A 115343-nucleotide genomic window follows, 5' to 3' on the forward strand; every position below is an offset into this window, starting at 1 on the left:
CACTGGCCAGTGACAGCAGTGACGAACGCCGGGCTTCGTCGAGGATATAGTCGACAGAGCCCTTGAAAGGACTCTTCTCCACCTCATAGTCCACCATCCGCATCATCAGACGGTGATTGACATAGGCCATCGCGAGGTCGCCGCCCAAGGCATCAGAAAGCTGGCGGTAACGCGACTCACCCACCTGGGCAACAGCCGCAGTACGCCAAGCCTTTGCCAAGACCTCTACATCATGACGAAGCTGACTGTCACCCACCATATCGGCACTGAGCTTCTCAATGTCCTTGGCAGGAACGTTCAGCGTCACTCCCGCAGCATAGTCCTCAGACGGCATCAGGGCGTTCCTCACACCAAAGCCCGAGGAACGTCCTGACACCACAGCGGCATTACGGCAGTCAATATAGAAGTCCAACCGACGGGTCAGCTGTTTATCGAAATACCTGTCGATGCAATACTCCGCATCCCTAAAATTCTGCAAATCCATTATACCTTATTATATTATTAGAGACCAAGAAGCTGCTGACGGGTCTGGTCAATGGCCTTATGATAGATACTCATCTGCTTAGGCCAGAAACGGGTGAGCCACGAATCCTTCGAGATCTGGTCATTGATAAAAGCTATAGCCTGCTTGCGGGTTATCTCTATCGCCGGCTCACCCTTCTGCCTGTCATTAAACCATGCCTTCGTCCAGCAGCGGTTACCCTCCGTGTCGAAATAGACGGAAGCGACACGCTTCACATCGAAACTCTTCACGTCTATCTGGAGTCCTGCCAACGGGTCTGTCAGATAGCCGTCGGCTGCTGCCTGGTCAGAAAGTTTTTTTTTACGTCGTCACCCCATGAGGAAAGATACACGCCATGGCGCAGGGCCATGTAGTTCAGGAAGTCACCTATCAGGAGATTCTGCACTTTGCCTGCCAAAGGCGCTCCACGGCTGCTCAGCCCAAGGGGATTGCCTATCTGGGGGATGGTCTCAAAGAAATAGCTCCTGCTGGCAGACTGCGCGAAGATATTCCTGAGCGACTGCTCCATCCTGACTGACGGAGCATAGCTGCCCAGACGGATGTCATTCATATAGGCCGGGAGCCAGCGGAGCATCATCTGCAGCAGCTCTTCCTGGTCTTCATCATAGTCGGTCTTCACCTTCACGCCGAGGTTGGCAAGGCGGTAATGGCCCTTGATACCCATCGCCTCCAGCTGCTCCATATTGCCATAGACCATGGCCAGGAACTCCATCGGGTCAAGCTCACGACCCTCACAGCTCACCTCGAAATGCAGGAAGTTGCCACTCTGGGCCACCTGCAGTCCGGCATAGACAGGCATGCCGTAAGTGACATACGCCTCACGGACATGACCGTACTTCACCTCGAACTTGCCATACTTGGTGATGATATAGTTCTCATGGACGGCATCCGTGCCCACACCTACCACCGTGCCTGTCGCCAGGGCAAACAAGGGCAGGTCGTGAGCGGCAAAGTCCACGCCACGATGGACAAACGTCTCACCTGTCATGGGGTGCTTCTGTTCACCATAGCCGAGACTCACCTGTACCTCTTCCTCCTCCGATGCCTCGAAAGGCATCATGAAGCCACTTGCGGACTCCAATAACAGATCTTTCGTATTCATGCTCTTCCTCTCCTTATGGTATGCTCGTTAGACTCCTCACTCTCATTCATCGCCAACTGGGGCTGATAATGCTGCACCGGTGCTATGGGCAGTTCCGCCGTCTGAGGATGATAGCCCTGACGATAGGGTATCTGCTGCTGTGGAAGGACTGTCTGCTGCATGCGCATGTTCTTCATGGCCAGTGAGCCAAGGAACAGCGAGGCAATCTTTCCCATCCAGCCGAAATTGCCGAACATCAGGAAAGCTGCAGGTATCAGGGCAGCAAGGCTCATGCCAGAGCCACCGCTCCAGAAACTGCTGGCCACCTGCCCGACACTGTCGAACGGGTTCAGAGATGAGAAAAGCCCGCCACCCTGCTGGGGCATGATGGCCTGCTGCTGATAGCCCTGAATCATCTGACCTGCACCCTGACAGGCATTCTGAATACCCTGTCCTGCTGCATGGAAGCCGTTCTCCACCGTATCGACGGCATTGCCTGCCGCATGACTGATATGGTTGTATGCTCCCTCGCCGACCATGCCATCCACCACGTTCTCGCCAATGGACTTGTCGGCACCTTCGGCACCAAAGGCGAGACCTTTGAGTCCGCCCGTGACGCCTTTCTCCTTCAAGCCCTTCGATGCATCGTCACCCAAGGCGACTTCCGTAGCCTGCTCCAACAACGACTCGTCATTGACGAAATACTTCCAGCCGACGACACTACCAGCCGTCAACCCCAGGAACTTCTTGGGGCTGTGGCCTGCGAACCTGGCGACCTTGCCGCCAACATTCAATGCTGTACTCCAACCTCCCATATGCTATAAAGGATTATATTCTACTATCAGCCTGGCCCTGTAACAGTTGGTCTTCGGTGCCTTATGACGGCTACCGTCGGCCATCGAGAAGAGCCATGCCTGGTTCATCTTGTTCTGGGCCACCTCCGTACTCGTCCAGTACCAGCAGCCCGCATTCTCCGGACTGCGGTTCACGGGTGTACCGCCACATCGTTCGATGACGGGGTTCACTATCGGGAGCGCACTGTAGAGCAGTCCCAGCTCTGCCACACTCGGCACATAGTCACTCTGGAAGAACCAGTGGTGACGGAATGCCAGCAAGCCTAACGGGGATGTGTAGTAGTTACGGGGATCGGCCTTGTAATCCTTGACAACAAGACTATCCCTGTCAAGATGGGTGGTCTGCAAGGCCACCGTATTCACATAGCCGTCATAATCCGTCTCGCTGCCACTGGTCTTCTGGTCGAAGCTCAGCGTATCAGCAAAAGCCACGGGAGCTATCTCGTCGAGCAGCACAGCCAAGGCCTGATGCTGGTCATTCTTCTCTGCGAACACCACGGCCACAGGGGTATGCACAGTGGCATCGAAAACCGACGGACTTACTATCCGGCCATCCGAACAGAGGATATAGCCAGGATGGATGTCAAGGTCTATCGGTTCATGCTCATCGCAGGATGACAAAAGTCCTACAGACATCACCATCATTATTATTAAAGATAAATTCCTCATATTTTTTCTTTATTAAAGACTAAATATTTAAGTTACTCATTCACAGGACTATAGCGGCAGTTTTAGACCACCGACAATACCCGTTCGCCATTGTAAACCAGAGCCAATGATCACATCTTCCTTCACCTGAAAGAAGAGTTCCCAACCGCCTTTCAGGGCGTAGCTGTGCTCATAGCCGACATGCACACCGCCTACAAAATCATGAAGGTCTGAACCGCCACTGGCACCGATACGGAGGTTCCCGTGATGGTTACGCCCGCGATTCACACAAGGCTTGTAGGCTATGCCCAAATGCCACGAATTATAGTTATGCCAGAAACTCTTCTTGGTGACATGACCCGCATCAGGGTCATCGTCGTACTGGAGATATCCCGTAGCGAAATATTCCCAGGCATTATGGTACTTGCTGCCATGCTCATAGGCAATGGTCGCATCAAGGCCTCTCTCATACAACATACCCACACCCATCATGAGGTGGTTGCTATTGGTCTGTGCATGGGCTGTCATACCCATTGCAGCGACAATCAGACATAAGACTGCTTTCTTCATCATCTTCAATCCTCTACCAATAATGAACTGTCAAAAGCATCCGCACTCAGCACATCCTCATAGTCAACGGTCATCGAGATGGTCCGACCACTAATCTGATGCTCACTGAGCTCTATGGACAGCACCTTGTCGTTGGGGAAGGTCATCTTCTTCAGCACAACGACATTACGATAGCCATGCTGGAACGAAGTGCTCTTCTCAAGCAACAGGACTGGCTCCAACATAAGATCCTGCACATTCGTGGCCTTCTGCTGTTTCTTGTCGCTGAGCTTAAAGCGCAGCTCATCGATGTCAAAGCGCAGGTTGGTCCTGTTCTCCACACTGAAGTCGATGAAGAAGTACTCACCCACCGAATAGACATTGTTCAGACGCATGGTCAGATGATGCCTGTTGGTCCTGGTGCTGTGATACTTAGCGGGACTGTTCCAGATACGACGGGCATAGCGTACCATCTCCCCGGTACTCATGCTCACAGCAGGGTTATGGAAGGCATTTCGCTCATCCACCTGCACCTCCTTGTCACTCACGGCTTCCTCCAGACGGGTCGTATAGATCAGGGCATACTGGGAACGATAGCGTTCCGTCACAACGGTCACGATGGCCAGCACGGCACCGTCCTCATGTCCGCCCTCCTTGGGTTTGACACGGATGACATTCTCGATAGGCTTGTCACCAACCACCTTGTCGGTACTGATGTCCACCAGTCGGATGGGCTCCGATGCCGTTATCACTGTAGTCACGTTCTCATTCACGGTCAACTGCTCCATTTCATTGTAGGTCTGCTGGCCGAAGGCGTTCAAAGCAGACGTGGCGCAGAGCAGAAACGCGCCCATTTTGGTTCCGAAAAATCTTTTCATGCTGAAATATTGTCAAAATTTTTTATTTCTTAAACACTTTTTAACAAACATCAACGCTTGCGTTGTTGTTTGCTGTTCACGAGGTACACCTGTGTGCCGTACTTCAGTCGCACACGGTTCTTCTTGATCGCCTTACTGATGGCATTGGAAGTCTTCTGATAGGCATTCTGGAGGGCCTGTCCCGCCCACTGGCTGACGCTCGTCCCGCCACTGGTCTGGTTCAGGTTCATGTTACTCTGCATGGCAGAGCTGCCGATATCCTTCGTCGTCTCACGAAACTGGCTCGCCGGAACATAGAGTCCCTCCAGACCATCAGTCACATCATAGATGGAAAGGCCTATCTTCAGGATCTCGTCACCAACGAGGACGCTCTGCACCTTTCCCTTCACACGCTGCTGGCCGAATCCGCTCATCGTGGCATAGAGATAGCTGCCCTTGGGAACCTGCGTACCATTGATGTCGATATCATCCAAAAGACGCAGACGGACACGGCTGCCCTCCACCGCCTTGATCTCCTCGTCGATAATAGCCTTGATCAGGTTCGAGTTCGGGGCATTCTGACTCAGCGTATTAAAAAACTCCGAGTCATCCTTCGATACCTTCGTGACGATATTGTTCTGGGCATCCTCGTCAAGTTCACGCACGGCATTGGATGCTTCATCAGCCACCTCCCTGGTCGCTTTCGCGCCTTTGGCAAGGACACTGTCCTGCATCTCTGCAGCAGCTCCCATCTTAGCAGCCCCCTGCGCCCGGGCATTGTTCAGGTCCCTGTCGAGGTCGGCCATCAGCCCCTGACGGCGCATCGCCAAGGCCTTGGCACGCTCCTCGTCTGTCACGGGAACCACGAAATCATCACTACCCATGGCCTCCCCTTTCCTGGCGGACTGCGCCACACGGCTGTTCAAATCCGACAGATGACGGATTCTCTCCTGCTGCTGGGCCTGGGCATCCAACTGTCGCAGCTCATCCTCGGAATACTTCGACTCGAAATCCTCCTTCTTATTCAAGGTATCTGGATTCTCGGCAAAGTCCTGAACGGCACTGCGGTCTGTAATCTCTCCAAACGCATCACGCATATTCTTGCGCTTGCTGCCGATTTCCCTGCTGACATTGGCAGAGGGCAGCTGCGCATTCAGATACTCCGTCGTCTGAAGGCTCGCATCCTTCTTGTCCTCTATCTCCACATTGAAGACCTCCATGAAGAGATAGGGAATCAGCAACGCTCCGATATATACGAGCGTCGGGATGATGTACTTTGGCTGTTTGAAATTAATCTTCTTCATATCTTACTTTCCACTATTTCCCTTTATATAATGACCATGCGACTGGAGCGCACTGTCCACACGCTCTACCGCCGTGGCTTTCTGCCGCCCACCCTGCTGATAGGCGGTCACCAGACGATAGACATTCACTAAGAAACAGGCTGTAACAAAGCCGAACACCACCGCCAGAAAGGCCACCTTATGTGCCTGGCCTATCTCCTGCAGCCTCATGGCCCCCCAGCTGATTCCAGCCTTGTCCGCGAACTTCCTGCCCGCTTCCACCTCACGCTCGTAACGCTCCCTGTATTTCGGATCGTTCTTGTCCGGCATCGGCTCTCCTATAATCAATCTCTTCCAACCCATAGCCTAATAGATGGTTTTCTGTTTCTGCTCCAGATCCTGGTTCAACAAGGTACGCCAGTTCGTTATCAACAGTCCGTGGGGATTGTTCTCCGTCCTCGGAACGCGCTTCAGCTCTCCGGCAGTGACCAGCTTTCGCATCAGGATATTCGTCCTGCGCTCGATACGCTGCCTGCCATAATAGGTGAAAGTCATCTGTTGCTTGTCGAACTTGATGCTGTCACAGAAGATTGAGAACACGGCACTCGTACCCATGATGTTATTATAAAAACCCTTTTCCTTCAACGCATTGAACTGGGCCAGTCCCGTCTCATCGACCAGGTACATGGCCTTCTCCATCGTATAGTTGATATACTTGTCGTCAGGCGCAAGGGTAAAGAAGAGATGGTGGAACAGCTCCACATGGCTCTTCGCTTCCACGTCAAGGGTCTCGTCCATCGTCGTGCGCTGCACGAGGATGGGCACGTTGCCGTCCAACACATACACTTTCTTGTGGGCATCGTCCACCATACCCTTGGCGGTGAAGATGGCGCCCATCGAGATGATGATGCAGCCAGCCATGAACATACAGCTGACTATCAGCACCAGCTTAATCTTATTCTCCAGATTCTTTATTACCATATTATTTCTTATTTAAATCTATCGCATTACTGACATGGCACTGGTCTTGGCCTGACTGGCCACGCCCTCACCGAAATTACGGGTCGAGAAGGCCGTATCACCCTCAGGTATCATCCATGCTGCCAGGTCCGGCACGAGGTTCAGACACTTCAGCGCCACCAGACTTGCCACCAACAGGTAGCCTGCCGTCATGAAAGAGTTCTGCAGATACCCGGAGAACCCTCCGTCAAGAATCGCCTGCAGGTTCTCATACTGGATGCTCAGCACGATGTCGAAGAGCAACAGCACATAGAATCCCACGAAGTAGAGCATCGCTCCGTAGAAATGCACGGTGAGATACCTCGTGATCCACTTCGCCCAGGCTCCCTCCCATTTCGGCAGGAGAGAGAATGCCCATTGGATAGGACCGAAGATGGTCAGCATGCCCAGCAGGATCTGCTGACAGAATATCGTTCCCCACCAGCCGATACGGAACACGACCAAGGCCAACAGCATGATGATCTTGTCCAGTCCTATCATCAGTCCCGTATAGGTGCTCTGCAAGTAGAACTTACAGGCCTTCTTCTCCGAGTCCGTGAGTGTCTGATAACCCACATACTGCGTGATATCCGAGACACCGGCCTTCTGCATACCGTCCACCGTCACCTTCGCTATCGCCATATAGTGGTCGATACTATCCTGACGCTGCTTCAGCGGCTCATGGAGGTTGTCGAACTTCTGCTGCACCTGCGCCGCCTCTATCTCATAGAGGTCATGGGTATAAGAGCCGATACAGTTCGGCACATAGGCCAGAACACCCAATACCGATGCCCCGTTGCCTCCGTGCGGATACCACCAAAACATCACGATGGCAATGGCCAGCACACGCAGCACCTTCAGCACGTCGAACGGCTCGCCCTTCGTCATCATCTTATACGCCATGCCCGCCGCCATGATGATGGCAAACATCGCTCCCAGGGCCATACACATCTCCAGTATCCACCAGAAAGGCCCGCTTGCTCCTATGAACGTTGCATCGGTCAGGAACTCGTTCGTCTGGAAAATGACATCGTCAATCTCCTCGTCGAACATGTCAATACCGATATTGTTGACGATACTGTCGACAACTTCCGGCATCGCACCTGCCTGCAAAACCAAACCTGAAACTCCCATTTCGCTTTTTTGCCGCGAAAGTACGACTAAAAACGCAAACAGCTCTTCCCGCAAAATTTTATTCCTGTTATTAACTGTTTCGTAACTTTCCCACGTGAAAAACTATCATCACTGGGGGGCATTCGTAAAATGAATCAAGTTTTAGCAAACAACTCCATTTTGTTAACCATAGCTTATAGAAAACACCTGCCTTTATAAAACAGACTTTATAAAACGGATATTTTCTTATAAGCTTCAGTTTATATTTTGAGCATCAGCAAGCACATCATCAAGCCATGCCGGATAAGTCAAACAGAGAGATTGAACTCGAGCCTAACGGCACTGTCTCACTCTCCTATCCCACCACCAGCTGCCATGGCAACTTTCCACCGGCCATGTGCTGAACGAGCAATGGTAACGATGTTGGCACAGTGTGGTGCACGGGCAGTAGCCATAGCCTCCTTGGCGGATTTCATATGACGCAGGGCGAGGATCAGCTCGCAGACTTCGGTATTCTTCAGGAGTATGTCCTTATAGATGGCGAGATACTGCTCCTTACGCTTGCCCATCGGCATGTAGGCATCACGGACGGCCTGCAGGCCGCAGTTGATGGCATTGTAACGCTCCAGCCAGGTACGGTACTGACCGGCACTGCCCCCCTCCAATGTGATACGCTCGATATTCTGCTTCAGGACGGCGAGCTTGCCCTCTATCTTTCCCTTCTCCACCTGATAGGCCAGGTCGGTAATGCCCGGTGTACGGTCGGCAATATTCAATCCCTCGACACGCAGGCGCTCATTCAGGGCTGAGTCGATTGCCTCTGAATGAGGCACCTCCTGATAGAGCGTGAGGTTCATCTGACTACGGAAGAACTGCTTGTTGGTCATCATGGCTACATTGCGGTAGTTCTTGTGCAAGACATCATAATACCAGTCCGGCGTGAAACTGCCAGCACCCGTCTCCCCGATGGTGAACTGGTTCATCACGGACTCGTCATGATTATAGGTGACGCTCTGTGCGAGCGCCTGAAGCGGCAGCATGGCTGTCAGCATACAAATGATTAACTGTTCCTTCTTCATCGTCAATATCCAACTTCTTCTGTTACACGTTTCCACCGGGAAAAGGCATCGTTGGCCATCTCGCGGAGGGTCTTCGACTGATAGAGCGTCCGCTTGAAATAATGGGTACGGATGGTGACGTACTTCCAGATGACATAATAGGTATGGTCTATACACTGACGGATCCTGTCAAGGGACTCATTGATGTGCCCCATCACCGTCAGCAGACCCTCCGTCGTAATATGCTCCACGCCAGTGGCGTAACCAGCCAGCTCAACAAGGCTGTTCACCAGCTGTGTGCCGTCATCGCCAACCTGCTCAACGGCCCGCTGACAGGCATTGATGATGAGCGTGTCGGAAGAGACGATATCCCCGCGCAGGGTACGCTCGTTGATGAACGTCTCTATCAGGGACTCGAGCTGTCCGATCTTATAGGAGACATCATCATAGGTGTTCTTGACGTTCAGGACCGTCACGCCTCCGTTGTAGATGACATCAATAACGTCGAAACACTTGGTGTATTTGTCGAGCTTCACGTTCAGCGAGTCGTAATCGACATTGGCCTCGCGGCTGTACTGGTGCAGCAGCTCATTGGCCTGCTCCACACCACTACGGGCCATGAGGACACTACGGATGCGCTTATGGTCATCAATAAGGGCTTCGACGGACAGGAAGTCAAAGCTATACTGCGCCCGTGCCAGCATGGGCACGAGCATCAGCAGCAACAGGATTATCTTCTTACTCTTCTTCATCATCCACGATATAATCACCACGGGCCACGGCAGAAGCGACATTGCGCCAATGGCGGAAACTGCGGCCACCGATCCTAATCCTGTCCGTACCGCCAAGAACCGCCACACCAAGGTCGCGCTTCAGGTAGTCGAGCAACGTCTCACGGCTGCGCATGAACTTCTCTATGAGCACCAGCTGGGCATAAATCTTCGAGAGACGGTAGTCCACATCACGGGCTATGGCCAGACGGTCACAGGTCCACAGAAGGTGGATAGCATCCTCGTCACCCTCCGTCTCTGCCGGATTGCTATAGGCATAGTTCGCTTCAACGGAACAATTTGGGAACTCTTCCCTGAGCTCACGCATCCTGTCGTTGACCTTGGCGGCCTTCTCCTCATCGCTCAGCTCAGGATCCAGCTCCATGATATCCGCTATCTGTGAACTGGAGTAGTTGGCACTCAGCGTCCAATGGACGGCCAGGATGGCACGATGGTAGCGGATGCCGAGGAAATGGCTCTCACCACGCTCCTTGGAAAGGTCGGCACGGAACTCCACCTCACCACTGATATTCGGCACATTACCATGACGCACGAAACTCCAGCCCTGCCAGCTGCCAGCATCCGTCCAGATGATATGGTAGGCGGTCTCTATCTCATGCATGACGGCAGGGATGCGATAGGTCCCGTCGCGCTCGTCGGCATAGTCGTCTATCAGTTCCTGACGGGCATTGAGATATTTGTTGAGCTCTGCCTGGGCACGGCTCTTCTCAGCCTCCAGACGGCTGATCTCATTGCGGTTGGCATTATACTGTGCACGCAAGGCAGCGGCTTCCTCCACGCTGGCACGGCTGATCTGCGCCAGCAGGTCGTCGTTCTGCTGCTGAAGTGCACGGATCTGTTCCTGCAGCCGCGTCACCTCACTGCCCCATGTCGAGATACCCTCGTCGAGTTCCGAGGTGTCGGCACCGCCAGAAAGGGTGGTCTCCATGGCATAGCGCTTGGAGTCCTCGTCAAGGGCATGGCGCTGGTTGCCGTTCTCCTTCCAAGAGAAGTTACCCTCACCCAGATTGGCATGGTCATGGCACTCCACTGTGAAGCTGACGGTCGAGCAACCGCGCATACGCACCTCATCAGCAGCCTGGTAGTAGTTCTTGCTGTCCTTGCCGATACGATAGACACGGCCCTCCTCATTGTCGTTCAGCTCCGTGAGCTTCGCATTGAACCTCGCCTGCATGGCATTCTCATCGTCATACTGGCTGTCAAAGACCTCCTCATAGACTTCCTCATAGACATTCCACGTCTTATAGACATCAATATAATGGGCATAGGAGAAGGCCGTCGTACGGCCAGAATTCTTCTTGTAGATACGCGAAGAGCTCATGTAGTTATAGAACTGATAGTGATACTTGTCATCATGGCTGTTCAGCTCCTGACAACGCGCACGGCTCCAGCCGGCATAGCTCTCCGAGTTACGCAGTGAGTTCTCGTAGTCGGCAGACGAATACTGATAGTGTTCATCCGAGGTGCCGACACGATACCACTCACCGCCGTACATGATGCTCTCGCTGTCCGTCGGAGGAGCATAGCTGCACACCTGCTCACTGCCTGAGTCACGCCAGTAGATATACCACCGCTGGGTATAGAAGCGACCCTGCATCTCCTGAAGATAGTCACTGACATAGCTGGTGATATTATAGCCGTCAAGGGTGAAGAGGTTGGCTACGCCCGTACTGTCGGTAGAAAGAATCTGCTGCATGACCAGGTCCTTGATATTCGAGGGGTCAGAGAGCGTCTCGTACATATCCTTGAAGTCATGATAGAGCTGGAGGATCTCTCCGGGCTTCGAGTGGAACACGCCCCCAACCTTGCTGGCATTCGTCCAGACAGAGTCGAGGACGGCACCGCCACCCGAGACGATGGCACCGCCTGCCGTCATGAGTCCGTCGAGGTCATCTTCCAAATCCTCCTTGGTGAGCCCGTCACCGAAGTCAGCCAGATGATCCCACACGGCAGCCCAGTCCACCTCCCCCAGTTTGGTGAGGTCGAACAGGCCTTTCAGATTATCGTTGATGGCCAGGAAAGCGACGTCCTGAAACGACACTTTCCCGTTGGCCACCACTGTCTCGAAGGTCATGCAGAGCTGTTTCACCTGCTCGCAGGTACGAAACAGATAGGGTCCCCAGTAAATGGCCTTCTCCGGGTTCTTGATGGCTAGTGCGCCCACATCCAGCAACTTGGGCATGATCTGTGCGCTGACCATCTTATAGATACGCTTATAGTAGAAGTTCTCCTCGGCATCACCGAAGAGCCCTGCATTCTGGAGAGCCTTGCGGTCAAGCCACTTCGAGGCGAAGATGCCAGCCGTAGCCACTTCGGCACTGGTATAGTGGTCGAGGATTTTCTGCACGTCCTCGTCATTCATCAGCTCAGTGGCCGTCTCTGCCGCATAGGCTGCCGTCATCGCCGCCGTGGTCTTCAGGTCGATATTGACACTGTACCATCCCCCCGCGAAGAGGGGGACGGCCAGCATCTGCAATATGAAAGCAAAAAGAATCCTACGCATGAATCAGCTTTTTAGGAGGCAGGTTCAAGACCCTGCCCTGCTTATTCACCAACTGTGCGAACTCCAGCGACTTGCCGATACCACTACGCTCCCAGTCACGCACAAAGGCCTCGATGGCCTGCTGATGGGTACAGCAGAGTTCCCGACGGTACAGCTTCAGGGCTTCCTTCTCGGCTTTCTCCGTCGTATAGCTCATATAGCACTCACGGGGTTCCTCGATGCCGAAGACATCTCCCTCCGTGCCACGCTTGATGAAGACCTCCTTAAAGGGCGAACGCCCCACCTTATTGTCGAGACGGTTGATGGTGAAGATCTTCTTGCAGTCGATATCCGTCAGGGCCAGCGTCGCCTTGATATCATCAAACTTATCCTTGAACTTGCTCTGGTCAAGCAGCATGAAGACATCGGAGTTGTTGATAATGGCCTCCTTGACGATGGGCGAAGAGGTGATATCCTGGATCTCCTGCGTCACGACACCCACCATGGCCCAGTGCTTACGCGCCGTCTTATAGAGGTACTTGATGTACTCCGCCATGACAGGCGTGGCGATAGCCTTCCATGCTTCCTCGATGACCAGGCACTTGCGCACCTTGTTCTTGATACGCATCTTCTGGGTGAACACGTCCATGATGATGAGCACGATGATCGGAAAGAGCACCGGGTCATCCTTCACCTTGTCAATCTCAAAGACGATGAACTGCTCGTCAAACAGCGAGCCGTCCATGTCGTTGTTCAGGGTGTACTCCAGTGCACCGCCACGGTAGAACGGCTTCAGGATGGCCGCAAAGTCATTGATAGGGAACTCGATACTGTCCTCACGGATAATCTGGGGGATGCGCTGACGGGCAAACTCATAATAGCTGTTAAACGACAGCTCCTGAACTCTCAGGCTCTTGCGCTGCTGCTCACGCTTGGAAATCTCACGCTCGATCTTCTCCATGAACTTACCCTCGACTATCTCCGGTGTCAGACGCTGCAGCTGGTTCTTGGCAGCCGCCTTCTCACCCTCCGTACTGGCTTCGTCATCAATCTTCGCCTGGAGTTTCTCGCTGAGACGGCTGTTGCGCTCATAACGCTGGCGCTCCTCCTCCGTCACATCATAGGAGCCGGTGCCGTTACGCGTCTGCAGCTCTTCCTCGTACTTCTCATATTCGCCATTGCTCTTGGCCGCGATGACCAGACTCTGGTGCAGCTCCTCCTTCTCTTCCTGGCTGAAGCCCTGAAAGGGTGAGAAATACTCACGGTAATACTCGATGATGGTACGCTCGATGATATACTGCTCTATCTTCGTGGGTTCCTGAGCGCCCTTGAAGATCAGGAAGATCAGCGAGGTGAGGAAGTTCTTCTTCTCACCGAAGTTCGTCTGGTACTCCACCTCCGTCACCTTGAAGGGGTTCATGGAGATGGGACGCTCCTTGGTATAGGAGATATAGGTGCCGCCGAAATAGCTGCACAGCCCTTCATAGCTGTCACCGGTATCGACGATGACCACATCGGTATTCTGCTCATAATACTGTCTGACGACGGTATTCATGAAGAACGACTTGCCACTGCCGGAAGGACCGAGGACGAAGAAGTTCGAGTTGTTGGTATACTTGATCTTTCCTTCCTTTCCCGTGGTGTCGATAGGCATCGGCACTCCCTGACGGTCTGTGTAATAACACTTCACCGGCGTGTCATCACCCTTGGTCTGACGCTCCTTGTACATCAGGCACAAGGCAGCATCACTGAGGGTGAGGAAACGGTCATAGTCAGGACTGAGACGATAGACATTGCCGGGGAACGAGGCCACAAACAGCTCCAGCTGGTTGTAGGCACGCTTGGAGATATGGATGCCCTGACGGGAGAAGATGTTCTCAAGATGGTTCGTCACCTTCTGCATATCCTTATCAGCATCCATGGCCACAATAAGGTTATAGTGGGCATAGACGAGCTGCTTTCCCTCACGGGCTATCACCTCCTGGACCTGCTTGATGTCCTCCACGGCCATCTGGTTGGACGGGTTGGGGATGCTGGCATGACGGTTCTTCTTCTTGTCGAGCATCGCCAGTTCCCGCTTCTGGTTAGGCAGGAAGACGACCTGGTTATATACCACCGTATCCACATCTGGAATATGGTCTATCTCACTCATGAGGTCAACAGGCATCACGGCATTGTTGACCGTCATATCCACATAGGGACGCAACACGCCAGGAAGACCCACAGAGTCCACATCCAAGAGACTATAGACCTTGCACTGACGACTGCCCATGCGGATCTCCTCACTGTCAACCTTGAAGTTGGTCATGGAGAAATGGGAATCACGGAAGTTCAGCGCAAAGAAACGGTCGGCATACTCACGGGCTTCCTTCACGGTCAGGAACTCAGCACTCTTGACACCGCCGTCATGCAGCTGGTCGGCCACCTTATGGATCTTCACAAGAAAGTCACGCCACTTACTGCTGTCGTAACTCAGCAGCGCACTCTTTCTGGACTCCTGCGTTATCACCAGATAGGTACTGGCTGCCGTGTACTGGCGCCCATTGAAGAAACGGAAGTAGGCATCCGAGAGAAAACGGCCCGTAGCACCCGTTGCCAGGGCCTTGCCGTCAAAGCTCTTCCTGACGAACACGTCCTGCTTGTGCAGGGCATAGCCCTCACCCAGCGTCTGTACCACAGCCGTCATCAGGTTGGTGAAATCATAGTAACAGTCCGTATCTGCCGAATACTTCTGTACGGGGTTCTCCATCCTCAGGATGGCAGAATACTCTCCGGTCTTGGTATAGAGAACCCCTACCCCATCCGCATCCTCGATGCTGAAATAGATGTCCTTGAAGGTATTGGCTCGCTTGCCGCCCGTGCCAAAGGCCCAGACTGACAATGCCATACCTACAAGGACACATAGAAACGCTATAATAACTACTATTGTCATGCTTTCATTTCAGTTAAGTCTGTTCAGTTAGATCCGCCGCGAATGGGCGAAAATGAAGATTCCCTTATCCTCGTTCTTCGAGTGCAGTCCCTTGCGCTGCTTGAGGAAGGTCATCACACCACCGAAGGCAAGGATGACTGTCAACAGGACCAGTGCCGCTATGAAGCCGACGGCCACATAGCCGATGATGAAACCCACGATGGCACCGCCTGCCGTCCCTGCTGCCCAGTAGATGTAACGACCCTGAAAACCCAAGAATTCAAGAGGCCTTTGAAGCCCCTTGAAAACTTGGTAGTCAAGATGTCCGGTGTCGTTCATCACTCACCGCCGATGCCGAAGAACAGAGGCAGAGCCTGGGCTGCTGCAATCAGGAAGATGCAAGCACCCACGAGCATCATGATGCTCTTCTTCACATCCTGCTCCTCGTTGTTCATCTTGATGTACACACTGATAGCACCCACAACGGCTACGACACCAGCGATGGCATAGCACAGCTTCACAGCCACAGGAACGTACTTCGCAATCTCCGTGGTCACGGTTCCCAGAGCCGTGGTACCAGCGGAATAATCGCCAGCAGCATTCTGGGCGAAGGTGACACTTACCATGCAGAGCATTGCCAGAACCATACCGAAACGGGGTGACATCACTGCTTTCTCACACATGCCGACGGCTCCATTCAGGATGCCGGAAACGGCCTTACAAAACTTACTTTTCTTCATTTTTGTGTTGGTTGATTAATTTAGTTTTTGTGTTGTATAGATATTTATGAATAGCCTAATCGAACGGCGAGAATCCTGAACTGCCGTATTGGTAGCCGAAGAATGCCGGAAGCACAATAGTTGCGCCAATCAGGAACATGATGGCTCCGAACATCATCAGTACGGCCTTGGTAAAACCTCCCTCGCCAGCCTGCAACTTGATATAGATGACTGTCGCATTGTAGATGGCCAGCAGCGACGCTACGGCATAGAGCAAGCCCACGACATATCCCATCGTCAGCACCACCTCGTCAGTCATCTCGGCAAGTGCCTGGGCAGTCAGCGAGTAGTTCGTCCCGCCATTGCTGATAGTTACAAGAAACAGCTGCTGCATCATACGCTCAGAGATTTCCGACCATCTTACAGAGAATACGAGACTGTTCACTCAGCGGTCTTGCCGTGGATGCCCTATATTCATCATTGGTGTACTCGTCCTGATAAGACGGCTTGATAGACAGCATCTCCTTCTTCACGGCAACGAGACGCTCATACTCTGCCTGGCTGGCCTCGCTCTCTTCCTGCAGCAAGGTCTCGTCATCAGGGTTGTCATCAACCGGCTGCTCCTGATCTTCCTGTGTGGCTGAGCCTGAAGAGATGGATACCTCCCTGACACCTGCCTGCTGGCTGGCAGAAGAACCGTTGTCTTCCGGATGCTCTTCCTCTGCAGGTTCCTGCCCGGCATCAGCAGCGGCCTCGCCGGACTGATGGACATGGAACCCGTCTTCGGTCTCATCAATGACGGTAGAGGATTCCTCCCCGATGTCGGCTGTATTGAACTCCTCTGCCGCATCCTTCTTCTGACCTTTCTTTCCGAAAAGATCCTTCATGATCACTGCAGACATATACAGGATATACAAGCCGGTAACTACGAATGCATAAATTGCAAATGCTCCCATTGTTTTCTTTCTTTTTTAAATTTTCTGGGTGCAAAGGAACAACATAATTCGCTAACAAAGGGGCTCCGAAAATTTCATTCCTGTTTTTAACCATGTTACAATCCTAAAACTCGTAAAACGCTTTAAAACAGACTTTTACAGGACATTTTTGACCGTTTTTACTTTTGAATGCCATCTTTCTGACCCTACCACGGTCGCACCGATTCGGACTATGACGGGATAGGAGCATGCTGTCAGGGTGCGTTCCTCCATTGGAGGAGATGCCACGGGCAGTCAGAGAGTTATACGGTCATCCTGCTGATGGACGTTGCTTGTCTCAACGGAAGAGCATGTTATGCACATCCGTTGTGGTTGATAACCAGCGACGAGACAATGTCCATCGGCTGACGGCCCAACACTCTTTTCCTGCCTGAGTCATTTCCAACCAACTCCAGAACCTGATGCATCCTGGCTGGATCCTCTTATCCCAAGCCCGAAGGGACTGCGACAAGGAAGGGTGACATGAACGGCTCCGATCTCTTACTGTCCCGCCCGAGGGCATGTCCCATCTGCCTGCTGATTCCTCGCTGTCTTGGCAGCAGGACTGCTAAGGACAGCCGGAAACGGCAGCAGAGCATGGGCGATGACACTTACCTTGCGCTATGAACACACACGGCTGGCTCTCTCCACAGGCTACGAAGCTCAGCTGTGTGTGTTCCATCACAAGGCAAAAGTCATCAGAAAGCCCATGCGGTGGTACATCACCCTCTCCCACCCCACTTTTCCTAATGAACAACAACAGACCTGAAGGGGCTTGCTCCGGACTTGAACAAGGAAAGGGGCTGTTCTTGATAATCGTTCATCGCTCACTTTTGACTGCTCACATCTTGTCACCCTTTTAACAGCCTTTTTGCCTGCAAAGTTAAGGGAACGCGGGCTATGATCAAGTACCACTGCGCTTTTCGAGGAGGAAAATCAGAGCAGACTTCCGCAAATCAAGATTTGGGTATTCTCTGTTTTTCCTGCACGAAATCCTTGCTCTAAGCCCTTGGCCGTTCTCTTCATGGTCGGCAGACAAAAAGGCTAAAAGGGCGACGGATATGCCGATGCTTAAAAAAAAATTCGCGATGGACATCAAGAAACTTAAACAAGAAAAAGGCTTAGGGTTCTGTCAATCCGATAAATTTCAACTTAGAACCGCAGACGACGGGATAAATACTGTCAGCAAGTATTATGGCTATGATTGGTTTCTGGCAAGACGACGAGTTCATCATCAACTACGACGCTTCACTGCTTGAGTGCCGCAGGAAGATTAAGGCTTACAAGCGGAAGGACAAGCGTAACGAGGTCTGGCTCTAAAGGGTATTTACTATAAACTTCACAGATATGGATAAAGCAACTATCAAGTTCATGCCTGTCATCTACAAGGACGAACACCTCCATCAGGCAAGCCAGGGTATTGGCGCTACAGAATGCCGTGTCTTCGGCAATACGGAACAGCAGCTGTTCGAGAACATCAAGGAAAAAATCTGGGCTATGTCATCAGAGGCCGTCATCCTCGATGAAGCAACGGCAAAGAGGTATAACCAGTGGATTGCAGACAGCTGGAAGACATCAGTACCTCAGTGCATCAACAACATGGGACAGCGGGACATGCGCTTCGCCCTCCCCTACTCGGAGACATTCAAACGATGGCTCAGAAAGAACAACTAACAAGGAAGAAGACTATGAGTATGACATGCGGAGAGATCTGGGACATCACCCGGGACATCATCAAACCTGAAGATCTGGCAGACGAACTGCTGCAGACCTATTGGAAGGCTAACGGCCACGAGGGGAACATCAAAGACCTCGATGCCTACCCCAAGGCAAAACAACGGCTCATGCACCACCTGAACCTGTTCGTGGTAAAACAACTGGCAGATGCAGCGCAGGGAGCTGTCAGGGGACTCGAATACGGGAAATACTGCACTGGCAAATACCAGTATGTACTATAAAGAAGGTCACGGGGAGGCCCACCACCTCCCCACAAACAAGAGATAACGATGAAACAGAAAGAATGCGAGAACACGCAGGAGCCTTTGCGCATTGCCGACCTGTGCTTTGTCTATGCCAAGGCTAAATGGATGAAAACATTCAAGGCCTTCGACCTGGAGGGCCACTTCGCAGGCAGGCTGCTATATGCTTCCATGCTCGAAGACACCGATGACAACCGCTGCAAGCTGCAGGAACTGGCTGACCGCAATGCCTATGCACAGTTCCAGCTACAGCTGAGAAAGGGCGACAGCATCGTGTTCGAGACAAGGCTGTCTGCATGACACAAAAAAACATCAGGGCTGCCTCATTCGAGGTGTATGCCCTGATGCTTCCATCGTATGAAAAAACAAATAACTGTTTAACTGATAATCACCTTAGACTGTAGGTTGTCCAGATGCTTGCGCATGGTAAACATGCGGGAGATAATCTGCTCCTGATGGCTGATTTCTTCAGGGCTGAGCTGACCCATGAGGGCTTCAAGACGGTCTATGTCATTACGTATGTCACAGACGCTCTGACGGGCTCCGCAGAGCTTGTCCCTGTATAGCTCGCAATTGCTCTTATAGGTAAGCCAGTTGCGATAGAGCTTCATGACCTTCCTATAGTCTGACTGGTCAAGGTCACCGTCCTCGACCACTTTCATCAGCTCCTCATTGAAATGGTCGAAGGATTCCTTCATCTCATTATAGTCCTCGATGAACCCGGCATAATAGGCCTTGCGCTCCTCGTCGTACTGCTTGAAACGCTCGATCAGCGCATTCTTCTCCTGAATGACCTTGTCCAGACGCCTGAACTCCGTGCGCCCCACAAAACGGGGTAGCCCCTTGTTCAGGATATATGGCTTGACATCGGACTCCTGCGTTTCCTTATTGACTGCTTTATCCATCTTTTCCTTATTGGTTTTCATCCATATATAATATCACTTCACCAGTCCCTGACACATATACATGGAATGTAATAAACTGTCACAGAGAAGGGTGTAATCCTGCTTGCAGAAGCCTTTGTACTTCAGCTTCTGAAGAACCTTCTTGAATGACTCCGGATCATCGGCATACTGCCCTGCCAGGAAATAGCGCCTCCAGAGTTCCGCACCCTTGGGACGCGGGAGATCCAGATAACGGAGGATGGTCACACCGATGACAATCTGCTGACTCTGGTTGAGATGAACACTCTTGCCTGTATCATACTCGTTGAAGTCAAACAGCATCTGTGCCGTGTTCGTCACGCGGTCAATACTCGCCTGAAAGCAGTCCAGCTTGAACCAGTCCTTCAGCTTCCTCGACAATCCCACGAGTTCATCGATGGTGGTCTTGTCGGCTACCTGAAACACTCCTACCCTGATGGGCTGGCGGTTCTTCGTCGGATAATAGCCCGTCACTTTCTTGATGGACTCCAGAACTGCATGATTCCTCTTCTTGAAGGTGTCACTCTGCCAATACTCCGGCTTCTTCTCCAGATCATGCTCACAGGGAGCAAACTTGATTACATCATCAAACATCGCACTTATTCTTTTGCCGTTAAATAATCATACAGGTATTCGTAATCCAGATACCGCCTTGACTCGCTACCTGAACGTGAATTCTTCATGATGAACGTCGCCGTCATCACCTGTCCCCAGTCGTTGTTGGGAAAGAAGCAATGGACACGTTCATAGTTCACCACATCCAGCATCATCGGGATATAGTTCCTCACATCGTTCATCACATAACAGTCACAATGACAAGGAAGAGTTGCACCTCGGTCCTCCCGAAGAAGAGTGAGGTAGGCCAGATAGTCGAACATGTCCGCAAAAAGACAGCAGGTCTCAGTCTTTTTATTCGGTTCGACAGGCAGGGAGACAACTCCTAACTGACCAACAGTATTGAAATGTCTCTGTGATATGTCACGGCTGAAGAACTCCATGCCACCCTGGGTATTCCTGATACCCACTCCCCTGATGATCCTGTTCAGAAACAACACCTCACAGCTCTTCATCGATGAAGGCAGACAGCATGGGTCGAATCCCAAGGACTCCAACAGGTTGATTCCCGGGTGATCCAGAAACGTCTCAAACGTGATATTACAATTCAGATTCATTGTCAAAATCGTGATCGTTGTGGTCTATATAAAAATGTACATAGGGATAAGCCTTCGCACTCAATATGGAGATGCGCTCAGATTCTTCAATGATATGAAGCCTGCTCTTCTTGATCTTCAGCTGGGTTTCATCGATGGTCTTGGCAATATCGGCAATCGACTTCTTCGCGTCCGTAAACGACTGCTTGGAGTCATAGATGTCCGGGGACAGTGACAACAGGAAGCGTATCAGCCACTTCGGGCGTCTTCTGACTATCTCCTGCATGATTACCCTGTATGCCATCGTATGAAACCTCCTCCAATTATGAGAAATAACAGAATGATATTCTGGGTGTCGGCATTTTGGCTAACTGCCCGGCTGACAAGCCGCCAGTATGAGCTACTGGAATTGAACTGGTTGTGTGAGAATTGGTCGTCTTTTCTATCTTCTTCATAATAACTAACTATTGAAAACAGGTGCAAAATTACGCAATTCGTTTTAGATAAATATTGTTTTTAACAAATAAGTCTTGTTTTTAACACTTATATTTTCTTAATATGAAAACAATCTCGTAAAAGAGAATATAAAAAAAGCGCCACTCTATTTCGGGGAATGACGCTTAATATCTATGCTTAAACTGACGGTTTATCAGTCCTTGATCTCCTCGTAGGAATCCATCTCGGTTTCTTTCAGGAAGTTGTCCATAGCCTTGTAGACGTAGGCCTTGATGTCCTTGATCTCGCCCTTCTTGTCGTTCTTCACCAGCATGTAGATGCTCGACACCTTGGTCATCATCTCGGTGACGTTCTCCTCGTTGACGCGCTTCATCAGGCTCTCAATCTCCTGCTGGGTGAAACCGAAGTGCTTCATGATAAGCTCCTGCAGATGGGCGTACTGACGGTCGTAGACGGCCTGCTCCTCATTGCCAGCGAGCTTGGGCGACTTGAAGATATGGAACTCTATCTGGTCAGGTTCGCCGGACTTGCGCGAGCCGGTATATTTCTTCTGATAGGTGAAGTAGCAGTCGCAATAGCCTGCCTTGGCCAGCTCCTCCAGCTCCTTCTGTGCAGGGTCAAGGACACGGGCAGCGAGCTTGCGGAACTCACGGTACTTGTCTTCGAGCTGGAGCCACTTGCGCAACTCCTGCGACGACATGATGCTGCGTCCGGCACGGGTCCAGGCCGTGATATACATATAGATACGCTGCGTGTACTTGTTGTTACTGCTGGTGACGACCTCCTTACCCAGACGGTGCCAGCCCAGCTCGAAGGAGACGAGCTTTTCGGCGACCTCCTTGTCGATATGCACGACGACGTAGGTCTTGTACTTCTCTTCGGGGATGAAGACATCGCACAGGCTGGTGACCTTGATATAGCGCTTGCCCTCCTTCGACTTGAAGGGTATCTCGACGGGAATGCTGGGAAGCATACGCAGCGAGGAGCGCAACTCATTATAGTGGTTTCGGTCGATGCCGAAGGTCTTGAAATCGAGGTTGAACGACAGTCCGCCTTTCTCGTTGGCAATCTCACCACGCTGGAGGGTCGAGAGGTCACGGACACCACCACCGCTACCGTTGCTCTGGTCGAGGATCTTGCGGAGGATGTCCTGCAGACATTCAAGAATGGACATCAGCACCTTGTTCTGCACCGACGTGTAGTTGTGACGCATCAGGGTGAGCGTCAGGGGAGCCAGCAGCCAGGTCTCTTCCTCAATGGGGATGAGTCCTTCGGGGAGCTTGACTTTGGTGCTCTTGCGACCAGGTTTCTTCTTGGGTTTCGTCTGCTTGGCAGATTCTTCCACTTTGCTTGCTGTTGACTTAGCGGTAGTCATTTTATGTGATGATTTGGGGTCGAACGTTCAATTTCGGTTGTAAAAGTACGATTTTTCTGTGTAACAACCAAATTTTAAAGGTACTAATTTTTAACCGCCACAAAAAGGGAACATGACTCTTTTGATGTTCCTATTTTGTTCCGATTGCACGTTAACTAACTGACTGATAGTCAGATAAAACCATTTTTAGGTGCACGATTTTGTTCCGCTTTGAAAATGTTCCTTTTTTGTTCCGCAAAGTATGCAGGATGCGTCTGACAATGCGGTTTGCAGGCTATTCAAGGTGCATGATTTTGTTCCGCTTTTCGCTCGAATGATAAAAATTGTTAATCAATCTCGTGAAACCCCTTTATTTACTGAAAATCGTCCTTCAAGGTGCACTGATTTGTTCCGCTTAGGAATGTTCCTATTTTGTTCCGATAAGGTGCCTGGAACTACCAAATATAGGGACATGGAGGTGCATGGTTTTGTTCCGCTTCGGGTTGATTCGCCACAAATAGGGAACTTGCATGGTTTTGTTCCGCTTCACCCCATCCTATAGTTTACTTTTCAAGTAAACAGAGATCTTTATCTGGTTGCGTGTCTCGAAATGTTCCTATTTTGTTCCGCAAGTGTGCCAGAAGTGGCATTTATAGAGGGTTTTGGCCATGTCGAGGTGCATGATTTTGTTCCGCTTTATGGTTTCAATTCAAGTTCGACCGCCACAATTTTGTGGCATCTCGCTAAAAATGTTCCTATTTTGTTCCGTTTTCGGCCTGAATAGCCTTAAAACAAAGGTGAAGTGCACTAATTTGTTCCGCTTTCCGGTTGAGCCTTTCTTGATCGTTAATCTCTTAATATAGCTTTTTTTATTGATAATATTTTTTATTTTTCCCTTTTGTTAAAAATGTCTCGTATAGATAGTTTTTTTCTTTTTATAAAAATCAGTATTAGATGTATAGCATTGGCGTAACTTATTGATATAGATACGTTTGCTTTGATTTTCCGCCACAAGAAGGGAACATCTGCGCCACAAATAGGGAACATAGCTGGAACAATTTCGGAACATGACCGCCACAAAAAAGGAGCGTCTTCGGAACAGTTTCGTGGCATTTTATGAAAACCGCCACAAATAGGGAACTTTTACCGCCACAAATAGGGAACATTAGTGATTTTATTTCGAAAAATTGACAAAATCTGTTGAAATTGCATGGTTTTGACTCTTTCCTGTTCACCTCTCCCCTACCCTATTTGCTTTTAGTATTACATTTCTGCATTTCTTGAAATCCTTTTCGCTACAGTACTTCTGAGGCATACCGCCACAAAAAAGGTACTTTTCTTCGTGATGAAGCAAGTACCTTTGGAACAAAAATGGAACATTTTCGTTTTTCTTTACCTAAAACGGCATGTCTTTGTCTTTGGTTGCCTTGTTGATTTCCTTTGCCAGGGCCATATAGTCCTCAGCACCGTTGCTCTTGGGACTATATTCGAAAATACTCATGCCGCAGGCTGCTGCCTTGTTGAGCTCCTCGCACTGGCGTATAGCCGTGTGATAAAGGTTCTCAGAAGCCTGTTCAAGCAAGAGTTCCTTGATCTGCTTGCTGACACCCCACCTGGTCTGTTTTGTGAGCAGGTAATGACCACTGACCTCCTTGTTGTTCGCACGGATAATCTGTGTAAGTTTCTTGGCTCCAGGAATGGAGAACTTATCGGCAATAGGGATAATCAACTCGTCAGCAGCTACGATGACGTTGACAAGCATTGCGCCAGAACCTGGAGCAGAATCGATGATGATGTAGTCATACTCGTCTTTCACTTTTTCCAGCCAGTCGGCCATGTATCTGGTGGCTCCCGCATCTTCTTCAATAGAGAGTTCAATGTTGTGTGAGTCTGCATCTAATGCCGATGAGCCAGGAATGAGAAACAGCTTCTTCGATACCTGCTGTGGCTGCACCTCTATATCGTCGTTGTTAAGATAGTCTGAAAGTGTGGGAACGCTAACCACCTCGACGCACTGCATGGTCAGGTTGCACTGTCCGTCAGCATCAACCAGCAGCACCGTCTTGCCCATCTTTGCAAGGGCAGCACCGAGGTTCGCTGCCGTCATGGTCTTCCCTACCCCACCCTTGTGGTTTACGACCGTTATAATTCTTGTTTTCTTTGTTGTTGCCATAATCTGTATTTCACTTTAATAGTTCCGGATATGTGCTCATGATGGCATGTCCGATAATCTCCTTGATAGTTATCTTCTCGTCTTTTGCTTTCTTCCTCAATGCGGTGACAAGCGTCTCCGGAAGCTGCAGGTTGACAGACACTTCGTCGATGCCTTTGATGAGTTCCTTGCGAGGACGACCCTGCTTGGGAGCTTCAAGTCCTCCGACACCCTTTGCGCCGCCTTGCTTGAGAATTTGCTGAGCCACTTGCTTGATGAGCTCTTCTGATCCCATCACATCTTCCAGGGTAAGAGGCTTACGAGGCTCAGAAGCTGGTTCTGACGCAGGCTGTGAAACTTCCTGGGCTACAGTTCCCTCTTCTGCAGCAGGAGCGTTGACCTGGGGCTTCTCTGGTGTTTCAGGAGCAACCTTCACTGGATCCTCCTCTGGCTTAGCAGGAGCAGCTGCAGGCGTCTCTGTTGAACCTGATTCAGGTGCAGCCTGTGCCCCACCCTGCTGGTGTACTATATTGTCGAATCTCTCAACTGTTGTTCCGTTCAGGAACCCCGTGTTACCTTTCTTCTTGATAGCCATAATACATTGCGTTTAAATTTGATGTTGCGAAGATACGAATTTATCTTTAATAAAGTTCCACGAATTTATCTTTATTAAACAATATGATATAGGATTTAATAAATATTAAGAATATTCTTTATTATTTATGAAGTTCTGTGTTTAATAAATAAGAATCTTATTCTTTATAATAGATAAAACTAAATATATAATAAATACGATATTATATCTTTAATATTTAAATACACTATCTTTAATAAATAAGAATAATATTATTTAATAAATAAACAGTTTATCTTTATTAAATATATTACTATTATCCTTACTAATACAAGACTTCTTCTTTAATATTTATATTGTCTGAAATGTCTCTCAATCAGATCCTGTGAACTTTTTCTTCGAGGTCTGCCCCTTTCTCTTTGGAGATGGTGTCTAACTTGCCATCTGGCAGGTACCCCATGCCTATTATATGCTTATCAAGCCAATCGAATGTTTTCGCCTAACCGCTTCATATTCAATGATTAAATATTTTATCTTTAATAAATATGAAGTTTTTCTTTAAGAATAATAACATTCTCCCTGGTTTGTACTGGCAATGTGTCTTTGGACTTGTTTTTATTTATTAAAGAAGAATCATTATTCTTTAATAATTCACATACTTATTCTTGGCGTGTTCCACATGGTTTGGGTCGGGACGATTCGTGTTGATTTATTAAAGATATAGTCCCAGATATATTAAATACAAAATATATTCTTTAATAAATATAAGTATTAAACTATAATAAAGAAAAACTAAAAACTTTATTAAAGAAACAACTATTAATTTAATAAATATAAAGCTTGCTATTTAATAAAGAAGTGATATAATATATATTAAATAGAATATTTCAGATTTATTAAATACAAACATATTCTTTATTATTCAATAAGTTTATTCTTTATTATTTATCAGCACTTTCTTAAAATTGTGAGTTTCGCTCATGCCCTCCCTTATGGGTAACTGAACAGTCACCTCTTGCTAATACCTTAAATCTTGATATACGAATTTAGAGATTACAAATGTGATGACTGGTCAACTCAAGTAGAGTAGGGGGCTTTTCGATAAACATTTGGCTTTAAGCATCATACGTTATTCATAAATATTAAAGATTAAATAACTTATTTATTAAAGATAAAATATACTCTTTAATATTTCCTAATCTCTTTTGGTTCCTTTCTACACAAATAACCTTAAAAATTCTCAGATAATTCTATTCTTATCAAGAATTCTTCGTATCTTTGCAGAATATAAACGGTTATAGAATGCCTACGAAGCGAGACTTGAAGAAAGAGCAGGGTAGGGGAGATCAGATAATCGTCCCGATGACTGTCATCATGATGCGCCAGGGTTACGACTTCTGGCAGAACAAGGTTTTGCTCGCTATTATCGATCAGTTGCAACCCTATATCCGTGAAGGATCACAATATGACTTGTTCGGAATTCAGGAGGATATTCTCTTCTCGATTCGTTTCAAGGATATGGGTATTCGTAGAGCAGACTATGCTAAGTTCCGTTCCAGGTTAAGCACGCTTTCCTTGATATCCGTTGCCATTCCCAGTAAACTTAACAATGAGTCTTACAAACGCTATCATCGTTTGGGTACGGTATTCTTCGAAGAGGGTGATAGCAAGGACTTCATGATTCAGCTCGACAAGGATGTTGTGAATCATATCATCTCTAAGGAATATGGATTCTGCGAAATAAGCAAGGCCGCATTCTTGGCTTGTAAGACCCGGTATAGCCAACAGATTTACCTGATGCTTGCAAGTTGGCGCAATGAGAACCAGCATACAATTCCAATGGCAGAACTGGAGAGACAGCTTACTGCAGCACAGACTCAAAAACTACTCTGCACTTCTCCCGAACAAAAGACCATGGTGCCAAAGGATATTGACACTATTCTTACCGCCACAAAAAAGGAACTTGATGAACTGTTAGCATCAGGTTCCAGTGATCTCTCATTTAATTATTCCATCGATGACGATGGGGTAGGGGAGAAGCTCCTGCACGTAGAGATTGTCACGTCAGCGTCATAGTAACACCCTTCTTGCCATTAATCTCACACGATTCTCTCTTGCTGTGTTGCCTGTCGTCGAGTCCGGCAACCTGCATCGTCTTCAGGTTCAGAACTGGCGAACCATAAGGGCCTGTTATCTTCATCAGCTCTGGGCAAAGACTCAGTGCTCCTATTGCTATTGATTTTACTCTTCCCATCATCGTAATGCTCTTCAGGTTCGCGTTGCCACTGAAGGCATCTTCATGGATGTTGGTTACAAGTTCTGGTATAGTTACGTTTACCAGATTACAGCACTGAAAGCATGCCTCGGAAATCTGTGTGATGGAGTGGGGGAGTGTTATCTTCTTCAGACCAGTATATGCAAAGGCATTCTTGCCAATCTCCTTCATGGAATTTGGGATATAGACACTATTTAGTTTTCTCCTGAAGAATGCGTTGTTAGCGATGATCTCTGTGCCTTCATGAATCCTCAGATCCTTGGGACAGCTCTTCGTGGCTGCTCCATAACATATCTTGTAATCACTGGTATAGAGCACGCCATGTTCTAATCTAAAATGAGGAGAAAGCACAATGAGTTCTTCCAATGAGTAACAGGAAGCAAACGGGTTAACTGTCTCTATATGGCGGACATTTTTTGGAATTATAAACCTTTTGAGATGAGTATTCCCAAACGGATTATAGCCAAAGGCCAACACAGTGTCTGGTAATTTGATTTCCGTAGCAAAAGTATCGCAAAATGCCCCATGACAGATGACTTGAGTGCCATATAGAACAGAATATGTCGTCAGTTGTCCGGTAGCATTGATGAGCTTTTTTCTGTCCTTGCTATAAAAGACATCATGTCCGTCGTTGACCTGATGAATGACATCCTCTTCAGTCAAGGCTGTGTGTATGCACAAATGACCTTTGATGTGTGATGGAGCCTTTTTTTCCGACTCACAATTTGTTTTTTCTAAGCAAAACGTCTCCAGGCATTCATTTATATCCATTTTACAATCTTCCTTCTAGATTTTTATCATTTAAATTGGTGTTTTTTAGGGTCATATTATTCCCATTTTAAGTGCTTCGTTCCAGTCCTTGCTGGGTTCCGGCGACTTCTCTTGTAGGACGCGGTTGCCATAGATTCCTGTCATGGCACGGAATGTCTCGACATCCACAAGATCTGATGCGATATCAAACTGCTTGTCACCAAGCTGGAAATGCACCATCTCGCCATTGATGCTGAATTCTAAGTTCTTCGCCTTATATTCAAGGAGGCAAACCATCCGGCATCCATAGAGTCTTCCCTGCAGGTCGTTGTCGAAGCAATCAATTGCCTGCGCCTTGTGGAAGAAGTTCATCGTTTCTGTTATCTGCTGATCAGAGAAGCTGCCGCCTGTCGATGCCAAAATGCAGCCAGTGAAATCTATTCTGTCATGGTTCAACTGCCAGAACGCCATGGCATCAAATGCACTCTCAAAGAAAAACACTCTCTGTATTTGATGGGGTAGGGGAGCGGCCTCTTTTCCGTGGGTGGATTCCGGCTCTGTCATCCATAGCCCAGAAGTACTGTTAGTCCCTTCTGCCTTTCCCTTGAATCCCTTATATCCTCTTATCTCATATCCGACAATCTCTGCAGAACCGGGGATGTGATATGGAAAGCCAAGATTGTAAATGGCTTTTGGGCTTGTGCTGTCCTCATCTGCCTTTTTCCTCACCAGCTCGATGAATGGTGCAAAAACCATCGCTGCCTCCCTGCTCAGTCCGCGTTGTTCAAAGAAGGTCATAACGTGGTCTATCCGTTCGGCAGTGTCCAGTCTGTCATATCTGGAAGCATCAAATTCTTTTGCCTCATGGATGCCTGCCTTGTCCAGGTAATCGTCAAGATTGAATGATTCCTTTTCCTCTTTTCCCATATACCTGGCCAACACCCTATTCAGCGTATCCACATCATTCCTTCCTGTCACGGGAAATGCCGCCAGGTTCTCGCGTATGAAGTCAATCAGGTCACCCTTTCCGCCGTCTCTGCGCCAGTAACCCTGATTCTCCAGATTCTTCGGATTCTTGACTATCACACGGTCTATTTCCTTTCCGTGTTCGTCTCTCAGCACGAAGTTGGGACTCACGCCGCCCTTCGACTTGTCGTACTTATACCCCAAGTCCAAAAGCACTTCGACGATGCTTACTTCCTTACGCGCCTCACGATAATCTATCTTCATCCTAATTGAACAATCATCAATAGTTACTAATCTTCCAGATCTTGAAGCCGTTTCGCTTCTCGAGGTCAATACCTACGACATACGTCTGGTTGCCTACCTTCACTTCCACAGACTTTCCCTGTCTTATCTTCTCACGCTGGGTGCGGGTCAGCTCCGTACCGTGGATATCGGTTGGTATCAGCCTGCCGATGTCATCTGCTTTCGCGTACAGCAGACAGTTCGTCAATTGGTCCAGTTGTACGAAACAGCGGTTCCGCTGTCCGTCAATGACGGCTTCCGTATAGATAACCCCCTGCCGTTTCAGTCGCTCAATGTCCCGTTTCGACAGTTCGAGGTCACCAGTCTGTATCTCGTCATATTGTGGGTAGGCTTTCACTTCTACACCCCCGTCAGGCTTGCGTATAAATCCCAGTCGGGCCAGTCTTTCCACAGTCTCGCCGTCACTGTTTGTCAATTGCAGTGGCAGCAGACTCGTGGTCTGTCCCATACACAGCATTTCCAAGTCTTCTTTGGGCAGCGTGTAGAAGTCATGTTCCGTAAATCCAAATGGCTCGAACAACTTCCATGTATCTTCGTTAATGGGATATATTTCAAGCATAAAAATTTATTAATCTGAAAAATTTCCATGAATTTTGCCGCAAAATTACTCAAATTTTTCTATTTGAGCGAACTTTTCTCGATATTTAACACAAAATTTCACGCAAATAGCATCACAAGGACGCTGATAATGGTAACGGAAGTGGTGAATATGCGGAATTCCCGTTCTGGCAGGAACTTTACTAAACGGATGCCAAGGAACGCTCCCATCAAGACAAACGGAATGGCACAGGCATCAATAGCCAGAGTCGTGTAGTTGATATTATGCCAGGCAAATACCTGAAGGGGTATCTTCAGGTAGTTGACACAAAGGAAGAACCAGGCATTTGTACCAACAAAAGCCAGTTTGGGCATACGAATGGAAAGCAGATAGATGGCCATAACCGGTCCTGCTGCATTGCCTATCATTGTCGTGAAACCGCCCAGCAATCCGAACAGAGGGCTATACCACCAGTGGTCGGCAAGAATGTTTTCCTTACCTTTCCATTGGCTCCAGAGCATCACCACAAGAACCAGTGCAAGGCAGGCTCCCATCAGATGTTTGAACTCTTGTGCAGGAATCAGGTGGTCAACCCAAAGGGCAAGAAAGAACCCTGCAATAGCCATCGGAAGTAGCTTCAGGATGTATTTCCACTCTGCTTGTCGACGGTAATAGCTCACACCTATCAGGTCTGCGAAACAGAGAACTGGTAGCATTAGTCCTGTTGATGGTTTTGCGCCGAATGTCATTGCCAACAATGGCACTGTCAGGATAGTCAGTCCCTGGACTCCCGTTTTCGACATGCCAACAAATAGAGCTGCCACGAATAATATTATCCATGACCAGTTGCTCTGAATATATGGTGCAAAGTCTATCATCTATTGTTTATTAACCAGGCGAATCCCTTTGCCATCCGCTTGTCGGAATCGACGAAGTGATTGCCTGCATTCCATTCAAGTATGGTATTAATCTTTTGTTCCGTCAATAGCTCATGCTGCTTACGGATGGCATTGCCGACCTGCGCCATCACAGGATTCTTTGCCTTTTCCTCTTTATCGCCAAGACTGAGATAGACGGACTTTGCAAGCGGTTTGTTTCCTGATGCATAATCAATCCACTGAGGGTACCATACAGATGGAGAGGCAGCAGCAATGCCTTCAAACTTGTCTGTCTGATACCCAGCCCATAAGGCAAACAGTCCAGCAAGAGAATAGCCACCAAGTATGAGGTGAGGAATGTCTTCTTGAACCTCTGGTAGCAGTTGGCTTGTGATGAACTCCAGTGTCTTTTCTGCTCCATCGCCAAAAGGAGTCTTACCGAATACAGGAGGTGCACCCCAGGGAGTCAGTTCTTGGTTCCAGTCCTTTATCATAAAAGCCACAAGAGAAAAAGACTTATCGGACAACTCCTTGATTGTTTCGACTTCTTGATCCAATCCTTCCAAGTCATGTTCATCAATAGGCTGGATTAGCAGGTGTTTGGCTGCTTCATTCTGATACAGAAAGCATGTCCTATCGGAGAGAGTGTATTCCTTTTTAGTCATAGTATTCTATTGGGAGTTCTTCGCTGACATTGAAATCGTCGTGGAATCCGTCATCATACTTATAAACAATTCGCATGCCGCGATAGGTTGAAGGCACTTTCAGCACCTCAAGCAGATGCCACTTGGGGCGGCCAAAATCGTATGACTCCCTATCGAGGATAATTACGTTCGAAACGAAATCGAAATGGTAGTAGCCGCCACCAATGCATTGTTCACCAGGCTTCAGCAGGTGCTTATGCTGGTTGACCATTCCCAGACGGAATACTCCATTTATGCAGATGATAAACTTTGGTAACGTCATTGCTCTACTATAGTCATAGTGACATTTTGCCTTTCGACTTCTCCTTCAGCAGACAATATTTCTGCACCTTTTACATCATTGCTTGTGACAGTCAATTCATATTTGATGTGTGATCCCGCTTGACTGAATCCCTCAACTGAGATAATGTCACCCTTATATGTATCTTTTACATCGATAGGTTCGCAATACTCACATCGTGTAACTACACCTGTCACGTCGTTGCCATCCCTCTCAAATGTCATGCTTGCTTTATCCTCACACAATAGTCCCCGTCAGACTATAGCTTTGAGGAGTATTTGGTATCGAGTCCGTTTTTTCAATTGTCATCACCACCGTCGAGTCAGCAGTGGCTACATCGGCACTTTCTGTCTGTGTCTTCTTTCCACCACAGGCAATAAGAATCATCAAGCAGGATATTATAAAAACACTTTTTCTCATATTCCTATAGTTTTAACTTAAACTATCCTTATCCTTTTATGAAGCGGATTCTGTTTCTATTCTTTTGTTAATCTGTATACTGCCAATGTGGGCAGGAAGACTAATAGCAATAGCGTAATCTCTACTAATGCGTAGGATCCGAAGTAGTCAACCAATGTCTGGAACTTCAGTACTCCATCAACCAGAATGACTAAGAAGACAAACCAGCAGAGACAGAATATTGCAGCATATTTGATTTTTCGTTTCTTCAGTTTCATTCGTTGATGTAGTTTTTAGTGGACATATCATAATACAGAGCCTCCAATTCCTGAAGAGTTAGGTTCTCTACAGAGTGCTCGATTATCCTTATCAGTTCTTCACGACGATAATCGTCTGACTGTCCGAAACGTCCTGTGTAGGCCATATCACTTAACGATTTCGTCAATAGCCTTACGGCTCTTGGGCTTCATCTCGTCTGCAGCATAGCCCAATGGAATGATGACGGCAGGTTCCTCATTCTCAGGTAAGCCAAACTGCTCCTTACAGAGATTAGCGTTAAAGTTGCATACCCAGCAGGTAGCCAGGCCTTGTTCCGTTGCAGCCAGACAAAGGTGTTCCACGGCAATGGCAATATCAATGTTGCCATGATGTTTGCCATCGGCTCTTACCCACTCTTCATCATGCAGGATAGAGGCAATGATATACATCGGAGCTGTCTTGAACCAGTCACGATTATAGCATTGCTGAAGCTTAGCCTTGTCCTCCTCATTGCTGACAATGTGGAATAGCCAGGGTTGTTTGTTCACTGCTGAAGGTGCAAAGCGGACACATTCCAGAATATAGTCTAACTTCTCTTTCTCCACGTTGATAGACTTATAAGCCCTACAACTGTATCTGTTCTTTACAAGTTCTAAAAAAATCATATATTACTCTCCTATGATTGTTACGACCAGTTTTCTTGCCCCACCGTAATTCCGGTACTCGCAGAAGTAGATTCCTTGCCAGGTTCCCATGTTCAAACGACCGTTAGTAATGGGTATCGTCAGGCTGACACCACTCAGTGTTGACTTGGCATGAGCAGGCATATCATCAGCACCTTCTAACGTATGTTCATATTCTGGTCTGTTCTCAGGAACAAGACGGTTAAATATGGTTTCCATATCCACTCGAACATCGGGGTCTGCATTCTCATTGATGCTCAGACCGCAACTCGTATGCTTGCAGAATATATTGATGATGCCCGTCTTAGGCAACTTGGGCAGTTGGCTCAGTATCTCATTGGTCACCAGATGAAATCCGCGAGACTTAGATTTTAGCGTTATTTCTACTTGCTGAATCATAACAACTTCATAAACAATCCTAATTCTAAGGTGCAAATTTACAAAATCTGCTGAAAAATCACTAACTTTGCCCTGTTAATACAACATAGTTTAAGAGAATAGGCTTATGATTGACCAGATTATTGACTATAACAAGACCTTCGTAGAACAGAAGGGCTACGAGAAGTATCTGACCAGCAAGTACCCCGATAAAAAGTTGGCGGTGCTGTCGTGTATGGACACCAGACTGACAGAACTGCTCCCTGCAGCCCTTGGCTTGAAGAATGGTGATGCGAAGATCATCAAGAACGCAGGTGGTCTGGTGATTTCTGCCTTCGACTCGGCCATGCGTAGCCTCATTGTGGCTATATATGAGCTGGGTGTGGAGGAAATCATGGTGGTGGCTCACTCGCATTGCGGAGCCTGCCACATGAGTTATGACCACTTCCATCATGAGATGATAGCCCGTGGTGTTACGGATGAGACACTTGATACCATCCGTAAATGTGGCATCAACCTGGATCATTGGTTGGAGGGATTCAAGGACACACCTGAATCTGTCCGCAAGACAGTTGAGACCATCAAGACCCACCCTCTTGTACCAAAGGATGTGGTGGTTCGCGGGTTTATTATAGACTCAGAGACTGGCGAATTAGAAGAAATAAGATAGCACTTATGAAACATATCGCCTTTTCATTCATATTGGCTATCTTGTTATTCTGCTCTTGTGGCAACAATACCACAAAGAATAAAATAACAGCTGAGATGGCCTATGAAGGAGTCAGCAACTATTGCCATAGCGCGTATGACTGGAGCATAGCTAAGGAGAACCCCTCCATCATGTATGTTCAGATGGGCGAAGAGACCGATTCTGCCTATCAGGTGGTATTCCGCAGTTATACAGGGGCATTCGTCAATTTCTATGTCGATAAGATAAGTGGTACAACGAGAATGGAAGAATATGTTCCTACCCTTGATGTCAGAAACGAGGCAGGAACTATTAATCTATTCGATTATTTAGAGAAGAAATGAAGAAGATAATAAACCCTTGGCGCAACCATCCTGAGTATAACTGCTTTGGTTGTTGTCCAGACAATCCCATCGGACTTCATCTGGAGTTCTATGAGGATGGTGACTATATCGTAAGTAAATGGAATCCGCAGCACAATTATCAGGGCTGGGTGAACACCATGCACGGTGGCATACTGAGTACGCTGATTGATGAAGTATGTGGATGGGTGGTCACCCGCAAGCTACAGACCAGCGGCTATACTGTCCAGCTGAATGTGAAGTTCAAGAAAGCCATTCCGACGACAGAACCAGAGCTGACGATACGAGCAAAAGTCGCGAAGCAAGTCCGCAATCTGGTATATATCAATGCGGAGATCGTCAATTCGAAGGGAGAACTCTGTAACGAAGGCGAGGCCATCTATTTCCTGATGAATCAAGAGAAGGCCAAGGAAATGGGATTCTTACACTGTGAAGTCGAAGATGAATAGCAAGAAGGATCCAATGGGCAGAGCCATTGCCGAATACTGGGAAACAAAGAGGGCAGACAGGCTCAGGGTGTTCTCCCCGATGTTCGAGGAGGACGAGATTCCCCTGACTACACTATTCCGCAGCTATGAGGATATGCCCGAGATAGAACGTAAGGCTCTTAACATGGCTAAAGGGAGGATTTTGGATGTAGGAGCCGGAGCTGGTTGCCATTCATTGGTTCTCCAAGAGCGAGGTATGGATGTAACCGCCATTGATATTTCCCCTCTTTCCGTAGAAACTATGAAAGAACGAGAGGTCAAGAAGGTCATCGAACAAGACTTCTTCACTCTGGAGGGTCAGTATGATACCATCCTGATGCTGATGAACGGTATAGGAATCGTGGGAACCTTGGAGCGTATGCCAGAGTTCTTCAAGCAGCTCGACTCTATTCTGGCTTCTGGAGGTCAAGTTCTTTGTGATTCTTCGGATATAAGCTATGTGTTCGAAACAGAGGATGGTATCATAGAACTACCAGATGACATGGGGTATTACGGAGAGCATAGCTTCCGGATGCAATACAAGGACACCATCGGAGAGCCCTTTGACTGGCTATATATTGATGCTGATACCCTGAAGCAAAAATCAGGGAGATGCGGATATGCAGTTGAGTTGGTTGCTGAAGGTGAACACTATGATTATTTGGCGAGAATCACAAAGAAAGAATAGCAATGGCAAGAACATTATCTGCGGCAAGTTTATCAAAATACTTTGAAGGAGGCATTTATTATGACTTCCTTCAGTATGTGAAGTCTGACAAAGAATTGGCTTTTGAAATCAGAGTGAATGATGAAGTGATGATATATTGTCAGAAGAACCTCCTTCTCAGAATATCACACAGGAAGAACACTTCTGATAATATCACTATGCTCAACCCTCGCTATTATACCAATAGAAAAGATGGTTTGACATTAAGTGCGCAACTAAGAGAGCCTGCCGATTTGCAGGATATGGCCAAGGTTAAGCTGTATTTTGAAGATGCCAAGGCTCTGTGCAAAAAATATAAGTCACACGATGAATTCATCGTTCAGCAACAGTACAAAGCAGATCACAGTTCTTTTGATGAAGAATTTCTTGCTATTGACATGGAATGGGCACCAGACCAGGCCAAGATACCAGTGGAATATCGAGTGGCAAAGACTAAAATTGATTTGCTTGTTGTCAGCAATAAACCCAATGAAGATGGTAAGCATGAAGTATATCTGGCTGAGGTAAAATGTGGATTGGGAGCTGTTGATGGCAAGTCTGGTATCGAGGATCATGTGAGAATGTCACAGGGCATCATCAACAACGTCTATGTGAGACAGGCCCTTCTTCAAGATGTTACGAGTATCATCAAACAGAAAACGCAGTTGCAGCTATTTGAAGGTTCGCCCATCAGATACAATTTCTCAGAACGCCCCAAAATCATGTTCATTCTCGCAAACTCTTCCGAATACGACAAACTTAGTTTCGACAGGATTATCAAGAATCTGGGAGAGGTAGGGCATGATATTAAGGTTGAGTATCTTGCATCCTCCAAAGAAATACAGCCCGCAAAAGCACATTATGGAGGGGATAGCGAATATAGAAAGGCTTGTCGCCTGCATCAGGCATGGTTTAGAGAGAATGTCTTGAAACTGAAGATGGGACGTAACCACTCTACACGTAAGGGTACAAATGAAACAGCAGAGGAATTTGAGCATCGACGTACAACAGAGACAGACATTGCTATCCTTACCAATGCTGATGCCGCACGTCTAATGAACTTTGTTCCTGAATACCATGAAGAGATAGGAAAAGCATTATGTGAAGACAGGGGCAAAATCCCTACAGATTTTGGTTTGATGGCCAATATGTTGCGAAGCGAGCATGTCCCCTGGAATGTATTTGTTCCAATGATGACAGACCTTGTGGCTGCTGCAAAGTGTTTTTCGGAAATACTTCCACATAGAGACATCACGACAATATTCAAATGGCAGATAGAATATGCTCCCAATACAATTAACGACAAAACAGCTTTTGACGTTTATATTGAATATAAGACATCGAGGGGTGATACAGGCATTATTGGAATAGAGGTAAAATACACTGAAGAAGGTTATAGTGTGGGCAATAAGGAGTTTGCAATGATGCAGGATCCAGAGTCTGCCTACTCGGTTACGACACGCAATAGTGAGTGTTTTGTCAATAACGACCCCCTGCAATTCAATAATCCTGATTTCATTCAGCTATGGAGAAATCACATTCTTGGACTGGCAATGCTCCAGCAAAAGAAGACTAAGTATCTATATTTTGACTCTCTCACGCTATATCCGTCTGGGAACACTCATTTTCACTCTACTGGTAGTCACATAGGAGTCATTGAAGCATACGAAGAGTTGCTGACAAACAAAGGGAAAGACACATTTCATGCCATTACATACGAAGACTTTTTCAAAGTCCTGGGAAGGCATTATAAAAGTAATAGAAGCTTATTGTGGCTGAAATACCTTGAAACAAGATACATCAACATCATACATTGATAAGATTAAAATTATGGAAGTAACAAACCTGTTGGTATTCACGGAACGGAAACAACTGAGGGAATGGTTTGAGAAGTATCATCTTTCAGAGAAATGCTGTTGGGTGGCTTGCAACAGGTCAAAGACTCCCAAGCCTGACACACTGCCCTACATTGAAATAGTAGAGGAAGCCTTATGTTTCGGATGGATTGATTCTATGGTAAAGAAACTGTCTGACGGACGGTTGGCACAGAGACTTTCACCAAGAAAGAAAGGTAGCCATTGGACCGAGTTGAATAAGGAAAGATGTAGGCAACTTGAAGAAAGAGGCCTAATGACAGATTCAGGAAGGATGGCATTAAGATAAGAATAACGATATGAGTTTCATCAAGTACATAGCAGACGAGAACCACTACAAGGAAGTCCTGTCTTTGGTGGGTAAAGCCAAACAGACGGTGTGGATTGGGACGGCAGACATTAAAGACCTGTATGTTGATGACAAGCCATTCCTTGCACTGATTGCCTCCTTATTGAAGAAAGGCATAGAGGTCAGGTTGATTCATGCCAAGGAACCAGGAACGGCTTGGCGGGAGGATCACGAGAAGCATCCTATCCTCTATGACGGCATGGAACGTGTGCTATGTCCGAGAGTCCATTTCAAGCTCATCATCATCGACAGTACCATTGCCTACGTCGGCTCAGCGAACCTGACAGGTGCTGGCATGGGCATGAAATCACCTAAGAAACGAAACTTCGAAGCTGGCATCCTGACCGATGACCCGGAAATGCTTGAAGCAGCCATCGAACAGTTCGATAATGTATGGATCGGCAAGTTTTGCAAGGACTGTGGCCGACGTGAGTATTGTTCAGACCCGATAAAATAGCATCACATGCAGATAATAAGAGCAACAAAGACAGCAGAGCAAGCCGGAGCCTACTATGTCCGCATACAGGCAATGGCACGCAAACACCAGATTACGCTATATGCTGAGTTTGACGAGCATGATACGCCAGAGACCAAGTATATTGTGGTCGTTGATGACTATCTTCCAGTAGCCACTTGCCGGTTGTATGCCATAGACAATGAACGAGTGATGCTTGGCTGGATAGTCGTTCTGCCGGAGTATCGTCATCAGGGACTAGGAACGCTTGTAGTTCAGGAGGCTGAGAAGTGGGCCGAGGAACTGGGCTATCGTACATCTGTACTGGAGAGCCGTGACAACAAGATTCATTTCTATGAAACGATGGGTTATGTTGCAGATTACTCGCAGAAGATAGTCGGTGAGACTTTTACATGTTACAAAATGGAGAAACAATTGAAATGAGAAAAGCAAGTAGAGAAATGGATGCAGCCTTCGCATTGGAGGTATTGGATAAGGCGCCGTATGTCACCATCAGTTTCACACGACCAAATGGTACGCCTTATGGTGTACCCCTGTCGTTAGCTCGCACAGACGATAAGACGTTCTATTTCCATTGTGCCTTGGAGGGTGACAAACTGGACTGCATAGCCGCCAATCCGACAGTGGCTTTGTCGGCTGTAACCAAGTGCGCCCCGACAGTTGGCCCCAAGGATGGCAGTTTCACGCTCCAGTATAAATCGGCAATGGCAGTTGGCAAGGCTGAGATGGTGAAAGATAGAGACGAAAAGATAGAGGCACTAAGAGCCATCTGTGAGCGATTCTTACCCAACCACATGGATGCTTTCGACGATGCCATTGCCCGCAGTCTTGAACGTACAGTCGTAGTGAAAATCATCCTGACAGAGCCTCCTACAGGCAAACGTAAACAGTATGACAAGGAGGGTGAAGAAATGAAATGGCAAAGAATGAAATGATAAATCCCGTAGCCATCCGACTTCTCAACCAACAGCTTGTTGCACCTCAGTTCAGTGATCCTGCTGAGGTGGTCAGCTACATGGGTGCCATGCAGGCGCAAGAGTACCGCATGATGCGATGGGCTGTGGAGATGCGTACCCGTAAGCCGTCAGCCAAGACTTTCAAGAAGGCTTTTGACAGCGGGCGGATTATCCGGTTGCACCTGATGCGAGGCACTTGGCAACTGGTATCTGCCGAGGACTACTGGCCATTCATCACCCTCTGCGGTCCCAAGTCTATCGCTGTGACAAAGGGCTGGATGAGTAGCAACAAAATCTCAATCCCTGATGATGAACTCTTTCGAGTCCGCGATATCCTCGCCCAAACGGCAGCAGACAAAGGAAGTGTCACTAAGGAGGACATTGTTCAAGCATTGGAGGAAAGAGGCTTGCAGATGGATGATCATCGTCTGTCGTATCATATCCGCATGGCCGAGTTTACAGGCACGCTCTGTAGCGGAGATCTATTGCCGATGAAGGCCACCTATGCGCTTACTGCCAATAAGGTGAAGTCGCAAGGCGCAATTGATAGAGACGAAGCATTGATGCGCTTTACCCGCAAGTACTTCCAGAGCCGTCAGCCTGCGACGCTGGAGGATTTCGTCTGGTGGTCAGGCTTGAACGTCAGCGACTGTCGCAAGGGAATTGCGCTCTTGGGCGATTCCATCCACGTTGAGAAGTGGAAAGGAAGGGAATTCTATCTGACAGATGATTGCCGCACACGGGGCTTCCGAAAGGGTAAGTTCCTGCTGATTCCTCCCTACGACGAATATCTCATTGGCTATAAGTCCCGCGACATAGTGTTGCCACCAGAGCATCGTCATCATGCCCACAACAACAGTGGCATCTTCCAGCCCGTCATAGCCTACGACGGCACTATCTGCGGCAACTGGTCACCCTTCAAGGACGACTGTCAGGCGACGTTCTTTTCTGAAACCTGCGCGAAGGACATCACTGAGGCATGGCAATCATACATGAATTACCGTAAGAAGTAACCCGTCATGGAGAAGATCAAGTGTACCATAGAGCGCATCACGTTCCAGAATCCGGAGAACGGCTACTCTGTCCTTCAGGCGACTATCAAGGGCTACAGGGACGAGCAGACGCTTGTCGGTACATTCCATGAGGTAACGGTGGGCGCAGTCCTGACCGTGGAAGGATCATGGCGCGTCGATAAGCGCTATGGTCGTCAGTTCGCGGTCGAATCATGGACTGAGGAACTGCCTGCTACTGTCATCGGCATTGAGAAATACTTGGGCAGCGGTTTGGTGAAGGGCATCGGCCCGAAGTTCGCCAAGCAGATAGTTTCACACTTCGGACTGGAAACCTTCGAGGTCATCGAGAACGACATTGACCGTCTGCTCGAAGTGCCGAATATCGGCAAGGGACGTGTTGCCAAGATCAAGGAATCCTGGGAGAAGCAGAAGGACGTGAAGGACATCATGGTTTTCCTGCAGGGACACGGTGTCAGTTCCACCTATGCAGCCAAGATCTACAAGCAGTACGGCAAGGACAGTATCGAGAAGGTACAGAACAATCCCTACTGTTTGGCCGACGACATCTGGGGCATTGGTTTCAAGACTGCCGACGGCATAGCGGAGAAGTTGGGCTATGAGAAGAACGACTCTCGCCGTTGCCGCAGCGGAATACTCTATACACTCAGCAAGCTCTCGGAAGACGGCCATGTCTATTCCGAGCGTGAACAGCTGGTCAAGTCTGCCAAGGAACTGCTTCAGGCCGATGAAGAACCGATTACGCAAGCCCTCGACGATATGATAGCTAAAGAGGACCTGATGCTCGACGAGGATGCCATCTTCCTGCCACCGTTCTACTATGCGGAGGTGGGCGTGGCCAACAAGTTAAGACGGCTGATAGAAACGCCGATGGGCAACATCTTCGACAGCAGCGGAGCCATTAACGAGGATCTGGGCAAGCGAGACCAAATAGAATACGATGAAGTGCAGCTTTCGGCCATCAGGAAAGCCATCGGCTCGAAGGTGATGGTACTGACGGGAGGACCAGGCACTGGAAAGACTACCACGACATTAGGCATCATCGCCTCGTTTGAGACTCTTGGCCAGCGCATATTGCTGGCTGCCCCGACTGGCCGTGCCGCCAAACGCATGAGTGAGGCAACGGGCAAGGAGGCCAAGACAATCCACCGCTTGTTGGAGTTCAACCCTGCAGAGGGCTACGGTCGCAACGACGAGAACCCGCTGGACGGTGATGTGCTGATAGTGGACGAGTCATCGATGATCGATATCATCCTAATGAATTCGCTGCTGAAAGCCGTACCGTTATCTATGCGCCTGATACTTGTCGGCGACATCGACCAGCTGCCGAGTGTGGGAGCCGGGAACGTGCTCCGCGACATCATCGACTCAGGCGCAGTACCCGTCATCCGCCTGACCAGGATCTTCCGTCAGGCACAGTCGAGCCGTATCATCACTAATGCCCACAAGATTAACCAGGGCATCTTTCCTGATATCAGCAACGGCAGGCAGTCCGACTTCTTCTTTGTCAAGGATGAAGACCCCGAACAGGCAGCCCGCGATATTGTCAACATCGTCAAGAACCGCATCCCCAAGGCATACGGCTACAGCACCAACGACATCCAGGTGCTTGCCCCGATGCAGCGAAGTGTTGTTGGAGCCACGAACTTAAACATCGCCCTCCAAGAGGCCATCAATCCCGTGGGCGACAGCCTTTCACGAGGCGGATTCAGGTATCGTCGTGGCGACCGCGTGATGCAAATCCGCAATAACTACGATAAAGAAGTATTCAATGGGGATATAGGTACAGTGGAGAGTGTTGATGTGGAAGACCGTTCACTCAGTGTCATTTTCGACGGCAGGACGGTGGACTACGAGGACTCTGACCTTGACGAGCTGACGCTGGCCTACGCTACCACCATCCACAAGTCGCAAGGCTCGGAATATCCTGTCGTGGTCATCCCACTTCTGATGACCCATTTCGTGATGCTCCAGCGTAACCTGATTTACACTGGCATCACCCGTGCCAAGAAAATCTGCATCATTGTTGGCACTACTAAAGCCTTGGCCTACGCCATCCACAATATGGTGGTGCTGAAACGCAATACCCGTCTGAAAGAACGACTTTGTAATCTATAGAATCATGTGTTTCATAGGATGACCTCCCCATCGGTTATCTCCAACATATCGGAAACCGACGGAAGAATAAAGTGCTTCACCATCGGGGTTATCTTTATCAACCAGGAGACCAACACAAGGCAGCCCATATTGATTGGCCCTCTCTTTGGTGGCCAACAGTAAAGTGCTGGCAATTCCTTGGCGACGATATTCTGGCAGAACGGCCAATGAGTCAAGATAGAGTTCCCCAGCCTGTGTCTCATCATCCATCCCAGAGTGATCCTTGCCGAGACATTCTTTGGCAGCATTGATGAAAGCGCGACGCAACTCATGCAGTCTGCCACCGTCATAGCTGACGGAAATGCCAACGACCTTGTCTCCATCCATAGCAATCAGAGTATTCCTGTAGCTATATTGTGAGTCCTCTCTTTCAACCAGCATAGTCATCATGCTGTGGAAGTCTTCCAATCCATAGCCATCACCACAGAAATAGAGACAGCAGTCATCGGTCATTGCCATCATTATCAGCGAGGCAATTTCTGCTGCCTGTGGTTTGGTTGCTTCTCGAATCTCTATATAATGAAGCTTATCCATTATTTATCGGGGTTCTATACCTTTATGTGTATTATCTCTGACCAGCGAGTCGTGTAACATGGACTCTTATGGTCGTGCTTGATGGCATTGGCGAAAACATCAGCTTTTCCTTTGCCGTCTTTCTGGGTGTACTGCTGAGAACCTAACACTATCGTCTCACTGCCATGAAGCCTGTTGATGCGGTCAACGACCTCATCGAGCCGACGCATCTTCTGGAACTGTTCGGCATTGATGTCGAAGAGATCTTGCTGGATGGGTGAGTCAGGGCCGATGCCCATGACAATGACACCTGCTTTCTTGTATTGGTAGCCCTGACGGTAGATGCGCTGAAGAACATCGTTGGCAGCCTGGACAATAGTGATGGTGGAGTTGGAGGGCGTAACAAGACACTGCTCCTGGAAGTTCCAGTACTGGGCGAGATCCTCTCTGAACATGTTAGTGTTAAGGAATACGCCTATGGATGACGCAACAGTATTTTGCTGACGCAGCTTCTCGGCACACCGGGCCGCATAGTTTGAGACATGAGTCCGCAGGCCCTCCAGGTTGGGTATCATTCCGTTAAAGCTCCGACTGGTACAGATGCTTTTCTTCTTGGCGAGTTCCTCGTTGGGTACGACATCCTCACCATTGAGCTCCTGCCATGTGCGAACGATATTGATGTTGTTAAATGTCAAACGCACCCAGTCCTTATGGTGCTTGGCAAAGTCAAGAGCCGTTTTGCAACCGAGAGCCTGAAGCTTAGCGGCATAACGACGCCCGATTCCCCATACATCCTCTATCGGACACCATTCCAGTGCTTTCTCGCGTTTGTAGTCTGTGTCAATCATGCAGCAGTGCTTATACACCTCATACTTCTTCGCCAGTTTCGAGGCTATCTTGGCAAGCGTCTTGTTTGGAGCCAGACCAATACTGATGGGCATTCCCACCTCTCGCTTGATACGTTTGTGGAGGTTCTCGCCCCACTGCTGGAGGTGGTCAAGTTCTATGCCGTCGAGGTACATAAAGCACTCGTCGATACTATATCTGAAGTAAGCGGGTGTTTCTTTGCTGATGATGCTGACCACACGGCCTGTCAGTTCACCATAGAGCTCGTAATTCGAAGAAAAGACAGCTATCTTCTGATTCGGGAATAGTTGGGCCAACTGGAAATAGGGTGTACCTTCCTTGATACCCATTGCTTTGGCCTCATTGGAACGGGCTACTACGCAGCCGTCGTTGTTCGAGAGGACCACGCAGGGTACACCTGCCAGATCAGGTCTGAAAACCCTCTCGCAACTCACATAACAATTGTCCAAATCGGCTATTCCGTACATGCTATTTCTCGTCTTGGTCTTCTTTTCCGTAAAATCTGAACCAGTGGTATGCCTGAGCAATCAGAGACTTGAATTCCTCTGGATCAACTTCTGCAATGCTGGATTTTATATAGATACTTTCCGTACAGCCAACATATAATAATATGTCCATAGAATTGACAGAAGTAGCGTAGAGCTTGCCATGTTCATTGAAATAAGCTATGGCTTTGTCTCGTTGTTCTTCATCTTTAGGTTGTAATACCTGAAAGTGAAGATAGGGTGCAGAAGTATGCACCAAATCTTCAAACGGTGTTCCAAAATTATACTTGTTAATCCGGAACTTATCTTTTGGAACGGCACACTGCTTGGCGTCCGTAACATCTATAGAAATGTGGTCTACCATATTTCAGAAATTAATATGCGTCTCAACATCCCACGTTGTATCGCAGGTAATGATTAACCTTAATGAAGCAGACTTAATGTTTGCCTGAATTTTCGGATACAAGGAATGCTCCTTCGATTCCGGATTTCGTATCGTGAATCCATCCACCTTAGCAGAGAATAGCTTGACACTATCCGTTGTTACAGCCATTAGTCCGCATGACTCGGTATAAAAAGCTTCCATCTCAGGGTAACCTTCTGACAACACTTCTTTCTCACATCCTATCAGCATAGGGAGAGTGATAACCAATAGTACTAACAGTATCTTCTTCATATCTCAGACCGTTTCGAAAGTTCTTATCAAATGAATAACCGTTCCCCAAACCTTGAAATTATCAGGATCTTCAATCTTAAAGACAGGGAAATCGTCATTGGCAGGGCGAAGCTCTATATAGCCCTCGTCCCGATGGGTCAGGTCGAGGTACTTCATCGTGAAGTCACCATTCCACCATGCCAGCACGATAGAGCCGTTATGTGGTTCTACAGCCCTGTCGATAATCACTCTGTCACCATCGAAGATGCCTGCATCCTTCATTGAGTTACCGCTCACATCCCCATAGAACGAGGCCTCCGGGTGCTTGATGTAATCCCGGTTAAAGTCAAGTGTCTCATGCCGGTAATCGTCAGCCGGAGACGGAAATCCTGCCACAACACTGGCATGTTCGAGCTCCAGTTTGGTCTCAAAAACACCTCTTATGATCTTAATGTTACCCATCTTAAATCCTAATATTTCCCAAAACTTTTTGCAAATATAGTGATTTTAAGGCAATTCTTGCTACTTTTGCAGATATATTTAAGTGTATTTGGCAAATGGATATGGAAGAGAATGAAGTAAAAGGCCGCAAGGTGGCCATCGATATTGTAAAGGCAAACATATTCGCTGTAGCCATCATGGTGGTGGCAGCTATCGTGTTCCTTGTGCCGTTCTTCTGGATATGGGCAGGTAAGAAGCCTATTGGTGAACTCCTCGGAGGCATAGGCAACTGGGGCACTGCATTCATCCTCATGTTTGTAGGCATCGTCGTTCATGAACTGATTCACGGTCTGACGTGGGCCTATTATGCCAAGAGCGGCTGGAAGAGCATCAGTTTCGGTGTGATGTGGAAGTTGCTGACTCCCTATTGCCACTGCGACGAGCCAATGCATATCCCAGGTTACATGATGGGAGCCATGATGCCCTGTATCATCTTGGGTGTCATCCCTGCCATCGTTGCCCTCTTCATTGGTAGTCTGCCCATGCTGGCATGGGGAATCTTCTTCATAGCTGCAGCTGCTGGCGACATTTGGATGACATGGCTGCTGACCAAGGAGAATCCCAAGAGTATGGTACTCGACCATCCTTCAGAAGCAGGATTCTATATTATAGATTAAGGTCGATGGAGCATCTGACAAACATACAGGATATTGAGCAGACACTGAAGGACAACCGTATGTGTCTCTTCTACATCAAGGCTCCAGATTGTGGAGTCTGCAATGTCATGCTTGATAAAGTGGAGCGTCTTGCAGACAATTACACGTCACTTTGTTCTTTCTACACAGATATTCGTGAAGAGCCGTTGATTGCCGGGCGATTCCTGGTTTATTCAGGGCCGACTGTATTGTTGCTTATGGAAGGGAAGGAAATCTACCGTGCCTCTCAGTTCATTAACTTGGAAGAGTTGGAGCAAACAATCAACAAATATCAGGAGTTGTAACCATGCCAAAAGAGCGAAACAAGGCAGACGATTATCGCGAAAAGGCTTATGCGGGCGATACCAAGGCGATGAACAACCTGGGTGTCTGCTACGAGCGTGGCACTGGAGTGAAGGTCAATCTGGAGATGGCCTTCGACTGGTATATGAAAGCCGCTCAGCTGGATGATGTCTATGGCTGTTTCAATGTCGGCGAGTGCTACTATCACGGGAAAGGCGTGGAGCAAGACCAAGTACTGGCTTTTGAATGGTACATGAAGGCAGCCGACAAGGGTGATATGCAGTCGCAAGTGAACGTGGCCAACGCCTATTACCTCGGCAATGGTGTCGAGATGGATCACCACAAGGCTTTCCTTTGGTATCGTGAGGCCGCTTTCCAAGGACACGTCCTGTCACAGAAGAACTGCGGAGCTGCCTACTGGAATGGTGACGGCATAGAGAAAAACCTTGAAGAATGCGTATTCTGGTATGAGTTGGCTGCCAACGGTGGCGATGCCCAGGCACAGTTTGCCACAGGCTGGTTCCTGATGACTGGTACAGGTGTCCCCAAAGATGAGAAAAAAGGCTTAAAGTGGATTCATAAGTCCACGTTCCAAGGCTATCAGCCAGCTATTGACTATTGTAAAGAACACGGTTATAAGTGGTATTAAGCGTATGACACAGACAATAGTATATTACCTCATTGCTCTCAACATCGTGACCTTCTTCGTCTATGGCATTGACAAGTGGAAGGCGAAACGGGCAAAATGGCGTATCAGAGATGCAGCACTTCTTGGACTGGCTGTCCTTGGAGGTAGTATCGGTGCATTGCTGGGCATGAAGGTCTGGCACCACAAAACGATGCACAAGAAGTTCAAATATGGCCTGCCGCTCATTCTGATAGCTCAGATAGCCCTTATTTATATGATAATCCAAAAATAGAGATTCAATGAAGAATTTTTTATTAGCATTTACAATGTTGCTGGCAATGGTAGCATGCACAAATAAGCCAGCAACGACAGTTGAAGACAATGAAGAAAGCAGTGAAGTGGCCTTTGAAGTAGCTAAGAACTACTTCTTTAAGAATGACCAGGTGATTCCTGAATACCCGAAAATCACAACGGAAGAGGAGTTTAACAAGCTTTTCGGCATGGCTACGACGATGGGCGAGAATGGCAAGCCGACTGCTATCGATTTCACCAAGCAGTTTGTGTTGGCCATCGTTCTGCAAGAAACAGACTTCGCAACGGAAATCAATCCCGTGAAGGTGGAAGAAAAGGGAGACTCGCTCCTCTATACTTATGATGTGAAGACTGGCGAGAAACAGTCATTCACCATTCAGCCCGTTTCCATCATTATCCTCGACAAGCAATATGAGAACAAAAGAGTTGTACTTCTCAATGAACGGGAAACGACCTATTTTCCAGCCATTGACCGCTATTTGACTGATTCTATTGGCAGCCAGTATGCCAAGGGTGAACATTGCGTACCCATCCACAGCATAGTGAGGGTTGACGAGCGTAATACAGAGGACATCCTTGTATGGGGCGATTTCTGGGTCTTCAACTACAATCAGATGGGCGACACGTTGAAATGCGTCTCTGGTGGCAGCCATCCTGGACTGATGCACATCCGACAAACTGCAAAGGGTTTTGAAGTGACAGCCTTCGACCAGGTAGAGGATGGCTCCAGATACTTGCCGACGGCCAAGAAGATTTTCGGTGACAAGTTCGATGCCTTTAAAACTATCAACAGCGATGAGAAGAATCGCGAAAGACTGCGAGCAGAAGGATTGGCCACTTATGCCAAGAAGAACGGTCTCGCTGTCACCATGTATCAGGACTATGGTTGGCCAGCCAAGAAACTGAAGGAATAGACAAGACGATAGAAGAGTAACAACTAAAGAATTGAGATGAATACGAAACTGAAATCATTGCTACAGCAGTTACTGCAAAGTCCACGCCGCTTCCCTGTTGAAGCAGCATTGGGAGTGGTGTTCTTTATCATAGCTGTATGGGACAGCGAGTCATCCACATGGAATGAGACTTCGGCACGGATGGAGAGTGCCGTTAACAGAGACATACTCTGGTTCTTCGTCCCACTGGTGGCCTTGTCTTTCTGGCTCCATCGCGTTAATCGCTGGGCCTATCTCGCCTCGTTCTTCTTATTCCTGCCCCTGATGGCACTCGACCTGAAGCCGTTCCTTTGGACATACGGTTTTGCGTTTACCTACGTGTTGGCGGGCATTCTTTTAGTGGTAGGTAACAGGCGGTTGGATAACCGTTCCTTTGCAGCCCATGCCTTGCATGTAGTCACTCAGATGTTCTTCGGTCTGCTCATTACCGGTATTCTCAACTTGGCGGTTGTGGCCATCGTTGCCTCGTTCTTCTATATCTTCGGCATCGAAGAACCCAAGCATCTCTATGAGCATATCATCCAGTTCATCTGGTTCGTGCTGGCTCCGCAGGTATGCTGTACCCTGATCCGCCAGAATGAGGACGAGGTTACAGAACCCTTCAAGGTGCTTCGGCTTATCTTGAACTTTATCCTTTCACCAGCCGTTATCATCTACACCGTCATCCTCTATACCTATTTTATAAAGATTGCCTTCGAATGGGATTTGCCCAAGGGTGGGGTGGCATGGATGGTGATGGGATTCATCACTGTGGCACTTGTAGGCCGCATGGCCCAGTCGATACTCAGCAAACGATACTACGACTGGTTCTACAACCGTTTCACGCTGATAGCCATTCCTCCGCTCATCATGTACTGGATAGGCTCCATCTACCGCATCCGTCTCTATAGCTTCACCGAGAGCCGCTTCTATCTGATGGTGGCAGGTGTGCTGATGACGCTCTTCGTGCTGATGCTTTGGAAGAAGCGTACCCGTAAGTACCAGCTTATGGCACTCATCTTCGGTGCAGCTATCATCCTCTTCACCTACATCCCTGGCATTTCAGCTAAAAGTATCGGACTGAGTTGTCAGAAGCATCGGCTCACCCAGCTTATCAGTGAACTGAAGCTGACGGATGCCAAGACGGGTAAACTGAGTGATGAAATAGATATGAGACGCATCAAGCAGGACAGTCTGCTGTGCGAACAATACATGGATTTCACAAGCGTAGTCAACTATGTTCGCAATGAAATCGGAAACGATGAGTTCAAGAAACAGTACGGTGAATGGTCCCACCCGGAATATGGTTTCAATTACAACAAGTCCAAGAATTTGTATGATAATAGTAATTGGTATGAAAGGAGGAAACCTGTTGACTTGGGCGACTACAGCATCATGCTTCCGGAAAATCAGTATACTTGCAACTTTAGAAACAAGAAAGTCATCGTCAAGAACAATGATGTAGTTGTTCTTGAATATCCGATCAATTCCATCGTTAGGCAGGACACCATGCTCCTGCATCATCCAGAGCAGTTGCTTACCTATCGCAACGACTCGCTTATGCTTGTGCTGCAGAGCATAAGCATCGAAGACACCGTTGTAACGGATGTCAGAAGCTACGATTTCCAGTTATTCAAAAAGCAGATAAAATAAATATATGGTTGATTACGGATTAAAGGACAGAGTGGCCTTGATTACGGGAGCGAACAACCCACAGGGCATTGGAGCGACCACAGCGTTTGCTTTTGCTCGTGAAGGCGCAAATGTGGTTTTGGTGTATAAGAGAATCCCAAGACCCTTTGATGTGACTAAGACTGACAAGAATGGAGCTGACAGATACTTCCAGGCCAATGCAGGAAATGCAGATATTGTGAAAAGCAAGCTTCAGGAAATGGATGCCGACTACCTGATCATCGAGAGCGACATCTCTAATGAAGATGCCGTCATGGAAATCTACTCGAAAACGCTTGAACGGTACGGCAGAATTGATATTCTCGTCAACAATGCGGCAGACGGCGACATGGACGGACTTGACACCATCGAGAAAATCACGCAGAATGTCATCGACGAAACCTTTGCCGTCAATGTCCGTGGAAGCATTCTGATGACGAGGGAATTTATTAAGCATCGTAGCGATTACGGCAGAATTATCAATCTTTCCACAGATGCTGCACAGGTCTTTGCAGGTCAGATTACCTATGGTGCAAGCAAGGCGACTCTGGAAGCACTCACACGTAGCATCGCACTTGAAGTAGCAAAATACGGCATTACCGTGAACTGTGTGGCTCCAGGTCCGACTCAGACAGGGTGGATTGACGATGATTTCGCAAAAGAAGTCATACCGATTATCCCGATGGGCAAGCTGATCCAACCGCAGGATATTGCAGAAACCATTCTGTTTTTGGCCAGTGAGCAGGCTAAGATGATTACAGGTCAAGTTATCAAGGTGTCTGGTGGGCATGCGCTTTAAAAGGACGCTAATCTCAAAGTTGCATCTTTTCATCTATGTATTACGTCTAAAAGTCAGAAACTTTTAGAAAGAGATTAGAATGAAGACAATAGGAAACATCATCTGGATTATCTTTGGTGGGCTGCATATTGCCCTGGAGTATTTCATTGCCGGACTGGTGCTGATGATTACCATCATCGGCATTCCATTCGGCATACAGAACATGAAACTGGGTATGCTGGCCATTTGGCCATTTGGTACAAAAGTAAAGTGGAAGCCATCACAACCTGGTTGCCTGAGCATATTCATGAATGTGCTATGGTTCTTCGTGGGTGGCATCTGGATATGGCTCACGCACATCTTCTATGGCCTCATTTTCTGCATAACTATTATTGGCATACCCTTCGGAAAGATGCACTTCCGTTTGGCAAAGCTTGCCCTGTCACCATTCGGTAAAGAGCTCGTATAGTCTGATATGAACGTTTTCATGCTGCCGAGGCAAAGAAAAGGTCGGATGAAATCCAACGAAGAGAAACGACTGCAACGACGCCAACGTCTGATTAACAACAAAGCCTATCAGACCATGCAGGGATTGACCCGCTACATGGATCGCTACTATCTGGATGCGCTCATCGGAGTCATTCCCGGATGGGGCGATGCCATTGCCCTGCTCTGCGTAGTTCCGTTTGTCTATTTCTCTGCCCGCATCATAAAGAGCGTTCCGCTGACGTTGGCTGTATTGAATAATGCCCTGCGGGATGTGCTCTTAGGCATGATTCCCTTCTTCGTAGGCGACATCATCGATATTTTCCACCGTGCCAACACCCAGAACATGCAGATGATTCAAGGATTCGTTAATGGTGACGAAGCCGTTATTAAGCAGGTGAACCAGCGAGCATGGCAGTCAGCCATCGTACTCATTGTCCTTTTATTACTCATAGCACTTATGATTTGGCTGCTCATATCCTTTGGTAGCTACCTGTACTCTCTGCTGGCATCCATTGTTTAAACGTGTTTAATAAATTGTCAGCATTGTATAATCGAGTTTAAATTCCGTGCCATCTTGACTATCTTCGAGTGCCATTTTGACAATCGGCACGGAAGTTGTACTATGTCTGGTGAAAGCTGAAGCGAAAGCCGAGGCGTTCACAACATACGTTAAACTAAAAGTATAACTAGGAGGTATTGATTATGTTACCAGTGATGTTTAAAAACAGTTGGTTCCCAACAGTATTTGACGATTTCCTGAACACTGATTTTATGCCTCGTGCCAACAGTACAGCACCTGCTGTCAATGTCAAGGAGAGTGAGACAGAGTATACTATGGAGCTCGCAGCCCCTGGCATCAAGAAAGAATATTGTCGCGTAGCCATCAACGACGAGGGCAACCTGACCATCGCCATCGAGAACAAGGCCGAGCACAAGCATGAGGACAAGCACCACCACTATCTGCGCCGCGAGTTCAGCTACTCGAACTATGAGCAGAACTACACGCTGCCGGATGATGTCGTTCGCGACCAGATCTCTGCCAAGGTGGAGGACGGCATCCTGACTGTCACCATGCCGAAGGCCGAGCCGAAGCAGAAGGTCACCAAGGCCATCGAGGTCTCATAAGCCTTTCAGGGCTTTGTCTAAAAAGAATTGAAACATCTAAAAACAGTTGGGAGCAGCATCCATGCGGTGTTGCTCCCTTTATTTAGCAAATCTGTCTAACAATGCCTGACAGCCTTCAAGAACGTCGCGCCAAGTGGCCTCGAAGTTGTCAGTGTACCAAGGGTCAGCTACATCACCAGGCCGTCGGGTGAAATCCATCAGCATCACAATTTTCCCTTCTGGGTCGCCACCGCAGATGTTTCGCATATTACGGATGTTCCACGAATCCATGCCTATCAGCAGGTCGTAGCGGTTGTAGTCCGAGCGCGTCATCTGTCGTGCTGTCTTACCCGAACAGCTAATACCGTGTTCTGCCAGTTTCCGTCGGGCAGGGGGATAGACACTGTTGCCTATCTCCTCTGTCGAGGTGGCCGCCGATTCAATCATGAAACTGTCCGCCAGTCCCACTTTCTTCACCAAGTCCTTCATTACAAACTCTGCCATCGGGCTTCGGCAGATGTTCCCGTGACAGACAAAAAGTATTCTATGCTTTGTGTTGTTATCCATTATCTAATTACTCTGTTCCAGCTCTTTTATCCTATTATCAAGTCTTTCCTTTTCTTGCTCCAAGTAGCGCACGGCATCTTTCGTGGTTTCCTGTATGATGAACTGCTTTACCATCAGCGTCAGGTTGGTGATGGCAGCTTCCTCTTTGGGGATTGCGCCATACTTTTCTGCCTCCTTCAGCTGTTCCCGCTGTTTTAGGACATAATCATAGTCACGACTTAGCTGGTCGATATCCTCCTCTGTGTAGGCATCCTTCTTCTGAACTAAGTTGCTGAGTTCGTCCTGCAGATATTGTGGAATCAAGCTTTTCTTCTTCATCTTTTTACCTCTTATGCGGGTGCAAAGGTACGAATAAGCGAGAACAATACAAAACAAAAATGATTTTTTGTTCTTATTGTCGAGCTAAAGTACCTTCGGCGAAGCCAGAGGTACGAAAAAAAGGGCGAAAACCGCTTTCTTATTGACGTTTTATGCTATAACTGGCCTTTATTTCATCGAAAATTCGTACCTTCGCAGCCACTAATTGAGAGTAAGATGGAATATTTAGTCACATATTACGTTAAGAATACGAACAGCGCAAAGGACATTTTCAATGTCATCCCTTATGCGTCGTCTGTGGTCACTGGTAGCGAGAATGAAGTTTTGGAACTTGTTGCTTCCAAGCTGAAGAAAAATCCCTTCTTTCGTTGCTGTAGCGTCATGGACCACTGTTCAGGTAACAAGAAAGTGTTTGAAACGAAATTCATACTCGATAATCCGCATTTCAAGGAAGATGCCCTGCAAACAAAGTTCAAGGTTCTGGAATCCGTTGACCATAAGGAAATCGATGATTCTGGTAAAAATGTCAACGAGTCGGCCAGAACAGAGGATGTCCGCAAGAGTTTTGAAGTGAAGCTGGATCATGAGAAAAAGGTTATCCGAATAGGCGCGTATTTCTATGACCTCAAAGGCGTATTGATTTGTGAGGCAACCGAAGAGGATAAGAAGAAATACTATTGCAACCGTTTTATTACTTTCCCGATTGTTGATGAAGACTGGAAGGTATTAGAAGATGAAGATATATCAGATGGTCTTGGGCGGTTGATTATTGGCAAGACTGGTGATACCGTTCCCTTGGCAGCGTTGAAGGATGCAGCCGATTACAATGCCAGAGAGCACGTGTGTGGTTATGACGAATTGTTGGTTGGTCTGGAAAGAAGGGGGATAACAATATCAAACAGGAGAGCCATTGATTCGCCAGATGAGTTGTCAGATACTGTTGTTATTGAGCTTTCCAAGATTCCTGGCAAGCATCATTTCAGGTTAGACTCCCATGAGGACAGCTACTATATACCGAGACGCTTCTTCCATGTGGGTACCGATGACGAGCTATACCAAGATGCCAGAGAGTGGAAGAAGCAGACACAATATACTTATGACAAGATTGTTCAGCAAATAGCCGATGATGTCTTTTCACTTTCCTGGTTCTTCCACAAACCGAATCTGAAGGTGCTTGTCATTGCCTATGTGGAAGAGAGCGATGCCTCTCATCGTTACGAAATAGGCCCCGTTCCGACGGACTGGTTCTATACCGTCCAGACCCTTGAAGGAGATATCAACCGTAAACTGGAGGAAATGTATAAAGAAGAGTCTGATAAATATTACAAGGAGAAGAGACCAATATCCTAATAGTCTTAGTGGGCGAAAAAGAATTAGGAGCAGCATCCATAGCGGTGTTGCTCCTATTGTTGTACCTCATGCAATTTTATCAAATTAGATTCAATGAAGTAGATATCAAGTTTTTGTTGAAATTCTAAAGATGTCATCACCCTCTTCGGAACCAGCTCGGAAGAATAGCTTATTTGTCTTAATATTATATACCCAGCAATCTTTCTTCTGCTCTATACAGAGTTGTATATCATGACGAGTACCGTGACTTTCCCCGTCCCAAAAAGCAATACACACAGTACATGCCTTAATAATCTCCACATTTCTCAGGAATCCTGCTTTTTTCCCTTCGCGATTCCAATCTGGTCTTAACACCCTAATTGGTATGTTCCTCAGTCGAGCAAATTGTTCGCCATAGGTATCTGCACCTACAGCACCTCCGGAAATCACTTGCTTTACATTATAGTCATTCTCGCGACAAATCTTATTCATCACGAAGTTAAACGTTGCATAGTCGTTAAATGTTCGACTGCCTACTATTGCTAATTTCACTTCCATTTTCTTTTATTATTTATGTTACTTTTTTGTTTTTATCTCTTTTATATTTCTCATTTTGTGTGCCAAATAGTGTTCGTATGCCTTTCTCAACCGAATTTCTGTGCGAACAGGGATCTTATAGTGTGGTTTGAAAAGATATTCAAAATCCATATGCCTACAACTGTTCAATCTTTTGTCTGTCATTACAGTACATCCATCTTCCATAATCTCAGAAACTACGCCGAGAACAATTTCGTCATTGCTGAATATTTCCACGAAATCACCAGCTTTATATCGTATGTTACAAGCTTCATTGCCTTCATTGTCAAAGACTCTTGGCTTGACATCTATGCTGTCTAACATATTTAAAGTGTATTCATATACCATAAAACATATTAAGTCTCTAAAGACCTTCTTTTCTACAGCGGTTTTTATATATGCTTCTATTTCTTCTAATGTGTAATATAGTATCTGATAGGATACTGTAGTATCATATCTTGGATACCTGCGTACAGTGAACCAGTTCCTTTCTGTCTGTACAATTTTCAACTCATATATAGATTTATTCATAGCCAATATTATTAAAATGGTGCATTATATCCAATGTCTTTTCGATATTCCTCGAGATCCTTCAGATAACCTTCCCAGATCTTTAGGTATTTCTGTTGGATACTCTTCGGAATATTATAATGGGGAGTAAAGAGTGAGAGTGCATCTACATGACTGTGATACTGATAGCCAGGGCCATCAATGACAACATAGGAATCATCAGAGTCGTCACCGAAGTAAGGTTTCCCTTGTTCTTTACTGATTCTTATATAATGCTCCTTTCCTGGAGGGGATGCTAGGACATATACAAGTTCTACCGAAGTTCCCCATAGACATTCCACTAGATCACCCCACTTAAACCGCACTTCTTCTTCAGAACGTCCATCGAATTTTCCTTCAGACCAGAATGTTGGGAACAATCGTTTATTCAATAGATGACCATCGTTAGAATACACCCATGATGACATATATTCTGACCATCCGTACTCAAAATCAATGGGACGCTCATATATATAGAAGCAGAAGATATCTTCGGTCTTCCATTTCTTCGATTCTAAAGCATCCTGTATGAGATATTCTGCTTCCTTTTGTGTATCAGCAAAAGCTATAGTCTGAGAGGATACTTTGTACTTAGGATAGTGCCGGGGATGGTTAACTACCACTATCTCCAACTCATATACGGTTTCTTTGACAACAGACAAATCAACCTGTTCAACTGATTTGCCGTCTGAAGTAATGCAGCCTATTTTCATATTTTTTATTTTATGATTTTTCTTCCATGTATTCTTTGTATTCCTCTTGAATCTGCATATAATAGGAAAGTGGAAATAGCCGATGTTTCCTCAATGATTTCCTTCTCTCTTTCTTTTTCATCGGTGTATAGAAGAATGTTCCACCGCCTTTTACATATTTGATCCATTTGCCCCTGTGTCTTATATAATTGGAGTATATCCTTTCTGCTTCATTCCTTAATTCTAAAAAGTATTGAATGTCATCAATTTGTTTCATTCCCCTATAGTAATAAGGAGAAGCTCCATGTGACATTTTTCTCATTTCTCGTGTAATTTCCTTTGATTTTCGCTCTTCGAGATATAGTTTTTTACAGCTACGTTCTATCTGCTTACTTCGCTGTGCCTTTTTCGACATTACACGATACCACCCCCCTGACATTTTTAACATATCTCTACAATAAGAAAAGAAGAAGGATTCCTCCGATAACGATTGTCCATCCAATAATGGAACCATTATCACCCATGCAGTCAAATAGTCCATTGATAATTGAAAAGATACAATATATAATGTACACCAGGAACAGACCAAGACCGACACCTAACAGCAGCCAAAAGAATAACGATATCATATTCTATATTATTATATGATGCCTACTCCCTTTTTAAAGCGTTTCGGCTTTCTCTTTTTGCAAAGTTATAACATTTTTCCCTATCTGGAATAGTAATACAGAAACTTGGTATGAAACGTGTAATAAGAGGTATAGATTCTCCGCTTTTAGAATACCATCTTTAGCCTTTCATTAGCAAATCACGAGTAATATTCATCTTACATTCATAGACATAATCGTAATCTGGGCCAAGGCTCCTGAAGAAACGGGTACGTTCATCTATATTTCTCATAATAACCACTTCCTTCATTTTTAAGTCGATGGCTACATAGTAATAATAGATACTCTTTTTCTCTGTATTTTCATATACTCCAACTCTTAGGGTATAGTATTCTTTGAAGTGCTTGTTCTGAAGGATTTCCTCAAACTTTGTGCAGGCTTCTTCCAGTTCCTTATCTCGGCTTTTTATGTTGAATAAGTCGAAAAGTCCTTGAAGTCCATTCAATAAATCGGCTTTTAAAAAGTCTGATTCGCAGAACTCGAAACATGCAATCTCTTCGTTAGGGAAAAGGTTCTCCATAGCTTCCTTTGCACAATTAATACACTTCTCTTCAAGTGTATCTCCTTGAACTCCGGTATGCGAATGATAGACATTGGGAGCGGTAAACTCAATCATTTCTTCATATGCCAGCTCTTTTTTCGTAAGTTCATTTTCATTGACTGAATGCAGAATGTCAGCATTGTCAACAATACACCGAAACCCTTCCATGGGACGAACTGTCATGACCAGATACGTCTTGTCATCAATAACAGACAATATAAACCCGATGTGTTCTGTTTTCTCAAAATCAGCTTCTGTCAGGTCATTGTAACCAAACATTACATTTAAGTGCACTTCTGGCTGTTTCGTCATAAATGCGATATAATTTCCTTTCATATACATCTTTTGCCCTCCTGTTTTATACTTGAATACGATAATTTTTTAATGGAAATACATAACGCATGGGCACTTTTACGCTACTGGCAATGTATGCCTCTTTGCTTAAGCCTTCCCATGTTTTCTTGGCATCGAGGATGAGAACACTTGGATCCTTCTTACTTGGTAATTTTGCTATGCAACCCCACTTCAAGGTCGTCACATTCCTGTCGTGATATATGTATTCTATCAAATCCCCGACATTGAAACGATGTTTCTGTTGGAACCCTGACGGCATATATACGAATTCTTTAAATTCATCATCCTCTATATACGGTTCGTCTGGCCAATGGCAGAAAGCAGAGGCAAGTTCATCTCGGAAGGCTTTTTCTCTGGGAATCTCCTTGACGATATAGCATAGCAGGTGTTCACGATTTTGTTCAGTCCATTTCTGCATTTCCTTTTCTGAATCATTGAGGTCATAAAAAATGGCACGCTCTGTCATGTCTAATGATTTATCTTTTTCTATAATCACTTTGTATAGCTGGTAATAATTGTGTAGTTGCATATCCTCATACGCATACTCTATTCCCCAGCATAAGGCAGCAGCCGTATCGCTATCAAATGAGGTTGCACTATAGATAGCCATTTCACGCTCCTCTTCAATAGTTGAGCAACCAATATCGTAGCGATCATATACATCCTTATCGTAATCTGCACAGATAGCAGGCATTACATCAACAAAACAAGTATGGTCATTCCATTCTGTTTGTTCTGGATTGTCTTCGATATATTTTTTCAGCCATCCGCTGCCAGCATCGTATGCCAACGTTCTTTCTCCTAGGCTAATACCACAGTTTTCCATATAGAGTTTTGTCAATAGTTTCATAGCCTGTATCGGGTCCATCTTTCTTCCTTTATCCACAAGCTTATAATAGGCTTTCATTGCCTTTTTTTCTTTAAAAAGACTTTCTACCTCATGATACGCCTTCTTCGAGAAACTTTTATATACCATCTCCTCATAGTCAAGTACAAATGAGTATACAGCCTTTCGTAGACCATCCTTCATTGTCTTCATCGGATTATACACATCGTGATACTTGTCGGCAATGTCAAAAAAGTCAGGATAGCAGGCCTTCCATAGATCCTCAAAAGCTTGACGCCCTCGTTTTCCTCCTTCGCTGATAATACCCAGTAGCTCATACATCTTTTCAGAATTGATATTCTCCATATCAGGATCTTCTTCCAACAACTGTATAGCACAAGGCAAGACATAAGCCTTCACCCACTTTTGCAGAAGACTATGCCCGCCAGGGTACTGGGTTGCATTGCCATAGTATTTCAGGTATTCCTCATATCCATTGACAAGCGTGTCTTCCGTTCCGAAGAAGGCATAAGTATGTGCCTTATCGTAAGCTGTGATACCATGGAACTGATACTTTTCCATGATTTCATAGTCATCACAGAGCCATTCTGTAATGTTGAATACTGTTTCACCATCCATCCTGGGGTTGGTAAATTTATTAATACCAATATTCTGTCGCATAATCTGGCTGACATGGAATGCCGGATTTACCAGAATCTTACGGAAGCCATGCATCTGCTGAGCATACATGGCTCCCATTGAAGTGCCTATGATTACATCAGGATTGACATCATGACACAATTTGTTGAGTTCCCTAAGTGCCAATTTTGGATCTAAGGGGATGTCTGGAGAGATAACCTCTATTTCTGGTAGCTTCATTCTCAAATAGTCTGCGGTCATAGTCGAACCCGAAGATCCGAACCCGTGTAAAAAAACTATTGTTTTCATATTATTCTTTGTTTTCTTTAATGTTGATACCCTTTTCATTCAGCCAGGATATAAATTCATGATCCAAACTGTCGTTTATATTTACTGTGCATGGTGTCATTACGCCAGCAATTACTTTTATACTATACTTACAGACGAACTCTTTATAAAAATACGGAGCCCACTTATCGTAATTGGTCCAATTCTCAAACAAAGTCTTGTACAATTCTACGTTTTCATTCTTTGAAATTCTCATAATATATGCATTAAAAATCATCATCAAATTTTAATCGGTAGTTCCTTGAATCTTCCAGCAACTCCCTAAGTTCCGATTCATGTATAATGAGTTTGACACCATCATCAAACACATCATATTCCATCCGAGTGAGACTTGCCGGAATTTCAATATTGCTAATGGCAGTACCTTTAAATGCTTCAGTCTCAATGGTGCGTAATGACCTTGGCAACTTAACTTCCTTCAGAGAGATGCAGTTCATAAAGGAACGCAATTCTATCTTTTCCACTTTTGGTGGCAGGACAATCTCTTCCAACAGCTTGCACTCGCTAAAGACGTGATGTCCCATATATTTCACGGAATCAGGAATGGTGACACTCTTAAGATCCATACCATAGAAGGCACCATTCATGATCGTTTTGACACCACAAGGAATCGTATAGTCCTCCACATAGCGGAATAGTGCATAATCAGCCTTGACGATAACGCGACCGTATTCAGCATAGGTCACACCATACTCATCCGTCCATTCTGATTCGCTAATAGTCTTGATAAGCGAAGTGCATTCGTCTAATGCATCGAGGATGGACGAAACCTTTCTGGGAACGTTGATGATGTTTGGATAATGCACCATATAAAATTCTCTCTTATCTGCTTCTTCTCCAAATACACCCCAGCAATGCGTATTCTTTACACGGTCATATTCCCGTTCAAAGGCCAATTGTGTCTTTTCTTTGTCCGTGTACATCTCCACTAAGGATTGCTCACATCTGTACGAAGGATGTAAGTCTGCATTCACACAGATACGATTACACCCTGCATACCGATGGATGAAGAATGCGCCAAGACCTTCCGCAATGAGAATGTCGGGATGGAATAGGTGCATACTTTTACCTAAACTTTTTTCTGTTTCTGCAAGGGAATTGATATCAATCTCTACACAGATAATTTTCCACTCGGGGAAAGCCTTCCGGAGTGCTTTGGTCACCTCCGAGGCTTGCTGACTTTTAAAGTCAGGGATGTACATGATAGTATTTCTGTTCATTTTTTCGAGTAGCTCATTAATTCTATTTGTTCATACTTAGGACGTGCTTCCATAATCGCATTGACAATGCAATCGTAGTCCAGGGAAGGAACCTCCAATTCCGAAATAAAGTCGACATAAGGCCCCACATGATAGGTCTTGACGGCATAGGAGAATTTGACGTTCTTGATAATCATACGAAACCTATCTTGCGTTGTACCTTCTTGTCGAACTTCTCACCATCGCTGTAGGCAAACAGACGCTCCAAACGATTCTCTGTATCACCATGCAGTACATTGTCAATGGCATAGTGACGAGCGATATTCTCTATCTGCCCTCCGCTAAAATCATACTTTTCAGCAAGAGTCAGGCTATCTGAGTCTGACAAGGCTGGGATCATGCTTCTCCAGATATTGGCACGAGCACTGGCAGAAGGTCTATTAAACTTGACCTTGTAAAGGAACCTTCGTTCGAAAGCCTTGTCCATATTTTGCTCGAGATTTGTGGTAGCAATCATGATACCGTCGAGTGTCTCCATTTCCTGAAGAATGATGTTCTGGATAGAATTCTCCATCTTGTCCACAGCCCGTTCGGCCCCTTCCTTACGCTTGCTGATGATGGCATCAGCCTCGTTGAACAGCAGAATCGGAGCCAGTTTCGCATTTTTCGCTGTTTCACGATAGCGGTCGAAGATGGCCTTGATGTTCTTCTCGCTCTCTCCCACCCAGCAGCTCTTAATCTCTGAGATGTTCACCTGCATGATGTTTCGTCCAGTCATACGAGCCAGTTGCAGCGCAGTTTCCGTCTTTCCCGTGCCTGGTGCACCATAGAAGATGCAGGCAAAACCGCACCTCATCTTCTGTGCTTTCATCCGAGCCCTGATGCTCTTGAAGTTCTCTTCACTGAGAAGACCTCTCAGTTCGCCTATCTGGCTGACAGTCTCTCCCTCGTAGAAAAGTATTTTCTCCTCGATGCTCTTGCTCAGGATAAAGTCACGATGGCATTGTTTTGACAGTTTGATGTTGAAACCTTTCAGAATTGTCTTTCTGGTTCTGTCAGTCAGGCGGTAACATTCCTTGTCCTCAAAGCCATCATCGAAATTATATTCGATTAGCTTTCTCTTCATAAGAATGTGATTTCCTCTCTTTAATTCTCGAGATAATCTTTCACGTTCAAAATCGAGTTCGAGGAGGAATGTCAGATTATGCAAGGGTAATGCATCATCTTCATTAAGGACAAGATGCCGACAGAAATGAGTAAGTATCATTTCTTCTTCAAAATCCAAATCTAAGGATTTAATCTTCCTGACAAAGTCCAGCTCTGCATTGTCAGAGAACAACAGCTTGATCTCCTCATAAAGAAGATCATACGAAAGATCATCTTCATAGTTGAGATGGGTAAAGCTGTAGAATCTCTGGAAAAACGCAGTTGCATCTTCGCACTTATATGATTCCCGATCATATTTCACATCTTCGGTAATAGCTTTCATAACATTACCTGGTACATAATACGATGTATCGTCGTGTCGGCATCTCCTTCTCAAGAAATGGGTTTTCACTAATCCTTCTACATCATCCTTATATTTCATCAGATGAATACAACGGCAGTCCAGAAATCTGGAGATATCACAAATGCTGGCTCTGCGATCAGAAGAGTCAAATTCAACAAAGATAGAAAGGAATATGGCTTGAATGGGATTGATGCTTTGCTTTTCTGCAATAAGTTTCGCGTATGGTTCTACATGCTGCAAGAACTTCTCATTAAATTTTGAGTCCACAGCCATATCCACAATCTTCTCAATGGCACCTAACATGCTCATGCCATCTAAGGTTTGATTCATTACAGCCGTTTGCAGCCTCTTCTGCTTGAGATCGGCGTGCTTCTTCTTGTTTGATTTCTTACTCATATTTACATCATTAATTATTTATGATGCAAATTTAAGCAAGTTTTCGGATGGTTACAAGAAAAAAACAAGGGCGAGGAATGAAACCCCGCCCTTGTAGTATGAAATAATCATGCTAGGTTAAATTTCTTACCGTATAAGGTCCTTTTCCCATCTTTGTCCTGATACAGCCCGTTGATTACTTGCATGATAATAGGGATTAACTGCGTATCACCCCATCTGGCCAGTGAGAGTGGAGGCATCAGTTCTGCACCATTGCAATAATAGAATTGCGGGTCATTTCCACTTGGACATTCTTCCAATAGCCAGCATCTATCGCTAATGTCTTTGTGGGTGAGCTCTTCTTCCTTCTTCCTGTATTCATCGATTAGTCTTAGGAACGAAGCCTTTTCATCTTCGGCTATAAATTCATTTTCCATATAGGCTTCCAACCCCTCTGACATTTTCCAACTCGGTTCAATCAAGAACTTGTAACGTCCTTCAATTTGTTGTCCCCAGAAGCAGGCTTCTTTGTAGGCGACAACCACGTCAGGATTATATTTTTCCAGCACTGTATTTAAGCGCTCCTTAGCTTTATCTATTTCAAGAGGCAGGCTAAGTCTCTTGATTACCCATCCGTCGAATGTTGAAATGAGATCTAACTTAATTAAGTCATCATCATCTGCGAAATAGTCATCGAGAATGAGCATACGCTTCGGATTGCCCTCTTGCTTTGTAAGGCAACCTTTCGAAATAACAGGTCGAATAGACAGACCAATATAAGCGTCTTCTTTGATGACACCGCTGATTAGCTCCAGTTCTTCTCCCTCATATTCGTGTATCATCAATTTCATAGGCTTATTATCCGGCCCGTTCGTTGAAGACCAGTAGTTACAGTACTCTTTATACTTCTGTAGTCGTTCGCCTTGCATATAGCCATTGGCAGGCAGGAAAATATGCTTGCCTTTAGGGCCTGTCACAAGACAGCCATGTGTCCCGTCTTCTGTGATGCACCAATTAAGAACGCACTGGCTCAGCAACTCTTCGAAATCTGCCTGAGTAGGTATTCTCCATCCACCTCTACGGAAGTGATGTGCTGCGTCGTAGTTTAAAGATAGAACACCAGTATTGGGGTCAACAATACTGCTATGATTATCCTTGTGAATATAATCCCTTTCAGAGTATATTTCACTCTCGTAGAGATCACCCCATGCGTGGTAGGCTCTCTTATTAAGGTCGTAAGCAGCCCAAAGGGTGCCACTGGTGAGACCAAGATCCACGTATTCATAGCCTGCCTCCATGTGATGCTCGCCATTGAGTTCTTCCACGGGAACAGTCAACACTTGCCTGGACGCGTACTTTTCGATTACCTTGAAACGTTTTTCGTCTTTCAGTAATTTAGTTAAATTCCTCATCGGATCTTCTCCGATTTTCACCTCATAATATTTCATAGGAACCTCCACGGGAGCGTTTTCCTGCTTCTTGTCAGATTCTGATTTTTTTTGCAGGTTTTTTATGGCGTTGAGATGCTTCAGGACTTCCTGAGGAAGTTCCTTTTTAGGTTTGTTCGATTCAGACTGTGACATCGTAAACGGATCTCGCTTCAGTATAACCATATTTCTATCATGGTCTATTCTGTCGAAGTAGTCCAGGTTGATGATATGCTTTCTGCTTATCTTTCTCAGATGGTGGTTATAACCTATACCGGCTTTTTCTATTTTATTCCACAACTCCGTAAGCGTTATTCTAGACTCAGGAGTAGAATTCCTTAAATAGAAAGAACTGATTTTTACATTCACTTCAATGAATATAATATCATCCAGTGGAATGAAATGCTTATCCCCGTCTATCAACTCGACGTCTATTCCTACTTTTCTCATATAGAATTGGTTTTTATTCGTTGCAAAGATACAAAAATATTTTCAAAACCAGCTTTAGTTTTCTGGTTTTTTAGTATAAAACCTTGTTTTCAAGGCATGAAATCCGTATTTGTTTATAATTCCTCCCAATAATTCAGCATTAAGTTATAGAGCGTTCCTAAGCATTTACGCAGTTGAACGGCACCTCTTGTTATCTCAAGCGTTTGTTCGTTCAGATAGACACGCTTGTTTACCTCTATCTTCAGAGAGTTATAAGTAAAGCCTGTTTCAGGAGCAATTGCATTAGTGTATGGTGCATTGCAGGTTACCTGATAGCCATTATTTCCGAAAACGGTCTTCACCAGTTCGATGACAAAGTCAGAAGGTCTGCTCCAATCCTCATTATAACCGATGCAGATGTCTACAGCACTTATATCGGAAGGGAATGAGTGACAGTCAATCAATAGTGAATGCTCGTCTAGCATCATCCTCAACGATCGCATATATTGGGCATGATAACGGAACATCTCTATTTCCTCTTTGCCCTCAAATGTCCGATGAAGACCGTTGAATTTCTTATAGACGACACCTTGGCCTTTTGCTTCAAGAGGGTCATTGACAAGACGCTCTACATCGACGGCAAAGCGTGAATAGTCAGATGTCATAATCTGAATTCCCTCTCTCTTATCTGGTATGAATAGTAGGTCGGTATACCAATCTGTCCATCGTCTTACTTCAGACTGCAAACCTTCTATGTCATCCCATCTGGAAATGCCAAGTCCACCCACACTGGCATGTGGAATGTTAAGCACAATATTGTTATACCATCTCTCTTTCGCCGGATTTCCGAGTCTGTCTCGTAAATCCGGCTTGCTCTGTGTTCTTCTTTTACAGGGTCCGCACATAGTCTTGTTCCTTTCTGTTTTTTATTTGTTGTTGTATAATCTCACTCACTTTCTCAAAGGATACTGGGTGATAGTTATTATTGTCTACACCCACATCATATTGAGTAGGGAAGAGGTAATCGAGCCTGGAACTGTCCAAACCTGTACGATAAGGACTGGTGTGGACATGACCGAAGAGTTGCCATGTGTTTCTATATGCTCCGCCATAGCACAGGAATGGATAGTGGTTCAAATATATCCTTTGTTTACCAATGGATATGAGCATCTGCATGCTGACACATTGGAATCTGTGCATAAAGGCTTGATTCACATTGTTCATGTCGTGATTCCCAAGTAACAGGATTATTTCTCCATTCAATTTGTTGAGCAGGGATGTCCATTCTGCAGCTCCTCCTACGGAGAAATCACCCAAATGGAACACAAGATCATCAGGACTTACCACGCTATTCCAATTATCAATGAGTGTACAATTCATCTCTTCAACGTCAACAAATGGACGCTGGCAGTATCTGATGATATTCTTATGCCCGAAATGTGTATCGGCCGTAAACCAGACTTTCTCGTCTCTATAGAGTCTTAGTATACCTCTTTTTATCTTCATCTTGTCTTGATTATGCTTAACTTGTCTACTTGCTTCCTTTTGTGCAACAAAATTAAATATTATCCTTTATATAGAAAAACAAAAAAATGAGGCGTGGAATGAAACCACGCCTCTGAGGTATGAAATAGAAATATGCAGTTTTGAGACTGCTGTATATATTAAAACCTATCCCATATGTTCATCTAAAAATTTAAAAATCTTCAAGTAACGAGTAATAGTATTCTCACTTTTTGTGATGCAATGCCCTTCATTGTCAAATGCAAGAAGTTCACAGCCGAAACATTTCTGAGCTTCTTCTGCTTGTTCAATTGGTACCCTTTTATCTTCTTTTCCGTGAATTATCAGAATTGGTTTGCATTTTTCTTTATTCTTCTTAAGCAGGTTATGAGGAGACTGCTCTATTATCATTTTGTCTGCAATTTGTTCTCCATTCGGATTCAATAAACCATCAAACATCTCACTTTTTATTGTTAAATTTCTTATCGAGTCACTTTTGGAGCCTTTTTCAAAACAATAATTTCTTAATGATTCTAGATTAAAGGGGCCAGACTCGGAAACGAAGCAACAAAACATTTCAGGATACTGTACATTCATGCTATACGAACAAAATCCTCCGAAACTATGCCCCATCAATGCAATTTTACCCTTAATCTTAAATTTCTCAAGGGCGGCATTTAAAGCATATAGATAATCTATAATGCATTGTCCCCCCCAATCTCCTCTCACTTTATTATCAAACTCATGATTTATTCCAGGCATTCCTCGAACAATTGGCATGATAACTGTATATCCAAGGTGTTGTAGTAAAGGTAAATTATATGTACCCACTTCTACTTCGGGTTCCCAAGCATGATGGGGTCCGCCTTGGCATAAAAGTAGTATTCGTCCGTTGGTTGTTTCAGGATTTGGATGTGCAAACCAGTAATAAGAGATGATGTTATCTGATGTGATATATTCACAACGTTCTACTCCCCCAGGATTTAGAAAACTCAAATCTTTGTTCTCAGAAAAATAGAAACTCTTTGTAATATAGTGATATCCTGTTTCACTAAATCTTGTTAACTTCAGATTCCCAACATGAGTTATTCTATTATGTTTTGATGGATTATTAGGATTAAAAGATATCGCACAAACTTTTGAGTATCCTTTATAATTATATTCAACCAAAATCGTATTGTCGTTAATCCATAAGAAATTGCTGCAAGAAAGATTCTTTGTCATAGTTAGAGTATAAACTTTTTCTTTCTTTTTTTCATAACTGAATGTGGAAATCATAATTGTCCCATCCGATCCAATCTTGCCGTAATCTTTCATGCATAAAAAAGCAAGCAATTTCCTATTTGGCGAAAAAGCAGGCATAATATCAAATCCATGGTTTGGGTAGTTTGTTAAATCATGGATTGTCTTAGTGTAATCATCATGTTTGGGATCATAGACACAAATACACGAAGTCTCGTCATCTTGAATTCCAGCGCATCTGCTCGATGCGTATGCATATACTTTATCACTGGAATTGTATGCTATTCGAAAAGGAGTCTCCCATGACAGTGGCTTACTTTTGTTAGGAATTACACCAGTCGTCCTCCCAGCAAAAAAAAGTTGTCCTTCCTTTTGATAGTTACATTGATTAATGTATGGCTCCCCACTTTTGTCAATACTTTTAGGATATAACTTATTCAATATATCTTTATACATAGTTGTTTATTTTAGAATTTTATAGTGAAGACATTAAATGAAGTTGAGAGCCTTACAAGTACCAATTTATAAATAGCTTAGTTTGATGTCCATTTGTTTGAAGGCAAAGTAATTCTCTTTTTTGCTTTTCTCCTTATCCAATCTGTATACACCAAGGAAGCGAAGAATCTCCTCACCAGTTATATTAGAGGAAGCGGGGTCTGTGGCATTTACCAAACTGAATATAGCGATGTCAGTCTGTTCGGAATAATCATCGAGATTAACTCCGTCGACTGACTTGTTTGTCTCGATACAATAAGTTCCTGACTCAGTTCTTTCTTCTTTTATGCAAGGCAGAGATTCATAGCAGATTACATGAAAAGGTAACAGGCTGAGTTCCAGTTTTGAAAACATCGACGCATAAGTGAAATCGCTTTCCCAATTTCTCTCTCCACGGAACATTTGTGTTAAGACATAGCTGGAAAATCTATGTCCCTGGATTTCGCCATAACCCTTTGCAATATCACCTCGCTGAATATCCTTCCAACGGAAGGCCTTATGAAGTGCTTTACATTCTTCGTTCACCGCCTTAAGGTTCTGGAACTTATATAGTCCGTGACCAAATTTGTCTAATATTTGATAAATATAATTTGCAGTAGAGTCATAACTATGTGGACCGATGAAGTCTTCATCAGTCTCATGGAAGAGATCGATATATAGGCCAATATCGTCTAAAAGCAATAGACTGATTTGCCCGTCATTGCTTGTGATGCTTTGTATGTCACAATTATAATACGAAAGCGTGTTAATGACCTCCGAAGCTTCTGTTCGAAGTCCTTCCGGTATTTGTTCTAGAAGGGCCTTCAGATACTTATACCCCACCTGTTTGACATCTGAATTATCCCATCTGTCAAGAATTATATCCTGTTCTGAAACGTGACCTGCCCCGGAGTAATTTCTTTTCTCTTCCATCGCCCCGTTAATGAGGTCATCAATCGTTAGATTCCTTACTTCATTTTCTTCGTCCATATTAATATCTATTATTTCCAATTCCTACTCCCTTTCAAGCGTTTCGGTATCCTCTTCATGATGCAAAGGTAATAGTAAAGCTATCAATTCTTTCAATTTTATCATCGAATGGTACGAAATGCCACTCTTACAGTATAAAATGATTTGCTTCATCACCTCCATAATTATTTTGCAAATATATGAAATTGAAAGCAAATATCCAATTACGTATTTATTCATATACATTTAATTTAATTTTTATTAAGACTGAGAACGTATTTCATACCCATAAATGACAATTCATACATAATTGGGATTAAGTGTGCCCAGAACAGGATAAAAACATTACCTTTGCAGTTGTAATTCAAAACTATAAAGATATTGTAGGTGAAATACTATCTGTGAGTGGTGACACTTTCATAAGTCGTAACGGTTCCTGGATCTATACTTGGACAAAAGAAGGAAGAAAGATCAGTACAAGAGCATCTTCTCATTGAGATTGCAGTGACATAGTATTATTACTATCATGGATCAAGCTAAATGCAGCAATCTCATGGAGATTATTGACATGATAGATAATTTTAAAGGCTATGATAAAATATATAGAAAACGGAGATATTTTCTTCATAGAAGGAGTTCATAGTTTCGCGCATGGTTGCAACTGTGCTGGATCTATGGGACGCGGCATCGCAGTACAGTTTAGGAAGAAGTTCCCGGAGATGTTTGAGAAATATAGATAAATGTGCAAAAGGCAAATTTCTTCCTGGCGATGTCTATGATTATGACTATGGAATGGGGCATGTATATAATTTGGCGACCCAGTTGCATTATTGTGTTCCATGGCAACTTGCTAAGTTGGAACACATAGAGACATCCATGAGAAAAATGATGTTACTAGCCGAAATAGATAAAGTCCAAAGAATTGCTTTACCAAAGATTGGCGCTGGACACGGAGGCTTGAGATGGCAAGATGTCAAATCCATAATTGAAAAAAGTGGCTGCAAATCATCAAAATGTTGACTTATATATTGTTGAGAACTTTGTCGAACATAAAGAACTCAGACGATAATAACAAATACCACAATTTGAAAAACAGATATTTAAATATCAACGGATTATGGACACAACGAGTATATCTGAGACGAGTAGCATCATCAGCTTTGCGGCCGACTACGAGATTGCGTGTATCACTGCGAGCTATGGGGATCTCGGTGGGAAAGAGAACAAGGAAAGGAATCGTGAATTGTCTGCATCTCTTCTCTATCGTGGTTACGGAATTACCCGCATCAAAAACAACTGCATTGAGGACTTCGGTAGAATTATTTCTTTGGAATTGAAAGAGAATACATATTTCGTGGTCAATCTTAAACACGCCACAGATTTCTATCAGACACTGTTTAAAATCTCTGAACACTACAATCAGGATTCTTTCCTATACATGCCGGAAGAAGGTAGCACAGCATATGTTATTGGGACAAGCTATACTGGATGGCCCGGTTATGGGGTTAAACTACCTGTCGGCAAACTGCAAATCTGTGTTGATAAGAAGTACCTATTGAAGAAGCAGAGTACAAAGGATCTTGTCGATGTGCTGAATTTGGACACATTCAAAAGTCATACGCTATATGGGAAACTGGCAATAGCCGTTATCTGCAAGCCACTTGATGACGCACTTAGAAAGTAAGTCCCTCACTGTGGGGACTTTGAAGGATATATATATTGGAGAGCGACAAAGCTTCATGTTATTGATCTGTCGAGTGGGAGGTTAACTCCGTTGCTCGATAAACAGAATGAAGTGTCGCTCTCTTTATTATAAATCTCCTTTGAACTTTTTGACGGGATTACCACGTTCAAGAGTATTGTGGTTCATCCAGACATCATGTGTCTGCTGCAGTTGCTTTTCTTCTTCAATGGCAGAGAGCTTCATGATAAGACGCTCGCGAGCAAGTTTCTTGTTCTGCGTTTGAGAACGCTCATCTGATGCCAGCACAGTGGTGCCAGAAGGTACATGGATGGCTCTGACTGCAGTTTCCACTTTGTTGACATTCTGTCCTCCTGGGCCTGAAGAGCGCAAGGTTTCGTATGAGATATCACGTTCATTTACTTTATCTGATTGGAGAGGCTTGAAGAAATGAACACCAACAAACCAGTTCTTGCGACGGTGCCAGGGACGGAAGGGGTTCTTCTGTGCCACCCAAAGCACAGAGCCTTCCCATTCGCCTTTTAACGAAGATATGTTTTCACCCTCTATAGCCAATGTCGCAGAAAACATGCAGCCATCATTGGGACCATCTTCATGCTCTACGATTTCTAGTGCATAGTTCAGACACTTTGCCTGCTCTACAATCTTGTTCATGATAAGTACCACTACTCGGCAGCACTCCACAGGGCCTCGCCCTGATGTGATTTGAATATATTCCTTTTCCATATTATTCTTCACTCATTCTTACAATACGTGGGATAATCTTCCCTTCAATGTTAATTAAATCATGTTGTGAATCCATCACCTGATGGATGTCCTTATAAGCCTGTGGCGCTTCCTCGGTTGTTCCACCAAGTAGCATCACGTTGTGCTCTGCAAGATACTTCTTCAGTGCATGACGGCTGATGCTGTTTCTTGCATCAAGACGCGACATGGTTCTGCCGGCTCCATGCGAAGCGGAGAAGAGAGAGCCAGCGCAACCTTTACCTGAGACGATAAATCCAGGTGTGGCCATACTGCCTGGGATAATACCCAACTCACCCTGATGGGCTGGTGTCGCACCCTTTCGATGGATGATGGTTGATCTACCGTCAGGAAGATGATTGCGCCATGCAAAGTTGTGATGATTGCTCAAATTTGCCAACACCTTTAGTCTTAAGGCTTTTGCCACATTGTAGTGGATGCATTCATGATTGGCAGTTGAATATTCACCAGCTATCTGCATACACCTCCAATATTCTTCGCCAGCCTCACTATTCAGGCTGAGCCATGCGAATGGACCTGCCTGACGTGGAAGACGGCATGTCTCCTTGGCAACTCCTGTATAATAATCGGCGATAGCAGCACCAAGGCCACGGCTGCCAGAATGGCTTAGGATACCAACATAACTGTCCATTGGAAGCCCGAAAACATTATTGCGTGGAAGTCCTATCTCGCAGATATCTACGAAATGATTCCCCTTGCCGCTGGTTCCCAGCTGGCGAACGGCTTTCTCCCGTAGATTCTTCAAAATAGGAATCTCACGAAATTCGCTCTTGTCTAAGAGTGGATGATACTGCTTGAAGGGAAGGATGCCATCAAGTCCAAAAGCCGTGTTGTTTTGCAATGCCTCAATAGCCCTGTCGTGATGCTTTTCTATAAAGTCAACACCAGCATCGAGAATCGTCAGACTCATACGACAGGCGATGTCTTTTCCTACAGCATAAGGAATCACCACATCATCCGTAGTTGCCAGAACGCCACCAATAGGAAGGCCATAACCAGCACAACCATCAGGCATCAAGGCCCCGGATAATGTAATAGGCAGTCTCATCGCCATCTCTATTTGTGAGATGGATAGCTGGTCAATATGGTCTTTGCCATAGATAGTGTATGGTAAAGGTGAGTCACGCAGTTCATAAGTGGTTGTCTCTACTTTCGTTGGGGAGAGAACTTCTGCAAGTTTCCCCCATATTGTGTCTTTTTTATATCTCTCAGGAGACTGTGAAATGTCTTGTAACAGGTGGATGATTTCCTCCTGAGTATGATGTTTGCAATGCTTGGCTACCAACTCTATCGCGAGACTTCTGGCGACATTGTTAGTATACCCTAATTTGCTTAATTCTTTTGGTTTAATATTGCCCATAAATGAATATAATTACTACGCAGGCCTACACGCGTACCTGCAGGATTAATACTCCGCAACCAGAAGGTTGCAGTCACCTAAACTCTGTGGGGATTTATACTTACTTTATACTCATTCGTGTGACCCTTTCTCTGATGATTAAAGGGTTCAACAATATTTTCGGCTGCAAAGTTAATCATTTTTATTTGAATTACATCAATTATTCTATACTTTTTTGAAAGGGTTAGTATAAGGTATGAATTATATAGTGATTATTTTATCTGGAACAAAATTCTTGTGTTCGTTGGCAAATACGTAGCCAAGTTGATTGCAGACACATGGAGTAGAACCGATGACTTTATCAATATTCCTATGAGAATGGCCATATATCCAGTAATCTATTCCACTATCCTTAATGAAGTCATCGTGTTCTACGGTAAATGCTCCATTCAGCTCACTTCCTTCAAACTCTGGAGCGCATAATTGGAACGAGGGAACGTGATGAGTGATAACAACCTTATGCTTCGCTGTACTTTCTTCTACCGCATTCTTGATAAATTGAAAGCATCTATCATGCTCCAGATTGAAATCAAAATATGTGAGTACTCTGTCACCATACATAATACGATGGAAATCGGTCACACATTGTTGAGTGTACGGTGCATGCTCTTTTCGTATGATAGCCCATAAAGTTGACAGAATAAAATCAACATCATCTATTCTTACCACCTTATTATAATAAAAATGTATATTCTCCCGGATTTCGCTTTCATCTCCATCATTCATTGTTGACAAGTCGTAATACTTGTAAAACTCATGGTTACCAGGAACGACAAGCACTTGCTGGTAATTATCAGATGCCCAGTCCCAGAAAGGATGATTCTGGTAATTTTGATCTCCTAAATAGCCAATATCACCAGCAAGAATAAGAATTTCACCAGATACCTTTAAAGGCTGTTCTCGCAAAAAACGCCAATTATCGGCAAATTCCAAATGAAGATCTGAAGCATATTGTACTCTCATGTCTTTTTTTGATGCAAAGATAGTAAGAAAAAAAAGAAATAGAAATCAATTTGAGGAAAAGGTATGAAACAATGCCATTATGGTATAAATTCGGGATGTTACTCCTTTTACTTATCTTCATCATCATTCATTCGACAGATTCGATGTGTTTCTTTGCGGGCCTCGCGCCAGCGGGGAAAATACTTGTCCATGAGGGCATGGAAACGGGCATTGTGGCTTGGCTCCAAGAGGTGGCATAGTTCATGAACTACGACGTGTTCGACACACCATTTCGGCAACAGTAGGACGTAGGCCGAAATGCAGATGCTTCGGTCTTTCACGTTGCACTGGCCCCAGCGCGAGATAGTGGGCTTATAATAAACGATGCTTGGTTTAACTCCCATCTCCTTGGCATGCTTTTCCATCATCGGATCCACCAGTGCCTTCAACCGTTTCAATGCTTCGTCTGCTTGGGCGCGAGTGGTCAGTGGCAGCTTGTTGAAGAACTCTGCCCGTTGCTTCTGACGCTCGTAGGTCTTCTTTCTCGCCTCGTTGATCCAGTCTTTATGCTCCTCGATGAATGTGATCACTTTCTCGCGAGGCATTCCGATAGGTGCCGACACATGCACGTCGCCATTCTTCACGATGCGCATCGACAACCGACTTGTCCGTCTGTACGTTACTTGAATCGCCATCTCTTCTTTTGTTATACGTCTGGCCACGGCTCAAATTCCAATTCCAGCTCAATCCATTGATTATCTTCTTGTGGTGTGACACTCTTTTGATTGGAAACGCCCAACCCTAACAGACGGATGGGGTGGGAGTGGAACTCCACTTGCTGCATAAGCTGTTTGGCCAATGGAAGGATCTCGTCTTTGGTGCGGAGAATGTGATCTACAGTGATGCTGCGGGTTATTTGCTGAAAGTCCAGGAACTTCACCTTCAGTGTTAGGGTGCGGCCTTCGAAGTCGTTCTTCTCGATGCGCCTGACGAGCTCAAGTACCGTATGATACAGGTGGATGGTGACGGCGGCATTTTCGCTGATGTCCGACTCAAAGGTCTGTTCACAGCTGACACTCTTCCGCTCCCATTCAGAAATCACAGGCCGGTTATCGATGCCTCGTGAGAAATCATAGAACACCTGTCCCATCTTGCCGAACTCCTGCGTCAGTCGGCTCAGCGACATGTTTCTTAGGTCAAGACCCGTGAAGATACCCATGCGGTGCATCTTTTCGGCAGTCTTTTGGCCAACACCCCAAATCTTCTCTATCTTCAGTTGTGCGATGAAGTCTAATGCCCTGTCAGGATGAATCACCGTCAGCCCGTCGGGTTTACGCCAGTCGGAGGCAATCTTCGCCAGGAACTTGCAGTAGCTCACGCCTGCCGATGCCGTCAGTCCTGTCGTCTCACGGATGCGCTGCTTGATTTCACGGGCTATGTCAACGCCCAGTTCGATACCTTTCTTATTCTCTGTGACATCGAGGAAAGCTTCATCAAGCGAGATAGGCTCAATCAAATCGGTATAGTCATGGAAGATGCCGTGCAACTGAGCCGACACCTCCTTATACCGTTGGAAGTGCGGCTCTACGATAATCAGTTGCGGACAAAGACGTTTGGCCACCTGAATGGACTGTGCCGAATGCACTCCGAACCGTCGGGCCTCGTAGCTGGCTGTTGCCACCACACCACGTTCGGCATCGTGTCCAACCGCTATCGGCTTGCCCTTCAGTTCCGGATTGTCTCGCTGCTCCACAGCGGCAAAGAACTGGTCCATATCAATATGGATGACCTTCATCTACTAAATCCCCATAGCTTTGACGAGTCTGTCTAATTCTGGGTTCTCTTCAGGCGACGTGATATTGAGTGCTCCATCGTCTGGAGCCTCGAAGCTCACGCTTGGAGCGGCACCGGCATTATTGGCTTCTTCTAGGAAATCTTTGATTTCGGTTTCATTCTTTCCGTTCATGATCAGTGCTGCCATAATACATGACATCACATCGGTTCTGAGACCTTTTTCCTTCATATCCTGAAGTTGCTCCTTGCTGATCGTGAATGACACATTATAGTATTCGACGGCCATATTACCACCAATCTCATTGGCCAAATCTGCCAATTGTACCTCGTATGGATCTTGTTTCTTATTATTCATACCATCTTATATTTTTAAACGAGGGCAAAGGTACGAAAAATGCCTCAATTACGATGCACCCGCCATCAAGAGAAAGATAGTTTTTATGCTAAATTAGTTAAATCACGCATTTTTCCGCTAAATAATCACTATCTTTGCAGTCCGATTAGATAGTAATAGTCAATAGTAAGATACAAGATATATGAAACAAGAATATGCCAGGGTATCTGTAGAAATGCCCGAAAACGATACAAAGAAGACTCTCCATCATGAGCTGACATACGAGGTTGAGAACCCCGATATCAAGGACGAATACACTGTGAAATTCTGATGACCACTCATGACGGAAGACGAAAGCAAGAAGGTACGGGTAGAACTTGACCACGAGCAGAAGGTGATTCGCCTTGGCTGCTTTTTCTATGACCTCAAAGGAGTGCTGATAGCAGAAGCCACCGAAGAGGACAAGAAGAAATACTACTGCGACAGGTTTATGACCTATCCCATCGTTGATGATGACTGGGCTGTCCGTGAAGACGATTGCCTGAAAGATGGCATTGCTGCACTGACTATCGGCAAGAAAGGTGATACTATACCCCTGATTAAGCTCAGCGAGGTTCTCGACCTTAACGTAGATGAACGTAGCGGTGACTATTCTGACATTCTCATCGATGTTGAACGTCATGGCATCACCGTTTCCAATCGTCAGGAAGATAACCCGCAGGAAGAACTCCCTGAGACAATTACGCTTGAAATAGACAGAATGAAGAATCCGGATACCTTTCGCGTATATTCTGAGTGGAAAGGGTATTACATTCCTCACAGGTACTGCCATGTCGGAAAAGACGGCAAGTTGTATGATGGTACAGAGGTGAAGGAGAACGAGACAAAAGGCCCGTATTCAAGCATGGTCTATCAGCTTGCAAATGATGTCAAAGGTCTCTCTTGGTTCTTCAACAATCAACGTCTGAAGGTTCGTTGCCTGGCTGCCAGGTCCTATGATGAGTCTGAGACTGAAGCTGACAGGTGCATACCCGATGACTGGCATCAGGCTGTCAAGACGCTGGAGGATGATGTTAACAGCGAGATACAGCGTATGCGGGATGAATATCCTGATGACTATTACCGTTCTAAACGCCCCATCGTATAAGTATGCCCGAGATTAAGAAAGAAACAATGGAGAACTACCTTCAGCTGGCACGTGACGCTGTTAAGCAGAAGGACTATGATACTGCCACCGACCATCTGATCTCTGTCCTACAGTTCGACAGCAGCAACAGTGAGGCTTTCGGCATCATGGGCGACATGGCGTTCTATAAGAAAGACCTCAATACCGCCGAAGGCTACTATCTCCGACGACTCGAACTTACCCCTGAGAGCTACGAGGCCCACAAGGATATGGGACGCTTGTATCTGGAGCGTTGCGAATACGATAGTGCTATTGAGGAGTTCAAAACAGCCCTGCAATGCGATAAAGATCATGGTGACCCCTATCTGTATATCGCCTCCATCTATTACAATCTCGGACGATACGATGAAGCCTACGAATGGCTATACCGTCAGGTATTTGAACTCAAAGCCGAGCAGCCCCAGTCCGATAGGGATTTGTACAATCAGGCGTATTATGGCGTTTCCTATGCCATCAGCCAGAACAAGTCCATCGATGAACTCGATGACCTCATTGGTCAGATGGAATCTAAGTACAATGTCACCATTTCAACGCAGCTCGTCGTTAATCCCGATGCACCACTGATGCCCTTCCGCAAGACAGGCGAACGGAGTTATGAAATCGACTACGACCTCGACTCTGGCGACAAGTTCTATGAAGTCCTGAGTTCATTACTACTGCTGGACAACCATCTTGGAGGAGAGCACTTCGACTTCCATCATTTCCTGATGCCTACGGAAGAGGGGAGAGAACAGTTTGAAGCCATGACAAGAAACACCATGGATGCTGACTCTACGCTGTCTATGGCCGATTTGCTCAACTATCTGGTGGTGGACATCCGAACAAGTCTGATTCGTATTTATACCGATGAAGTCATGCACATCACCCCGGAGTTTAAGAAATACCGCCCTGTGCAATGGCTCGGAATGGGTAATGCCATCGCTCAATCCTATGGCTATATCACGAAACTGGAGCGTATTCATGCCCCCCGGCTTGTCATCTACACCCACAAAGTGCTGTTGTACCTGAAGTCGGTACAGCTCTTTGAATATTTCAAGGCCTGCGACAAGAGAATAGATTTCACATCCCAACTCGTTGAGCACAAGATGGGATGCGCCATCTATAATGAGCATATCAATATGAAGAATCAGGCAAAGCGCCGTGACTGGATGGCATTCTACAAGTCGTTTGTCAATCAGATCTGCCCCGTCCTCCGCTATTACGTGAAGCTTGAGGAGATATAGAATTGAGATTGCCTTCGACATGGCGCGAAGGCAATCTCAATTCTAGTTAGCCAGCAGCATCTTTTTCACGCTCCAACTTCGCATCGTCTTCCCGTTATAAGTAAACTCCCGCTCATCGAACACCTCATAACCGCATCTTTTATAAAAAGCGATGTTTTTATCTGAGTTCGTGAAGAGCACAAGTTCCCTGCCACCTTGTGTCCGGATGTAATCCTCAATGTAGGCAATGAACTGCTTTCCGATGCCGATGCCATGTGCTGACGGATCAACCGTGATTGAACTGAGATACCAGATTTCTGTTCCCGTAGCCTGATATTCGTGGCAAGGCTTGCCTGCTGCTGCATCCATTGCCAGCCAGTCATCCAGCCGCTGTCTGTTGACTCCACGATATACCAAAGGCCAGCCATGTATCAGATACTGAAAGTCTGACGGCTTTTTGTAATCCGGCGCATTGATTTGAGCCACAGCCACCAGTTCACCATTCATCTTAACCACCAGATAGTGCGTCCTTTTGAAGTTTGTCAGATACTCCCGATGGACAACGCCTCCGAGTACCTTTCTCCGCTCTTCCAAGTCGGGGAAGTAGTTCGTAAAGTACTCATAGTCCTCGAAAGCCCTGCCCACCAGTCGGACAGCAGCCCTCAGTTCATTTCGTTTCAGTATGTTGAAATCAACAGTCATTGTTTTAACTGTTCATATTATTCCTCTATCAACTCAAAATGCTGGAAGTCCTTGCACGATGTCCAGTCACCGCCCCACTCGAAGCCGGCATCAGTGAAGAGACGGAAGCAGAGGTCGTCGTGGGTGATCTTATAGGGGAAGTCCCATGAGCGGTCGCAGTAGGCCTCGGCAGTGGCGGGCTGAATGAAGCGGGTGCCATCGGTACGATCCTTGTAATAGGGGTTATAGAGTGTGTTGATATCAACGGCCAGGCCACGGGCATGCTTCGAGAGCTTGGTTGTACCAGCGATGGCACGATAACAGAAGCACGACGAGTTGTTGTCACGCATCTGTGTTTCGTCGTCGGCATCATACACGTCGGGTAGGAGCATCCGCTGGATGGGATACTTCGCATCGAACAGTTGGCGCAGGATGGCGGCCACACGATCGGCAATCTGCACGTTGACTATCATTTCGCCCACATGCATCTGATTGTCGTAGTCCCAGTGTAGGGCGCGTATATGTCGCAGGTCGTCACGCCCAATGTAGGGGTTCTCTTTGTAGGTCTTGCCCTGCATGCGTGCCCACACACCATCAGGGATGGGTTCGGCAGCAAAACATTTATCTATTCCACCGAAAGCTTTCACTGCTTCGGCAGTCACCGTCCGTCCTGCCTGCCAGTTGTCCAAAGCCGAAGTATCAGGTTTGACGGCATTATCACTATTGCTACATGACGGCATTATCACAAGACCGCAAGTGACTACAAAGATGGCGGCCAGCATCCAAAGTTTTTTCTGTTTCATTTCACATTGAGTATTTCATCGAACATAAGTTCATTGTCGAGCCATAGTTATTACGAATAATATTGTTTCATCAGTTTATGTACATAGAAGCCGAAGAAAATCTTCTCGATAAAGTTTGACTTCTGGAAGACGTTGCGGAGAATGACGTCGAGGGCGGCGAAGCGTCCGGCCTGGGCATCGAAGGCAGCGTGGTCGTCTTGTCCGGTGTATTCCTTGGCAAAGGCATCCCAGAAGCGGTGAAACTGTTCCTGGGTCATGTGGAATATATCCTGCACACGCTTCATGGGAGCATAGATGTGGCAGATAAGGAAAAGGTGGCCGATGTCGAACATAGGGTCGCCATACCCAAAGCGATCCAGATCAATCCAATAGTAATCCGCTCCAGCCTGGATGAGGTTGCCTGTCTGGAAATCACCATGCACGCAGTGAGTATTCTCAGGGATGGTTTCAATAAAGGCTCGCATCTTCTCTCTGTTCCTCCTACTTACAAAAGTGGCCCTCTCAACGGCCAGTAGTGCCTGTGCCTTCCTGCTGGGGAAGAATTCGGTGTCGCAAGGCTTAGCGAATAGTTCCTTCCCTTTGTGGCACAAGAGCCGGGCCATCTCTTCGGTGCGCTCGGGTTCGTCGTGGCAGATGCGTGAGAGGGATTTCTTGCCCTTGATGCGCTGCGAGATGGTGCCGTATGCATCTCCTACCTGTACGATGCGATACATCGCGGGTACAGGAATTCCGAGACTGGCAACAGCCTTGGAAACATCGTATTCGTGCTTCACGACTTCCCATGTGCTCAAGCGGGCGTTATTCACCTTGAGGATTTCGTCCGAATCAGCGGATGTAACATAAGTCTTCCCGTTGCCGCCCTCGCCAGTTTGAACATACTCGGTCAAGTCTATGTGTTTGTATGTATCCATTTTTTAGTTCTCTTATTATTCTTTATAATCTACATCACCAACCTGGTGGCAGCACGATGTTCTCTACGTAGTGAGCCTTCTCGAACAGCGGAGAGATTTCATCATCCGTGAATCCGGCAATGCCGCAGCCGATGCGGGTGACGAGGAAGGTGAGGGTAGGGTGCTCCTTGGCGAACTGAATGAACTCGTCCACATACGGGCGGATGGTCTCTATGCCGCCCTGCATCGTCGGAATGCCGTAGCTCTGTCCTTGCAGACCCACGCCCTGACCCATGATAGCCCCAAACTTGCGGTAGGCGATATACGCCGCACCACCGCCGTGCATACCTTTCAGATTGCTTCCGAACACAAAAATTTCGTTTGGCTCCAGCTCCGTGATAAACTCTGGTGTAGTCCTTTTCTGTTCCATAACTTCCTCGCTGATAAAGTCCATATCCTCGCATGCCATTGGCGTAGCCATATCTGCCATCGAACCCGACATAGGTGGTATCGACATCTTGGCCCCGCCCATTGTAGCTTCTCTGTGCAGAATTGCCATATCGTCCATAATCTCAGGCGTTTCCAAATCCATATCAAAGTTCTTCTTGAAGTACGGAACTATGATTTGCTCCTTCAGTTTCTTGTACTTCTGCGAGATGGCCGATGGGGTCATCCCCATCTGTGCCGCTATCTCCTTTGACTTGAAGCCCTGCAACAGCAGCATGTCGATAATCAGCCGTTCCTGACGGTCCAGGGGAGCATGGTCGCACACATCCTCCACCATCTTGTTGAACTGCAACCGCAGGTCGCTGGTCACGTCGAACGACATCAGGTAGTCCTCGAATGTGATGCTGCCGTACTCCTTGCGGTACCATTTCAGTGCATCGAGCACCACATAGCGGAACCCGTTGATGAGCCACGTCTTCAGACTCACATTCGGCGAATGATCCTCCAGCGGCTTCCAGTCGTGCTCCATCAGGTACAGCGCATACTGGTGAGCCAGCGACATAAAGTCCAGGTTCTCCTTCTCACGCAACTGATACCGCTGGTCGAAGATGTTATAGCCCACCTGACAGTACCCGTAGAAATACTCACGGATAATGTAGGCATCGCCCTCGCGGAAACCGCTCAGAATCTCTTCGTCTGACAGTCGCTGATAGTACATAACTCGATAATTTTTGGCGAAATTACGAAAAAAATCTCATTCTTACTTAATTTTTTCCGAAAAACATCTTCAAAGAGATAAAAGACGTCTTAAAATGAAGTTTCACCAATTAAAAAGTTACAATTATGAAAAAGAATGATCCCATGCCCAAGCAGCAGAACAAGAAAGAAACAAAGCGTGTCCACAACCTGATTATTGTCGATGAGAGCGGTTCCATGGAAGTTATCCGCAAGCAAGCCTTTGTAGGCATGAACGAAACCCTGCAGACTGTCCGCAAGATGCAGGAGAAGTTCCAAGACCAGGAACAGTTCGTCACCCTGCTCACCTTCGACAGTGGCCACACCACCTGGCACTACGACAACTTGCCCGCTGCCCAGACCAAGGACTTGGACTGGAAAGCCTACTGTCCCGGTGGCGGCACGCCGCTCTACGATGCTATCGGCAAGGGAATCTCCAAGACCAATGCCCAGATAGAGGACGGCGACCATGTGCTGGTGACCATCATCACCGACGGCGAGGAGAACAGCAGCGAGGAATGGACGCTGAAGATGATTCGCACGATGATTGAGAAGCTGAAGAAGCAGAACTGGACCTTTACGCTCATCGGCACCGACAACCTCGACGTTGAGACCATGGCCCATTCCTTCGCCATCGACGAGCATCTGGAGTTCCATCAGGATATGGCTGGCACCAAGGCCATGTTCGCTCGCGAACGCCGCAGTCGCGAACGCTACAACTGCTGTGTCGCCGAGGCGACGCCAATGCCCACAGGCTCGTTCTTCGAAGAGGAGAATTAGAAATACAACGTTACTAAAAATGAGATTGCCCTCGCGCTATGTCGAAGGCAATCTCATTTTCGTTCTGGTACTGAATTTAGTTGTACCAAATAGATGGCATCGGTTTCTGTGCACTTGATTCGACTTGCTTGTTGTCGATCTTGTTTTTGTCGTCCCTGACTTCCTTTTCTGTTAACATAAGCAGCTCCTCCTCTGATGTTAAGTTACCGCAAACATAAGGATTATTTCGGCTCGTTATACTTCCCGTATTTCTTTTTTATGACACATTAACCTAATGCAGTATTTATATTCATACTACATTCATCTTTGCTTCTATAGTCAACTCTTCCATTTTCCCGGTAGGAAATGTTAATTTCAAAACTTTTTTGCAGCTACGCAAAAAGATTTCGTTCTTATTTCGTATCTTTGCAGCCGATTTTTAGAATCCTATACGGTATGAACGCGATAGCAAACATAACAACACAAGCTTTTGTTCGGGGCCAGCGACGCTTCGAACCGACATTTTATGTGCAGCATCCATTCGGTACACCATGCACAGACGGTATAGGATTACCACGTCATCAAGAACATAGTTTTGTCTTCCGGGCATCATAGTCTGCCGTCAGAGAGAATTGAAATAGAGTGATAGTTGGGACATCCTTACCGAGGGAGATTCCAACTATTTTTGTTTTATCACCTAATGAAGAAAAAACTATGCCTGCAAATAAGAATGCCTTGATAAGGTACAAGACTATAGACAACTGTTTGAGAAACAGATACAGAAGATGGACGCTCGACGACCTCGTGGACGCTTGCTGCGAGGCACTGTACGACATGGAGGGTATCACCAAGGGTGTATGCACCAGGACTGTACAGATGGATATACAGATCATGAGGTCTGACAAGTTGGGCTACAATGCGCCTATAGAGGTGTACGACAGGATCTACTACAGATATGCAGACCCCAGCTATTCCATCACGGAGATGCCTTTGTCAGCTGATGACTGTAAACTGATAAAGGAGGCCATCACTCTTCTTGCAAACAAGGAGAACACTGACAATGCCAGGACTCGGAAAGTTCTGAAGAAAGTTGAGAACAGGCTTACTGCCATTCTGAACTTCGTATAAAAGAGACTCCTTCTAAGGTCATTATGCCAAAGAAGGAGCCTTTTTTGTCTGGATAGCGAGATTCGAACTCACTCCGCATGGTCCCAAACCACGAATGCTACCATTAAACACCACATCCAGAAGAGGGAGTTTGACAGGATTCGAACCTGCGTAGACAAGTGCCACAAACTTGCGCCTAAGCCTCTCGGCCACAAACTCCATATAGTCGCCCCAGAAGGAGTCGAACCTTCACCAACAGAGCCAAAACCTGTTGTGCTACCGTTATACCATAGGGCATTATCTGTGGAACCTCGTGGAGTCGAACCACGTTCTGAGGATTTTCAGTCCTCCGCATACACCAAGTCTGCCAAAGTTCCCTTTGTCGTTGCCCCAGATGGATTCGAACCACCACCTTCAGATCCAGAATCTGACGTGCTAACCGTTACACCATAGAGCAATGTTGGTGACTCGTGAGAGATTCGAACTCCCGACCCCGACGTTCGTAGCGTCGTACTCTAATCCAACTGAGCTAACGAGCCTTGTTTCATCATTCTGGGTGCAAAGGTACAATTGGCAGATGAAGCCTTTTTTCGTAGCAAGAAAAAAGTATGATTTATTTTGTTTATTTCGGTTTTTATTGTTACTTTTGCACCCGGATAAGCATCAAGAGTGCTTCAATGCACACCAACCGAGCTTACGTTATGCCACGGTGGTAAGAAGATGCGAGTTAAGTGAGTATTAACTAAAATGATAACGACATGCAATACAAGAGAATTGTACTTAATGAGCCGCATGCCTCTATTGAAGGCCTGTACGACAACCAACTGAGTTTCTGGAACATTGATGAGCGCTTCATCAATGACATTGTCCTTAAGTGGACTGATTGGCACACTGATTTCCTGTTTCATGGATATCGGAGTGAGAAAATAAGAACCGTGCGATTCCCATACTCACGATTCATTGTTGATGCAGAAAGGCTTTGGGATGACCCCTTGGAGCAGCATGGACAGGGTATTGTCTACAAGCAGTTCGATGGTTACACACGTACTGTGCCTGAAGAGAACGAAGCGCAATTGCTTGGCTTATGGCATTGGCATCAGCAACGACTTCGGGAAAATCTCTGCGAAGGTGCTCTTCTTCTTGACTGTCACTCTTTTCCCAGTGAAATGAGCGACGTGGATATCTGCATAGGCTTCAATGAAGATTGGTCAACCCCCCATAAGGATACTCTTGAATTAGCCGTCAACCTCTTTGAGGACAATGGCTATAAGGTGGGAATCAATGAACCATATAGCAATTCCGAAACTCCTGATTGCCCTTTTTCCTACCAATCTATGATGCTGGAGGTGAACAAAAGAGCCTATATGGAAGATAGTTCTTTGCACTTAAGGCAAAATACAAAATTTAAGTGCAATGTTCGGGCTGTTTTTCAAACTCTTTTATCAGAGTTGAACATGGGATAGAATAGGTTAAACTAAAAGAAGCGGCTGGCCTCTCGGTCTACCGCTTCCTAAGCATTTGCTATTGAAACGCGCCAAAAGCCTTGCAGGAATCCATTGGAATAATTCGTCCAGAGGATATAGCAATGCATTCACGCCTTAAGGCAGAGTCTCACGACTCGAAATTCAAATAGTCGCCAAACATACACAACCTCGGGATTGAGGTCACGTTCTATATTTCTTTTTCTTCCTGAATCCCATGAAAAACTCCCATTTATCGTCATAATCTGTAGTCATGACGGCTTCACCGGCATTTGTTGACTCTGCTAACGGGATCAGGTCTTTAGCCATTTCTTCTATATCACTTCTATCCATATTCTCTTGGTTTTTATTCCATCAAAAGCTTTCATTTCATCATGTCGTTATAGACCTTTATCGCATCCTGCATGATGTCATAGTGGTCGAATGCTAGATGTGGTAAATCAGACAGTGGCCACCATTCTGCTTTGGCAGCATCATCCTGGCCAGTGACGGCGATAGGTTCATCGACGATAGCGAGGTAAGCAACGGTGACAGTCCTCCCTCGTGGGTCACGGTCAACCTTCGAATAGGCTCCTAACTGCTGAATCTTCGACAGTCGAAGCCCTGTTTCTTCCTCCAGCTCCCTGATGGCGCACTGCTCAGTTGTCTCGTCCATGTTCATGAAGCCACCGGGGAAAGCCCAGCCTCCCTTGAAAGGCATACTGCCCCTCTGAATCAGTAGTACCTTTGGTTCTGCCTCCCTTGTTATCACGATACAGTCAGCCGTTACAGCTGGTCTTGGATATTTGTATGTATATGCCATAATTTTATCTTCTTACTTTTATTGCCAATACCGTTCATCAAGATAGTTATATAAGTCTGAATGTGTGGCCTTGATGGGGGACATCAGTTCCTTAGGGTCAACGACAATGAATTTGCTGACATCTTTAAGTCCCTGAGCATAGGTGCTGATATCTTTAAGTAATTCTTTATTGCCATTGGGAATAACATTGATGTGCAGGTAATTATCAACAGGAAAAACCGTATCATTGCTCCAAATAATATTCTCTACCAACAGAGTTTGACGCACCAGTTCATAGAGAGGATCATACTCATATGTTTCATTCCATTCTTTGATATTGGAATAAGTATGGATACGTGATGGATAACGGTCTATAGAAACCTGTGGAGCACGTTTATGTTCGTATGTCTCTACATATTTCCATTCGATAGGGATGAGTATTCGTTTACTGTCAGACGTTTCTGCATAAATGACGGCATCAATGGAGGTACACATGGCTCCTCGCTTCTCTGTCCTTTCACCAAGCAATGAACGATTCTTCCACACAAATTCAAAGCATACATTTCCATTACTATCGTTTTTGTCTAATGGATTGGGAAGAATACTGGTGAAATGGTATTTGTGCTGGATAGAATTGAGAATTAACAGTAGTGCTGAAGATTCTTCTCCCTTCATGAATGGAAACAGATGATTTACACAGCTTATCTGAGATGAAAGCATGTGCCCTGTAGGTATATTGATTGCATCATGACTTTTCCACCATCCAATGCCATTCTTCCGGAAATACTCTATAGCAGCTTCGCGGATGGAAGGATAAATGTTCGTCGCCTCTTGTCCATCCTCGATAATGTAAGGTAACTGGATGTTCTGCAGACCAGCTTTCCATGTTCCACCACCTTTTACTCCATTAAACTGCGGCAATGTCTGAAGCACTCTGATTTGTTGCGCTCCCTGCAGTTCTTTGTATGTAGGTGCTGGTATCAATTCTGCTGGCATAAGTTGCAACACGGTTGAATGTTCAAACTTGATGGCAGCCATCCCAATGCTCATTTCTCCCAAAAGCTGTTCCTTTGCATATTCGATGAGCGGATGCAGTCTGTCTGTCAGCAGCACAGCTTTGATATGCGAGATAGAGTGTTCATGGATGGCATCGAGAATAAGTTCAAGACCTCTAGATGCTTTTTCTCTCTTATCTGTGCGGAACTTATCTGCTTCGTGTGGATATTTTATCTCGTTTGTGATGAGAAGGCGGTGTAGGACATTGGCATAGAACATTAGTTCGGTGATAATGCCAACGTGGGTGTTGTCTGAGTTAATGCAGTCTTTGAGCTCATACACACAGAACATGTCATTGTCAATCCTCCAAAGGTCGGCCTGACTTGCACCACCTGGGGTGATGGCAGTAGCTTTACTTACAGCTCCATCAAACAACCCCATAGGTAACTGATGATTGGCATTGCCTAAAGTCGAGAGATATTGGTAAACCGCCGTTTCGAGCATGGCTTCATACTTCATCTTTCGGTCCTTCTCATCTTTCTCACTTTTGTTCTTGCTGTTTTGAAGGGGGAAGTTCAGGGTGAGCAGGCTGAAGCTTCGAGTGAACATTTCAATGACCTCTTTTTTGCTTTCAGCAACTGTCGCCCAAGTATAATTCTCTACAAACCAGACGACGCGCAATAAAAACCGATTGAAATGTTTCTTTTGATTAGCAAGGATCTTCTCTTCCAATGAGAAATCTGGGTTCTCCCAGTCAATGACAACATGAGCAATGTCTGGGAAGAACGACTTGATACAGAACACCCACCCCTCAAAAGCAGATGCATCGTTTTGCATGTTCTGTAGAACTCCATCTGCATCGATGATGATATATAGATTGTCATTTAGGATGCTCACGTCCATCTTTGAAGGCAGTTCTGCATAGTATACTTTCTTCTTAATCCTGGCCAGTATTTCACTCTTATTCATGTTGTACATATTTCGCCAAATTCATTTTCTACAATTCCTTGAATGCCTCCAGCAGCATCTTCATACCCTCTGCAGCAGTGGTTTTAAAGTGGGTGAAGCCCAAATGCGTGCATTGATCCATCTCTCCTGGGTCAATCACGAACTTGGGAACCTCGTGGTGAGCGTAGTTAATGAACCCTGCTGCAGGATAGACCTTCAGAGAGGTTCCGATGACAACGAAGATATCCGCTTTGCTTACATAGTCGATGGCCACATTCATGCTGTCAACATACTCGCCAAACATCACGATATACGGGCGTAACTGTGAACCATCCTCTGCCTTATCACCCACCATGATGGGTGTTGTCAACGGATATTCCTTCACGCAGGTCGTTCGGTTGTTCATCGAACACACCTTGCTCAGTTCACCATGCAGATGAATCACCTGGGTAGAGCCTGCCCGTTCATGTAGGTTATCCACATTCTGCGTGATAACTGTCACCTCGTGCTCCTTTTCCAACTCCGCAATCATGCGGTGGGCATCATTTGGTTCTACCTCCGAAAGCTGTTTGCGTCTCCAGTTATAGAAGTCCAGGCACCTCTGAGTGTCATTGTAAAGTGCCTCCGTACTGGCCAAATATGCCCACTCCTCATTTGTCCACAATCCATCCTTGCCACGGAACGTACTCAGTCCGCTATCCACGCTGACACCTGCGCCAGTCAAGAAAACTATATGTTGTCGAGTCATACTTTGTATTCCTTATGGATTAATCCCAACCTTCTTCGTCATTATTCTCCATATAGCGGCTCATGCCGTTGTCATCCATATCATCTTCCGATGCAGGATCGAATCCACGCATATTATCAGGCTTGTGATGAGGACGCACTTTCCCATGAGGTGGGGGAGGTGGTGGCCCATCGGGATGCATACCATCAGGCGGTGGAGGTGGACGATGACCATCAACCCTGCCACTGTCTGGTGGTGGAGGAGGAAAATCAGGATGCATAGAGTCCATAACAGCGACACTATCCGTATCTTTGATGGTAGCGTCAGTGTTCTTCCTGTTGGTACATGAAACTACCAACAACAGTAATATAGGAAAAAGCCATTTTTTCATAATTGCTCGTTTAGTATTTCTATCATTCTTTTAGCCCTATTATTAATAATTTGAGTACTATCATCGATATAACGATGACATTCAGAGAAAAACCGTTCTCTATTGGTATATCCTCCTCGCCAATAAGTATAGCCCAAAGATTTTACCATAGGAACATAATCATCCCCCACGTAGTATTCCAGCATATTCTTTTCAATAAAACTCCGCCATCCTTCCACACCATAGAGCGGACGGAAGTCTTCTTCGTTGAGTTTTACAAGTTCTTCTAAATCCGGGTCTCTATCGGCTTGCTGAGTTAGGACTTTATGGAGGGCTGCCAAAAATCTGTCTTCATAATCATGCCACTCGTCATGACAACCGCGGTGCTTGTTGATGCTCCATTCTCCAATACGTTTATCTGGAAGAATCGTCATGTTTCCAATTGTATAGCAGATCTTGTGATACTTCCGTATCTTAGCTACAAGTTCTTTGTCAGGATTCCATATTTCACTAAACCTTTCTTTCCAAGTCGGAGAGAAAAGAGTATTATAGCTATTCATGGTATCACCTCGCAGTTTCCCTTCGCCTAGATTATCCATTGATATGTGTTCCCAGGCATCAGCAAAGACAATACAATAAATTGCCCTCATCAGCTCTGTGTCATCAGAGTCAAAATTCCTGTTCGGGCATCCGTAAATGTCATCACCACGTAGATTTCCTAACTCGAAAGTTGAGAGTCTTTCGATATCACCATCCAAACGCTCTTTGATAAAAGACCTTACTAATTCTATTGCTTCCATGCTTTATATCAGCTCTTTTCCTTTTCTCCCCAGGCAAACAATTCCTCTTTATTCTCATACGCATCATAATGCTCAACAAGCCCCTTGTTTTCTCTAATGGCTTGCCGAATCACATCAGCAGTTTCTTGAACTGAGGGTTTCGGATCATTTGATTTCAGGAATAATTCCAATTCCTTAACAGAATTCTGGTCAAATGTGTATTTTGCGTATTCTATTATCTGTCCATCAGATAAGGAAGTATAATCTGTCGGGCAAAAAGGAGGATATTTCAACAACTCATTGGAACCCATAAATAACCATTGTTCTTCGAAGTACATATCCGCAAAGGCAATGGGATAGTTATCATTCTCGGCATGCTTAACAATCTCATTAAACCATTCGACATATTCTTCATCCTTACCATATGCCAATTCAAAATAGGCCCTATTCTCTTCAAAGATATGGTCAATCGGAATCAATTCCCTTCCTTCTTCAGGATGGGCTTCACCAGTACTGCCATGAAGGCAGTTAAATGGAGTGCAATCACCATGTTGTTCAAAAAGGCAATCATTCTTCATCAGGACTTTTGGGTAAATCATCCATCGCCAGCAACACCCGTTTGGAGACATTCCAGGAAGTAGCCGTAATTGTTCATATCCACGAGAATGGAGTTCATGAACAAACTTTATTATCTCATATGCACTACACTTTTCTATCATATTGGCTTGAATCATCTATTTCTATCTTTCTTAAATGGGCTGAGATTGAATAGCAACTTCTCTATATCTTCATCCGATACTTTCCCTGCTAACATTTGGAGTAATTCCTCTTGCCTGGGCTGCCCCATAGTCAATCTATATAGGGATAAGACCTCAATAAGCCTGCGGTATCTGCCATTTTCTTCACTCATGGGGTAGATTGGTATAATACGCTCAATGTATTCAAGATCTTTCCTTCCCTCAAACACTTCATTATTCAGAGGCAGGAACCAATAGGGTACCATAGCAGGATTATCCTGTTTCAGGACTTGGTTCGCACTCTCGAACATCTCATTCCATGAGAACTTATCACCAAAGGCCTTTGCAACATTCCTTCTCACCGATAGACATTTATATCGGTTGATACGACCTTCACGCTGTTCCAAATTCTGTGGATTTGAAGGTAAATTCCAGTGAATCATCTTACGACAATACCAATGGAAATCTAGTCCTTCTTGGCCGATTGATGTTGATGAAAGTACAAAAGGACGGAAGGGACTGTTAAATGCCGAACGGACACTGGTGGCATGTGTTACAGCTTGTTCAGTCTGTTTTGTATTACCAAAATCTACGGCAAAGTGTTTCCTCATGGAGTATTTGTCGTCTTTTGTAAAACCCTGTATTGTGCCAACAGGCTGTCTAAATGCAGATACAAGCGACTCCTTTATCCGATTCTTGATTGGTTCCAATGGCTTGGTCTCACCAATCATGTGTATAAATTCATCTATTGTGGCTTGCAGATTTCCCAAAGCACAATAATCAAGAACTCTCAGGAAATATTCCTCGTTGGACCTACAAGTTAGTTTAACAGCTGCTATTCCATAACGATTATTGAAGATGCCCACCAATTCCTTTGCAGCATCTTCTGCCATTGCCTTAACATAGGATTTGTTGTCATTCTGTGTTGTTCTGCACAAGGCCCTATACAAGCAGGAGGCAGGAGAAGCGATGGCGATTTCAGCTAACACGTCTGCTGCATCGGAATATATCCTATCCACGTGGTCTTCATTATTGTCAAAGGCTTGCATCAATAAGAAAATATCAATGGAACTGATTCTGTTGGTGCGTTCACCATCCATGGATTCCAGCCTTTCCGTTATTATTTCCTTGATGGCCTTTTTGATCTCTGAAAGGCTTTTACCGAAATACATTTCAGGATTATACAGACCGGCAAGATAGGTCGAAACGGTATTGAGGATAGCCGATCCTTTCGTCCGGTTGTCATCTTTTAGCAGCACTTTTACATCATCTGAATAGGTAGCTCCCTTATAGGCTCTCCTATAGAGTCTTCTTTCAGACTCATATGAAATAAGCGAAGCCAACATCTTTGGAACCATGCCCCAGGAGGAAAATACCAGATATTTGGAGAAATCACAGTTCCTTGTAAAAATAGTTTCACCAGTTGTGTAATATGGATGCGAAGTAGGAACCCATAAGAGCTGTTCTACATATGTCGGATGCTGTTTGTCGCCAAAAATGCTTTCAATGACGAAATTCAACCTTGCATTGTTATATTGGGTAAGTTTGTAGTTCTCAACAAAGTTCTTGTCAAGCAGCAGGCAATCAACATTAGATTTCCTTCTTGCTCCTGCAGCCCAACCCTTCTGTATTTCATCCTTTAGCTTATAATTGTCCATGAATGACAATTGAAAAGCAGCAGATTTGGTGTAGTCTGTGGGCGCAGAGAAAACGCGTTGTCCAAAACTACGACAATTGTCAATAAGGTGCTGCATCTGTATGTATGAATTAATATCGCCCTCTGTCAGACAGTGACTGATGTCTGGTATCATTTCTTTGATGATACCCGTGTTCTGTCGCTCAGTTCTTCCCATCACGTTATAAAGCATTCCTTCAGCGGTATCATGCTTTTCAAGAAGTTCGGTAAGATCCGTCTTTCCTAGATGTGATAATGCGGTAGAATAGCTTTGCCAGATAATCTTGACGTCCGGAGCATTCTCGGAGTTTTCGTAGAGAAAGTTCAGCAAGCGGTGAAAATCCTTATATTGCTCATCGTTATTGGTTTCATTCAACTCTTCTATAGTTGTATATGGCTTATAAGGTGTAGCTGAGAGTAGCAGGATAAACGTTTCTTTGTTGGAAAAGAACTTTTTGGCCACCATGTTCTCCTCTGAATCATGAGTATCGTCTTGTCCTGTAACTATGAGTGAACTGAATTTCTGGAACTCATCCATAATAACCAAATCAGGCTTCAGAACTTCAAGGCTTATACTGGCAAACATCTTTCTCAGGGCTATAATTAGCCAGTAACCGGCACTGCTCCTGTTCTCAACTTCTTCTCCTGAAGTAAGTCGCATAAGCTCAGTCTTGATGGTAGTTCCCTTATATGAGGTTTCAATATGGGACAACATGGCTTTCTTGATGGTCTCACGATATTCCCTCATATCTGTGGCATTGACTAACTCAACATAACGGCTCCTATACCATCCCCAGCCCTTATAAGCATCCCTCTGCAACATACTGGATAATTCACCATTCCTGCTTTCATCTTCAAACTCTGGCAACAAAGATAGACATGCATAAATCAATGCTCGTTCGTCTGCACTTCCTGTTCCCAAGGTCATTTGGAATGATGTGGCTGGAGTTAAAGATAAAACCAAAGTATCTTGCCCGTTTTTAATCAGATCAGTCTTTTTCCTGTAATATACGAAGTGTTGCATGGACAGTCGGCTTTGGGCCAGATCAACAGTGTCACCGTCATCAGATAGTGTATCAATGTTTTGCTGAGCAATCTGAAGATTACAGCAGACATATACAATGCAGTAGATTCCGTCTTCAAAGATACCATCCAAATTCCTCACTTGTCTGACAACCTCAGAAGCTACTGTCGTCTTTCCAAGACCTGCTTCATCAGCAACCAATACCCTGTGCTGCCCGTTACGAAAAGCATCAAGCACGTGATTGGCCGTTGCGATCTGGAAATCTAAAGGACTATTCTTCATAACTTGATTGCATTAGAAAACTGTTTGTATATTCTGCTAAATTCCTCTGGAATGGTCTCTTTGTCGAGTTTGTCCAGCATTTTACCTATCTGCAATATCTGTTTTGGATTAACTGCTGACATACGGAGCATTTTCTCATATATTTGGGCGTACTCATACCCGTCCTCGGATTCTCCTGCGCCTTTTTCTCTCAATAATATCTCATTCGAGAGATACTGGACAGGTGTATCACTTAACATCAGTTCCAGGAATTTTACGAAATCGCGTTTGTTTTTGATAATACTCTTATATATGGCAGTATCGCGGTCATTGGGCATTCCTTCTGTAGCTATTCTGATAACTGCCTCATGATGTTTACCGTCATCAAGCTGTGAGCTGACAATGTAGAACTCAGAAAGCTCCTCTGCCGACATCTCGTCAAACACAGCTCTGCCTTTCCATTCACGAAGCATATCGCGTTTCTGCAAGGGAGCAATAAAGACGGGATTATCCAATTTCTTTAGTGAAGATGTTACCACTACACTAAAGGAATTATCACGATGTCTGGTGATTTTGGCTTTCAGGTCATCAGCGCACATCATCTTCTTCATGGCCAGCTCTGCATTGTCCCACTTGATGACTGTAGTAGCCTTCTCAACGGGCTCATTTAAGCGGACGAACTTGCTATCTTTATTGCTTTCCTCATAGAAATCTTTCAGGAAATGATAATATTTGCTGTTGCCATATTCGAATTTTAGTCTCAACAAAAACTCTCCATTCCTTTCAAAAGCTGAGTTGGTCGCATTAGCTGAACCGAGATATAGATAATGCTGATCTCGCCCCATCCACACTAAATACATTTTAGCATGAAGATCCATACCCCTTGTAGCCAAATCATCTAAGGCAATAAACACGCCTCCTTTAGGGTCAAACGAATTGAAGATATCTGCTGTCACATATTCTTTCCTGGTAATCAGGGCACGATGCTCTTTCCTGTTCGGATTAATACGCCCTAAAAGAGTCTTATCAATAAAGGGTGATACTATGATACTTTCAGTTCCGCATAAATAGTCTTCTACCTGACCGAGACCGAAGTCCTCTTGAAAGAGATATGGGAAGAAATCATAGTCATCGAAAGGCTTGTCCACATCAAACTTTTCTACTCTTTCAACTTCCTTGGCCAAGGCATACACCTTCTTAGCCTGTTCCTCTGAGATGTTGGAATAAGAGCAGACTTTCTCAATAAACGTTCTAAGTGGTCTGTGCTTAATGTTTTTTATTTGTGCATTCCCAACCTTTCCTGTCATACATGTGATACAGTCAATGTTATCGGAATAAGCCATATTCCGGCTTGAAACAATCAGTTTCATCAGCACATCCTTGCTGTTGTCATTGTTCACCTCTCTGATGAGCCACACTTTGGGATGGAAGTTAGCTGTTATGTTAGCTGAATTGAACACCTCAAAGATATTCTTTTCAAGCAGCGAATAAACCTTTCTGATGGTCGGTGGAACGGCGATGCTTCCTTTATTGCAGAAGATAACCATTTTATCACTGTTCTTAAGGATGGCTTCAAGCAACAAATGGGGCGTTTGTATCTCTTTCTCATCCATGTCGCCCAACATGCCGAAGGCTAAGTGTACCGTCATCAAGGCGTCAAACCCCAGAGAATAGGTCATTCCCACAGCAAAATCGGTATGATAACCCTGAGTAGGGGCTAACAAATCACCGTATAAATGTTCTTGCAATAGACTCTGTGCCATAGTTTACTGGGGATTTCTTATTTCATTAACCATAGTCTTAACTGTAGTCCATCGGAATTCGTTATAACCAGGAGCCATCCTTTTAACGGTTCGATAAGCACTGTTCCCGATCTTGCTTCTCTCTCGTTTAACCGTCCTCTCCCTGCTTGTAACCAGCTCGTCAAGCTGATGGAGTGAATTCGTACCATTCGCTATGAGCTCACGATAACAGTTTTCACAGAAGTCTGTCAGCATCGGGTCTTTCATCCTAATATAGTCAAACAATGACTCGTAGTTCTGAACATCACAGATGGTTTCTCTATGAGAGGCATACAGCATCTCAAAGGCCTGCTGACATGCTGCTGCTTGTTCATCGTTACCAAAACTGCTATAGTATGCATGATTGAAGCTCCAATCTATCAGATGAATAAGCTTTGAGAACAAGACAGACTTGTCATAGACTCCCCTGACATCTTTGTCGAGACCATCAAGCTGTTGTTCAAGTTCATAATAGCCGATTTCATCGGTCAATGACAAGTAGTCTTTATCTAGCAGGAATGTTAGGAGTGTTCCCTTGCTAAAGGGCGAGTCGAGTATCTTCTTCTTGACGAAATAGGCTTCTGTAGCCGAAAGTGACAGAGGCATAGTTGACCCATTGAAGAAGTCATATTTCTCTCCAGATGTCCGTATACTCTGTTTGTCACCTGCCAAGTCTTGGGCATCTTCAGTATTATCCTCACCCTTAAGCTTGCGTTTATTATGTGGATTATCAACGTCACTCAGGCTGATTTCCTTAATCAATTGGTAAACACTGGTATCTGGAATCATACCGTAAGTCGCCATGCCGCTACAGTAAATATAGGTTGGGTCGTATTTCACGTATTTGTGGTAATCCGTTAATGCCTCCTTGTAGGTGTTGATTCCTGTAATGCCCAGCTTTGATGTCCCGTCATCATGTTCGGCCAACTGTCGTGTTATCTGCACTTCTGCCTCCTTGATATACCTCTCCACTTCTTGAACACTGCTAAACTTCCTTCCGCAATGTGCTGCATGGTAATAGAGTGATGGTAGGATGGCAAAGTACTTTGCATGATGCTGAAGTGTGGAGGTTCCCGGGAACAGCGTATTCGAAAAGTCATCTCTCACTCTTCCTATGCCAAGTTCCTCAATTGCTTCCGATTCCGAGAGCAACTGCATCATCTTTGACACCCTTTTCTTCTCTTCAGTATTGAAGTTAACAAACCCAATCTGCATAGCTATCCCTTTTTAATTACCAATTCTCCCTTGACTTGGCTCGTTCTGCCATCAGGAGGCGTTTCCGAGCATGCTCACTCTTTGTCTTGCTCATAATCTCGTCATAGGCATCCTTACCATCCAAGTCATATAGCATTTCCCAGCTTACATCACTGAAGTCATCACCAGCGAAGCAGGTATCGGTCAGTGGCTTATATGAACGAGGGCGCTCATGACGGAAATGATGAAGAACTGTCTGCATATCATCGGGCAGGAATTTTTCAAAAGTCCTTCGCATATTAGAGGGAATGCCCCAAATGGCTTCAGCGATGCTACCCACTATAGCACCTAATGTGTCTGCATCGGCACCGAGGCTGACAGCCAGACGCACGGCATCCTCAAAACAGGTGGCCATGCTAATAATCTTCAGGGCAACTGGCACTGTGCCTTGGCAGGTCTCGTCAAACCTGTTTAAGACAGATGCCTTGGGCATGTTGATGTCGTAGCCGGAGAACTCCACACATTCTTGAAGAATCTCGTCGATGTGCATTGGGGCCTCCTGGAATCTGTGATAACTTAGAGCCTTAAAAATTGCCAGGGCCACCGTCTGTGCTCCTTTGATTCCTTCGTCGTGATTATGAGAGGGTAGGGCTGTAGCCGCTGCAGCATCGAGCATTTCATCAATGTTCTCATACCAATGTGCTACCGGACTCACTCTCATAGCAGCCCCATTACCGAAGCTGTTATATGGCTGGGGATGATCACTCTGTACCCACTGTGCGAACCTTCCACCATAGCCTCCCATCGGGTGAGGATATCGCTTGCACCAATCATGGATGTTCTCGCCAAAGTCACGACCTTCAAGCAGAGCATCAGCCACAGCCACCGTACAGATGGTATCATCCGTAAACCCATTCTCATCGGATAACCACTCAAAGTTGTAGTCATTTGTGGGGTCAAACTCCCAACGGCTTCCTACAATATCACCAATAATTGCTCCTATCATACCTTATTTAATTTATGTGGCTGCAAATTTATATCGAGGTTGTCTCAATTCGTGGCACATCCGGGATAATTTTCACTTTGCTGCTCGAATTATTTCCTTCCTGCATCACCTGGATCTGTACAGGAATACGGTCTTGAAGTTCCTCCACATGGCTGATGATACCCACATGACGACCTGATTTCGAGTGCAGAGAGCGAAGGGTGTTTACTGCGTTCTGCAAAGGCTCACCACTCAGAGTACCAAACCCCTCGTCAATAAACAGCGTATCTACGGCCAATTGTTGTCCGATGTCACTCAATGCCAGGGCCAGAGACAATGAAACGAGGAAACTCTCACCACCAGAAATGGTACTGGCGGCACGGCTGACATAACCCTGATAGGCATCCTCGAGCATGATGATAAAGGTGCCAGGAGCTACTTTCAGCGTATAACGGTCTGTCAGTGTCTTCATATAACTGTTGGCCGAATGAATCAGGCTTGTCAAAACATAACTCTGGGCAATCTTACGGAACTTACTGCCTGAAGCATCACCAATCAGAGCATTCATACGACTCCATTTCTGGTAGTCGGCCTTCTTGTTGTCAGCATCAGCTTTCATCGCGCCAAGACGCTGCTTGTTTTCACTGTCTGTCTTCAGTTCCTGATTGAGAGCACCTTTCCTGACGTTGGCCTCAGTCATCTGTTTATCGTACTCCTGAACCCGTGATTCCAGTGACTCTACAGTATCTTCCTCTGCAAATTCTGGCTTGTTCTGCTGATGTTCCTCCTGCTGTTTCATCACAGCCAGCAACAGCGTCTTCTGGGTCAGTGCATTACTCCGTGCTTCGTCCAAGGCTTTGTCCTTTTGAGTGATTTCCTGAGCAGAATAGGCATTGAGGGTCGTTAGCACTTCTTCGTTGACATCCTCATGTTCTGCACAGAAACCATCTATAAGTTTCTGGTTCGTCTCTGCAGAGGCAGTCAGTTCCAGTACATCCTTTTGCTTGGCACCAATGAGCTCCTTGGCAACGGCCATCTTGTGCTTACAGGCTTCAACGGCTTCTCTGCTTTTGTCCACAACACCTTTCTTGGCATCCCAGTCATTCCTCAGTGCATCCAGTTTATCTCTCAGCTCCTTAACCTCTTTCTCCTTTTGCTCACCGTCTTTGATTTTGCCTTCAAGTTCACCGAGAGCCAAATCAGTCTTGTTCTTCAGGCTTTTCAGCACAAAGTGAACGTTTTCATCCACGGTTTCTATACCACAAGCCTTACAAGCCGCCGCCAGTTTCTGTTCTGTTATCTGTACTGACTGGTCCTTGTCCAGATTCTCTTTATCCCGATTATAGGCATTGGTAGCGGTCTTAACTTCCGCATCCAGCTTGTTTTTCTCGGCAACAATGGTGTTATAATCCTTCTCAGCCTCCTTGAACGATGTTGTCAGGCCAGCCACCAGTTCTGCCAATTCCTCTTCATGGGGTAGCTCTGCGACGATTTCCTGACCGCAGACAGGACATTTGTCACCCACATGCAGTTTCTGGCGCATGGTCTTGGCGAACTTGTCGATGGTATCCTTCTGCTTATCCAGTAGATCCTTGCAGGTGTTCATCTTGACCTCTGCATCGTGTATTTTCGCAGGGTACTCCTCCTGCTTTTTCTTGCTCTCCTCAATGCTGGCCAGCGACTTTTCCAGGGTCTGACGGGCATTTTCCACCTTTTCCTTGGCCTCTGCTACCGATGTTACCAGTTCATTGGCGGTCTTGATGTTTTGCTGCAGATCCTTTGCCTCTTCCCGTTGTTTTCGTAACCCTGAAAGGTTCAGGGCAGCCAGATTAGCCTCCTGAGATTGCAGTGCTATTTGCTGTCTTTCAAACAGTACCTTTGCCGTCTCAGCGTCTCTGCCCGCTTTTTCAAATTCTGGATTCAGGGTTTCAGCCAGCTTCTTGTTTTCTGCATCGATGATATCCTGTTGCTTGCCTATTGCCGTCTTGCCCTCTTCGATATCCCGTTTGGCCTTGTTCTTTGTGGTCAACCAACTCCTGGCTTCAATCGTTGCCTGCCACAGACTTACCAGCCCTTCTTCTTTCTTGAAGTCCTCGCTTTGTGTGATGGCAGCAGCTTTCTCACTGTCTTCAGTAGCCTTCTTCACCTTTCCGGCCAGTTCAGCATCTGTCTTTAGCCAGTCACATTTCTTCTTGGCCGTATCATGCTTCGTTTTGACTTCCTCATACTGGGTCTCCAAAGCCGCGATTTCCTCCTTCTTTTGGGCAATCACCTCTTCTGAGAATGTCTGGACGTTCTTCACCAGCTGCTCGGCATCTTCCCACAGTCGTTTCTTCTGATTGGTGATCTCATAGACCTTGGCACCAATTTTTGTATAGACGCTCACACCCGTTATCTTCTCCAGAATCTCAGCTTTCTCGTCGTCCTTACTGTTCAGGAAACGGGTAAACTCACCCTGTGCTAACAGTGTGGTACGACAGAACTGCTTGAAGTCAAGTCCGATGGCTGCATATATTTCATCGCGAATCTCCTTGTCCTTGTTTAAACAGAGATTTGTATCAAGATTGTGTAGCAGCCACTCCTTCGACTTCAGATTGCCCGTAGCCTTGTTCCTGGCACGAGCTACCGACCAAGTGGCCTCGTAGCTGACACCATTACTGCCGATGAAGGTCAGTGTGACAAAAGCCTCGCCAGTATTCCGGCGCATCAGCTGCCTGGGGTCATCAATCTTCACTGGCTTTTCACCATCCTGCGTGTCGCCCTGCATTTTGGTAGCATCGAGACGTGGCGTATCTGCATACAGAGCCAGACAGATAGCATCCAGTATGGTTGACTTGCCTGCTCCCGTCTTTCCCGTTATCAGGAATACCTCACTATCTGCCAATGGCTGTGCGTCAAAGTCAATCGTGGCATCCTCTATCGATGCGATATTGTGTATGGTCAGTTTCTGTAGCTTCATAGTTCCTCCGTTTTCAATTGCTCCAGTGTCTCGTTGAACATGCTCTGCATCTCACTGTCAAAGTCGATGCCCAAATCCTCAGCATACCTCCGTGCAATGTCTATAGGCTCCTCTGCTTGGAATTCCTGTACGCTGAGCATTTTGGCTTCTGCTTGTTTTACAGCCTTCCGTCTTGCATTGATACAGCAGAACCGGCATTGCTTTTCATCCGTCAGCAGTTGTGCCTCTGCCTGGGCCTCCAATGGCAGGAAGTCATCCACCTCTACATTCAGACGGATATATGCGGGGATGTTTTCCGGGAACTTCACCAGCAGTTCCTTTGCCTCTTCCCATGTTGTAAAGCCGTCCGTTGGCAATGTCACCAGCGGATGCGGGTTCTCTATCTCTATCTCCGTCACTGTTGGCTTCTCACCGTGACTGCCAATCTCCACCATACTCACTGAGTGGGTGAAGGTCTCATCAAAGCTGACGGGTAGGGGAGTACCGCAGTATCTCACGTTGTGCTTACCGCTATGTACAAACTGCCCGTGGTGGATATGTCCCAGTGCCAGATAGTCATATCCGTCACCCATCTGAGCCAGATCCGTAGCGTCAATTCCTCCCACGATAGCATCTGTGGCATGGTCATGACCTGTGAAATCACAGCCTCTCACGGTAGTGTGCGCTGTCATTACAACAGGCAAGCCCGCTGAGTTTCTTTCTTTCACCAAGTCTGACAACTGTTGGAAGAACCCTTCCGGCATATTCCGTTCCGTACAGTAGGGAACAGCAATCACATAGCCTTTGCCTGGCACCTCAATGATGTGCTCATCAGGGTTCTCACGCTCTATTTGACCGATGGCATACACATTCAGTTCACGCCAAGGCTGCTGAAATATCTCGTGTCTGCTACCGCTGTCATGATTACCCGCTGTCATCACGATGACCATTTCTGGGTGGGTCTTGTGGATGTCCAGCAAGGCATTCGTCAGCATAGTCTGCACAGCTGACGACGGCTGTGGTGTATGGTACACATCGCCACACAGCAGGAACACATCGGGCTTCTGCTCCTTGACAATCTGAACCATCTGGAGCAACATCACCATCTGTTCCTCCGTCCTGTCATAGTTGTAAAGCGTATGACCAAGATGCCAGTCACTTGTATGTAGTATCTTCACTGCTTATTGGTTTTCGTTATCGTTTTGGTTTTCGTTCACCTCCAGCTCATACATCTGAGCAGCCTCCAAGTGCATATTATAAATCTCTTCTGCCAGCCATTTCGGAGTGAGCACCTTTACCTGACTCCCACGACTCAGGAAGTGGGCACTCAGATCTATTGTTGGCCTCATGTGTAGTTCAAAGTCTGCGAAGTTCTCGCCCTGGCCAATCTCCCTCTGACTGTGGTGAATGGGTAGGTCTCTGATGTAGAAGCGCTCATAGCCAAAGGCTCTGATGACGATTCTCTCTGCAGGAGTACCGTCACCCACCAGCACACCATAGCACTCGTCAAAATACTCCTGTGCGTCGAAGTCTGGGTCTATTTTGAACTTGATGTCAGTCAGCGACATCTCCAGAATCCTGTCAAACGAGAACACACCGAAGTAGTCCGACTCAGGCTTCTCCTCCGTTGCATCCCTGTGGAAGTGGCCCAGGATATACCAGCGTTGCTTGAACAGTTTGATGCAGTACGGCTCAAAGTTCAGGTGATTGGGCTTGTCCGTGCCATATTTCCTATATTCGACGGCTATCCTGACACTCTTCTTCATCGCGTCCATCACCATCTTCAGGTATTCCCCCTCGTATGGCACCTGCTGCAGCAGAATCCTGTTTTGCAGCGACAGGCTCTCACTGATTACGTTGTTCACCGAGAGTGTCGACAGCATCCAGTTCTGCACGCTGTCCTCCCTCAGCACATAGTCATTGCCGATGTAGTACTCATACCCGTTCTGGCGGTCACAGTCAATGTAGATGCCGAAGATGTCCTCAATGGCATCCTTATGTCGTGCAAAGGTAGAACGGGCCAGTTCTATGCCCTCACTCATATCCGTCTGCAGCCACTTCTCGTTGATCTCTGCAAACGTAATCCTCCGAGCCTTGCGAATGGTGTTCACAAGCCAGATATACTCCTTGAACTTTGCCGGTATCTTCATACGCTTATCCGTTTAATTCCATTTATTATGCCGCGAGCAGCAGGGCTGCGATAGCCCCTAGCCCCTCAGCAGCAATCTTACCTAACCAACTGTCATCTGTCAGCTTGTGCTCTACAATGTAGTCGCGTAGCTTCTGCCGCCAGACCTTATCCTGCAAGAGCACCCATAGGTCATCATCAAAGTGCCCATACGTCACGTTCTCTTTCAGCCACTTCTTGGTAGGAGTCGTGCCTTCAGCTACAGCCGTTTTGAGAATCAGATGCCAGAACCCGTCACCTTGCAGGTGCCAGAACGGATTTGAAATGTCTGCCGGATTGGGAAACTGCGAGTTTCGGGTATATTGCTTCATCAGAGTGAGATACCTCTTCTCCAGCCACTCATTTAGGACGAATCGGTTGGCCGTGAACTCACCACTTTCGACACCATCTATCAGAGCTAATAACAACACCGGCTTGGCCACGATGACCTCACCATGAATCTTTGCCTGCCGTATGCTCATTATCCGCTTGGTATAATGTGCATAGCACTGCTCGTAGTTATAGAATTGTAGCGTTCTGTTCATATGCTTGCTCTCATTAAACATTAGTCACCCCCATAGAACCCAGGAGCACCTTCAAGGTCTTCATCATAATAGAGAGAACTATCCAACTCTGGGGCATATTGAGGTTCATTTCGCTTAGAAAAGCGATTATTCTTTACCGGTGTAAAGCTAAGTTCTGCACCGCAATAAGGACACGTCACGAAATACCCTTCTCCTATAGCGCGGAAAGTTAATCCACATTCGCAACAATTTGTAATTACACATTTCTCCATACTATAAATCAAATTATATCTTTGTCCATTGTGCTTTAAGAAGCGTGTTAAATATTGATATAGACCTATCTGATATCGATCCGCCTGGACTCGTTTTCAAGTATTCTGGGTCACAGACCACAATTAGCTTGTGCCTTGCTCGGCTTATAGCAACATTTAAAAGCTGTTCACCTTGTTCATTTGCATAGATCTTCCCAAAGTACGGCTTGCCTTTTTCAAACTTAGAGCAGTCAACCATGTCAAATATGATGACATCACTCTCAGATCCTTGAAAAGTATGAACGGTACCGATTTTTACCCTATCTTGGAAATCTGTACTATACTCCCGTTTCGAGAAAAGCGCTTTTAATAAAGAAACCTGACCTGTATATGGCGTAATAACGCCTATACTAAATGTATCCTCCTCATGTTCATTATATAAGTCAAGAAGATGCATGACAGCCTCCGAGTTTGCAAAATTCTGCCTTGTGCCTCCTTTAGTAAATCTTACCATTCCTTCTGTAACACTGCACATTCCAACAACACATTCACTGTATGGAGGGCGAGCCACGATAGAATTATATTTCGGGTTGTCAGTCATTAAGTGCCCTCCATAGAAAGGTTTATTGATGATTTCTACGAGTTTGGGATGAGAGCGTCTCTGATTTAAAAGTGGGCGAAGAGCAGGATGATTTGTGTGATTTATATCTATACCACACAATTTAAAGACATTGTTTTTAAGAACAGGGATTCCTGCAACAGTAATCGGTGATAACTGTTGGAAGTCGCCTACAAGAATAATTCGTTTCGATACATTTCTTGCAAGAGCGATTAACTGAGGCATCGCCAACATACTAGCTTCGTCAACTATCAAATTGTCAAACAAGCCATCTTTGAGTCTCGGATTGATCACAAAATTTGAAATGGTTGAGAAAACAACCTTAACTTGATTGATTAGATAGTCCGTATGTTCCTTCAGTTCTTCTCGAGCATCTTTCAGCTGTGCTTTTATTTCAATCGCTTCATTTGAAAATTGCTGATTTGTCGTTCGATACCCTTCGAGTTTTTTGTTGTAGAGTTTAATCATCAAGCGTATCTTGCTCGATACGGCATCGTCAGGAAACAAGAAATCAGTTCTTAATAGCAATTCATCTTGTGTGCGACCAGCTCGGTAGAACTCACCCCTTTTCATTTCTGGTTCCTCTACAGTTATATTTTTGACAACCTTACTTAATAGTTGGTCTACTGCAACATTTGACAAGCAACAAACTGCCGTACGTTCTCCTGGCATACTATGAAGCGCCATAATAATTGCGGCAAGAGTGTATGATTTTCCCGTTCCTGGAGGCCCCCAGATAAAAGTAATGTCTTTATCTAAAGATGCCTTAAATGCAGAGAATTGTGATTTGTCCTTAACAAAGTATTTTTCTAAATAGGAAGGATAAGGTGGATGTTTAATGTCTTTAAGTTTATCTGTAGAGCCTTCAAGAAATTTATAAAGCGGATACGACTTGTTTATGTTGTATTCAGAGAGTTCTTCCAATAGTTTCTTTAGTGCGATGGTATTCATCGTCGCGTCAGAAATCACACGACAGTCAGATGTTACAAAAATAAGTCTGGTAGAACTAAAGAATAAAATGGCATTAGCATAATCAAACTCAACCACCTCACAGCTATAAGGTGCCTCTTTAGTCAAGAAAATAAAAGAGACTCCATCGGTAAAATGTGGGTCTTCACCTTCATCTACGATTAGTTGAGCTTTATAAATATATTGACCCTCCTGTGTGGAAATTCTGTCACATGAAGAAACTTTGTATCTCTTTTGGTTCCTCGGATCCTTTTGTGCAGTACATTCAGCATCCAATGCACGGCTCATTAGTTCAAAAAGATTTAATTCTTCATCCTCACCAAACAGGTATGGAAAGTTTTCTCTTATTTTTTCTTCCTCAAAAGAATACTGTAAATCCTGACTAAAGTAATAAGAGTAGTCGTGTTTTACCTTACTCATTAGTTCGCTACGCATGTATGATTTCTTTTCATAATCAAAAATGAGCGCAGCCCAGGCGGCATGAGTATTCGTTTCATTCATCATGCCAAGCGACATCACCTTCCTTACACTATATTCAAATAGTGCAAGAGTATTATCGTTTAAAGGAGGATTTATATACATGACAGAATGTTTTAAATCTTAAACCAGTCTTTGTTCTTAACAAAGTATTTGCTAATTTCCTCTTTCTCCTGTACCATCGTAACACCGAGGAAGAAAGCAGCACGCGAAACGCCCACATATATGTAGCGTTTAAGGATATCGTCATTGTTAAACTTGTCAATATTATGGAAAAACACAACGTCGAATTCCATACCTTTGACAACGTCTATAGGATAAACACATATATGTTTATCCGATACGGTTTCTTTGTCTGTTCCATCAAGTACCTTAATTTTCTTGGTTTTAAAAAATTCGGTATCTTGTAGTCTCTCCATAAATCGAGGGATATATCCTTTATCGGTTACAAAGATGGCTATAGAAGGGAGATTATCACCATAAGCGCGGAACACCTCTGCTATTCTTTCAGAAATCCATGTGATTTTTTCACTTTCATCTTCGTCAACATATATAAGAGGTGCGGGGACTTTTTTAGATGTCATAAAAGCCTTATAGTTTGGCGTTTCTCCAAGAGAATCTATACAGAGTTTTTTTGCCACTTCAAGAACCTTAGTACTTTGGCGGTAAGATTTCACCATTTCAAAAGGTACAGGGTTGGGGACTACGTTTTCCAACTCTTCCCACGTTTTAATGCCGCAGTCTGTAATTCGTTGCATTCTATCGCCGCAAAGAGTCAACGAGTTAAATTCAATTTTCAAAAGAGATTGCATAGCATAGATTTCGCATATACTGAAGTCGGTCGCTTCATCAACACCAATGATGGGACGTGCTGCCTCTTCGTATGCGTCAACATAAACATGGGAGATTTGTTTGTTTGTTGATATCTTTATTTGTTTAACCAATGTGTTTATAAAGCCAAGTAGAAGAGACTGCTCCTGAAAGTGCAGTTCTCTGCCCTGCTTGTTCTGAATAAGATCTCTTAACAACGGAAGGTTACAACCTTCAACTTTGGACTTATTCAGGTATGCACGAAATTTTTTATATCTGGTAGGAATGCCATTCAACATAATTGCACGTATTCCCCTTGTATATTGAGCAAACTGCTCAAATATCATAAGTTCACCGATTTTCTTAATTTCAGCATCAAATTGATTCCCAATTATGGGAAGAAGAACATCTGCTATTAAAGCCTGTTCGTCTGACAACTTTTTCCCTTCGTTTACTTTAGTATAACAATATGCTTTGAGCCATTTCTGTATTGGGAGAGACATTTCATGCGGCTTCGGTTTATTACCAAGCAATGGCTTTATTACCTTTTGAATTGCGCTTCTAATAATTCCGGAGTCCTCAGTCTCTTCTTCTTCCTCCATGTATGTGAAATCGTCATCATCTTCTTTGGCTGCATCCAGTACATCATCAGAAGTCAAATCAAAGAATATTTTAAGTTCATTTTTCGCTTTGCTATCCTGATCAATTAAAGAACATATCTTTTCAGCAAGTTCGCCTATAGTGTTATTACGTTCGTTAAGCAGTTTCTTGCAGTCATTGCCATATACAGACTCTAAAGAGTTAAAAAGAATAACAAAGTGGTTCAGTTCAAATTCTGTAGCACTATCAAATCGATTCTTGATATTTTGTGCGATTGCCGTCCATTCGTATATTACACCATCTGTATTTAGCTGCGGAAGCTCATATTTCACGTTTCGCCATTGGTCCAAATAAAAGTCGGTAAATGCTTTTACGACATTGAAACCTTGGTAAAAGAGAGTTTCTGTAGAATAACATACTTTGAATGGTGCCTTACTATAGCTTGTTTCTAATAAGTTATAGTCTTCCTGAAGTATCATCCGGCAGTAGTCTGTCCAATTCCTTACTTTTTCAGATACATGGGTAAGGCCTTCCTTTTCCATAGCATCTGCAAGGTAGTCTTTTAGCAAAACAGATGGTGAGAAAAACATCCAATCGCGATGGTTTTTTATAGCCTCACGTAATTGTTTTCTTTGATGAGATGATAACTTGTATTTATTTATTCTGTTTTTTTCATCTTCATCAATAGCAAAAATATCAGTCAGATAAGCCAGCCTATGAATCATTGTTGTTGTTTTACCTGTTCCTGGACCTCCCTGTATAACAACTGTTTTACCATCATATAGATGCTTTTCCATGATGCCAGTCTGTATCGGGTCAACAACATAACTATAACGCATCTCACCCTGCTTGCGGATGTATATGGTTATGTTCTTCAAATCTTCTTGCTGTTCTGTCAGGATTCTATATTCCTTTTGTAATTCGGCAATAGAAGCATTGTTCTTGCTTTGTTCGGAGCGAGAAGTATTACCTTTCTTCTTCTCTTCGAGGTCATTTAAACGAGCTTCTATTTCTCTTATAGTTTGCTGGTTTTTCCTTAAGGAGTATAGGAATTCGGTTAAATTCCTGTACTGGTATGTGAGTTTGTCACCTGCGATTGAAATAGTATGATTTTGAATGTTAGACTGATTTTCCAGAAGAACCGTGTGTGACTCCAGCCTTTTGATTTTGTTTATAGTAGCATAATCAAAGGATGTGCCAACTTCACTTTTCTGCATTCTAATCGCAACGTCAGAATACTTAGGAACAAATCGACCATAACCATTAAGAGATGACAATTCCCTAGGCGCATACAATCTGCTCGTAAACCAAAAGTTATTTGGTTTTCCGTCATATATACAATGTACTCGTGCAATAGCGAAAATGCCTACCTTATTCCTTGCTGTTTCACATGCTTCTAATTCTTCAACGATTTCTATAAGGGTTTCCTTTTCCTTACTTAGTGATGTTGTAGATGGCACAGACTCAGATTTCTTAGATTGCTCAGTAGTTGTAGAAGATATGCTCCAGCTTCCTGTACTCTGAGGAACAGATGTTTCTTTCTTCTTTGGTTCTTCAGGTTTTGGCCTATATGATTCTGCAGCTGCTCTCTGTTCTAGAGATATTTTGTCAACGGCTGATGCACTGTTCATAATAGCAATCGCTTTACTAACATCAAATTGGAGGCTACTCACTCCTTTGTTTTTCTGTAAACGAGGGCCTTCTGGGACATAACTATGTCCTATAGGCGTGTGCTTTATTTTACCTTGTCTATATACGCTTTCTGGTGCAGCGGGTCTGCGAACGGGAACAGCTGGACGTGGTGTATATGTTTCTTTAGCTGGTTTTCTTTCAGGATTGGCTTTCGCTTTTTTGTCATCAGATTCTTTTTGGCTTGCCTTCTTTTTCTTCTTTTTCTCAATCGCTTCTATATTAAACAAAACGTTAGATAGTGTACGACCAGTTCTAATGCAATACGTATTTCTTAAATTTGTGTCCGTAAGAAATTTAAATATTGCTATGTCTATATAAGTGGTAATGACTGTATGCCTTCTACTCATTAATTTGAATAAGGCATCCAGCTTTTCCTTGCTGTTAATAGGAAGAATTTCTTTTAGTTCTTGATTGAAGTTAGACATATATAAAGTTATTCATATCCACCATTTTCATAATAGGAATCATGATCATCTTCTGCGTCATACAACGCAGTGTCAGAATCTCCTGTAAAGTGGTGACGATCCTCGTCAAAAGTGTCCTCATCATACAAATTCCCCCAGTAGTTCCTACGGGGACGATGCCTTGTAGGATGCCCATCAGGAACAGGGTATGAAGAACTGCTAATATTTCTTTTCTTTTTCATAATTACCAATCTGAAAGACCATATTCATATTTCTCGGTTGAATTTGCCGCCTCATATTTTTGCGCTCTTGCAGACCTGCTCATCATATCCAACGGATCTTGCAGATTATCCAACCTCTTTTTTACGCTTTCGTCCATTTTGTATTTTTTCTGAACTTGTTTTACCGTTACAGGTTTACTTACTTTCTTAGGAGGACGATGCCTTTTCTCAGTACCCCCATCTATCTGACCAGGAATGATACGAATAGCCCTGGAACTTCGTCCATAAAGCAAAGCATGGCCCTGAACTCCTCTGTGCTTCTTCCTCTGTTTCATCGCTGTCAACTTATTATAAGAATGGATTTGAGATTATCTATTCTAAGAAGCAAAAATAGCTGTGGTCACCATAATCCAATTCTTCATTGAGAAGTGGGTTGTTGATGAAAAAAGACTTTCGGTAGAAGTCCTTGCAGGCAGTGGCTCTAAACTCTAAATCAGCTTTTTCATATATTCCGTCTTGTGGACGGAGAATCAGACCAGCTTCTATAAGCATGGGGAGAATGCAATAGAGTCCATTTGGTGTGGCGCGGTTGCTGCCATACTTGGCAGACATTCTGCCAACTATAACCTGAGTATTAACCTGCTTTTGGATATTGAAGAACTTACCAAGCAAAGCTGTGGTGTCATATCCAAAGGGGTATGCAGAGTTAATAATAGCAGCATATACAACTGCCCTGTCTCCTTTAAAGTGAATTGCCTCATTGAACTCTTTCACATGCTCCTGAATATAAGGGAATAAAGGATTCTTGATAGTAAGCCTGTTCAGAATCGTCACACATTTCTTGATGCGATTCTGCCCTTCATATTCTCCAGCGGCCAAAGAAAGGGCAAGGTCGGTATTGTATTTAGCGTCCAAAGCTGCTTTCATCGCCATTTCGAGCATAGAAATACTTATACGTTGATTTATTAATATTTTATTCTCCATATTTCTTGTTTTCTATTGTAATAAAAGGAATGACCATCTCCATAAAGTGCGCACCTCCATGAGTAATTTCTTCCTTTGGTTTGAAAGATTGGGTATTCCTCCATACAAGCCAATTGTCTCTTATTAGCCAATTCGTCTGGTCATCAGGATGCATCTCGACAAAGGCATTTAGATAAGTCTCTTTGTCAAAACGCAAGTAACGCTCTCCACGGCTGACATCACTGTCTTTTTCCTTTACGATGAAAGTCTTATCTTGTTGCGTGAGAGACCAACCATCATGGGAAGAGATATTCCCATGATCAGTCACAATGTAGATGTAGTAACCCTCTTCATAAAGACGTTTTATCCGTGGAAGGATTCTTTCTACCCAATTTTCGGTGATACTATACAGATCCTTAGTATATCGACATGCATGAGCTGTGTGGTCCAAGTTGACATCAACCAAGGCAACACGCTGTTGATAAATAAACTCGGGAACTTCTTTTTCGTATAGGTACAAAGCGCTATCTCCAATTAACTGCTTGGAACCTCTATCATGCGAGGTCCAATATTTATTCCATAATTTCTCTTCTGAACCAGGACCTTGATTATAGTCATTCTCAGGGAAATCACCACGAAAGATAGCCTGCCTTGATAGTTCTGTCACAGAGGGCATCCATGCGAACGTAATATCATCTTTTGGTGACAAGCCTTCTTCACGTAGACGTTTACCAAGCATCGAGTACTGCCAATAACTAAGACAGTCAACTACAACTAATGCGACCATTTCATTTCGCTCATGCTTGTCGCAAAGATATGGTAATATCTTGGAAACGACCTTGGGCTTACCAAATGCTGATGAAGTTTGGGTGTTGAAGTAATTCTCGTCTACGAAACGTTGGAAATCAGCATTGATTTCGTTCAATGCGGGTTCAATTTCCTTGTAAGCATTCTGCATGATGGCCTTTATGACTAAATCACTTATCTGTTCCATAGTGCTAACAGAGGTCCAATCACGAGGAATTTCCAATAACTGTTGTTTTAGTTCTGAAGCATCAGCTCCCAACTTCTCTTTCTGCGCATTTATTATATCTATGGTCTCTCTTGGCCCAAGATTACGCAATGTACGTTTCTCAAAAAGGATGCTTAATAATGGAAAGGATGGATGTGCCTCTATCAGTGTGGGTATGTCATAACACGAGAACAAATCCGTCAATTTGAAATCGGTCACATAGCATTTTCGCATGATATCTGGCATCAGCATTTGCCCTGTACCAAGCAGATAACAATAATGTTGACCATCATCATTCTTGTGCAATTCGTAATGGAAGCGTAATTCAATATTACTTCCAGTGACAAATTTAACACCAGATTCTTCACTCAAACGGGAATATATATCTTCTCGCATGAGCAGGCTGTCGGCATAGCGAATAATGCTGATACTGACATTCTCTTGTATTATGTTATGAACTATATTGCTAACCAAACTATCCATTTATTCTGACTGTTAGTATATGTTTGACATCTGGTACAACATTATATGCATGAGAGAGGTTGTTTTCAAACAGATCTCTTTGTTCCTGCAATTTCTTTAATTTCCCTTGGCGTATGTTTTCAATCCCGATTCTACGAATACGGATTTCTGCAACATCCATGACATGGCGTTTTTTGTCGAGTTTTGCTGCAATGCCACTCTGTATTTCAGACTCTATCTTCAAGAAAACAGAATATAGATTCTTTTGGAGCTGAGCATTTTCGGTGATTGTCGGGTCTGAAGCCATAAAACCAATACCCTTGAACTGGGCTTTGCGTTTAACCAACATATCCCACAAAGTTTGTCCGTAAGGAGCGAACACACGCCCATTATCACTGATATACTGTGCTGAATAACAAACCTTCGTCTCATTATCGTTTTTGCCAGTAACCTTCCATAACGTAAGATATCCAGGCCGTTCCTCACCGCTTAGGGACTGAATTACAGGTATTTCTCTACCTATACCACCATCTATATCACGAATGATATGCTGAATGATTGGGTGTTGCAATGTAATATGAATGGCCGCAGGATTATCCTCTTCCCATTTGGAATCAAAGATGGCTCCAAGATTTCCATCTGGAAGATGATATAGCGTTAATCCGTTAAGCATTTTGTCGTAGAATCCTTTTACATTGATGCAATGCAAGTCCATGAGGTCTTCAAGCCAAATGGGGAGCGGACTATATTTCACTTCTGATGCTGCTGTCTTAGTAATCTCTTTCTCGGATATTGATGGCAGAGCGTGTTCTGTTGAGCGATAGTTACGAAGTTTATCCTTGATTTCGTTTAACCATTTCTTACTGTCCTTCTCAAATTGGCGGGGATCAAGTAGAGATTGCAGGTAGAGTTGATTCAGGTGTTTCATCTCTATCGTAGAGTCTAATACATCGCTTGTCTTGTCAATACCCAGCTCGTCCATAATAGTATCAAGCTTAGACATAATCGTGTTGTAGATACGGCTGTCAACACTATTGTCTGTTAGCATATTGATAGCCACAACCTTATGCGACTGGCCAATACGGTCAATACGACCAATGCGCTGCTCTAATGCCATTGGATTCCAAGGCAGGTCATAGTTGATAACAATATGGCAGAACTGCATATTGAGAGATTCTCCAGCAGCATCTGTTGCTACCATAACGGGAACATCATCCTTGAAGCGTTGCAGGGCATTCTTGCGGGCCGTCAATGACATAGAGCCATTAATGCCCACACAATCCAAACCCGCGTCTTTGAGTGATTCAATTAAATACTCCTGTGTTCCACGGAACTCTGTAAATACAAGTACTTTCAGGTTTTCTTCTGAAGGGTCACTCCTAAGCTGGTATATTTTGTCAAGCAAGGCCACCATCTTGGCGTCTTTTTCAATACGCATAACCTCTTCTGCTTTCCTGATAAGCTTCCCTAACTCATCAATTTCATTGAAGGCTATACCGGCATTGTAAACAACATCCATCTCAGCGGCCATCAGCCCTTCTTCCTCAAAGTCACTATAGCGAAGACTATCCTGTTCACCATATTCTTCTAATTCATCCGGATCCTCTCCCTCCTGCAATCGCTTGTACCGGTTACGCATGGCAGAAAGAACAGCTGCAGTACTACTGCTCGCCAGTTTCTGGAACATAACCATCACCAGTCCCTTAGCATAGCTGTTCATATCAAGAGCATTCTCAAAACTCTTCTTGACGTATTCTGTTACATCTTCATATAGTTGATGTTGCTTAGCAAATTCCCATTTTTCAGTCAGAACATTTAAACGCTGAGTTTCACGCTGTTGGAAAAGCTTCTTTCCGTCATAGTCAAGAGCAAAGCGTTTCTCAGAGCGCATGACGTATGGTTGTATCTCTGCAATGCTAGGCATTCCGTCACCAGTAAAGGTGTCTGGATCTATCAGTTGTAAAACCCGGCGGAAATGGTCGCTCTTCCCTCGATGTGGTGTAGCTGACAAGAGGAGCACATTAGGAACACTGTTACAAAGAGCATCAGCCATAACATATCGTGAAACCTGAGCGGTTGCTCCACCCATTTTATGTGCCTCGTCAATAATGACCATATCAAATTCCGCTTCCAGCACAGCTTCTAAGCGATACTTGTTATATTCATCCACCCTTTTCTGACTCCAACCATCTCGTACAGTTAAAGGTTTCAGAGCATCACTAGAAACGATAATCTGGTTATGCTGCTTCCAGAAATTCAACTCATCCTCGGCATCAAAACTGGCAAACGTTTTGGCCATGCTATTGATGAAAGAGGAGTCATAAATATGGAAGTTTTCGCAAAAATGCTCACGAAGTTCCGATTGCCATTGTAGCATGGCAGATTTGGGAACTATAAGTAGTACGCGCTTTACTTCCCCCCTAAGCTTCTTCTCCTTTAATACAAGACCTGCCTCAATGGTTTTACCCATACCAACCTCATCAGCTAATAGATAGCGGGTCTGAAGCCCCTGCATGACCTTCTCTAAAACGAGTATCTGATGGGGAAGTGGTGTGAGAGAGCTTTCATAGGGAGCAAGTAGTCGCTTTTGGGCTATTTCTCCTTGGATACGGGCGGCAATAGACACATAACGAGCGTAGGAAAGAGCATCGAGATTACTGTGGTAATCTTCGATTTCATCAATCATTACCTGTTTGAACACATCATTTTCAAGAATGTGAATCCAGCAGAATGTTTTGTCAAACATCTGCCTCTTACCAATAATTTCGATGCTCTTACCTCTATACTGCATATATTCCTAAATTATACGTGACGTGTAGCAACATCATAATAACGGAGCAGCTGTTCGTCTTCCTGCAACATGTTAGGCGAAATCATTTCACCCACTTTGATAATGGTAATAAAGTCTTTTTTCTTGTAACACTCTTTAAAACCTGCACGTACAGCTTCAAGTCGAGCGTTTTTAATAGGCTTCGCCTTTGGCTTATTAACTGCTTCGACATATATATTGAATTCTTTCATTAGATTTTTGAAACGCAACTTGTCCAAATCTACTTGCTTTTCTGGATCGGCAATACGCCATTTTCCGTCAGATTCTTCAATGAAATTCTCTTCGAGAATATCGCGTAATTCCGGAAGAACATCTCCCTTGCGGAGACCATTGATAGCTTGCATCCATTCAGGCTGTATTTCCTGGTATGTCTTCGGGTTATTGCGAAGAAGATTCTTTAGCCATTCTATACCATTGGCTTCGTCGCTTACGATAATACCCATTGGAACAAAATTTGGAGCTGTTTTTTTCTTTTCTTCATATTCAGCAGCCTGAGGAGCAGTGAAAAACATGCCATCTATTTCAATATAACGTTCACGGAGACCTTTTTGAAAATCGCCTGCATCAAGTGGAACTTGAATGTTATTCGCAACAAAATATGAT

Annotated in this window: 124 protein-coding genes, 6 tRNA genes, 2 pseudogenes and 1 riboswitch (1 of these 133 running past the window's edge); of the genes and pseudogenes, 36 read left to right on the forward strand and 96 right to left on the reverse strand. The window is 45.3% G+C overall.

Annotation, left to right across the window (positions count from 1 at the left end; genetic code table 11):
* From BUB86_RS02165 to BUB86_RS02255, 19 genes and pseudogenes are all read right to left on the reverse strand, one after another.
* Positions 1-478, reverse strand: a pseudogene (locus BUB86_RS02165) (hypothetical protein); the annotation flags it as partial.
* Positions 479-501: 23 nt separating this feature from the next.
* Entirely contained in the window at positions 502-774 is a 273-nt protein-coding gene (locus BUB86_RS02170) for a hypothetical protein (RefSeq protein ID WP_175549380.1), read from the reverse strand.
* Positions 775-782: 8 nt separating this feature from the next.
* Complete coding sequence (locus tag BUB86_RS02175; protein ID WP_073204653.1) at positions 783-1625, reverse strand: M23 family metallopeptidase; 843 nt, start codon at positions 1623-1625, stop codon at positions 783-785.
* Positions 1622-2419: a hypothetical protein gene (locus BUB86_RS02180; protein ID WP_073204657.1), complete on the reverse strand. Its 798-nt coding sequence runs from the start codon at positions 2417-2419 to the stop codon at positions 1622-1624. Before BUB86_RS02180 ends, BUB86_RS02175 begins: the two co-directional genes overlap by 4 nt.
* 3 nt (positions 2420-2422) lie before the next feature.
* Positions 2423-3127 carry a hypothetical protein gene (locus BUB86_RS02185; protein ID WP_073204660.1) on the reverse strand — a complete coding sequence of 235 codons (705 nt, stop codon included), beginning with the start codon at positions 3125-3127 and terminating at the stop codon, positions 2423-2425.
* Between the two features lie 48 nt (positions 3128-3175).
* Positions 3176-3679, reverse strand: a complete 504-nt coding sequence (locus BUB86_RS02190) for a hypothetical protein (protein ID WP_073204663.1) — start codon at positions 3677-3679, stop codon at positions 3176-3178.
* Positions 3680-3681: 2 nt separating this feature from the next.
* Entirely contained in the window at positions 3682-4509 is an 828-nt protein-coding gene (gene traN / locus BUB86_RS02195; RefSeq protein ID WP_073204666.1) for a conjugative transposon protein TraN, read from the reverse strand.
* 74 nt (positions 4510-4583) lie between these two features.
* Complete coding sequence (gene traM / locus BUB86_RS02200; RefSeq protein WP_073204670.1) at positions 4584-5816, reverse strand: conjugative transposon protein TraM; 1233 nt, start codon at positions 5814-5816, stop codon at positions 4584-4586.
* Between the two features lie 3 nt (positions 5817-5819).
* The gene (locus tag BUB86_RS02205) at positions 5820-6077 is read right to left on the reverse strand and encodes a hypothetical protein (protein ID WP_254795070.1); all 258 of its coding nucleotides are present in this window, start codon (positions 6075-6077) and stop codon (positions 5820-5822) included.
* Between the two features lie 84 nt (positions 6078-6161).
* Positions 6162-6776, reverse strand: coding sequence for a conjugative transposon protein TraK (gene traK / locus BUB86_RS02210; protein WP_073204676.1), 615 nt, complete (start codon positions 6774-6776; stop codon positions 6162-6164).
* An 18-nt stretch (positions 6777-6794) separates the two neighbouring features.
* Positions 6795-7892 (reverse strand): hypothetical protein, encoded by a 1098-nt coding sequence (locus tag BUB86_RS02215; protein ID WP_073204679.1) that lies wholly within the window; start codon positions 7890-7892, stop codon positions 6795-6797.
* A 362-nt stretch (positions 7893-8254) separates the two neighbouring features.
* Positions 8255-8986, reverse strand: a complete 732-nt coding sequence (locus BUB86_RS02220) for a DUF5045 domain-containing protein (RefSeq protein WP_073204682.1) — start codon at positions 8984-8986, stop codon at positions 8255-8257.
* A 2-nt stretch (positions 8987-8988) separates the two neighbouring features.
* A complete protein-coding gene (locus tag BUB86_RS02225; protein WP_139261313.1) occupies positions 8989-9759 on the reverse strand; it encodes a hypothetical protein in 771 nt (256 codons plus the stop codon).
* A complete protein-coding gene (locus BUB86_RS02230; RefSeq protein WP_073204685.1) occupies positions 9704-12259 on the reverse strand; it encodes a hypothetical protein in 2556 nt (851 codons plus the stop codon). Before BUB86_RS02230 ends, BUB86_RS02225 begins: the two co-directional genes overlap by 56 nt.
* On the reverse strand, positions 12252-15170 hold the full coding sequence (locus BUB86_RS02235; RefSeq protein ID WP_139261315.1) for a TraG family conjugative transposon ATPase: 2919 nt from the start codon (positions 15168-15170) through the stop codon (positions 12252-12254). Before BUB86_RS02235 ends, BUB86_RS02230 begins: the two co-directional genes overlap by 8 nt.
* Before the next feature lie 27 nt (positions 15171-15197).
* The gene (locus BUB86_RS02240) at positions 15198-15488 is read right to left on the reverse strand and encodes a DUF4133 domain-containing protein (protein ID WP_073204692.1); all 291 of its coding nucleotides are present in this window, start codon (positions 15486-15488) and stop codon (positions 15198-15200) included.
* Complete coding sequence (locus tag BUB86_RS02245) at positions 15488-15814, reverse strand: DUF4134 domain-containing protein (protein ID WP_254795084.1); 327 nt, start codon at positions 15812-15814, stop codon at positions 15488-15490. Before BUB86_RS02245 ends, BUB86_RS02240 begins: the two co-directional genes overlap by 1 nt.
* A 130-nt stretch (positions 15815-15944) precedes the next feature.
* On the reverse strand, positions 15945-16313 hold the full coding sequence (locus tag BUB86_RS02250) for a DUF4134 family protein (protein WP_254795071.1): 369 nt from the start codon (positions 16311-16313) through the stop codon (positions 15945-15947).
* Positions 16270-16824, reverse strand: coding sequence for a hypothetical protein (locus BUB86_RS02255; RefSeq protein WP_073204699.1), 555 nt, complete (start codon positions 16822-16824; stop codon positions 16270-16272). Before BUB86_RS02255 ends, BUB86_RS02250 begins: the two co-directional genes overlap by 44 nt.
* Positions 16825-17446: 622 nt before the next feature.
* On the opposite strand from BUB86_RS02255, the gene BUB86_RS17445 reads away from it, so the two are divergent.
* The 5 genes from BUB86_RS17445 to BUB86_RS02270 all read left to right on the forward strand — a co-directional run bounded on the left by BUB86_RS17445 (position 17447) and on the right by BUB86_RS02270 (position 19121).
* Positions 17447-17611 (forward strand): hypothetical protein, encoded by a 165-nt coding sequence (locus BUB86_RS17445; RefSeq protein WP_175549381.1) that lies wholly within the window; start codon positions 17447-17449, stop codon positions 17609-17611.
* Between the two features lie 425 nt (positions 17612-18036).
* The gene (locus BUB86_RS18095; protein WP_262503368.1) at positions 18037-18162 is read left to right on the forward strand and encodes a hypothetical protein; all 126 of its coding nucleotides are present in this window, start codon (positions 18037-18039) and stop codon (positions 18160-18162) included.
* Positions 18163-18189: 27 nt separating this feature from the next.
* Entirely contained in the window at positions 18190-18516 is a 327-nt protein-coding gene (locus BUB86_RS02260) for a hypothetical protein (RefSeq protein ID WP_073204703.1), read from the forward strand.
* Entirely contained in the window at positions 18495-18800 is a 306-nt protein-coding gene (locus tag BUB86_RS02265; protein ID WP_073204705.1) for a hypothetical protein, read from the forward strand. Before BUB86_RS02260 ends, BUB86_RS02265 begins: the two co-directional genes overlap by 22 nt.
* A gap of 48 nt (positions 18801-18848) precedes the next feature.
* A complete protein-coding gene (locus tag BUB86_RS02270; protein ID WP_073204708.1) occupies positions 18849-19121 on the forward strand; it encodes a hypothetical protein in 273 nt (90 codons plus the stop codon).
* 77 nt (positions 19122-19198) lie between these two features.
* On the opposite strand, the gene BUB86_RS02275 is transcribed toward BUB86_RS02270, so the two are convergent.
* The 7 genes from BUB86_RS02275 to BUB86_RS02310 all read right to left on the reverse strand — a co-directional run bounded on the left by BUB86_RS02275 (position 19199) and on the right by BUB86_RS02310 (position 25452).
* Positions 19199-19726: a hypothetical protein gene (locus BUB86_RS02275; protein WP_139261317.1), complete on the reverse strand. Its 528-nt coding sequence runs from the start codon at positions 19724-19726 to the stop codon at positions 19199-19201.
* Positions 19727-19759: 33 nt separating this feature from the next.
* Positions 19760-20338 carry a hypothetical protein gene (locus tag BUB86_RS02280; RefSeq protein ID WP_073204714.1) on the reverse strand — a complete coding sequence of 193 codons (579 nt, stop codon included), beginning with the start codon at positions 20336-20338 and terminating at the stop codon, positions 19760-19762.
* 5 nt (positions 20339-20343) lie between these two features.
* On the reverse strand, positions 20344-20916 hold the full coding sequence (locus BUB86_RS02285; RefSeq protein WP_073204717.1) for a hypothetical protein: 573 nt from the start codon (positions 20914-20916) through the stop codon (positions 20344-20346).
* On the reverse strand, positions 20900-21199 hold the full coding sequence (locus BUB86_RS02290) for a hypothetical protein (RefSeq protein WP_073204720.1): 300 nt from the start codon (positions 21197-21199) through the stop codon (positions 20900-20902). The genes BUB86_RS02285 and BUB86_RS02290 overlap by 17 nt, the downstream gene beginning before the upstream one ends.
* A 345-nt stretch (positions 21200-21544) precedes the next feature.
* Positions 21545-22726, reverse strand: a complete 1182-nt coding sequence (locus BUB86_RS02295; RefSeq protein ID WP_073204724.1) for a replication initiation protein — start codon at positions 22724-22726, stop codon at positions 21545-21547.
* 1375 nt (positions 22727-24101) lie between these two features.
* Positions 24102-24878 (reverse strand): ParA family protein, encoded by a 777-nt coding sequence (locus BUB86_RS02305; protein ID WP_073204730.1) that lies wholly within the window; start codon positions 24876-24878, stop codon positions 24102-24104.
* Between the two features lie 10 nt (positions 24879-24888).
* Complete coding sequence (locus BUB86_RS02310; protein ID WP_073204733.1) at positions 24889-25452, reverse strand: hypothetical protein; 564 nt, start codon at positions 25450-25452, stop codon at positions 24889-24891.
* Between the two features lie 1281 nt (positions 25453-26733).
* Between BUB86_RS02310 and BUB86_RS02315 the strand changes: the two genes are divergently transcribed.
* Positions 26734-27507 (forward strand): replication initiation protein, encoded by a 774-nt coding sequence (locus BUB86_RS02315; RefSeq protein WP_073204736.1) that lies wholly within the window; start codon positions 26734-26736, stop codon positions 27505-27507.
* Here the strand turns inward: BUB86_RS02315 and BUB86_RS02320 are convergent.
* The 11 genes from BUB86_RS02320 to BUB86_RS02365 form a co-directional block, all read right to left on the reverse strand.
* Positions 27491-28369 carry a leucine-rich repeat domain-containing protein gene (locus tag BUB86_RS02320; protein WP_217653206.1) on the reverse strand — a complete coding sequence of 293 codons (879 nt, stop codon included), beginning with the start codon at positions 28367-28369 and terminating at the stop codon, positions 27491-27493. The genes BUB86_RS02315 and BUB86_RS02320 overlap by 17 nt on opposite strands.
* A 159-nt stretch (positions 28370-28528) precedes the next feature.
* Positions 28529-29686: a toprim domain-containing protein gene (locus tag BUB86_RS02325; protein ID WP_081373048.1), complete on the reverse strand. Its 1158-nt coding sequence runs from the start codon at positions 29684-29686 to the stop codon at positions 28529-28531.
* A 16-nt stretch (positions 29687-29702) separates the two neighbouring features.
* Entirely contained in the window at positions 29703-30284 is a 582-nt protein-coding gene (locus BUB86_RS02330) for a DUF4099 domain-containing protein (RefSeq protein WP_073204743.1), read from the reverse strand.
* 98 nt (positions 30285-30382) lie between these two features.
* Positions 30383-31141 carry a sulfite exporter TauE/SafE family protein gene (locus BUB86_RS02335; protein ID WP_073204747.1) on the reverse strand — a complete coding sequence of 253 codons (759 nt, stop codon included), beginning with the start codon at positions 31139-31141 and terminating at the stop codon, positions 30383-30385.
* Positions 31138-31806: an alpha/beta hydrolase gene (locus BUB86_RS02340; RefSeq protein ID WP_073204751.1), complete on the reverse strand. Its 669-nt coding sequence runs from the start codon at positions 31804-31806 to the stop codon at positions 31138-31140. The genes BUB86_RS02335 and BUB86_RS02340 overlap by 4 nt, the downstream gene beginning before the upstream one ends.
* Positions 31799-32107, reverse strand: a complete 309-nt coding sequence (locus BUB86_RS02345) for a hypothetical protein (RefSeq protein ID WP_073204754.1) — start codon at positions 32105-32107, stop codon at positions 31799-31801. Before BUB86_RS02345 ends, BUB86_RS02340 begins: the two co-directional genes overlap by 8 nt.
* Positions 32104-32349, reverse strand: a complete 246-nt coding sequence (locus BUB86_RS17820) for a hypothetical protein (RefSeq protein ID WP_073204757.1) — start codon at positions 32347-32349, stop codon at positions 32104-32106. The genes BUB86_RS02345 and BUB86_RS17820 overlap by 4 nt, the downstream gene beginning before the upstream one ends.
* A gap of 252 nt (positions 32350-32601) precedes the next feature.
* Positions 32602-32802 carry a hypothetical protein gene (locus tag BUB86_RS02355; protein WP_073204760.1) on the reverse strand — a complete coding sequence of 67 codons (201 nt, stop codon included), beginning with the start codon at positions 32800-32802 and terminating at the stop codon, positions 32602-32604.
* The gene (locus BUB86_RS17450) at positions 32799-32948 is read right to left on the reverse strand and encodes a hypothetical protein (protein ID WP_175549382.1); all 150 of its coding nucleotides are present in this window, start codon (positions 32946-32948) and stop codon (positions 32799-32801) included. Before BUB86_RS17450 ends, BUB86_RS02355 begins: the two co-directional genes overlap by 4 nt.
* A 1-nt stretch (position 32949) precedes the next feature.
* Entirely contained in the window at positions 32950-33447 is a 498-nt protein-coding gene (locus BUB86_RS02360) for a nitroreductase family protein (protein ID WP_073204765.1), read from the reverse strand.
* A gap of 3 nt (positions 33448-33450) precedes the next feature.
* Positions 33451-33864, reverse strand: a complete 414-nt coding sequence (locus tag BUB86_RS02365) for a secondary thiamine-phosphate synthase enzyme YjbQ (RefSeq protein WP_073204769.1) — start codon at positions 33862-33864, stop codon at positions 33451-33453.
* Between the two features lie 106 nt (positions 33865-33970).
* Here BUB86_RS02365 and BUB86_RS02370 point away from each other — a divergent pair, with 106 nt between their 5' ends.
* The 11 genes from BUB86_RS02370 to BUB86_RS02420 are packed head-to-tail and all read left to right on the forward strand — an operon-like array spanning position 33971 to position 42869.
* A complete protein-coding gene (locus tag BUB86_RS02370) occupies positions 33971-34513 on the forward strand; it encodes a beta-class carbonic anhydrase (protein ID WP_073204773.1) in 543 nt (180 codons plus the stop codon).
* Positions 34514-34518: 5 nt separating this feature from the next.
* On the forward strand, positions 34519-34875 hold the full coding sequence (locus BUB86_RS02375) for a hypothetical protein (protein WP_073204776.1): 357 nt from the start codon (positions 34519-34521) through the stop codon (positions 34873-34875).
* Positions 34872-35342 (forward strand): PaaI family thioesterase, encoded by a 471-nt coding sequence (locus BUB86_RS02380; RefSeq protein ID WP_073204779.1) that lies wholly within the window; start codon positions 34872-34874, stop codon positions 35340-35342. Before BUB86_RS02375 ends, BUB86_RS02380 begins: the two co-directional genes overlap by 4 nt.
* Positions 35335-36048 carry a class I SAM-dependent methyltransferase gene (locus tag BUB86_RS02385; protein ID WP_073204782.1) on the forward strand — a complete coding sequence of 238 codons (714 nt, stop codon included), beginning with the start codon at positions 35335-35337 and terminating at the stop codon, positions 36046-36048. The genes BUB86_RS02380 and BUB86_RS02385 overlap by 8 nt, the downstream gene beginning before the upstream one ends.
* Before the next feature lie 2 nt (positions 36049-36050).
* Positions 36051-37883 (forward strand): PGN_0703 family putative restriction endonuclease, encoded by a 1833-nt coding sequence (locus BUB86_RS02390; RefSeq protein ID WP_073204787.1) that lies wholly within the window; start codon positions 36051-36053, stop codon positions 37881-37883.
* Between the two features lie 13 nt (positions 37884-37896).
* Positions 37897-38229 carry a YdeI/OmpD-associated family protein gene (locus tag BUB86_RS02395; protein WP_073204790.1) on the forward strand — a complete coding sequence of 111 codons (333 nt, stop codon included), beginning with the start codon at positions 37897-37899 and terminating at the stop codon, positions 38227-38229.
* 10 nt (positions 38230-38239) lie between these two features.
* Positions 38240-38746 carry a phospholipase D-like domain-containing protein gene (locus BUB86_RS02400; RefSeq protein ID WP_073204793.1) on the forward strand — a complete coding sequence of 169 codons (507 nt, stop codon included), beginning with the start codon at positions 38240-38242 and terminating at the stop codon, positions 38744-38746.
* A gap of 6 nt (positions 38747-38752) precedes the next feature.
* The gene (locus BUB86_RS02405; protein WP_073204795.1) at positions 38753-39187 is read left to right on the forward strand and encodes a GNAT family N-acetyltransferase; all 435 of its coding nucleotides are present in this window, start codon (positions 38753-38755) and stop codon (positions 39185-39187) included.
* A complete protein-coding gene (locus BUB86_RS02410) occupies positions 39184-39699 on the forward strand; it encodes a pyridoxamine 5'-phosphate oxidase family protein (protein ID WP_073204798.1) in 516 nt (171 codons plus the stop codon). Before BUB86_RS02405 ends, BUB86_RS02410 begins: the two co-directional genes overlap by 4 nt.
* Complete coding sequence (locus tag BUB86_RS02415; protein WP_254795072.1) at positions 39681-40733, forward strand: winged helix DNA-binding domain-containing protein; 1053 nt, start codon at positions 39681-39683, stop codon at positions 40731-40733. The genes BUB86_RS02410 and BUB86_RS02415 overlap by 19 nt, the downstream gene beginning before the upstream one ends.
* A gap of 6 nt (positions 40734-40739) precedes the next feature.
* Positions 40740-42869, forward strand: a complete 2130-nt coding sequence (locus tag BUB86_RS02420) for an ATP-dependent RecD-like DNA helicase (protein ID WP_073204802.1) — start codon at positions 40740-40742, stop codon at positions 42867-42869.
* Here the strand turns inward: BUB86_RS02420 and BUB86_RS02425 are convergent.
* Genes BUB86_RS02425 through BUB86_RS02445 form a run of 5 tightly spaced genes read right to left on the reverse strand, consistent with a single transcriptional unit; the run spans position 42864 to position 45890 of the window.
* Positions 42864-43442, reverse strand: a complete 579-nt coding sequence (locus tag BUB86_RS02425) for a GNAT family N-acetyltransferase (RefSeq protein WP_073204806.1) — start codon at positions 43440-43442, stop codon at positions 42864-42866. The two genes, BUB86_RS02420 and BUB86_RS02425, sit on opposite strands and share 6 nt — an antisense overlap.
* A gap of 14 nt (positions 43443-43456) precedes the next feature.
* Positions 43457-44755 (reverse strand): Y-family DNA polymerase, encoded by a 1299-nt coding sequence (locus tag BUB86_RS02430; RefSeq protein WP_081373049.1) that lies wholly within the window; start codon positions 44753-44755, stop codon positions 43457-43459.
* Position 44756: 1 nt separating this feature from the next.
* A complete protein-coding gene (locus tag BUB86_RS02435; RefSeq protein WP_073204813.1) occupies positions 44757-45137 on the reverse strand; it encodes a hypothetical protein in 381 nt (126 codons plus the stop codon).
* Between the two features lie 3 nt (positions 45138-45140).
* Positions 45141-45449, reverse strand: coding sequence for a hypothetical protein (locus BUB86_RS02440; protein WP_073204816.1), 309 nt, complete (start codon positions 45447-45449; stop codon positions 45141-45143).
* A gap of 3 nt (positions 45450-45452) precedes the next feature.
* The gene (locus BUB86_RS02445) at positions 45453-45890 is read right to left on the reverse strand and encodes a LexA family protein (RefSeq protein WP_073204819.1); all 438 of its coding nucleotides are present in this window, start codon (positions 45888-45890) and stop codon (positions 45453-45455) included.
* Positions 45891-45991: 101 nt separating this feature from the next.
* Between BUB86_RS02445 and BUB86_RS02450 the strand changes: the two genes are divergently transcribed.
* The 10 genes from BUB86_RS02450 to BUB86_RS02495 all read left to right on the forward strand — a co-directional run bounded on the left by BUB86_RS02450 (position 45992) and on the right by BUB86_RS02495 (position 52802).
* Positions 45992-46546 (forward strand): DUF3267 domain-containing protein, encoded by a 555-nt coding sequence (locus BUB86_RS02450; RefSeq protein ID WP_073205426.1) that lies wholly within the window; start codon positions 45992-45994, stop codon positions 46544-46546.
* Between the two features lie 5 nt (positions 46547-46551).
* Positions 46552-46869 (forward strand): thioredoxin family protein, encoded by a 318-nt coding sequence (locus BUB86_RS02455; protein ID WP_073204823.1) that lies wholly within the window; start codon positions 46552-46554, stop codon positions 46867-46869.
* Between the two features lie 2 nt (positions 46870-46871).
* Positions 46872-47516, forward strand: coding sequence for a tetratricopeptide repeat protein (locus tag BUB86_RS02460; RefSeq protein ID WP_073204828.1), 645 nt, complete (start codon positions 46872-46874; stop codon positions 47514-47516).
* A 4-nt stretch (positions 47517-47520) separates the two neighbouring features.
* Entirely contained in the window at positions 47521-47787 is a 267-nt protein-coding gene (locus tag BUB86_RS02465; RefSeq protein WP_139261319.1) for a DUF1294 domain-containing protein, read from the forward strand.
* A gap of 7 nt (positions 47788-47794) precedes the next feature.
* Positions 47795-48721: a hypothetical protein gene (locus BUB86_RS17455; protein ID WP_175549383.1), complete on the forward strand. Its 927-nt coding sequence runs from the start codon at positions 47795-47797 to the stop codon at positions 48719-48721.
* 36 nt (positions 48722-48757) lie between these two features.
* On the forward strand, positions 48758-50392 hold the full coding sequence (locus tag BUB86_RS02475; protein ID WP_073204832.1) for a DUF4153 domain-containing protein: 1635 nt from the start codon (positions 48758-48760) through the stop codon (positions 50390-50392).
* Between the two features lie 4 nt (positions 50393-50396).
* Positions 50397-51209, forward strand: a complete 813-nt coding sequence (locus tag BUB86_RS02480; RefSeq protein WP_073204835.1) for an SDR family NAD(P)-dependent oxidoreductase — start codon at positions 50397-50399, stop codon at positions 51207-51209.
* A gap of 79 nt (positions 51210-51288) precedes the next feature.
* On the forward strand, positions 51289-51657 hold the full coding sequence (locus BUB86_RS02485) for a YccF domain-containing protein (RefSeq protein WP_073204838.1): 369 nt from the start codon (positions 51289-51291) through the stop codon (positions 51655-51657).
* Between the two features lie 45 nt (positions 51658-51702).
* Complete coding sequence (locus BUB86_RS02490) at positions 51703-52197, forward strand: DUF4112 domain-containing protein (RefSeq protein ID WP_073204841.1); 495 nt, start codon at positions 51703-51705, stop codon at positions 52195-52197.
* Between the two features lie 194 nt (positions 52198-52391).
* Entirely contained in the window at positions 52392-52802 is a 411-nt protein-coding gene (locus BUB86_RS02495; RefSeq protein ID WP_254795073.1) for an Hsp20/alpha crystallin family protein, read from the forward strand.
* Positions 52803-52880: 78 nt separating this feature from the next.
* On the opposite strand, the gene BUB86_RS02500 is transcribed toward BUB86_RS02495, so the two are convergent.
* Positions 52881-53285, reverse strand: a complete 405-nt coding sequence (locus BUB86_RS02500; RefSeq protein WP_254795074.1) for a low molecular weight protein-tyrosine-phosphatase — start codon at positions 53283-53285, stop codon at positions 52881-52883.
* A gap of 66 nt (positions 53286-53351) precedes the next feature.
* Positions 53352-53666, reverse strand: coding sequence for a hypothetical protein (locus BUB86_RS02505; protein WP_073204847.1), 315 nt, complete (start codon positions 53664-53666; stop codon positions 53352-53354).
* A 216-nt stretch (positions 53667-53882) separates the two neighbouring features.
* Between BUB86_RS02505 and BUB86_RS02510 the strand changes: the two genes are divergently transcribed.
* On the forward strand, positions 53883-55016 hold the full coding sequence (locus BUB86_RS02510; protein ID WP_073204850.1) for a hypothetical protein: 1134 nt from the start codon (positions 53883-53885) through the stop codon (positions 55014-55016).
* A 105-nt stretch (positions 55017-55121) separates the two neighbouring features.
* Here the strand turns inward: BUB86_RS02510 and BUB86_RS02515 are convergent, their stop codons facing one another.
* From BUB86_RS02515 to BUB86_RS02585, 13 genes are all read right to left on the reverse strand, one after another.
* Positions 55122-55547, reverse strand: coding sequence for an SLOG family protein (locus tag BUB86_RS02515; protein WP_175549385.1), 426 nt, complete (start codon positions 55545-55547; stop codon positions 55122-55124).
* A gap of 24 nt (positions 55548-55571) precedes the next feature.
* The gene (locus tag BUB86_RS02520; RefSeq protein ID WP_073204857.1) at positions 55572-56102 is read right to left on the reverse strand and encodes a hypothetical protein; all 531 of its coding nucleotides are present in this window, start codon (positions 56100-56102) and stop codon (positions 55572-55574) included.
* An 11-nt stretch (positions 56103-56113) separates the two neighbouring features.
* The gene (locus tag BUB86_RS02525) at positions 56114-56833 is read right to left on the reverse strand and encodes a hypothetical protein (protein ID WP_073204860.1); all 720 of its coding nucleotides are present in this window, start codon (positions 56831-56833) and stop codon (positions 56114-56116) included.
* Between the two features lie 10 nt (positions 56834-56843).
* Positions 56844-57353 carry a hypothetical protein gene (locus tag BUB86_RS02530; protein WP_073204863.1) on the reverse strand — a complete coding sequence of 170 codons (510 nt, stop codon included), beginning with the start codon at positions 57351-57353 and terminating at the stop codon, positions 56844-56846.
* 248 nt (positions 57354-57601) lie between these two features.
* Complete coding sequence (locus BUB86_RS02535) at positions 57602-58363, reverse strand: hypothetical protein (RefSeq protein WP_073204866.1); 762 nt, start codon at positions 58361-58363, stop codon at positions 57602-57604.
* 16 nt (positions 58364-58379) lie between these two features.
* On the reverse strand, positions 58380-60188 hold the full coding sequence (locus BUB86_RS02540; protein WP_081373051.1) for a YqiA/YcfP family alpha/beta fold hydrolase: 1809 nt from the start codon (positions 60186-60188) through the stop codon (positions 58380-58382).
* Positions 60189-60394: 206 nt separating this feature from the next.
* Positions 60395-61408 (reverse strand): leucine-rich repeat domain-containing protein, encoded by a 1014-nt coding sequence (locus BUB86_RS02550; protein ID WP_073204875.1) that lies wholly within the window; start codon positions 61406-61408, stop codon positions 60395-60397.
* Between the two features lie 172 nt (positions 61409-61580).
* Entirely contained in the window at positions 61581-63293 is a 1713-nt protein-coding gene (locus BUB86_RS02560) for an ATP-binding protein (RefSeq protein WP_081373052.1), read from the reverse strand.
* A gap of 107 nt (positions 63294-63400) precedes the next feature.
* Complete coding sequence (locus tag BUB86_RS02565) at positions 63401-65149, reverse strand: LytTR family transcriptional regulator DNA-binding domain-containing protein (protein ID WP_073204881.1); 1749 nt, start codon at positions 65147-65149, stop codon at positions 63401-63403.
* Positions 65150-65262: 113 nt separating this feature from the next.
* Positions 65263-65940 carry an N-formylglutamate amidohydrolase gene (locus tag BUB86_RS02570; protein WP_175549388.1) on the reverse strand — a complete coding sequence of 226 codons (678 nt, stop codon included), beginning with the start codon at positions 65938-65940 and terminating at the stop codon, positions 65263-65265.
* Positions 65941-66016: 76 nt separating this feature from the next.
* Complete coding sequence (locus BUB86_RS02575) at positions 66017-66634, reverse strand: metallophosphoesterase (RefSeq protein WP_073204888.1); 618 nt, start codon at positions 66632-66634, stop codon at positions 66017-66019.
* A gap of 165 nt (positions 66635-66799) precedes the next feature.
* A complete protein-coding gene (locus BUB86_RS02580; protein ID WP_073204891.1) occupies positions 66800-68329 on the reverse strand; it encodes an alpha/beta hydrolase family protein in 1530 nt (509 codons plus the stop codon).
* 66 nt (positions 68330-68395) lie between these two features.
* Complete coding sequence (locus tag BUB86_RS02585) at positions 68396-69337, reverse strand: hypothetical protein (protein ID WP_073204894.1); 942 nt, start codon at positions 69335-69337, stop codon at positions 68396-68398.
* Positions 69338-70039: 702 nt separating this feature from the next.
* Here BUB86_RS02585 and BUB86_RS17905 point away from each other — a divergent pair.
* Positions 70040-70336, forward strand: coding sequence for a macro domain-containing protein (locus BUB86_RS17905; protein ID WP_254795076.1), 297 nt, complete (start codon positions 70040-70042; stop codon positions 70334-70336).
* A gap of 97 nt (positions 70337-70433) precedes the next feature.
* Complete coding sequence (locus tag BUB86_RS02595; RefSeq protein WP_073204897.1) at positions 70434-71000, forward strand: hypothetical protein; 567 nt, start codon at positions 70434-70436, stop codon at positions 70998-71000.
* A gap of 126 nt (positions 71001-71126) precedes the next feature.
* On the opposite strand, the gene prfH is transcribed toward BUB86_RS02595, so the two are convergent.
* The 6 genes from prfH to BUB86_RS02625 form a co-directional block, all read right to left on the reverse strand.
* Positions 71127-71744, reverse strand: a complete 618-nt coding sequence (gene prfH, locus BUB86_RS02600) for a peptide chain release factor H (RefSeq protein WP_073204899.1) — start codon at positions 71742-71744, stop codon at positions 71127-71129.
* A gap of 1 nt (position 71745) precedes the next feature.
* Positions 71746-73143 carry an RtcB family protein gene (locus tag BUB86_RS02605; RefSeq protein WP_073204904.1) on the reverse strand — a complete coding sequence of 466 codons (1398 nt, stop codon included), beginning with the start codon at positions 73141-73143 and terminating at the stop codon, positions 71746-71748.
* A gap of 240 nt (positions 73144-73383) precedes the next feature.
* Entirely contained in the window at positions 73384-74145 is a 762-nt protein-coding gene (locus BUB86_RS02610; protein ID WP_073204908.1) for a metallophosphoesterase, read from the reverse strand.
* 107 nt (positions 74146-74252) lie between these two features.
* Entirely contained in the window at positions 74253-74819 is a 567-nt protein-coding gene (locus tag BUB86_RS02615) for a M48 family metallopeptidase (RefSeq protein WP_081373053.1), read from the reverse strand.
* A gap of 11 nt (positions 74820-74830) precedes the next feature.
* Positions 74831-75919, reverse strand: a complete 1089-nt coding sequence (dinB, locus tag BUB86_RS02620) for a DNA polymerase IV (protein WP_073204913.1) — start codon at positions 75917-75919, stop codon at positions 74831-74833.
* Positions 75920-75922: 3 nt separating this feature from the next.
* Positions 75923-76273 (reverse strand): hypothetical protein, encoded by a 351-nt coding sequence (locus tag BUB86_RS02625; protein ID WP_073204916.1) that lies wholly within the window; start codon positions 76271-76273, stop codon positions 75923-75925.
* 181 nt (positions 76274-76454) lie between these two features.
* Here BUB86_RS02625 and BUB86_RS18100 point away from each other — a divergent pair, with 181 nt between their 5' ends.
* Genes BUB86_RS18100 through BUB86_RS02635 form a run of 3 tightly spaced genes read left to right on the forward strand, consistent with a single transcriptional unit; the run spans position 76455 to position 78661 of the window.
* Complete coding sequence (locus BUB86_RS18100) at positions 76455-76583, forward strand: hypothetical protein (RefSeq protein ID WP_262503369.1); 129 nt, start codon at positions 76455-76457, stop codon at positions 76581-76583.
* Positions 76584-76592: 9 nt separating this feature from the next.
* A complete protein-coding gene (locus tag BUB86_RS02630; protein WP_073204918.1) occupies positions 76593-77399 on the forward strand; it encodes a hypothetical protein in 807 nt (268 codons plus the stop codon).
* Positions 77400-77401: 2 nt separating this feature from the next.
* Positions 77402-78661 carry a tetratricopeptide repeat protein gene (locus BUB86_RS02635; protein ID WP_073204921.1) on the forward strand — a complete coding sequence of 420 codons (1260 nt, stop codon included), beginning with the start codon at positions 77402-77404 and terminating at the stop codon, positions 78659-78661.
* Positions 78662-78703: 42 nt separating this feature from the next.
* Here BUB86_RS02635 and BUB86_RS02640 read toward each other — a convergent pair whose 3' ends face one another.
* From BUB86_RS02640 to BUB86_RS02655, 4 genes are read right to left on the reverse strand one after another with little or no spacing between them, the layout of a single operon-like run.
* Entirely contained in the window at positions 78704-79342 is a 639-nt protein-coding gene (locus BUB86_RS02640; protein WP_073204924.1) for a GNAT family N-acetyltransferase, read from the reverse strand.
* Between the two features lie 17 nt (positions 79343-79359).
* Positions 79360-80124: a M15 family metallopeptidase gene (locus BUB86_RS02645; RefSeq protein ID WP_073204927.1), complete on the reverse strand. Its 765-nt coding sequence runs from the start codon at positions 80122-80124 to the stop codon at positions 79360-79362.
* A 50-nt stretch (positions 80125-80174) separates the two neighbouring features.
* Entirely contained in the window at positions 80175-81035 is an 861-nt protein-coding gene (locus tag BUB86_RS02650) for a TIGR02172 family protein (protein WP_073204930.1), read from the reverse strand.
* 34 nt (positions 81036-81069) lie between these two features.
* Complete coding sequence (locus tag BUB86_RS02655) at positions 81070-81444, reverse strand: hypothetical protein (protein WP_073205439.1); 375 nt, start codon at positions 81442-81444, stop codon at positions 81070-81072.
* 860 nt (positions 81445-82304) lie between these two features.
* Here BUB86_RS02655 and BUB86_RS02660 point away from each other — a divergent pair.
* Both BUB86_RS02660 and BUB86_RS02665 read left to right on the forward strand, forming a co-directional pair.
* Entirely contained in the window at positions 82305-82976 is a 672-nt protein-coding gene (locus BUB86_RS02660) for a vWA domain-containing protein (protein WP_254795077.1), read from the forward strand.
* A gap of 693 nt (positions 82977-83669) precedes the next feature.
* Positions 83670-83993: pseudogene (locus tag BUB86_RS02665) on the forward strand (hypothetical protein); the annotation flags it as partial.
* Positions 83994-84130: 137 nt separating this feature from the next.
* Here BUB86_RS02665 and BUB86_RS17460 read toward each other — a convergent pair.
* From BUB86_RS17460 to BUB86_RS02685, 6 genes are all read right to left on the reverse strand, one after another.
* Positions 84131-84203, reverse strand: a tRNA-Pro gene (locus tag BUB86_RS17460).
* Between the two features lie 5 nt (positions 84204-84208).
* A tRNA-His gene (locus BUB86_RS17465) sits at positions 84209-84281 on the reverse strand.
* Positions 84282-84288: 7 nt separating this feature from the next.
* A tRNA-Gln gene (locus BUB86_RS02670) sits at positions 84289-84359 on the reverse strand.
* A gap of 7 nt (positions 84360-84366) precedes the next feature.
* Positions 84367-84439: transfer RNA gene (locus BUB86_RS02675), tRNA-Phe, on the reverse strand.
* 8 nt (positions 84440-84447) lie between these two features.
* Positions 84448-84519 (reverse strand) — tRNA-Gln (locus BUB86_RS02680).
* A gap of 4 nt (positions 84520-84523) precedes the next feature.
* Positions 84524-84601: transfer RNA gene (locus BUB86_RS02685), tRNA-Arg, on the reverse strand.
* Between the two features lie 116 nt (positions 84602-84717).
* A riboswitch (SAM-I-IV-variant riboswitch) is annotated at positions 84718-84822 on the forward strand.
* On the opposite strand from BUB86_RS02685, the gene BUB86_RS02690 reads away from it, so the two are divergent.
* The gene (locus tag BUB86_RS02690) at positions 84821-85525 is read left to right on the forward strand and encodes an N-formylglutamate amidohydrolase (RefSeq protein WP_073204936.1); all 705 of its coding nucleotides are present in this window, start codon (positions 84821-84823) and stop codon (positions 85523-85525) included. Its footprint overlaps the riboswitch before it by 2 nt.
* A 201-nt stretch (positions 85526-85726) precedes the next feature.
* Here BUB86_RS02690 and BUB86_RS17470 read toward each other — a convergent pair whose 3' ends face one another.
* The 23 genes from BUB86_RS17470 to BUB86_RS02800 all read right to left on the reverse strand — a co-directional run.
* On the reverse strand, positions 85727-85876 hold the full coding sequence (locus tag BUB86_RS17470; RefSeq protein WP_175549389.1) for a hypothetical protein: 150 nt from the start codon (positions 85874-85876) through the stop codon (positions 85727-85729).
* A gap of 31 nt (positions 85877-85907) precedes the next feature.
* Complete coding sequence (locus tag BUB86_RS02695) at positions 85908-86345, reverse strand: NUDIX domain-containing protein (RefSeq protein WP_073204938.1); 438 nt, start codon at positions 86343-86345, stop codon at positions 85908-85910.
* 18 nt (positions 86346-86363) lie between these two features.
* Positions 86364-88289 (reverse strand): PGN_0703 family putative restriction endonuclease, encoded by a 1926-nt coding sequence (locus BUB86_RS02700; RefSeq protein WP_139261325.1) that lies wholly within the window; start codon positions 88287-88289, stop codon positions 86364-86366.
* Positions 88290-88317: 28 nt separating this feature from the next.
* A complete protein-coding gene (locus BUB86_RS02705; protein ID WP_073204959.1) occupies positions 88318-89016 on the reverse strand; it encodes an NAD-dependent deacylase in 699 nt (232 codons plus the stop codon).
* A 19-nt stretch (positions 89017-89035) separates the two neighbouring features.
* A complete protein-coding gene (locus BUB86_RS02710; RefSeq protein ID WP_139261327.1) occupies positions 89036-89386 on the reverse strand; it encodes a hypothetical protein in 351 nt (116 codons plus the stop codon).
* Entirely contained in the window at positions 89383-90165 is a 783-nt protein-coding gene (locus tag BUB86_RS02715; RefSeq protein ID WP_073204965.1) for a DUF6994 family protein, read from the reverse strand. Before BUB86_RS02715 ends, BUB86_RS02710 begins: the two co-directional genes overlap by 4 nt.
* An 8-nt stretch (positions 90166-90173) precedes the next feature.
* A complete protein-coding gene (locus tag BUB86_RS02720) occupies positions 90174-90878 on the reverse strand; it encodes a hypothetical protein (protein ID WP_073204969.1) in 705 nt (234 codons plus the stop codon).
* The gene (locus BUB86_RS02725) at positions 90875-93862 is read right to left on the reverse strand and encodes a helicase-related protein (RefSeq protein WP_073204973.1); all 2988 of its coding nucleotides are present in this window, start codon (positions 93860-93862) and stop codon (positions 90875-90877) included. The genes BUB86_RS02720 and BUB86_RS02725 overlap by 4 nt, the downstream gene beginning before the upstream one ends.
* On the reverse strand, positions 93859-95604 hold the full coding sequence (locus tag BUB86_RS02730; RefSeq protein WP_073204976.1) for a hypothetical protein: 1746 nt from the start codon (positions 95602-95604) through the stop codon (positions 93859-93861). The genes BUB86_RS02725 and BUB86_RS02730 overlap by 4 nt, the downstream gene beginning before the upstream one ends.
* A 3-nt stretch (positions 95605-95607) precedes the next feature.
* Entirely contained in the window at positions 95608-96837 is a 1230-nt protein-coding gene (locus tag BUB86_RS02735) for a DUF6361 family protein (protein ID WP_073204979.1), read from the reverse strand.
* Between the two features lie 16 nt (positions 96838-96853).
* Positions 96854-97822: an ADP-ribosylglycohydrolase family protein gene (locus tag BUB86_RS02740; RefSeq protein ID WP_073204983.1), complete on the reverse strand. Its 969-nt coding sequence runs from the start codon at positions 97820-97822 to the stop codon at positions 96854-96856.
* A 28-nt stretch (positions 97823-97850) separates the two neighbouring features.
* Positions 97851-100760 carry an AAA family ATPase gene (locus BUB86_RS02745; protein WP_073204986.1) on the reverse strand — a complete coding sequence of 970 codons (2910 nt, stop codon included), beginning with the start codon at positions 100758-100760 and terminating at the stop codon, positions 97851-97853.
* Positions 100757-101917, reverse strand: coding sequence for an exonuclease SbcCD subunit D (locus BUB86_RS02750; RefSeq protein ID WP_073204989.1), 1161 nt, complete (start codon positions 101915-101917; stop codon positions 100757-100759). The genes BUB86_RS02745 and BUB86_RS02750 overlap by 4 nt, the downstream gene beginning before the upstream one ends.
* A gap of 3 nt (positions 101918-101920) precedes the next feature.
* Positions 101921-102889, reverse strand: a complete 969-nt coding sequence (locus tag BUB86_RS02755; protein ID WP_073204993.1) for a helix-turn-helix transcriptional regulator — start codon at positions 102887-102889, stop codon at positions 101921-101923.
* 25 nt (positions 102890-102914) lie between these two features.
* Complete coding sequence (locus tag BUB86_RS02760) at positions 102915-103451, reverse strand: hypothetical protein (RefSeq protein ID WP_139261331.1); 537 nt, start codon at positions 103449-103451, stop codon at positions 102915-102917.
* Positions 103452-103715: 264 nt separating this feature from the next.
* Positions 103716-105851, reverse strand: coding sequence for a DEAD/DEAH box helicase (locus BUB86_RS02765; protein WP_081373054.1), 2136 nt, complete (start codon positions 105849-105851; stop codon positions 103716-103718).
* Between the two features lie 11 nt (positions 105852-105862).
* Positions 105863-109273: a DNA/RNA helicase domain-containing protein gene (locus BUB86_RS02770; RefSeq protein WP_073205002.1), complete on the reverse strand. Its 3411-nt coding sequence runs from the start codon at positions 109271-109273 to the stop codon at positions 105863-105865.
* An 8-nt stretch (positions 109274-109281) separates the two neighbouring features.
* Entirely contained in the window at positions 109282-109494 is a 213-nt protein-coding gene (locus BUB86_RS02775) for a hypothetical protein (protein ID WP_139261333.1), read from the reverse strand.
* Between the two features lie 2 nt (positions 109495-109496).
* The gene (locus BUB86_RS02780) at positions 109497-109808 is read right to left on the reverse strand and encodes a hypothetical protein (RefSeq protein ID WP_073205008.1); all 312 of its coding nucleotides are present in this window, start codon (positions 109806-109808) and stop codon (positions 109497-109499) included.
* A 37-nt stretch (positions 109809-109845) separates the two neighbouring features.
* A complete protein-coding gene (locus BUB86_RS02785; protein WP_139261335.1) occupies positions 109846-110400 on the reverse strand; it encodes a hypothetical protein in 555 nt (184 codons plus the stop codon).
* A 46-nt stretch (positions 110401-110446) separates the two neighbouring features.
* The gene (locus BUB86_RS02790) at positions 110447-111931 is read right to left on the reverse strand and encodes a PglZ domain-containing protein (protein WP_073205016.1); all 1485 of its coding nucleotides are present in this window, start codon (positions 111929-111931) and stop codon (positions 110447-110449) included.
* A complete protein-coding gene (locus tag BUB86_RS02795; RefSeq protein WP_073205019.1) occupies positions 111924-114701 on the reverse strand; it encodes a DEAD/DEAH box helicase in 2778 nt (925 codons plus the stop codon). The genes BUB86_RS02790 and BUB86_RS02795 overlap by 8 nt, the downstream gene beginning before the upstream one ends.
* Positions 114702-114712: 11 nt before the next feature.
* On the reverse strand, positions 114713-115343 hold the final stretch of the coding sequence (locus BUB86_RS02800; RefSeq protein ID WP_081373055.1) for a DNA methyltransferase. The gene runs 2015 nt beyond the window's last position; only the last 631 of its 2646 coding nucleotides appear in the window; the start codon falls outside the window, past its right edge; its stop codon occupies positions 114713-114715.

Source organism: Xylanibacter ruminicola, from assembly GCF_900142525.1.
Lineage (GTDB): Bacteria > Bacteroidota > Bacteroidia > Bacteroidales > Bacteroidaceae > Prevotella > Prevotella ruminicola_A.

What these genes read in the sequence shown, in the direction of transcription:
- BUB86_RS17455 (WP_175549383.1), top strand. Translation starts at nt 47,795, where the DNA reads ATGAAGAATTTTTTATTAGCATTTACAATGTTGCTGGCAATGGTAGCA.
- BUB86_RS02735 (WP_073204979.1), bottom strand. Translation starts at nt 96,837, where the DNA reads ATGCAGATTGGGTTTGTTAACTTCAATACTGAAGAGAAGAAAAGGGTG.
- BUB86_RS02345 (WP_073204754.1), bottom strand. Translation starts at nt 32,107, where the DNA reads ATGACGTTACCAAAGTTTATCATCTGCATAAATGGAGTATTCCGTCTG.
- BUB86_RS02335 (WP_073204747.1), bottom strand. Translation starts at nt 31,141, where the DNA reads ATGATAGACTTTGCACCATATATTCAGAGCAACTGGTCATGGATAATA.
- BUB86_RS17820 (WP_073204757.1), bottom strand. Translation starts at nt 32,349, where the DNA reads ATGACATTTGAGAGGGATGGCAACGACGTGACAGGTGTAGTTACACGA.
- BUB86_RS02550 (WP_073204875.1), bottom strand. Translation starts at nt 61,408, where the DNA reads ATGAACAGAAATACTATCATGTACATCCCTGACTTTAAAAGTCAGCAA.
- BUB86_RS02190 (WP_073204663.1), bottom strand. Translation starts at nt 3,679, where the DNA reads ATGATGAAGAAAGCAGTCTTATGTCTGATTGTCGCTGCAATGGGTATG.
- BUB86_RS02415 (WP_254795072.1), top strand. Translation starts at nt 39,681, where the DNA reads ATGGCAAAGAATGAAATGATAAATCCCGTAGCCATCCGACTTCTCAAC.
- BUB86_RS02720 (WP_073204969.1), bottom strand. Translation starts at nt 90,878, where the DNA reads ATGATTCAAGCCAATATGATAGAAAAGTGTAGTGCATATGAGATAATA.
- BUB86_RS02485 (WP_073204838.1), top strand. Translation starts at nt 51,289, where the DNA reads ATGAAGACAATAGGAAACATCATCTGGATTATCTTTGGTGGGCTGCAT.
- BUB86_RS02175 (WP_073204653.1), bottom strand. Translation starts at nt 1,625, where the DNA reads ATGAATACGAAAGATCTGTTATTGGAGTCCGCAAGTGGCTTCATGATG.
- BUB86_RS02430 (WP_081373049.1), bottom strand. Translation starts at nt 44,755, where the DNA reads ATGTACGGAATAGCCGATTTGGACAATTGTTATGTGAGTTGCGAGAGG.
- BUB86_RS02245 (WP_254795084.1), bottom strand. Translation starts at nt 15,814, where the DNA reads ATGTCACCCCGTTTCGGTATGGTTCTGGCAATGCTCTGCATGGTAAGT.
- BUB86_RS02240 (WP_073204692.1), bottom strand. Translation starts at nt 15,488, where the DNA reads ATGAACGACACCGGACATCTTGACTACCAAGTTTTCAAGGGGCTTCAA.
- BUB86_RS02235 (WP_139261315.1), bottom strand. Translation starts at nt 15,170, where the DNA reads ATGACAATAGTAGTTATTATAGCGTTTCTATGTGTCCTTGTAGGTATG.
- BUB86_RS02405 (WP_073204795.1), top strand. Translation starts at nt 38,753, where the DNA reads ATGCAGATAATAAGAGCAACAAAGACAGCAGAGCAAGCCGGAGCCTAC.
- BUB86_RS02480 (WP_073204835.1), top strand. Translation starts at nt 50,397, where the DNA reads ATGGTTGATTACGGATTAAAGGACAGAGTGGCCTTGATTACGGGAGCG.
- traK (WP_073204676.1), bottom strand. Translation starts at nt 6,776, where the DNA reads ATGGTAATAAAGAATCTGGAGAATAAGATTAAGCTGGTGCTGATAGTC.
- BUB86_RS02745 (WP_073204986.1), bottom strand. Translation starts at nt 100,760, where the DNA reads ATGAAGCTACAGAAACTGACCATACACAATATCGCATCGATAGAGGAT.
- BUB86_RS02355 (WP_073204760.1), bottom strand. Translation starts at nt 32,802, where the DNA reads ATGAAACTGAAGAAACGAAAAATCAAATATGCTGCAATATTCTGTCTC.
- BUB86_RS02220 (WP_073204682.1), bottom strand. Translation starts at nt 8,986, where the DNA reads ATGAAGAAGGAACAGTTAATCATTTGTATGCTGACAGCCATGCTGCCG.
- BUB86_RS02435 (WP_073204813.1), bottom strand. Translation starts at nt 45,137, where the DNA reads ATGGTAGACCACATTTCTATAGATGTTACGGACGCCAAGCAGTGTGCC.
- BUB86_RS02520 (WP_073204857.1), bottom strand. Translation starts at nt 56,102, where the DNA reads ATGAATAAATCTATATATGAGTTGAAAATTGTACAGACAGAAAGGAAC.
- BUB86_RS02365 (WP_073204769.1), bottom strand. Translation starts at nt 33,864, where the DNA reads ATGATTCAGCAAGTAGAAATAACGCTAAAATCTAAGTCTCGCGGATTT.
- BUB86_RS02380 (WP_073204779.1), top strand. Translation starts at nt 34,872, where the DNA reads ATGAAGAAGATAATAAACCCTTGGCGCAACCATCCTGAGTATAACTGC.
- BUB86_RS02580 (WP_073204891.1), bottom strand. Translation starts at nt 68,329, where the DNA reads ATGTATAAAGATATATTGAATAAGTTATATCCTAAAAGTATTGACAAA.
- BUB86_RS02795 (WP_073205019.1), bottom strand. Translation starts at nt 114,701, where the DNA reads ATGCAGTATAGAGGTAAGAGCATCGAAATTATTGGTAAGAGGCAGATG.
- traN (WP_073204666.1), bottom strand. Translation starts at nt 4,509, where the DNA reads ATGGGCGCGTTTCTGCTCTGCGCCACGTCTGCTTTGAACGCCTTCGGC.
- BUB86_RS17470 (WP_175549389.1), bottom strand. Translation starts at nt 85,876, where the DNA reads ATGGATAGAAGTGATATAGAAGAAATGGCTAAAGACCTGATCCCGTTA.
- BUB86_RS02655 (WP_073205439.1), bottom strand. Translation starts at nt 81,444, where the DNA reads ATGGAACAGAAAAGGACTACACCAGAGTTTATCACGGAGCTGGAGCCA.
- BUB86_RS02495 (WP_254795073.1), top strand. Translation starts at nt 52,392, where the DNA reads ATGTTTAAAAACAGTTGGTTCCCAACAGTATTTGACGATTTCCTGAAC.
- BUB86_RS02535 (WP_073204866.1), bottom strand. Translation starts at nt 58,363, where the DNA reads ATGTATATGAAAGGAAATTATATCGCATTTATGACGAAACAGCCAGAA.
- BUB86_RS02780 (WP_073205008.1), bottom strand. Translation starts at nt 109,808, where the DNA reads ATGAAACAGAGGAAGAAGCACAGAGGAGTTCAGGGCCATGCTTTGCTT.
- BUB86_RS02705 (WP_073204959.1), bottom strand. Translation starts at nt 89,016, where the DNA reads ATGACTCGACAACATATAGTTTTCTTGACTGGCGCAGGTGTCAGCGTG.
- BUB86_RS02445 (WP_073204819.1), bottom strand. Translation starts at nt 45,890, where the DNA reads ATGGGTAACATTAAGATCATAAGAGGTGTTTTTGAGACCAAACTGGAG.
- BUB86_RS02715 (WP_073204965.1), bottom strand. Translation starts at nt 90,165, where the DNA reads ATGGAAGCAATAGAATTAGTAAGGTCTTTTATCAAAGAGCGTTTGGAT.
- BUB86_RS02785 (WP_139261335.1), bottom strand. Translation starts at nt 110,400, where the DNA reads ATGAAAGCAGCTTTGGACGCTAAATACAATACCGACCTTGCCCTTTCT.
- BUB86_RS17445 (WP_175549381.1), top strand. Translation starts at nt 17,447, where the DNA reads ATGACACTTACCTTGCGCTATGAACACACACGGCTGGCTCTCTCCACA.
- BUB86_RS02755 (WP_073204993.1), bottom strand. Translation starts at nt 102,889, where the DNA reads ATGAAGATACCGGCAAAGTTCAAGGAGTATATCTGGCTTGTGAACACC.
- BUB86_RS02255 (WP_073204699.1), bottom strand. Translation starts at nt 16,824, where the DNA reads ATGGGAGCATTTGCAATTTATGCATTCGTAGTTACCGGCTTGTATATC.
- BUB86_RS02360 (WP_073204765.1), bottom strand. Translation starts at nt 33,447, where the DNA reads ATGATTTTTTTAGAACTTGTAAAGAACAGATACAGTTGTAGGGCTTAT.
- BUB86_RS02265 (WP_073204705.1), top strand. Translation starts at nt 18,495, where the DNA reads ATGGCTCAGAAAGAACAACTAACAAGGAAGAAGACTATGAGTATGACA.
- BUB86_RS02630 (WP_073204918.1), top strand. Translation starts at nt 76,593, where the DNA reads ATGACGGAAGACGAAAGCAAGAAGGTACGGGTAGAACTTGACCACGAG.
- BUB86_RS02215 (WP_073204679.1), bottom strand. Translation starts at nt 7,892, where the DNA reads ATGCCGGAAGTTGTCGACAGTATCGTCAACAATATCGGTATTGACATG.
- prfH (WP_073204899.1), bottom strand. Translation starts at nt 71,744, where the DNA reads ATGGAAAAGGAATATATTCAAATCACATCAGGGCGAGGCCCTGTGGAG.
- BUB86_RS02640 (WP_073204924.1), bottom strand. Translation starts at nt 79,342, where the DNA reads ATGACTGTTGATTTCAACATACTGAAACGAAATGAACTGAGGGCTGCT.
- BUB86_RS02440 (WP_073204816.1), bottom strand. Translation starts at nt 45,449, where the DNA reads ATGAAGAAGATACTGTTAGTACTATTGGTTATCACTCTCCCTATGCTG.
- BUB86_RS02730 (WP_073204976.1), bottom strand. Translation starts at nt 95,604, where the DNA reads ATGGCACAGAGTCTATTGCAAGAACATTTATACGGTGATTTGTTAGCC.
- BUB86_RS02465 (WP_139261319.1), top strand. Translation starts at nt 47,521, where the DNA reads ATGACACAGACAATAGTATATTACCTCATTGCTCTCAACATCGTGACC.
- BUB86_RS02525 (WP_073204860.1), bottom strand. Translation starts at nt 56,833, where the DNA reads ATGAAAATAGGCTGCATTACTTCAGACGGCAAATCAGTTGAACAGGTT.
- BUB86_RS02385 (WP_073204782.1), top strand. Translation starts at nt 35,335, where the DNA reads ATGAATAGCAAGAAGGATCCAATGGGCAGAGCCATTGCCGAATACTGG.
- BUB86_RS02260 (WP_073204703.1), top strand. Translation starts at nt 18,190, where the DNA reads ATGGATAAAGCAACTATCAAGTTCATGCCTGTCATCTACAAGGACGAA.
- BUB86_RS02605 (WP_073204904.1), bottom strand. Translation starts at nt 73,143, where the DNA reads ATGGGCAATATTAAACCAAAAGAATTAAGCAAATTAGGGTATACTAAC.
- BUB86_RS02650 (WP_073204930.1), bottom strand. Translation starts at nt 81,035, where the DNA reads ATGGATACATACAAACACATAGACTTGACCGAGTATGTTCAAACTGGC.
- BUB86_RS02340 (WP_073204751.1), bottom strand. Translation starts at nt 31,806, where the DNA reads ATGACTAAAAAGGAATACACTCTCTCCGATAGGACATGCTTTCTGTAT.
- BUB86_RS02490 (WP_073204841.1), top strand. Translation starts at nt 51,703, where the DNA reads ATGAAATCCAACGAAGAGAAACGACTGCAACGACGCCAACGTCTGATT.
- BUB86_RS02530 (WP_073204863.1), bottom strand. Translation starts at nt 57,353, where the DNA reads ATGGACTATTTGACTGCATGGGTGATAATGGTTCCATTATTGGATGGA.
- BUB86_RS02765 (WP_081373054.1), bottom strand. Translation starts at nt 105,851, where the DNA reads ATGTATATAAATCCTCCTTTAAACGATAATACTCTTGCACTATTTGAA.
- BUB86_RS02305 (WP_073204730.1), bottom strand. Translation starts at nt 24,878, where the DNA reads ATGGCAACAACAAAGAAAACAAGAATTATAACGGTCGTAAACCACAAG.
- BUB86_RS02275 (WP_139261317.1), bottom strand. Translation starts at nt 19,726, where the DNA reads ATGGATAAAGCAGTCAATAAGGAAACGCAGGAGTCCGATGTCAAGCCA.
- BUB86_RS02455 (WP_073204823.1), top strand. Translation starts at nt 46,552, where the DNA reads ATGGAGCATCTGACAAACATACAGGATATTGAGCAGACACTGAAGGAC.
- BUB86_RS18095 (WP_262503368.1), top strand. Translation starts at nt 18,037, where the DNA reads ATGGCTATGATTGGTTTCTGGCAAGACGACGAGTTCATCATCAACTAC.
- BUB86_RS02575 (WP_073204888.1), bottom strand. Translation starts at nt 66,634, where the DNA reads ATGAAGATAAAAAGAGGTATACTAAGACTCTATAGAGACGAGAAAGTC.
- BUB86_RS02280 (WP_073204714.1), bottom strand. Translation starts at nt 20,338, where the DNA reads ATGTTTGATGATGTAATCAAGTTTGCTCCCTGTGAGCATGATCTGGAG.
- BUB86_RS02295 (WP_073204724.1), bottom strand. Translation starts at nt 22,726, where the DNA reads ATGACTACCGCTAAGTCAACAGCAAGCAAAGTGGAAGAATCTGCCAAG.
- BUB86_RS02400 (WP_073204793.1), top strand. Translation starts at nt 38,240, where the DNA reads ATGAGTTTCATCAAGTACATAGCAGACGAGAACCACTACAAGGAAGTC.
- BUB86_RS02225 (WP_139261313.1), bottom strand. Translation starts at nt 9,759, where the DNA reads ATGTCGCTTCTGCCGTGGCCCGTGGTGATTATATCGTGGATGATGAAG.
- BUB86_RS02425 (WP_073204806.1), bottom strand. Translation starts at nt 43,442, where the DNA reads ATGGATAAGCTTCATTATATAGAGATTCGAGAAGCAACCAAACCACAG.
- BUB86_RS02790 (WP_073205016.1), bottom strand. Translation starts at nt 111,931, where the DNA reads ATGGATAGTTTGGTTAGCAATATAGTTCATAACATAATACAAGAGAAT.
- BUB86_RS02375 (WP_073204776.1), top strand. Translation starts at nt 34,519, where the DNA reads ATGAAACATATCGCCTTTTCATTCATATTGGCTATCTTGTTATTCTGC.
- BUB86_RS02505 (WP_073204847.1), bottom strand. Translation starts at nt 53,666, where the DNA reads ATGAAGAAGAAAAGCTTGATTCCACAATATCTGCAGGACGAACTCAGC.
- BUB86_RS02610 (WP_073204908.1), bottom strand. Translation starts at nt 74,145, where the DNA reads ATGAGAGTACAATATGCTTCAGATCTTCATTTGGAATTTGCCGATAAT.
- BUB86_RS02185 (WP_073204660.1), bottom strand. Translation starts at nt 3,127, where the DNA reads ATGAGGAATTTATCTTTAATAATAATGATGGTGATGTCTGTAGGACTT.
- BUB86_RS02540 (WP_081373051.1), bottom strand. Translation starts at nt 60,188, where the DNA reads ATGAAAAGGGTATCAACATTAAAGAAAACAAAGAATAATATGAAAACA.
- BUB86_RS02635 (WP_073204921.1), top strand. Translation starts at nt 77,402, where the DNA reads ATGCCCGAGATTAAGAAAGAAACAATGGAGAACTACCTTCAGCTGGCA.
- BUB86_RS02330 (WP_073204743.1), bottom strand. Translation starts at nt 30,284, where the DNA reads ATGCTTGAAATATATCCCATTAACGAAGATACATGGAAGTTGTTCGAG.
- BUB86_RS02230 (WP_073204685.1), bottom strand. Translation starts at nt 12,259, where the DNA reads ATGCGTAGGATTCTTTTTGCTTTCATATTGCAGATGCTGGCCGTCCCC.
- BUB86_RS02310 (WP_073204733.1), bottom strand. Translation starts at nt 25,452, where the DNA reads ATGGCTATCAAGAAGAAAGGTAACACGGGGTTCCTGAACGGAACAACA.
- BUB86_RS02595 (WP_073204897.1), top strand. Translation starts at nt 70,434, where the DNA reads ATGGACACAACGAGTATATCTGAGACGAGTAGCATCATCAGCTTTGCG.
- BUB86_RS02370 (WP_073204773.1), top strand. Translation starts at nt 33,971, where the DNA reads ATGATTGACCAGATTATTGACTATAACAAGACCTTCGTAGAACAGAAG.
- traM (WP_073204670.1), bottom strand. Translation starts at nt 5,816, where the DNA reads ATGAAGAAGATTAATTTCAAACAGCCAAAGTACATCATCCCGACGCTC.
- BUB86_RS02695 (WP_073204938.1), bottom strand. Translation starts at nt 86,345, where the DNA reads ATGGCATATACATACAAATATCCAAGACCAGCTGTAACGGCTGACTGT.
- BUB86_RS02460 (WP_073204828.1), top strand. Translation starts at nt 46,872, where the DNA reads ATGCCAAAAGAGCGAAACAAGGCAGACGATTATCGCGAAAAGGCTTAT.
- dinB (WP_073204913.1), bottom strand. Translation starts at nt 75,919, where the DNA reads ATGAAGGTCATCCATATTGATATGGACCAGTTCTTTGCCGCTGTGGAG.
- BUB86_RS02565 (WP_073204881.1), bottom strand. Translation starts at nt 65,149, where the DNA reads ATGAGAAAAGTAGGAATAGACGTCGAGTTGATAGACGGGGATAAGCAT.
- BUB86_RS02710 (WP_139261327.1), bottom strand. Translation starts at nt 89,386, where the DNA reads ATGAAAAAATGGCTTTTTCCTATATTACTGTTGTTGGTAGTTTCATGT.
- BUB86_RS02615 (WP_081373053.1), bottom strand. Translation starts at nt 74,819, where the DNA reads ATGGCGATTCAAGTAACGTACAGACGGACAAGTCGGTTGTCGATGCGC.
- BUB86_RS02660 (WP_254795077.1), top strand. Translation starts at nt 82,305, where the DNA reads ATGAAAAAGAATGATCCCATGCCCAAGCAGCAGAACAAGAAAGAAACA.
- BUB86_RS02420 (WP_073204802.1), top strand. Translation starts at nt 40,740, where the DNA reads ATGGAGAAGATCAAGTGTACCATAGAGCGCATCACGTTCCAGAATCCG.
- BUB86_RS02690 (WP_073204936.1), top strand. Translation starts at nt 84,821, where the DNA reads ATGCAATACAAGAGAATTGTACTTAATGAGCCGCATGCCTCTATTGAA.
- BUB86_RS02740 (WP_073204983.1), bottom strand. Translation starts at nt 97,822, where the DNA reads ATGATAGGAGCAATTATTGGTGATATTGTAGGAAGCCGTTGGGAGTTT.
- BUB86_RS02450 (WP_073205426.1), top strand. Translation starts at nt 45,992, where the DNA reads ATGGAAGAGAATGAAGTAAAAGGCCGCAAGGTGGCCATCGATATTGTA.
- BUB86_RS02645 (WP_073204927.1), bottom strand. Translation starts at nt 80,124, where the DNA reads ATGAAACAGAAAAAACTTTGGATGCTGGCCGCCATCTTTGTAGTCACT.
- BUB86_RS02180 (WP_073204657.1), bottom strand. Translation starts at nt 2,419, where the DNA reads ATGGGAGGTTGGAGTACAGCATTGAATGTTGGCGGCAAGGTCGCCAGG.
- BUB86_RS02560 (WP_081373052.1), bottom strand. Translation starts at nt 63,293, where the DNA reads ATGAGTAAGAAATCAAACAAGAAGAAGCACGCCGATCTCAAGCAGAAG.
- BUB86_RS02700 (WP_139261325.1), bottom strand. Translation starts at nt 88,289, where the DNA reads ATGAATAAGAGTGAAATACTGGCCAGGATTAAGAAGAAAGTATACTAT.
- BUB86_RS02500 (WP_254795074.1), bottom strand. Translation starts at nt 53,285, where the DNA reads ATGGCAGAGTTTGTAATGAAGGACTTGGTGAAGAAAGTGGGACTGGCG.
- BUB86_RS02325 (WP_081373048.1), bottom strand. Translation starts at nt 29,686, where the DNA reads ATGAAGATAGATTATCGTGAGGCGCGTAAGGAAGTAAGCATCGTCGAA.
- BUB86_RS02315 (WP_073204736.1), top strand. Translation starts at nt 26,734, where the DNA reads ATGCCTACGAAGCGAGACTTGAAGAAAGAGCAGGGTAGGGGAGATCAG.
- BUB86_RS02410 (WP_073204798.1), top strand. Translation starts at nt 39,184, where the DNA reads ATGAGAAAAGCAAGTAGAGAAATGGATGCAGCCTTCGCATTGGAGGTA.
- BUB86_RS02475 (WP_073204832.1), top strand. Translation starts at nt 48,758, where the DNA reads ATGAATACGAAACTGAAATCATTGCTACAGCAGTTACTGCAAAGTCCA.
- BUB86_RS02770 (WP_073205002.1), bottom strand. Translation starts at nt 109,273, where the DNA reads ATGTCTAACTTCAATCAAGAACTAAAAGAAATTCTTCCTATTAACAGC.
- BUB86_RS18100 (WP_262503369.1), top strand. Translation starts at nt 76,455, where the DNA reads ATGAAACAAGAATATGCCAGGGTATCTGTAGAAATGCCCGAAAACGAT.
- BUB86_RS02270 (WP_073204708.1), top strand. Translation starts at nt 18,849, where the DNA reads ATGAAACAGAAAGAATGCGAGAACACGCAGGAGCCTTTGCGCATTGCC.
- BUB86_RS02760 (WP_139261331.1), bottom strand. Translation starts at nt 103,451, where the DNA reads ATGAACAGAACGCTACAATTCTATAACTACGAGCAGTGCTATGCACAT.
- BUB86_RS02625 (WP_073204916.1), bottom strand. Translation starts at nt 76,273, where the DNA reads ATGAATAATAAGAAACAAGATCCATACGAGGTACAATTGGCAGATTTG.
- BUB86_RS02725 (WP_073204973.1), bottom strand. Translation starts at nt 93,862, where the DNA reads ATGAAGAATAGTCCTTTAGATTTCCAGATCGCAACGGCCAATCACGTG.
- BUB86_RS02285 (WP_073204717.1), bottom strand. Translation starts at nt 20,916, where the DNA reads ATGAATCTGAATTGTAATATCACGTTTGAGACGTTTCTGGATCACCCG.
- BUB86_RS17450 (WP_175549382.1), bottom strand. Translation starts at nt 32,948, where the DNA reads ATGGCCTACACAGGACGTTTCGGACAGTCAGACGATTATCGTCGTGAA.
- BUB86_RS02775 (WP_139261333.1), bottom strand. Translation starts at nt 109,494, where the DNA reads ATGAAAAAGAAAAGAAATATTAGCAGTTCTTCATACCCTGTTCCTGAT.
- BUB86_RS02390 (WP_073204787.1), top strand. Translation starts at nt 36,051, where the DNA reads ATGGCAAGAACATTATCTGCGGCAAGTTTATCAAAATACTTTGAAGGA.
- BUB86_RS02395 (WP_073204790.1), top strand. Translation starts at nt 37,897, where the DNA reads ATGGAAGTAACAAACCTGTTGGTATTCACGGAACGGAAACAACTGAGG.
- BUB86_RS02510 (WP_073204850.1), top strand. Translation starts at nt 53,883, where the DNA reads ATGGAATATTTAGTCACATATTACGTTAAGAATACGAACAGCGCAAAG.
- BUB86_RS02290 (WP_073204720.1), bottom strand. Translation starts at nt 21,199, where the DNA reads ATGGCATACAGGGTAATCATGCAGGAGATAGTCAGAAGACGCCCGAAG.
- BUB86_RS02585 (WP_073204894.1), bottom strand. Translation starts at nt 69,337, where the DNA reads ATGGACGAAGAAAATGAAGTAAGGAATCTAACGATTGATGACCTCATT.